At 41.7% G+C, this 115343-nt stretch carries 80 protein-coding genes and 5 pseudogenes (1 of these 85 running past the window's edge); 36 read left to right on the top strand and 49 right to left on the bottom strand.

Annotated elements, in window-relative coordinates; translation table 11 throughout:
* The 6 genes from H6G92_RS17350 to H6G92_RS17325 all read left to right on the top strand — a co-directional run.
* Nucleotides 1-5350, top strand: partial view of a phytase gene (locus tag H6G92_RS17350; protein WP_190894883.1) — the 3' portion only. It extends 74 nt beyond the left edge of the window; the window shows 5350 of its 5424 coding nt (coding positions 75-5424); its start codon lies off the left edge, out of view; the stop codon is at nt 5348-5350.
* A gap of 748 nt (nt 5351-6098) precedes the next feature.
* Nucleotides 6099-9206 carry an esterase-like activity of phytase family protein gene (locus H6G92_RS17345; protein ID WP_199344856.1) on the top strand — a complete coding sequence of 1036 codons (3108 nt, stop codon included), beginning with the start codon at nt 6099-6101 and terminating at the stop codon, nt 9204-9206.
* Between the two features lie 381 nt (nt 9207-9587).
* The gene (locus H6G92_RS17340; protein ID WP_190894882.1) at nt 9588-12320 is read left to right on the top strand and encodes an FG-GAP-like repeat-containing protein; all 2733 of its coding nucleotides are present in this window, start codon (nt 9588-9590) and stop codon (nt 12318-12320) included.
* A gap of 824 nt (nt 12321-13144) precedes the next feature.
* Nucleotides 13145-16147 carry a peptidase domain-containing ABC transporter gene (locus tag H6G92_RS17335; RefSeq protein WP_190894881.1) on the top strand — a complete coding sequence of 1001 codons (3003 nt, stop codon included), beginning with the start codon at nt 13145-13147 and terminating at the stop codon, nt 16145-16147.
* Between the two features lie 73 nt (nt 16148-16220).
* Nucleotides 16221-17804, top strand: a complete 1584-nt coding sequence (locus H6G92_RS17330; protein ID WP_190894880.1) for an HlyD family efflux transporter periplasmic adaptor subunit — start codon at nt 16221-16223, stop codon at nt 17802-17804.
* Between the two features lie 18 nt (nt 17805-17822).
* The gene (locus tag H6G92_RS17325; RefSeq protein ID WP_190971443.1) at nt 17823-17975 is read left to right on the top strand and encodes a hypothetical protein; all 153 of its coding nucleotides are present in this window, start codon (nt 17823-17825) and stop codon (nt 17973-17975) included.
* On the opposite strand, the gene purQ is transcribed toward H6G92_RS17325, so the two are convergent.
* Both purQ and purS read right to left on the bottom strand, forming a co-directional pair.
* Entirely contained in the window at nt 17967-18641 is a 675-nt protein-coding gene (gene purQ / locus H6G92_RS17320) for a phosphoribosylformylglycinamidine synthase subunit PurQ (protein ID WP_190894878.1), read from the bottom strand. The genes H6G92_RS17325 and purQ overlap by 9 nt on opposite strands.
* 110 nt (nt 18642-18751) lie before the next feature.
* Entirely contained in the window at nt 18752-19030 is a 279-nt protein-coding gene (gene purS, locus H6G92_RS17315) for a phosphoribosylformylglycinamidine synthase subunit PurS (protein WP_190894877.1), read from the bottom strand.
* Between the two features lie 144 nt (nt 19031-19174).
* Here purS and H6G92_RS17310 point away from each other — a divergent pair, with 144 nt between their 5' ends.
* The gene (locus H6G92_RS17310) at nt 19175-19579 is read left to right on the top strand and encodes a Fur family transcriptional regulator (protein WP_190894876.1); all 405 of its coding nucleotides are present in this window, start codon (nt 19175-19177) and stop codon (nt 19577-19579) included.
* Nucleotides 19580-19689: 110 nt separating this feature from the next.
* On the opposite strand, the gene H6G92_RS40340 is transcribed toward H6G92_RS17310, so the two are convergent.
* Genes H6G92_RS40340 through H6G92_RS17290 form a run of 4 tightly spaced genes read right to left on the bottom strand, consistent with a single transcriptional unit; the run spans nt 19690 to nt 20976 of the window.
* Nucleotides 19690-19815 carry a hypothetical protein gene (locus tag H6G92_RS40340; protein ID WP_277926753.1) on the bottom strand — a complete coding sequence of 42 codons (126 nt, stop codon included), beginning with the start codon at nt 19813-19815 and terminating at the stop codon, nt 19690-19692.
* A 32-nt stretch (nt 19816-19847) separates the two neighbouring features.
* Complete coding sequence (locus tag H6G92_RS17300; RefSeq protein WP_190894874.1) at nt 19848-20270, bottom strand: hypothetical protein; 423 nt, start codon at nt 20268-20270, stop codon at nt 19848-19850.
* The gene (locus H6G92_RS17295) at nt 20255-20653 is read right to left on the bottom strand and encodes a hypothetical protein (protein WP_190894873.1); all 399 of its coding nucleotides are present in this window, start codon (nt 20651-20653) and stop codon (nt 20255-20257) included. The genes H6G92_RS17300 and H6G92_RS17295 overlap by 16 nt, the downstream gene beginning before the upstream one ends.
* Nucleotides 20654-20697: 44 nt before the next feature.
* Nucleotides 20698-20976, bottom strand: coding sequence for a hypothetical protein (locus tag H6G92_RS17290; RefSeq protein WP_190894872.1), 279 nt, complete (start codon nt 20974-20976; stop codon nt 20698-20700).
* A gap of 169 nt (nt 20977-21145) precedes the next feature.
* Between H6G92_RS17290 and H6G92_RS17285 the strand changes: the two genes are divergently transcribed.
* Nucleotides 21146-21814 (top strand): peptidoglycan-binding protein, encoded by a 669-nt coding sequence (locus H6G92_RS17285; RefSeq protein WP_190894871.1) that lies wholly within the window; start codon nt 21146-21148, stop codon nt 21812-21814.
* 186 nt (nt 21815-22000) lie between these two features.
* Here the strand turns inward: H6G92_RS17285 and wecB are convergent, their stop codons facing one another.
* Nucleotides 22001-23131, bottom strand: a complete 1131-nt coding sequence (gene wecB / locus H6G92_RS17280) for a non-hydrolyzing UDP-N-acetylglucosamine 2-epimerase (RefSeq protein WP_190894870.1) — start codon at nt 23129-23131, stop codon at nt 22001-22003.
* 246 nt (nt 23132-23377) lie between these two features.
* The gene (locus H6G92_RS17275) at nt 23378-23752 is read right to left on the bottom strand and encodes a hypothetical protein (protein WP_190894869.1); all 375 of its coding nucleotides are present in this window, start codon (nt 23750-23752) and stop codon (nt 23378-23380) included.
* Between the two features lie 736 nt (nt 23753-24488).
* Between H6G92_RS17275 and H6G92_RS17270 the strand changes: the two genes are divergently transcribed.
* Nucleotides 24489-25763 (top strand): type IV pilus twitching motility protein PilT, encoded by a 1275-nt coding sequence (locus H6G92_RS17270; RefSeq protein WP_190894868.1) that lies wholly within the window; start codon nt 24489-24491, stop codon nt 25761-25763.
* Between the two features lie 235 nt (nt 25764-25998).
* Nucleotides 25999-26766 carry a circadian clock KaiB family protein gene (locus H6G92_RS17265; protein ID WP_190894867.1) on the top strand — a complete coding sequence of 256 codons (768 nt, stop codon included), beginning with the start codon at nt 25999-26001 and terminating at the stop codon, nt 26764-26766.
* A 374-nt stretch (nt 26767-27140) separates the two neighbouring features.
* On the opposite strand, the pseudogene H6G92_RS17260 reads toward H6G92_RS17265, so the two are convergent.
* Nucleotides 27141-27257 (bottom strand): annotated as a pseudogene (locus tag H6G92_RS17260) (transposase); the annotation flags it as partial.
* Nucleotides 27258-27674: 417 nt separating this feature from the next.
* Between H6G92_RS17260 and H6G92_RS17255 the strand changes: the two are divergent.
* A complete protein-coding gene (locus H6G92_RS17255) occupies nt 27675-28280 on the top strand; it encodes a DUF4360 domain-containing protein (RefSeq protein ID WP_190894866.1) in 606 nt (201 codons plus the stop codon).
* A 430-nt stretch (nt 28281-28710) separates the two neighbouring features.
* On the opposite strand, the gene H6G92_RS17250 is transcribed toward H6G92_RS17255, so the two are convergent.
* On the bottom strand, nt 28711-29337 hold the full coding sequence (locus tag H6G92_RS17250; RefSeq protein ID WP_190894865.1) for a CPP1-like family protein: 627 nt from the start codon (nt 29335-29337) through the stop codon (nt 28711-28713).
* Between the two features lie 576 nt (nt 29338-29913).
* Between H6G92_RS17250 and H6G92_RS17245 the strand changes: the two genes are divergently transcribed.
* A complete protein-coding gene (locus tag H6G92_RS17245) occupies nt 29914-30633 on the top strand; it encodes a response regulator transcription factor (protein ID WP_190894864.1) in 720 nt (239 codons plus the stop codon).
* A gap of 636 nt (nt 30634-31269) precedes the next feature.
* On the opposite strand, the pseudogene H6G92_RS17240 reads toward H6G92_RS17245, so the two are convergent.
* A pseudogene (locus H6G92_RS17240) lies at nt 31270-31461 on the bottom strand (DUF2811 domain-containing protein); the annotation flags it as partial.
* A 487-nt stretch (nt 31462-31948) separates the two neighbouring features.
* Between H6G92_RS17240 and H6G92_RS17235 the strand changes: the two are divergent.
* The gene (locus H6G92_RS17235; RefSeq protein ID WP_242059174.1) at nt 31949-33205 is read left to right on the top strand and encodes an MFS transporter; all 1257 of its coding nucleotides are present in this window, start codon (nt 31949-31951) and stop codon (nt 33203-33205) included.
* 155 nt (nt 33206-33360) lie between these two features.
* Entirely contained in the window at nt 33361-34254 is an 894-nt protein-coding gene (locus H6G92_RS17230) for a phosphotransferase family protein (protein ID WP_190894861.1), read from the top strand.
* Nucleotides 34255-34368: 114 nt separating this feature from the next.
* Here H6G92_RS17230 and hisIE read toward each other — a convergent pair whose 3' ends face one another.
* Nucleotides 34369-35019 carry a bifunctional phosphoribosyl-AMP cyclohydrolase/phosphoribosyl-ATP diphosphatase HisIE gene (gene hisIE / locus H6G92_RS17225; protein ID WP_190894860.1) on the bottom strand — a complete coding sequence of 217 codons (651 nt, stop codon included), beginning with the start codon at nt 35017-35019 and terminating at the stop codon, nt 34369-34371.
* A 94-nt stretch (nt 35020-35113) separates the two neighbouring features.
* Entirely contained in the window at nt 35114-35308 is a 195-nt protein-coding gene (locus H6G92_RS17220) for a ChaB family protein (RefSeq protein WP_190894859.1), read from the bottom strand.
* 105 nt (nt 35309-35413) lie between these two features.
* Between H6G92_RS17220 and hemL the strand changes: the two genes are divergently transcribed.
* Nucleotides 35414-36712: a glutamate-1-semialdehyde 2,1-aminomutase gene (gene hemL / locus H6G92_RS17215; protein WP_190894858.1), complete on the top strand. Its 1299-nt coding sequence runs from the start codon at nt 35414-35416 to the stop codon at nt 36710-36712.
* A gap of 351 nt (nt 36713-37063) precedes the next feature.
* Here hemL and H6G92_RS17210 read toward each other — a convergent pair whose 3' ends face one another.
* Nucleotides 37064-37870, bottom strand: a complete 807-nt coding sequence (locus H6G92_RS17210) for a fasciclin domain-containing protein (RefSeq protein WP_190894857.1) — start codon at nt 37868-37870, stop codon at nt 37064-37066.
* A gap of 727 nt (nt 37871-38597) precedes the next feature.
* Here H6G92_RS17210 and H6G92_RS17205 point away from each other — a divergent pair.
* The 4 genes from H6G92_RS17205 to H6G92_RS17190 all read left to right on the top strand — a co-directional run bounded on the left by H6G92_RS17205 (nt 38598) and on the right by H6G92_RS17190 (nt 43934).
* A complete protein-coding gene (locus tag H6G92_RS17205; protein WP_190894856.1) occupies nt 38598-39392 on the top strand; it encodes a glutathione S-transferase in 795 nt (264 codons plus the stop codon).
* Between the two features lie 67 nt (nt 39393-39459).
* Entirely contained in the window at nt 39460-41187 is a 1728-nt protein-coding gene (locus H6G92_RS17200) for a helicase HerA domain-containing protein (RefSeq protein ID WP_190894912.1), read from the top strand.
* A gap of 605 nt (nt 41188-41792) precedes the next feature.
* The gene (locus tag H6G92_RS17195; RefSeq protein ID WP_190894855.1) at nt 41793-42776 is read left to right on the top strand and encodes an RNA polymerase sigma factor, RpoD/SigA family; all 984 of its coding nucleotides are present in this window, start codon (nt 41793-41795) and stop codon (nt 42774-42776) included.
* A 456-nt stretch (nt 42777-43232) separates the two neighbouring features.
* A complete protein-coding gene (locus H6G92_RS17190) occupies nt 43233-43934 on the top strand; it encodes a hypothetical protein (protein ID WP_190894854.1) in 702 nt (233 codons plus the stop codon).
* A gap of 8 nt (nt 43935-43942) precedes the next feature.
* Here the strand turns inward: H6G92_RS17190 and cobO are convergent, their stop codons facing one another.
* Nucleotides 43943-44620, bottom strand: a complete 678-nt coding sequence (cobO, locus tag H6G92_RS17185; protein WP_190894853.1) for a cob(I)yrinic acid a,c-diamide adenosyltransferase — start codon at nt 44618-44620, stop codon at nt 43943-43945.
* Between the two features lie 383 nt (nt 44621-45003).
* Nucleotides 45004-46275, bottom strand: coding sequence for a plasmid pRiA4b ORF-3 family protein (locus H6G92_RS17180; protein ID WP_190894852.1), 1272 nt, complete (start codon nt 46273-46275; stop codon nt 45004-45006).
* Between the two features lie 194 nt (nt 46276-46469).
* On the opposite strand from H6G92_RS17180, the gene H6G92_RS17175 reads away from it, so the two are divergent.
* The 3 genes from H6G92_RS17175 (at nt 46470) to H6G92_RS17165 (ending at nt 53699) form a co-directional block, all read left to right on the top strand.
* Complete coding sequence (locus H6G92_RS17175; RefSeq protein ID WP_190894851.1) at nt 46470-47006, top strand: nucleotidyltransferase family protein; 537 nt, start codon at nt 46470-46472, stop codon at nt 47004-47006.
* A 173-nt stretch (nt 47007-47179) separates the two neighbouring features.
* On the top strand, nt 47180-52603 hold the full coding sequence (locus H6G92_RS17170; RefSeq protein WP_190894850.1) for a trifunctional serine/threonine-protein kinase/ATP-binding protein/sensor histidine kinase: 5424 nt from the start codon (nt 47180-47182) through the stop codon (nt 52601-52603).
* 436 nt (nt 52604-53039) lie between these two features.
* A complete protein-coding gene (locus H6G92_RS17165) occupies nt 53040-53699 on the top strand; it encodes a nuclear transport factor 2 family protein (protein WP_190894849.1) in 660 nt (219 codons plus the stop codon).
* Between the two features lie 194 nt (nt 53700-53893).
* Here the strand turns inward: H6G92_RS17165 and H6G92_RS17160 are convergent, their stop codons facing one another.
* Entirely contained in the window at nt 53894-54334 is a 441-nt protein-coding gene (locus tag H6G92_RS17160) for a (2Fe-2S) ferredoxin domain-containing protein (protein WP_190894848.1), read from the bottom strand.
* 192 nt (nt 54335-54526) lie between these two features.
* Complete coding sequence (locus H6G92_RS17155) at nt 54527-55207, bottom strand: GntR family transcriptional regulator (protein ID WP_190894847.1); 681 nt, start codon at nt 55205-55207, stop codon at nt 54527-54529.
* An 89-nt stretch (nt 55208-55296) separates the two neighbouring features.
* On the opposite strand from H6G92_RS17155, the gene H6G92_RS17150 reads away from it, so the two are divergent.
* Nucleotides 55297-56925, top strand: a complete 1629-nt coding sequence (locus H6G92_RS17150; protein ID WP_190894846.1) for a 2-isopropylmalate synthase — start codon at nt 55297-55299, stop codon at nt 56923-56925.
* An 18-nt stretch (nt 56926-56943) separates the two neighbouring features.
* Here the strand turns inward: H6G92_RS17150 and H6G92_RS17145 are convergent, their stop codons facing one another.
* On the bottom strand, nt 56944-58083 hold the full coding sequence (locus H6G92_RS17145; RefSeq protein ID WP_190894845.1) for a glycosyltransferase family 4 protein: 1140 nt from the start codon (nt 58081-58083) through the stop codon (nt 56944-56946).
* A gap of 207 nt (nt 58084-58290) precedes the next feature.
* Nucleotides 58291-59460 (bottom strand): glycosyltransferase family 4 protein, encoded by a 1170-nt coding sequence (locus tag H6G92_RS17140; RefSeq protein ID WP_190894844.1) that lies wholly within the window; start codon nt 59458-59460, stop codon nt 58291-58293.
* A gap of 518 nt (nt 59461-59978) precedes the next feature.
* Between H6G92_RS17140 and H6G92_RS17135 the strand changes: the two genes are divergently transcribed.
* Nucleotides 59979-62354 (top strand): hypothetical protein, encoded by a 2376-nt coding sequence (locus H6G92_RS17135; RefSeq protein ID WP_190894843.1) that lies wholly within the window; start codon nt 59979-59981, stop codon nt 62352-62354.
* 266 nt (nt 62355-62620) lie between these two features.
* Here the strand turns inward: H6G92_RS17135 and H6G92_RS17130 are convergent, their stop codons facing one another.
* From H6G92_RS17130 to H6G92_RS17095, 8 genes are all read right to left on the bottom strand, one after another.
* Entirely contained in the window at nt 62621-63586 is a 966-nt protein-coding gene (locus tag H6G92_RS17130) for an iron-siderophore ABC transporter substrate-binding protein (protein ID WP_190894842.1), read from the bottom strand.
* A 76-nt stretch (nt 63587-63662) separates the two neighbouring features.
* Complete coding sequence (locus H6G92_RS17125) at nt 63663-66191, bottom strand: TonB-dependent siderophore receptor (RefSeq protein WP_190894841.1); 2529 nt, start codon at nt 66189-66191, stop codon at nt 63663-63665.
* 106 nt (nt 66192-66297) lie between these two features.
* Nucleotides 66298-67296 (bottom strand): helix-turn-helix domain-containing protein, encoded by a 999-nt coding sequence (locus tag H6G92_RS17120; protein WP_190894840.1) that lies wholly within the window; start codon nt 67294-67296, stop codon nt 66298-66300.
* Nucleotides 67297-67320: 24 nt separating this feature from the next.
* Complete coding sequence (locus H6G92_RS17115; RefSeq protein WP_190971445.1) at nt 67321-67470, bottom strand: hypothetical protein; 150 nt, start codon at nt 67468-67470, stop codon at nt 67321-67323.
* Nucleotides 67471-67687: 217 nt separating this feature from the next.
* Complete coding sequence (locus H6G92_RS17110; protein WP_190894839.1) at nt 67688-68068, bottom strand: DUF1636 family protein; 381 nt, start codon at nt 68066-68068, stop codon at nt 67688-67690.
* A gap of 4 nt (nt 68069-68072) precedes the next feature.
* Entirely contained in the window at nt 68073-69041 is a 969-nt protein-coding gene (locus H6G92_RS17105) for an iron-siderophore ABC transporter substrate-binding protein (protein ID WP_242059172.1), read from the bottom strand.
* A 73-nt stretch (nt 69042-69114) separates the two neighbouring features.
* A complete protein-coding gene (locus tag H6G92_RS17100; RefSeq protein ID WP_190894838.1) occupies nt 69115-71901 on the bottom strand; it encodes a TonB-dependent siderophore receptor in 2787 nt (928 codons plus the stop codon).
* 128 nt (nt 71902-72029) lie between these two features.
* A complete protein-coding gene (locus H6G92_RS17095) occupies nt 72030-73049 on the bottom strand; it encodes a helix-turn-helix transcriptional regulator (protein ID WP_190894837.1) in 1020 nt (339 codons plus the stop codon).
* A gap of 65 nt (nt 73050-73114) precedes the next feature.
* On the opposite strand from H6G92_RS17095, the gene H6G92_RS40335 reads away from it, so the two are divergent.
* Nucleotides 73115-73249: a hypothetical protein gene (locus H6G92_RS40335; protein WP_277926752.1), complete on the top strand. Its 135-nt coding sequence runs from the start codon at nt 73115-73117 to the stop codon at nt 73247-73249.
* Nucleotides 73250-73319: 70 nt separating this feature from the next.
* Here H6G92_RS40335 and H6G92_RS17090 read toward each other — a convergent pair whose 3' ends face one another.
* A complete protein-coding gene (locus H6G92_RS17090; RefSeq protein ID WP_190894836.1) occupies nt 73320-75110 on the bottom strand; it encodes an ABC transporter ATP-binding protein in 1791 nt (596 codons plus the stop codon).
* A gap of 676 nt (nt 75111-75786) precedes the next feature.
* On the opposite strand from H6G92_RS17090, the gene ilvD reads away from it, so the two are divergent.
* Nucleotides 75787-77496 carry a dihydroxy-acid dehydratase gene (ilvD, locus tag H6G92_RS17085; protein WP_190894835.1) on the top strand — a complete coding sequence of 570 codons (1710 nt, stop codon included), beginning with the start codon at nt 75787-75789 and terminating at the stop codon, nt 77494-77496.
* Nucleotides 77497-77560: 64 nt separating this feature from the next.
* Here the strand turns inward: ilvD and H6G92_RS17080 are convergent, their stop codons facing one another.
* Complete coding sequence (locus H6G92_RS17080) at nt 77561-78460, bottom strand: aspartoacylase (protein ID WP_190894910.1); 900 nt, start codon at nt 78458-78460, stop codon at nt 77561-77563.
* A gap of 198 nt (nt 78461-78658) precedes the next feature.
* Between H6G92_RS17080 and H6G92_RS17075 the strand changes: the two genes are divergently transcribed.
* Together H6G92_RS17075 and H6G92_RS17070 are read left to right on the top strand one after the other, a co-directional pair.
* The gene (locus H6G92_RS17075; protein ID WP_190894834.1) at nt 78659-79861 is read left to right on the top strand and encodes an AGE family epimerase/isomerase; all 1203 of its coding nucleotides are present in this window, start codon (nt 78659-78661) and stop codon (nt 79859-79861) included.
* Nucleotides 79862-79917: 56 nt separating this feature from the next.
* Nucleotides 79918-80028 (top strand): annotated as a pseudogene (locus H6G92_RS17070) (Uma2 family endonuclease); the annotation flags it as partial.
* A gap of 298 nt (nt 80029-80326) precedes the next feature.
* Here the strand turns inward: H6G92_RS17070 and H6G92_RS17065 are convergent.
* From H6G92_RS17065 to H6G92_RS17050, 4 genes and pseudogenes are all read right to left on the bottom strand, one after another.
* A pseudogene (locus H6G92_RS17065) lies at nt 80327-83743 on the bottom strand (leucine-rich repeat domain-containing protein).
* A 452-nt stretch (nt 83744-84195) separates the two neighbouring features.
* Complete coding sequence (locus H6G92_RS17060) at nt 84196-85524, bottom strand: ATP-binding protein (protein WP_190894833.1); 1329 nt, start codon at nt 85522-85524, stop codon at nt 84196-84198.
* Nucleotides 85525-85620: 96 nt separating this feature from the next.
* On the bottom strand, nt 85621-86910 hold the full coding sequence (locus tag H6G92_RS17055; protein WP_190894832.1) for a tellurite resistance TerB C-terminal domain-containing protein: 1290 nt from the start codon (nt 86908-86910) through the stop codon (nt 85621-85623).
* 259 nt (nt 86911-87169) lie between these two features.
* Nucleotides 87170-88504, bottom strand: coding sequence for an ATP-binding protein (locus H6G92_RS17050; RefSeq protein ID WP_190894831.1), 1335 nt, complete (start codon nt 88502-88504; stop codon nt 87170-87172).
* A gap of 107 nt (nt 88505-88611) precedes the next feature.
* On the opposite strand from H6G92_RS17050, the gene H6G92_RS17045 reads away from it, so the two are divergent.
* Nucleotides 88612-88932 carry a TMEM14 family protein gene (locus tag H6G92_RS17045; protein ID WP_190894830.1) on the top strand — a complete coding sequence of 107 codons (321 nt, stop codon included), beginning with the start codon at nt 88612-88614 and terminating at the stop codon, nt 88930-88932.
* 210 nt (nt 88933-89142) lie between these two features.
* Nucleotides 89143-89679 (top strand): hypothetical protein, encoded by a 537-nt coding sequence (locus H6G92_RS17040; RefSeq protein WP_190894915.1) that lies wholly within the window; start codon nt 89143-89145, stop codon nt 89677-89679.
* Here the strand turns inward: H6G92_RS17040 and H6G92_RS17035 are convergent.
* The 7 genes from H6G92_RS17035 to H6G92_RS17005 all read right to left on the bottom strand — a co-directional run bounded on the left by H6G92_RS17035 (nt 89620) and on the right by H6G92_RS17005 (nt 97885).
* Complete coding sequence (locus H6G92_RS17035; protein WP_190894829.1) at nt 89620-90483, bottom strand: fructosamine kinase family protein; 864 nt, start codon at nt 90481-90483, stop codon at nt 89620-89622. The genes H6G92_RS17040 and H6G92_RS17035 overlap by 60 nt on opposite strands.
* A 165-nt stretch (nt 90484-90648) precedes the next feature.
* Nucleotides 90649-91929, bottom strand: a complete 1281-nt coding sequence (locus H6G92_RS17030) for a M16 family metallopeptidase (RefSeq protein ID WP_190894828.1) — start codon at nt 91927-91929, stop codon at nt 90649-90651.
* Nucleotides 91930-92090: 161 nt separating this feature from the next.
* A complete protein-coding gene (locus H6G92_RS17025; protein WP_190894827.1) occupies nt 92091-92525 on the bottom strand; it encodes a hypothetical protein in 435 nt (144 codons plus the stop codon).
* Between the two features lie 83 nt (nt 92526-92608).
* Complete coding sequence (locus H6G92_RS17020) at nt 92609-93478, bottom strand: zinc metalloprotease HtpX (RefSeq protein ID WP_190894826.1); 870 nt, start codon at nt 93476-93478, stop codon at nt 92609-92611.
* 436 nt (nt 93479-93914) lie between these two features.
* A complete protein-coding gene (locus tag H6G92_RS17015; RefSeq protein WP_190894825.1) occupies nt 93915-95150 on the bottom strand; it encodes an LL-diaminopimelate aminotransferase in 1236 nt (411 codons plus the stop codon).
* A 203-nt stretch (nt 95151-95353) separates the two neighbouring features.
* Nucleotides 95354-96712 (bottom strand): NAD(P)/FAD-dependent oxidoreductase, encoded by a 1359-nt coding sequence (locus tag H6G92_RS17010; protein ID WP_190894824.1) that lies wholly within the window; start codon nt 96710-96712, stop codon nt 95354-95356.
* A gap of 234 nt (nt 96713-96946) precedes the next feature.
* On the bottom strand, nt 96947-97885 hold the full coding sequence (locus H6G92_RS17005) for a DUF4349 domain-containing protein (protein WP_190894823.1): 939 nt from the start codon (nt 97883-97885) through the stop codon (nt 96947-96949).
* A 442-nt stretch (nt 97886-98327) separates the two neighbouring features.
* Between H6G92_RS17005 and ilvC the strand changes: the two genes are divergently transcribed.
* Complete coding sequence (ilvC, locus tag H6G92_RS17000; RefSeq protein ID WP_190894822.1) at nt 98328-99323, top strand: ketol-acid reductoisomerase; 996 nt, start codon at nt 98328-98330, stop codon at nt 99321-99323.
* 114 nt (nt 99324-99437) lie between these two features.
* On the opposite strand, the gene H6G92_RS16995 is transcribed toward ilvC, so the two are convergent.
* The 4 genes from H6G92_RS16995 to H6G92_RS16980 form a co-directional block, all read right to left on the bottom strand.
* Nucleotides 99438-99932, bottom strand: coding sequence for a DUF427 domain-containing protein (locus H6G92_RS16995; RefSeq protein WP_190894821.1), 495 nt, complete (start codon nt 99930-99932; stop codon nt 99438-99440).
* A 2-nt stretch (nt 99933-99934) separates the two neighbouring features.
* Nucleotides 99935-101296 (bottom strand): 5-histidylcysteine sulfoxide synthase, encoded by a 1362-nt coding sequence (gene ovoA / locus H6G92_RS16990; RefSeq protein WP_190894820.1) that lies wholly within the window; start codon nt 101294-101296, stop codon nt 99935-99937.
* Nucleotides 101297-101641: 345 nt separating this feature from the next.
* Complete coding sequence (locus H6G92_RS16985) at nt 101642-103798, bottom strand: polyribonucleotide nucleotidyltransferase (RefSeq protein WP_190894819.1); 2157 nt, start codon at nt 103796-103798, stop codon at nt 101642-101644.
* 109 nt (nt 103799-103907) lie between these two features.
* Nucleotides 103908-104471 carry a GNAT family N-acetyltransferase gene (locus H6G92_RS16980; protein ID WP_190894818.1) on the bottom strand — a complete coding sequence of 188 codons (564 nt, stop codon included), beginning with the start codon at nt 104469-104471 and terminating at the stop codon, nt 103908-103910.
* Nucleotides 104472-104614: 143 nt separating this feature from the next.
* On the opposite strand from H6G92_RS16980, the gene H6G92_RS16975 reads away from it, so the two are divergent.
* From H6G92_RS16975 to H6G92_RS16955, 5 genes are all read left to right on the top strand, one after another.
* A complete protein-coding gene (locus tag H6G92_RS16975) occupies nt 104615-107875 on the top strand; it encodes a DEAD/DEAH box helicase (protein WP_190894817.1) in 3261 nt (1086 codons plus the stop codon).
* 203 nt (nt 107876-108078) lie between these two features.
* Nucleotides 108079-109101: a caspase family protein gene (locus H6G92_RS16970; RefSeq protein ID WP_190894816.1), complete on the top strand. Its 1023-nt coding sequence runs from the start codon at nt 108079-108081 to the stop codon at nt 109099-109101.
* Nucleotides 109102-109117: 16 nt separating this feature from the next.
* Complete coding sequence (locus H6G92_RS16965) at nt 109118-109438, top strand: hypothetical protein (protein ID WP_190894914.1); 321 nt, start codon at nt 109118-109120, stop codon at nt 109436-109438.
* A gap of 82 nt (nt 109439-109520) precedes the next feature.
* A complete protein-coding gene (locus tag H6G92_RS16960) occupies nt 109521-111734 on the top strand; it encodes a tetratricopeptide repeat protein (protein WP_190894815.1) in 2214 nt (737 codons plus the stop codon).
* Between the two features lie 220 nt (nt 111735-111954).
* Nucleotides 111955-112791, top strand: a complete 837-nt coding sequence (locus tag H6G92_RS16955) for an SWIM zinc finger family protein (RefSeq protein ID WP_190894814.1) — start codon at nt 111955-111957, stop codon at nt 112789-112791.
* 39 nt (nt 112792-112830) lie between these two features.
* Here H6G92_RS16955 and H6G92_RS16950 read toward each other — a convergent pair whose 3' ends face one another.
* The 4 genes and pseudogenes from H6G92_RS16950 to H6G92_RS16935 all read right to left on the bottom strand — a co-directional run.
* Entirely contained in the window at nt 112831-113475 is a 645-nt protein-coding gene (locus tag H6G92_RS16950) for a Uma2 family endonuclease (protein WP_190894813.1), read from the bottom strand.
* A gap of 21 nt (nt 113476-113496) precedes the next feature.
* Nucleotides 113497-113682, bottom strand: a complete 186-nt coding sequence (locus H6G92_RS16945) for a PCP reductase family protein (RefSeq protein WP_190894812.1) — start codon at nt 113680-113682, stop codon at nt 113497-113499.
* Between the two features lie 131 nt (nt 113683-113813).
* A complete protein-coding gene (gene psbC / locus H6G92_RS16940) occupies nt 113814-115205 on the bottom strand; it encodes a photosystem II reaction center protein CP43 (protein WP_190894811.1) in 1392 nt (463 codons plus the stop codon).
* A pseudogene (locus H6G92_RS16935) lies at nt 115189-115343 on the bottom strand (photosystem II D2 protein (photosystem q(a) protein)); the annotation flags it as partial. The gene psbC and the pseudogene H6G92_RS16935, both read right to left, overlap by 17 nt.

The following is a 115343-nucleotide window of genomic DNA, read 5'->3' as shown; positions in this document are numbered from 1 at the left end:
TACCGATTTGTCAACTCCCGATAATGCTCAAGCAAAAGCTATTGCAGAAATAATCCAGCTTAACAACCCCGATGTGCTGCTAATCAATGAGTTTGACTACTCTCAGGAGGCAGTTCAACTATTTCAGCAAAATTATTTAGCCATCAGCCAAAACGGTTCGGCTCCCGTTGACTACCCCTACTTCTACATCGCTCCCTCCAACACGGGTATCGCCTCTGATTTTGACTTGAATAACAACAGTACAGTAGTTACAACCCCAGGTACACCAGGATATGGCGATGATGCCTTTGGATTCGGTGATTTTCCTGGTCAATATGGGATGTTATTGCTGTCCAAATATCCCATCGACACCGCCAACATCCGCACCTTCCAAAACTTCCTCTGGAAGGATATGCCCAATGCTTTGCTTCCCGATGATCCTACAACACCACAGCTAAATGATTGGTATTCTCAGGAGGAACTGGCAGTTTTACGCCTTTCTTCTAAAAGTCATTGGGATGTACCTATCCAGGTGAACGGAGAGACAATTCATGTCCTCGCCAGCCACCCCACACCCCCAACCTTTGATGGGCCGGAAGACCGCAATGGTAAGCGCAACCACGACGAGATCCGCTTTTGGGCAGATTATATTACTCCTGGTAAAAGTAATTACATATATGATGATGAAGGTAAAACAGGCGGGATTGCTGCTGGGTCAAGCTTTGTAATTGCGGGCGATCAAAATGCTGACCCGTTAGATGGTGATAGTTTTGACAATGCTATTCGCCAACTGTTGCAAAATCCCAATATTAATACTAATGTCATCCCTACTAGTCTTGGTGGCTCCCAACAAGCAGATTTGCAGGGTGGTGCAAACGCTAGCCAAAAGGGTAATCCTAGCTTTGACACCGCAGACTTTGCTGATACAGCTCCCGGAAACCTGCGGACTGATTATGTGCTACCGTCCGCTAACCTGACAATTGCCAAATCAGGAGTATTTTGGCCTCTGAATACTGACCCGACATTTCCCTTGGTAGGTACTTTTCCCTTCCCCAGTTCTGACCATCGCTTAGTATTTACAGATGTGCAAACTGGGCCAAATGAACCAGGTAAAACCATTCCTCGTGCAGGATTTCTGGAACAAACTACCTTTGTTACTGGCTTTATTCCTGCTGGCGTTGCGGGAACTGTGAATGGGGTACAGACTCCGGTGGGCGGACTATCTGGTGTCACTTATGATGCTGCGAATAACCGCTACTACGCTATCTCAGACGATCGCTCGCAATTTGGCCCCGCCCGCTTCTATACTTTCACTACTGATACTGGGGTGACTTTTACCAATGTCACACCTCTGAAAGATAGCAATGGCAACTTATTTGCAACATTTAGCATTGACCCAGAAGGCATTGCTTTAACTAACAATGGTACTGTTTTCATCTCTTCAGAGGGTGAAGTTAATCCTGGTGCAGGTAGAGTTAGCGATCCCTTTATTAAGGAATTTTCCCTGACAACGGGTCAAGAAATAGGATCGCTATTTGTCCCCAGCAAATTCCTACCAGTAGTTGAAGATACCAACGGCAACGGTATTGTAGATGCAGGTGACACGCAGACATCAGGTGTTTACAATAATTTGGGATTTGAAAGCCTCACCATCACTCCCGACCAAAAAACCCTATTCACCGCTACCGAAAACGCACTTTCTCAAGATGGATTAAGGGCTTCACTCAGTAGCGGCAGCCGTTCCCGAATTCTGCAATACAATCTGCTTAGTGGACAACCAGAAAAAGAATATCTTTACATTACCGATGCGATCGGGGATGTGCCCAACCCTAGCACAGGCTTTGCTGACAATGGTTTAGTAGATTTACTTGCGATCGATAACCGAGGAACCTTGCTGGCGTTAGAGCGTTCCTTTGCCCAAGGTGTAGGCAACACTATCAAAATCTACGAAGTTTCCCTGCAAGGATCAACAGATATTAGCTTCTACGATTCTCTGAATAATCTGAGTACTGAGCAAATAGCCACTATCCAACCTGCTCAAAAACGTCTGCTATTAAATTTAAATGATCTGGATTTGCCTAACGGTACAGATAACATCGAAGGCATCACCTTTGGCCCCAAATTAGCAGATGGTAGCCAGTCGATTGTGCTGGTAAGTGACAACAACTTCAACCAGAGCCAATTTACCCAAATCCTCACGCTGAATGCAGACTTAGTTCCAACTGCTGCACCCAAAGTAGAAACTCGTCCCGATTTGTTGGATGATGAAACACTCCCAGTCGATCAACGGGCCGATGCTGATGATCCTGCCATCTATATTAATGCTACAAACTCTGCTGATAGCCTAGTATTAACCTCAGTGAAAAATGGCGGACTGCGGATTTATGACTTGTCTGGTAATTTGTTAGAGACAATTAATCCCGGTGGTATTCGCTACAACAACATTGACCTGCAATACGGTTTTAAATTAGGCGATCAATCTATTGATATTGCCGTAGCTAGCGATCGCGGCAATGATAAACTAGCAATCTTCAAAATTAACCCCAATCCTGGCACTGACGGTAACTACCTGGAAGACATTACCGACAGCAGTCTTAGTACTCTCTTCCAAGGACTACCTTTTGCAGAACCTTATTCTTCATCTTCTCGGAGTGCTTACGGGCTGGCATTGTACCGTAGTCCAATCACCAATGATTATTATGTCTTTGCCAGTCGCCGCGAAACCGGAGATGTCGCTCAGTTTAAACTGATTGACAAAGGTAATGGGAAAATTGGTATTGAGCGAGTCCGAGAATTTACCGTACCAACAATTGAAGGACGCGATCCTCAAACAGAGGGTATGGTAGTAGACCAGGAAACTGGTTTCCTCTACATCGGCCAGGAAAATGTCGGTATCTGGAAGTTCCAAGCAGAACCAAACGGTGGCACAACTGGTAAGCTAATTGATCAAGTCAGAGATTTAGGTGGTACTAACCTTACCGATGACGTAGAAGGACTGACCATTTATTACGGCAAAAATGGCACAGGCTACTTATTAGCATCCAGCCAAGGCGACAACACCTTTGTTGCCTACACTCGTGAAGGTAACAACGAATATGTAGGTAACTTTGCTGTTGGAAACAATGGGCCAATTGACAGCGTACAAGAGTCAGACGGCGCAGAAGTAATTAACGTGCCACTGGGGCCTAACTTTCCATTTGGTTTATTTGTGACTCAAGATGGTTCCAATGAACCTGCCACAATAGTCAGCGATGAAGGTGAAGAAGAAAATATCAGTTCTAACTTCAAGCTGGTGCCTTGGGAAAATATTGCCAATGCTTTCCCCAATTCTCTAACTATTGACACCACCAGTTACGATCCACGCAATCCTGTTGCTCAACCCAAACTGACTATCTATGAATTTGACAACTTACCCAAGTTAGGAACAACCTCTGAAAATCAAGATATTTTGTTAGGTGGTTTCTCTGGTTTGTATTTCCAAGGGTTTGCAGCAAATGGGAATCTGAAGTTTGTCACCCACACAGACCGAGGCCCCAATGGAGAACCTGATGGTGTAAACAGACCATTTTTATTACCCGACTTCCAGCCAGAAATAGTCAGCTTTGAACTCAACCGCAGCACAGGTGAAATCAATATTACCAAGAGAACGGGACTATTCCGCCAAGATGGGACAACGCCATTAACTGGATTGCCTAATTTGCAAGCTGTAGGAAACGGTTTAGCCTACACAGATGAAATTGCCGTTGACTTAGACAACAATATCCTAGCTAACGATCCTTTGGGTGCTGACTTAGAAGGGATTGTAATTGCGAAAAATGGAGATTACTGGATGGTAGATGAATACCGCCCGGCAATTTATCACTTTGATGTTAATGGTAAATTAATTGACCGCTTTATTCCTCAAGGAACTGCCACTGCACCCAACCCAGATCAACCCCCTGGAATATTTGGCACTGAGGTATTGCCAAATGTTTACGCTCAACGCCGCAATAACCGAGGATTTGAAGCTGTCGCCCTGGAAGGTAATAAATTATATGCCTTTATCCAGAGTCCAATTGATAATCCAGATGTCGCCAATGATGCGACTTCCAGAAGTTCTCTCAACCTGAGAATTCTAGAGTTTGATATTGTCACCAAGCAGGTGACAGCAGAGTATTTATATCTCCTGGAAGGTCTCCCTGCAACTGATAAAATTGGCGATGCAGTCTCCTTGGGTAACGGCAAATTTGCCGTAATTGAGCGAGATGACAATGCTACATCTGCTGGCAATAAACTAATTTACCAAATTGATTTAGCCGGGGCGACCAACATCAACAACCCTGCTAACTTTACCTTGCCAGCGGATAAAACCATTGAACAACTTACTTCTGCCGAGTTAGCTACTGCCAATATCACCCCTGTCACCAAAAGCCTAATCGCTAATGCTGCTCAGTTGGGTTACACCGGAGTAGAAAAATTAGAAGGTTTGGCGCTGGTAGCACCCAACACTCTAGCTTTGCTTAACGACAACGACTTCAACGTTACGGGTAATACACCTGCTGAAAAACTCGGCATTCTGGAATTACCCAATAACCTAACAGTTGTAGAGCCTCCTTTCCCGAACGGTTTTGGTTCTAGCAACAGTGATACTGTCAATCTTGAGCCAGGACAATTCTTTAGTGCAGGTGACGGCGCAGACTTTGTAGAAGGTATTGAAGGTAACACAATCGACGCTGGAAAAGGTGATGACACTCTACTTGCAGGGAGTAACTCTTCAGTATTCGGGGGAGAGGGTAACGATCAGATATTTATTGGCCAAAATGGCCCCGCTAAAAATACCAATGCTGATGGTGGCAATGGTGATGATTTGATTGTCATGATAGAAGCCAGTGGTAGTAATAATTTGTTTGGTGGGGCTGGTGATGATACTCTCACAGTAATTGAAGGTTCTCGCCAATCATTATTCGGTGGTTCAGGCAATGATACCCTTAGTAGTGGGGGTAGCAATAATCGTCTCTACGGTAGTTCTGGAGATGACAAACTTTTCTCCAATATCAATGATTCGCTATTTGGTGGCGATGGTGATGATGTGATATTTGCTGGTCAAGGAGGTAGTAATCGCCTCAGTGGTGGTGCTGGTGCTGACCAATTCTGGATTGCTAATGGTAGTCTGCCAATTAGTAATAACATCGTGACTGATTTTACAGTCGGGATTGACAAAATTGGGCTTGGCGGTGTTGGCGTAACTCAATTTTGTGGGCTAACGCTGTCGCAACAGGGTAATGACACTTTAGTGAAAACAGGAAATACAGAGTTAGTTTTATTGCTAGGAATTACCTCAACTAGCCTAACTGCAAATGACTTCGTTTTCTCTGCTAGCGTTGTGGCTTAGTTTGTTGCCTAGCGTTATCTCAATCCTAAATCATTCTTGAACAACAAGATTCCCGACTTATTTAAGAAGTCGGGAATCTAAATATTTCACGTTTTGCAAAGATTTTAATGAATTTATAAGCCATTACAAGTAACAGTAAAATTGACGCGATCGCTAGCCAATTCAAGCCAAAAATAATCAAGCTTTACCTATTTAAAAACATCAATAAATAGTTTAATGACCAAAATAGATATTCCGAACTTTAATTATTGGATTTCATTCATCGTCCCAATAGAATAGATTAGCTTTCCGGCATCAATCTATTATATTTCCATAAATATTATTTTTTTGTTGAGTGTATTTTAATCATTTCTTCCAGTTAACTTATTGTTTTCTTAATCTTTTCATGGAACCATCTTTAGTGCGAGCTAAGTTCTCTCATATTACTATCAACAGATTTCAATTCTGTATCTAATCCTTCTACACTCATTACTCACTAACACAGATTAGTAGTTGGCATCAAATTCTCATTTTTTAAGCTTTCGATAACTCTGAGAAAATGCATTTTTTATAAATGTATTCTCGCTGTTAATCACAAAATCGGACTTAACGGACTTTCTGTAACTGTAGTATTGTAATTCTGAAATTTACCCGTAATTCCGGTTTTTAGCGTGAGAACATGATTTGTTTTTTCCACAAGTGATGCAATGAGAGAACTTGATTAGTTTGCGAAGCAGTTAAATCCAAATACCCAACCAACATTCTAATTATGGCAATTGAATTAGTAGGCTTTGCCTCTTTACCTGCTGATACCTATAGTGATGGGCCAGTTTCTGGTGAGGAAATTTCAGGGAATGGCAGAACGGGGCCTTTCCCAGGACAGCCAATACAGGGCTTCAGTGGTGTACAGTTTGCTAATAATGACTCTTTGTACTTTCTGTCAGATAATGGTTATGGCAGCAAAGATAATAGTGAAGACTTTCTGTTACGCATCCATCGTCTAGACCCAAATTTTAAGGGAACAGAAAATGGAGATGGCACTGTTAAAATTTTAGACTACATTCAACTATCTGATCCCAATAACAAGATTCCTTTCCAAATAGTTAATGAAGGAAGTTCTGAAAGATTACTAACTGGTGCAGATTTTGATGTAGAATCATTCGTCTTTGATAAAGACGGGACAATTTGGGTTGGAGAAGAGTTTGGCCCTTACCTACTGCATTTTGATGCCACTGGTAAACTGTTAGAAGCTCCCATTGCTACACCTGACTTCTTCAAAACTCTAGATGGAGGAGCACCTAAAATTCTTGGTCATAGAGGTGCAAGTGGAAAGCTTCCAGAACATACTCTAGAAGCTTACAAACAAGCAATTGCCGATGGCGCTGATTTTATTGAGCCTGATTTAGTAGTTACAAAAGATGGGGTATTAATTGCTCGTCATGAGCCTGCTTTGGCAATTTTGAATGCTGATGGCACTCTTAATTTAAGCAATACAACTACAGACGTTTACGATATTACCAAATATCCACAGTTTGCCGATCGCAAGAAAACAGTCAGTCTAGATGGAACTGAAATCACTGGTTGGTTCGCTGAAGACTTCACTTTAGAAGAAATCAAGACTTTAAAAGCGATACAGCGTGTACCTTTCCGCGACCAATCCTTCAATGGTCAATTTGAAATTCCCACCCTCGCCGAAATCATCGACTTGGTTAAAGAAGTTGAAGCCCAGACGGGTAAAAAGATTGGCATCTATCCTGAAACTAAGCATCCCACCTATTCTGCCGAAGAAGCTACTTACGTAGGCACTACCGAGAAAATTAACAGAAACATCAGTGAAATCCTCATCGATACACTCAAGGCTGAGAATTTCACCGATCCCAGTCGGATCTTCATCCAATCCTTTGAAGTTGGTAATCTCAAGGATCTCCACGATCGCATTATGCCAGAGGCAGGCGTAGATATTCCTCTGATCCAGCTTCTAGATGCAGCAGGCATTGAGCTAAACGGTGAGATCATAGAGACTCAGCCTTATGATTTTGAAGTCAGTGACGACCTTCGGACGTATGGTGATTTACGAACTCCAGAAGGTTTGGCTGAAATCGCTACCTATGCTGATGGCATTGGCCCTTGGAAGCGGTTAATTGTCAGTGTCAAAGGCACTGATGCTAATAACGATGGTTTGGCAGATGATGTCAATGGCGATGGAACAGTAAATGATGCTGACAAGACACTGTTACCTCCCACTACCTTAATTCAAGATGCTCACAATGCAGGTTTACAGGTTCATCCTTACACCTTCCGCGATGAAGACCTGTATTTAGCAGCAGATTACCAAGGGAATCCAGAACTAGAATTTCAGCAGTTCTTTCAATTAGGGGTAGATGCACTCTTCACCGACTTCCCAGATACAGGGGATAAAGTTCGAGATTTCTTGAGTGATCCTCAGAATAACTTAGTGCGATCGCCACAAAACCCCGATGTTCTTTCAGGAGATGCTTTTGCTAACTTGGGTGGCTCTAAAGGTTTTGAGGGTGGAGCAATCAACGCCAGCAAAACCAAGCTCTATATGCTGCTAGAGGGTACGGTTCAAGGTGATGCTTCCGGTGCTTTGCGGATTAACGAATTTGATATTGCCAGCCGCGAGTACACTGGTAATAAACTTTACTACAAGTTGGAAAATCCCGCGTATGCGATCGGTGATCTAGCAGTCATTAATGACAATGAGTATTTAGTCGTTGAGCGGGATGGCGGTCAAGGAACTTCTGCTCAATTCAAGAAAATTTTCAAAATAGACTTGTCTAAAACAGATTCTAATGGCTATGTAGTCAAAGAAGAAGTTGCAGACTTGTTGAATATTCAAGACCCCAACGACCTCAACGGAGATGGTAAAACCACCTTTGACTTCCCATTTGTAACAATTGAAAATGTTTTAGTTGTTGATAAAAACACCATTTTGGTAGCTAATGACAACAACTATCCCTTTTCAACAGGTCGTCCTGGAGATGATCCTCAGAATCCAGTCATAGACAACAATGAAATTATTCTCTTAAAGCTGGAGAATCCCCTCAACCTTGCTCCTGGTTTAGGTCAGCCAAAAGCTGAAGAAATTAAGTTTGGCTCCACAACCAGCGATGATATTACAGCCCAGCCAAATCAAACCTTATTTACAGGTGATGGAGCAGATTTTGTCGAGGCTACTCAAGGTAACACCATCCAAACCGGGAACGGGGATGACACGGTGCTTGTGGGTAATGACTCTTCAGTGTCCACAGGAGACGGTGACGATCAGATATTTATTGGTCAAAATGGCCCGACTCAAAATACCAGTGCCAATGGCGGTAATGGTGATGATCTTGTTGTCGTAATTGAAGCCACTGGTAGTAATAATCTATTTGGGGCAGCCGGTGCTGATACCCTGACAGTAATTGAAGGTTCTCGTCAATTATCCTTCGGTGGCTCAGGTAAAGACACCCTCACCAGTAACGGCAGTAATAACCGTCTTTACGCTGGTTCTGGAGATGACAAACTCTTCTCTAATGTCGATGACTCTCTATCTGGTGGTGATGGTGATGACATTCTGTTTGCTGGCCAACAGGGTAGTAATAGCCTGAGTGGTGGTGCTGGTGCTGATCAGTTTTGGATTGCTAACGCTAGCCTGCCAACTAGCAAGAACATTGTGACTGATTTTGCGATCGGGATTGACGTGATTGGCATTGGTGGTATCAGCGTCACTCAATTTAGTGATCTAACGCTACTGCAACAAGGTAGTGACACTTTGGTGAAAACCGGAAATACAGAGTTGGCTTCATTACTTGGAATTACCTCAACAAGCCTTACAACAAATGATTTCGTTTTTTCTGCTAGTGTCGTGGCTTAGGTTTTAATTTTTCAATTTCATACAGCTAATTTAGTAAAGTTTTGCAACCTCATCTTGCTTACAGGATGGGGTTTTTTAATTTGCGGAAAGAATACAATACGGTTCAGCCACTTTAGTACCTACTACAAACTTAAATTTACATCTTTTTTGTGACACTGACGTAAGCCATGTATATGTAAATGCGATCGCTAATAAAGCCTTTGCATAAGCACTAAATTGGAATTTTGTACGTGTATTCGCTGAGGTTTTCCTAAAAATTAGACAATAAGCTGTATAGTACATTCCTCACCTTGGTAGCAAAGAATATTACCTTTATTAACTATCTTGCTATTTCAATACAAACAGGTGTGAGGCAACCAAATATCATACTTCAAAACAATTATGACCGCATCATTTACAAATGCCATTAACTTCCTAGCTGGAACAAATCCCACTTCCGTTACGGTGGCAGATATTGATGGTGACAGTAAAAAGGACTTGGTGGTAGCTAACTCCGATGACAATAATGTCTCGGTGCTACTGAACGATGGTAATGGCAGCTTTGGCACTGCCACTGACTACACAACTGGTGGAAGTCCTAGCTTGGTTGCTGTAGCCGACTTTGACGGTGACACCAAACTAGACTTTGTAGTAACGAACTTTGCTGACAACAATATCTCGGTGCTGCTGAACAATGGCAGTGGCGGCTTTGGCGCTCCCACCAACTTCACGGTCGGGACAAGTCCTAGTTTCGTTGCTGTGGGAGACTTTGACGGTGACGACAACCTAGACTTGGTAGTAACGAACTTTGCGGACAACAATGTCTCTGTGCTGCTGAACAATGGCAGTGGCAGCTTTAACGCTGCCACCAATTTCACAGTTGGGACAAGTCCCCGTTCCGTTGCTGTGGGAGACCTTGACGGTGACGGCAAGCTAGACTTGGTGGTAACGAACTCTGATGACAACAATGTCTCGGTGTTGCTGAACGATGGCAGTGGTGGCTTTAATGCTCCCACCAATTTCACAGTTGGGACAAGTCCCCGTTCCCTTGCTGTGGAAGACTTTGACGGTGACGGCAACCTAGACTTAGTAGTAGCGAATTATAGTTCCAACAATGTCTCTGTGCTACTGAACAATGGCAGTGGCGGCTTTAACGCTGCCACCACCTTCGCAATCGGGACAAGTCCTCGTTCTGTTGCGGTGGCAGATATTAACGGTGACAGCAAACTGGACTTGGTGGTAGCTAATTCTGGTTCTAACAATGTCTCTGTGCTGCTGAACAATGGCAATGGCAGCTTTGGCACTGCCACCAACTTCACAGTCGGTTCAAATCCTGAGTCCGTTGCTGTGGCAGACATTAACGGTGACAGCAAACTCGATTTGGTGGTAGCTAACTCCAGCTCTAACAATGTCTCTGTGCTTCTAAATAGAGACTTGATGTTGAATGTTACCAGTGTAAATGAGAATGTGGCTGCGGCAACTTCTGTTGCCACTCTCACTACTAGCTTAGACACCAACGAGGTGTACACCTATAGTTTAATAGCGGGTACTGGCGATACTGATAATACTTTCTTCACCATTGTTGATGATAGCCTACAAATAATTAATTCCCCTGATTTTGAAAGCAAATCAACTTACAACATTCGAGTATCTAGCACTGACATTGCTGGATTCATCTTTGAGAAAGAGTTAGTTATCAATGTCAACAACGTTAACGAAATTCCCACGAACTTAATATTTACCGCTATCAGCGATGACGATGACGATGACGACGATGATGATGACGATAATGGTAGTGGTGATGGAGATGACGACGATGATGATGATGATGACGATAATGGTAGTGGTGATGGAGATGATAATGACGATGATGATAAAAAAATCATCGGTAACTTCAACACCATTGATCCAGACCAAGACGATGAACACACTTATAGTTTGGTAGCGGGTACTGGCGATACTGATAATGGTGCATTCATTATCGAGGGAGATAGCTTAAAAATTAAATCTGACGCGACTAAATCTAGTTATAAAATTCGCGTTCGCACTACTGACCTTGGTGGGCTTTATTTGGACAAGGAATTGGATGTTAATATTGATGGCTTTGGGTCTAATACAAATACCCAGATAACAACGATTTTCCAGCTAGTCAATATTACTCAGAATATCTTTATCGTCAACAGTAAAGTTAAGGGTCGTAAAGGAAAGCTCTCAATTAAGATAAAAAACAACAGCGCTAAAGAGGTGAATGAACTGTGTGTATTTGCTGTTGACGATGATGAAGGTAGAATTAACGGCATAGCGCCTGGTGCAGAGGGTTATACGCGAGTGGCTCTGGAGCGTTCCAAGGTGATTTTATCCTCTATTGCTAAACTGCCTAAGGGTTTTAAGAACGATGACTTGAAAAATATCTTAGAATTCGAGTCTGGTACGAAGCTCAGATTCTATATGATATCTAACAGTACTACTCAGGCTGTACTGTCTGGAAAAACTTCTTTCTCAAGTGTCGTTTTTTCCTCAGCTACAAATAGCAACATAGAGGGTGAAGGGTTTTCTCTCAACTTCCAGAATTTGGTTGTGGATATTCAGGCAACAGAGCAAGAGGTATCTTTAGGTACTGGTCTGCAAGGCAAATATCAAGGCGAACTGATTGATTTACGGAGTGTGACACAGTTAGTAACAGCTGAGTTTACAGTCAACAGAGAAGCATCTTACAACAACTTTGTCGGCTTCTATCAGGTGGCTGATGAGAATGGTGGTATTGACACCAACGGTGATGGCAAAGCAGATATTCTCGTTGGGCAGGCTGGTTACGCTCAAGCTGCTATGCGTGGGCGTGTTGGAGGTGTTGACTTGGCGGTGGACAACCAAGGTACGGCAAATTACACTGGCACTTTTGGGCCGAATTCTCTGTTTGCACCATTTATTATTGTGGATGGTAAACCCGATGCAATTCTTAATGGGAATACCAGTAAGAATGTTTACTTCTCATTCTTGGGCGCTAACTCAGATAAGGTAGATCACATTCGACTGTTGGGAAATAACACCTTTGGTTTTGAAGATTTAGCAAATGGTGGTGATAAAGATTACAACGATGTGATTGTGCAGGTAAATTTAAGTGTCAATCTTGCATAATATCCAATACGAGTAATTACTTAGTAAAACATAATAGCCTCATCCCGCAACCGGGATGAGGCTATTTTATGCGGAGCAATTAAATAGACTCGATATTAATTAAACTAGTAAATTTACTGAAGGCAGTTATTATCTTTCCTTCATAAATTTAATAGTTGATTCTTGTAAGGTGACAAAAAATCTTCACCTTCACTTTTCCAGTTAATTTTTCTTAAATTAAGCTAGCAAAAAATTGATGGAGAATTCTTTCATAAATCGAGCATAGCGCTGTTTAGCGAGGAAAGCTCACTGTCTTTCGCCATCAGTGATACTGTCAATCCCTATATTCAAGAATTTGTAAAAAATAATTCAGAAATTTAAAGTTTTTTTTATTACATAATTCTTCATTAGGGTATTTACTTAGGAAAGCATCTGTGATATTTTCATGTTGATTATCACAAATTAAAATATGCAACGCTAAATTTAACAACCGCGTTTCTGTGTCTTGGTTTGATGATGAGTATCAATCTTACATACTTGCAATACTAAATATTACTTTTAAATTTGTATAAATTATGTAACGTTAACTAAGTGATAACTTATCCTCGATCTATTTACATTATCTTTGTTTTGAACAACGTATAACATTTGCAACCCTGTGATCTGAATGCAGGTCTGCAATTTAGACGAACTTCCACTCTGTGTTTTTACATATTTAGCTACACTAAATGCCATAGAAGTCTTGGCACTACTGGCATAAAACCAAACACTACCACTGTTAATAAAAGAGTTATTCCCTAATATTTTCGACTTTATTCCTGACTTTTACCTACGACTTGTTTTATATGACTTATATTAAGAACACTTTTCTCGAATTTCTCACTACCCTAGAAGGGTTTGATCACTTACCAGATGGAGCGATCGCTAATCTATCAGAACAGCTGCAAGCCTGGCGCTATCGCATAGGTCAGAAAATCATCGGTAAAGAAAGTCTCCCGGAACGCATCACGATCATTTATGAGGGACAAGTGCGCCTGTTGGGATATGACCCCCAGACGCAAATGCCAATTACCCTAAAATTACTGCAACCTGGGGAAATTATCGGCGAAATTGGTTTGTTGCGTGAAGTCGCCTGTGAGACAGCGATCGCCTCCACCGAAGTAGTATGTTTAACCTTGAGTGCAACCGCATATTTTAGCTTTCTGGCTTCATACCCAGCTTTTGCCGATGCTCGCAAGAACCGCAGTTATTTGGTGGAAGTTTTCGATATTCTCGGCTCCTATTGGCAAAAGCAAGCGATCGCTACTTTAAATCTCAGAGAACTGACAGAAAAAGCCTTACCACAGGCAAAAGTACAATACTTACCTCCAGGAAAAACTCCATTCAACCAACTCGATAACAAAAGCGTCTGGTTTGTGAGTGGCGGTGGTACAGTCACGAATTTATCACCTGGCGATCGCTTAGAATCAGACGACGATAGAGACAAAATCCAGGTTATAGGTCAAAACCCCGCACGGTTGCTTGGTATACATCCGTCAGATTTGATATTGGAAGATAGTCATCAGATAGAACTTGCAGTAAGTGACACCAAATCAGATAGCGCAGAGGAATTAGATATTCCCTACGCATCAGACGAAATAGTTCCACAGATAGCCCCCCAGACCTCAAAGAGTTCGTCAAAACACAAATACCCATTTTTTAGTGGTAAGGGAGAATTAAATACAGCCTTCGCCTGCTTCCAAATGGTTGCGAAGCACCTAGAAATGCCGTTCCGTCGAGAAGTAGTTCGCCGTATCTTAACTGAGCAAGTCAAACGTCAGGGGGTTATATCGTTTCAAGTTACTGCTTACCTGGCAGAGTTAATCGGACTTAAAGCACAGTTGATAGAACTACCAATCGCCTCAGTGGCGCGCATTCCTACACCGGCATTGATTCGCTATGGTGATAATTTTGCCGTTTTATATGAAGCGGATGCAAATACCGTGATTGTAGGTGTGCCATCCCAAGGAATTGTGCGCTGCAAACCCGCTCAATTAGTTGAACAATTAGATGTTGATCCAACCGACTTTCCGCCCAAAGTTAGGGTATTACTGCTAACTGCTACCAAAGAAACACCCCAAGAACGCTTTAGTTTACGGTGGTTTATACCCTATTTGTCACGCCACCGTCGAGTTCTGATAGAAGTCTTTATCGCTTCCTTTTTCGTGCAGCTGGCAGCGTTGGCAAATCCTCTGGTAGTTCAGTTAATTATTGATAAAGTTATCACTCAAAATAGTATTGGCACACTACATATTTTAGGGATTCTGCTATTAGTCGTTGGGCTATTTGAAGCAGTACTAACTACCTTAAGAACCTACTTATTTGTCGATACCACCAACCGGATCGATATGGGTTTAGGGTCGCAAATTATTGACCATTTACTACGTTTACCACTGCGTTACTTTGAACGCCGACCGGTGGGTGAACTTTCCACTCGCATCAACGAACTAGAAAATATCCGTCAATTCCTCACAGGTACTGCTTTAACAGTGGGGTTGGATGCTCTATTCTCGGTGGTGTATATCGGTGTGATGCTGATTTACAGTTGGCAACTCACCTTAGTAGGCTTAAGCACAATTCCAGTGTTTATCGTGATCACCTTAATTGCTTCTCCCACCATTAGCAGACAGTTACGTGCCAAAGCCGAACGCAACGCCGAAACTCAATCTTATTTAGTGGAGGTGATGTCAGGAATTCAAACAGTAAAAGCGCAAAATATCGAATTGCGATCGCGCTTTTCCTGGCAAGAGCGTTATGCTCGGTTTGTCGCTGCTGGTTTTAAAACAGTTGTGACTTCCACCCTCGCCAATTCTACCAGCAGCTTTCTCAACAAACTCAGCAGCTTATTAGTTTTGTGGGTAGGAGCTTATCTAGTACTCCAAGGAGAATTAACTTTAGGCGAATTAATTGCCTTTAGAATTATATCGGGTTATGTCACCAGCCCAATATTGCGTTTAGCTCAACTTTGGCAAAGCTTCCAAGAAACAGCCTTGTCTCTGGAGCGTTTAAGCGATATTGTCGATACCCCACAAGAAGGAGAAACAGACCGCTACAACATACCCTTACCTGCGATTAAGGGAGCAGTGAAATATGAAAATGTTTCCTTCCGCTTTGGTACAAGTGGCCCTTTACAACTTTCTAATGTCAACCTCGAATTTGCACCAGGGAAATTTATCGGTATTGTCGGACAAAGCGGGTCTGGTAAAAGTACGATGATGAAGTTACTGCTCAGGCTTTACGAAACTGAGTCCGGCAGAATTTTGATTGATGGTTATGATATTGCCAAAGTAGAACTTTATTCTCTACGACGACAAATTGGCGTAGTTCCCCAAGAAACGCTGTTGTTTGACGGCAGCGTTCAGGAAAATATTGCCCTAACGAATCCCGATGCGACAACCGAAGAAATTATCGAAGCGGCTCAAGTTGCGTGCGCCCACGAATTTATTATGAATTTGCCCAACGGTTACAACACGCGTGTGGGAGAACGGGGTTCTGCACTTTCAGGTGGACAACGGCAAAGAATTGCGATCGCTCGCTCTGTTTTACAACGACCAAAATTATTAGTTTTAGATGAAGCAACCAGCGCATTAGACTATCCCACAGAGCGGCAAATATGTCTCAATTTAGCCAAAGCATTCAAGGGTGATACAGTATTTTTTATTACCCATCGGCTGAACACCGTAAGTAATGCAGATATGATCGTTGTCATGGATAATAGCAGGGTTATAGAACAAGGTAGCCATCAAGAATTAATGTCTACTAAAGGTCATTATTATTACCTGTATCAGCAACAAGATGTGAACTTGTAATTAGTCATTGCTGGGAGCAAAAGTTTTTAGCATTGGTAAACATTGCCCACCCTAGAAAAAATCCAAAATCGTTATGACTCAACTTAATGGTAATCACCTCAACGGCAATCAGAAAAACGGTAATCAAAAAAATGGAATCAACCAAGATTCACCGATACTGACAAAACAACAGAAAGCTGCCCAAGAGGCTTTAATTAAATCAAGTACTCAAGAATTTGAGCAATCTGTTGTCTTGCGCCAATCTCCAATTTGGTCGCGTACAATCATGGTGACCCTAATGGGGCTAGCCTGTTTTGGGATTACTTGGGCTTATTTTGCAAAAATTGAGCAAGTAGTTCCAGCCACAGGGCAATTAAAGCCAGAAGGAACAATCAAAGAAGTTCAGGCTCCTGTTAGTGGAGTGGTAAAAACGGTTAATGTTAAAGATGGACAAGAAGTCAAGCCAGGAGATTTACTGCTGACTTTTGATTCCATCGCTTCTGTTGCTGAATTAAATTCTTTGAATAAAATTCGCCTTGCATTAATTAAAGAAAACCAGATTTATCGCCGATTGATGGGTGCAAGTACTGGCACGGGATCTGAATTGTTATATTTGCGCGGTAATTTGCCCCAAGAAACTACTTTTCTGCTGAAAAGCCGGGCAGCGTTAGTAGCAGAAAATGACTTATTGCGGACTCAATTAAAAAATTCTGGTCAGGATTATCGGCTGGGAATTGATGAACAGCAACGTCTACAAATTGCCAAAAGAGAATTAGATTCTCGTTCTGCGGCGGCGGAATTAGAAATAGAAAAAACCAAAAAACAACTTTCTCAAAACCAAGTCAAGCTAGAAGATACTAAAGCAGGTTTAGCAATCCAACAGCAGATTTTAGATAAACTGAAAATATTAGCGGAAGAAGGCGGAATTTCTCAGCTTCAATATCTAAATCAGCAACAACAAGTACAAACCCTCGCTGCGGAAGTAGCACAACTAGGTGAAGAACAGAAACGCCTCCAGTTTGATATTCAAAAAGGACGGCAAGAGCTAAGTAATACGGTAGCTGTTTCTGATAAAAACATTGTGGATAAGATAGCTGATAACAAACAGCGCATTGCTACAATTGATAGTCAGTTCATGAAAGTTATCCTCGATAATGAACAGCGTTTGGCAGATGTTAATAGTAAAATCTCTCAAACCCAGTTAAATGTTAAATATCAAGAACTCCGTGCGCCTGTGGCTGGAACAGTTTTCGATTTGCAAGCGAAAAACCCTGGATTTGTAGCGAATCCGACTACAAAACTGCTGCAAATTGTCCCAAATGAAAACTATATAGCTGAAGTTTTCATCACTAACAAAGATATCGGTTTTGTGCGAAAAGGCATGAAGGTAGATGTTAGGATTGACTCCTTTCCTTACAGCGAGTTCGGCGATATCAAAGGGGTAGTGCTTGGGATAGGATCAGACGCATTACCGCCAGATCAAACACATCAGTTTTATAGATTTCCGGCAAAAGTTTCATTGGATAAACAATCCTTAGTGATTAAGGGTAAAAATGTCTCCTTGCAATCAGGTATGTCTATCAGTGCCAATATAAAAGTACGCGAAGAACGGACTGTGCTTAGTTTATTTACTGAGTTGTTTACCAAGCAAGTTGATACTCTTAAAGAGGTACGTTAATTTATAAAAGTGATATCTATGGTGGGCTGTTTGGTGAAGCAAATTCATCGCTGCTTGCAACTAAAACTTTATGTGATGGAGCGATCGCTGTCTGTAGACAATCTTAATCTCTTTTTCAGACAGCGATCGCAAAACGGCCTAGCGAGTCGTCCGATATTTGCTTTAGGCTAATGCCGCTACCTTCTCTAGCAAGCCCTGAAACAACCTCAAGCCATCGCTATTCCCCAGCATCGCGTCAGACGCTCTTTCTGGGTGCGGCATCATCCCCAACACATTGCCCTGGCGATCGCAAATCCCGGCAATGTTGTTCAGTGAACCGTTGGGATTCTCGCCTTCATAACGAAACACAACTTGCCCGTTACCTTCAATTTCTGCAAGAGTGGCTGCGTCAGCGTAGAATTGCCCCTCTCCGTGGGCAATGGGCAAAGTGATAACTTCACCAGTCGTATAATCTTGTGTCCAAGGGAGATCGCTACGCTCAACTTTCACGAGGGCGCGATCGCAGATAAAATGCAAATCCCGATTTTTAGTTAACACCCCTGGCAAAAGTCCAGCTTCAGTTAATACCTGAAAACCATTGCAAATACCAATTACAAACTTACCTTTTTGGGCGTGTTCCACAACCTGCTGCATCACGGGTGAAAAACGCGCGATCGCACCGCAGCGTAAATAATCCCCGTAACTAAAACCACCAGGAATGATAACAACATCCAAATCAGCAATGTCTGTTTCTTGATGCCAAACCATGCGAGTCGGTTGCCCCAGCAAGTCTCTGGTTACATAAGCAACATCGCGATCGCAATTAGAACCTGGAAAAACAACAACACCGAATTTCATGATTAGTTAGGAGTTAGGAGTTAGGAGGCAGGGGGCAGGGGGCAGGGGGCAGGAGGCAGGAGTTAGGAGTTCTTAATCTTCCCCTGCCTTTTCTGCCCCACGACCAGTCCTTAAAAGACTCCCGTTTGGGTTTCGACCTCAATCAAATCAAAGCGGTAATTTTCAATTACAGGATTTGCTAGCATTTGGTCACAAATGCGATCGAGGTCTTGACGCGCTTTCTTCTCATCAGACGAGGTAATGGTGAGTTCAATGTACTTGCCAATCCGCACCTGGTCAACGTTCTCGTATCCCAGTTGCTTAAGACCGGATTGTACAGCCACACCAGCGGGGTCTAAGACTGAAGGACGAAGGGTCACGAAAATTTTGGCTAGATACTTGGTTTGCACGGGCTTTTTCTAAATGCTGCGATCGCTATACTATAACTTTCTGTTCCAACTGAGTGAAAATAAGATTACGAAGCGGTTAAAGTTAATTAATCAATTAGCCCATCTAACAGCTTCAACTACAGTGGCATATTTAAATAATTGTCTATGAGAGCCATACGCACCCGCAGTCAAGAGCGTATTTTCAACCTACTGAAAACCATTAAAAAAGGCATTTCCGCCCAGGATATTTACGTAGAACTACGTAATACTAATCAGAGCATGGGTTTAGCGACAGTTTACCGCTCCTTAGATGCCTTAAAACTCGAAGGCATAGTACAAGTGCGGAATTTGGCTAACGGTGAAGCCCTCTACAGCCTAGCACAGCAAGACAAACACCACCTTACTTGTTTGCAATGCGGTGTCTCAATTCCAATTAATCAATGCCCCGTTCATGACTTAGAAGACCAGTTAGAATCCAGCCATAAGTTTAAAGTTTTTTACCACACCCTAGAGTTTTTTGGGTTGTGCAGTCAATGCCAAGTAAATCAAGCTAGTGGAATTAGTCAATAGTTATACCAATTTTATGAGAGGAATAAAGCGTATTTTACTTCTGAATTCTGTTAGCGCAGCGGGGCGCAGCCCATTCCGACTCCTGAATTCTGCTGTAATAAATGCTTTATTCAAATAAAACTCAACCACCTAAATACGTCTGCAACTGTTAATTGCCAATTTTCCAAAACACTCAATACGGGTAAAATATCTTGTTTTTCTTTTAATTCTGGTAATTTATTGGGTTCAAAAATCATGATTGACTCATCAGCAGAATCGAGCAACCAACCTAGCTTTGCTCCATTTTGAATAAATCCTGGGTAGCCGCTGCCACCATCTTTAGTGCTAGGGGATTGCCGCCATAGTGGTGGATGAGGTTTTGCCATTCGGTCTCTGACCCCATACATATCCCTCTTTGCCGAAAGATAGCCCGTCTATCATCTGGAGTCAGTCCACTTAAGGGCAATGATCGCACCATGCTCCATTCGCCTTCTAGTATTGCTATTTCCCGTGGCTTCTCACGACTGGTCAGCAAGCAACAGCTTTGATGGGGCGTTTCGCCCATCATTCTGAGCCATTGCCCATAGGCTTCATAGCCCGATCGCCACTGACCGGCTTGCTTACTGTGTAAAATGGTTTCAGCGTTATCTAAAATCAACAAACATCGCTGCGATCGCAAATACTGCATCAATAAGATCAGCTTTTCATCCACCGTGGCAGGAATGACAAGATCAGCTTTTCATCCACCGTGGCAGGAATGACGGGATCTTCTCCCTGAATGGGCATAAGAAATTTCAGCAGGCTCGACAGGAGTTCTTCTAACGGTGGCGCATTGGAGAGACTTCGCCACATGACAATTTCAAATTCTGCCTGCATTCCAAGTGCAGACTTTACAGCGATCGTACTTTTGCCAATCTCCCCGATGCCCAATAACCCGACAATGCGACATCCCTCAGCGATGATCCACTGCCATCGTTGCGCTAGTTCTGTCTCGCGTCCATAGAATACCGATGTATCAACAGCATTATCCCAATCTTGTTTAGGGTTTGCCTGTCGGTTTTGGGACTCCTCAGCTAACGAAATGGGGGATGTCAAGTCTGCATTCGTTAATTCCAGCCCAAACGCCCGAAAGAGATATTCTAACGACAGCGATCAACTCCCTGTTCGCGCTTGAGAATCCGGGCTAGGGTATTGAGGGAAAGTCCAGTGCGATCGCTTAAATCTTCCTGTGTGAACCGTTTATTCCAAGTTTCCTCAGATTCTGCTTGCTGCTTTGCTGTCTGAAACCTCTGCCATCCGTGAGGTGAGAGGACAATTCCTCTAACCCGTCCATGAGTAGAGCGATCACGCTTGGGTTTCGTTGCATTAGAATCCATTGGCCCCTGTTTCGGATTATGTTTAACTACAATGATTTTCATTATTAGTAATTGCGTATTTTATTTTTTGGAAGTCGCTAATTTTTTCTTAATTCCGCTACCAGTAAAAACCTTTTTAAAGCACATTGATATAAAATATACTAAGAATAAATACAGAGAAGATTGAAGTAATTCTCTGTGAGTACCATTTTTTTATATAAAGGGGTGCATTATGGAATATCTTGCTTATTCTCACATGTTTATTGCTCAAGAAGAGGCATCGGGAAACACGAAATATAATTCGTCTAAATCTCAATTAAATGAGAAAAAACATCTGAAAATTTCTGACATAGTTATTACTAAAGAAGACACATCTGGAATAAGCAAACCTAAATTCAATTGGAAAAAACTTCTTAAATCTTCAGCTTGGTTAGCTTTAGCAGGTGTTGGTGTATTACTTATTGCTGCTGCTCAAATTCAAATGAGTTCGGCTGCATTTGTCAGGACTAACGGCAGTTGTTTGCGTATCCGTACAGGCCCAGGCACTAACTATTCGTATGTGGATTGTGTACCAAATGGCGCAACACTTCCAGCGATTGAAAGGTATGAAAACGGTTTTGCTAGGCTTTCTACGGGTAGATACGTTTTTGCCCGATGGGTTGGTGATAGACCTAACTACCCTCCTGTGACTAGACCGGGTGGCGTTGGTGGTTCAGTTATTCTTACCCCTGGTTCTAGAGGTCAGCTTGTAAGAGACGTTCAAACAGCTTTAGGTAATCTTAGAGTTGATGGAATTTATGGTCAAGAAACTGTTAGTCGAGTCCGAAGCTTTCAGGCAAGTAAAGGTCTACTTGTAGATGGTGTGGTAGGGCCCGAAACTAGAGTAGCTCTGGGTATTTAGCCAAAAGCCACCCTTTATAATCTCGTTTCTAAGTTTTAGCTTTTTTCTTGTGGGATAAAGAGAAATCTAGGCAAAATGCCTATCCCACAAGATTATGAGAAAGGCTAAAAAAAGAAAAATCGGCTTTTTTGCCGATCTTATGCACCCTGAAAAAGAGAAATTTTGCATTTTGTTTAATCTAAGTTCCTAAGTTGATGTTTCTGATGAAAGACCCAGGTAATTTTGTACAATCTGCAAAATGCGTTCTGCTGCATGACCATCCCCAAAGGGATTAATTGCATTTGCCATTGCTTCATAAGCATCTGGATCACTTAGTAACTCAGCAGCATTTGCAAAAATGTTCTCACTCCTAGTGCCTACAAGTTTGGCTGTACCGGCTGCAACAGCCTCTGGTCTTTCGGTGGTATCTCTCAAAACCAGTACTGGTTTTCCCAAGCTGGGGGCTTCTTCTTGCAAACCACCAGAGTCAGTAAGCAAAAGATGCGATCGCCCAATTGCTCCCACCAATTCTCCATAATCTAGAGGATCTGTCAAGAAAATTCGGGGGTGATTCCCTAAAAGTTGTTGTAGCGGAACTCGCACTGTTGGATTGCGGTGCAATGGTAGCAGTAAAGCTGTATCAGGAAACTTGTCTAATATCTGTAAAAACCCCTGAGCGATCGCTAAGAGCGGTTCTCCCCAATTCTCCCGACGATGAACTGTTGCTAACAGAACCCGATATGATTCCCAGTCTAAGCCTGGTACATTACAAACGGCTTCGGTTGCAGCTATATTCAACAGCGCATCAATTACGGTGTTACCTGTCATGTGAATTTCACCCAAAACACCAGAACGGTGCAAGTTTTCCACAGCCCAAGGAGTCGGCGCAAAGTGCAACTGAGTAATTTGAGAAATCAACCGCCGATTAGCTTCTTCTGGGTAAGGATTGAAGATATCATCAGTTCTTAACCCTGCTTCTACATGACCAATAGGGATTTTTTGATAAAAAGCTGCCAAAGCTGCGGCAAAAGCTGTGGTAGTGTCTCCCTGCACCACAACTAAATCTGGCTTTTTCTCCTTGAATAATGCTTCTAACCCTTGTAGACTACGACAGGTAATATCATTTAAAGATTGTTGAACCTGCATAATTTCCAAGTCATAATCTGCCTTGATGTTGAACAGGTGCATAACTTGCTCAACCATCTCCCGATGCTGCCCAGTTAGAATTACTTGCAACTCAAAACTTGAAGACTTTTGGAAGACCTGAATCACGGGAGCTAGTTTAATTGCTTCCGGACGAGTACCCAAGATAATGCAAACCCGTTTTTGATTAGTCATTTGTCATTAGTCATCTGTCATTTGCCAATGGTTATAGTCAATGGTCTATGGACAATAGTCAATAGTTGTCGATCAATCATCACACAAATCATAAATATTAAAGGATGAATCATACAAAAAGCATGAAAAAACCCGGCTTAACCGGGCAGACGCACTGTTTGTCGTATTTACCTGCAATGACTAATAGCATGAAAAAACCCGGCTTAACCGGGCAGACGCACTGTTTGTCGTATTTACCTGTAATGACTACATTTTAATCTCACAAGTTAAAGGGCAAGCAGCGTAAACAGTAGACTGCATTTGGTCTGCCTCTCCATGAAGCCAGCTTAACCATTTGATTTCACTGGGATGAACTCCTTTAAGAGTTAGTACACCCGCAGCCAATACAACTGCCATGACATTAAACATTATTAAAGCACCTGCTACTAGCAAAACAGCACTAACAGGCATTACAGATTGCAAAATAATCGACAACAGACATCCGACCGTAGCCATCAAGACAACTAGTGGAAAACCCACAACCAACAAGCATACTGCCAATGTAAAAGTCCATATTAAAAAGCTTTTAATCATCAACAAGGAGTAGGTCTTTCCTAGATTAGAGCTTTGAGCAGAAACCATGACTTTTCCTCCCAAAAATACACAGCAAATTTTAATTTTTCAGTCATATCTCGCTTTTGGCGAGTAAACTGAAATTTGTTTCTCAGTGAAATTCAGTATATAAAAACTAATTGGGAAAATGAGCATTTGTTTACTAAACTTTACAGTTAATTTTTTGTAATTGTGAATGTAAAGTCAAGTTTCTATCTATTAAAAAAACTTGTTTCCTACATCTATCTTCAGGCATATAACCTAAAAGACATGAGCTTTTAACCTTGATCCCCAAGACATTACTCCTATCCTACTTAACATTTCTTATAAAAATTAATAGTGATTCTCATAATTTATAGATGGGCTGAATAAATGCTCTGCTAGCGTTTGTGCTGTTAATTGCTGGCAACTCATGTCTCTGCCTGGGATAAATTTCTCATCTAAGGGTTTAAAATATTATATTTCATACTTTTGTAACATATAACACTAATAAAGCTATGTAGTATTTCTGAGGTGTTCTGAGTCCTTGCGTGTGTTAAACCAGTTTAGATAGGTTAAATAATTTATCTAAATCTTCTAATTAATGGAATCTTAGAGAAAAAAGATACAAACTGATGTGGATGAAATGGATTGACCGTGGTTCTAGAGTTTCAATCGCCTCCCATCACCGCTAGGGCTTGCACGCAAGCATTCTCCAAAAGTCATCGAAGCAAGTGACTTGACTTCTCGTTAATTCAACTTTATTAACTGCCAAATGTGAAGATATATGACAGAATCACAGTCTCCATTAAATTCTAACTCTGCTGCTGGACGTAACCTGCCACCAATGCCGCCACCACCGCCAACCTTTAGTACACAACGGCAGATGACACAAACATTGGATATGTCAATGGATAGGAGCACTAACGCGCCTGTTGCAGGTCATCGTCCGGGTAGTCCACCGCCAATCCCTAGTTCAGTTCGCCCTCAAAACAGCAGTCCAGAACTCACTTTAGCGAAGTTAATCCGAGAAGCTTACGATCAGGGATATTCTGACTTGCACTTGGGTGTGGGTGAAGTACCCCGCTTCCGCAGCCGAGGAGAAATTCAATCAACGGATTATCCAGAAACAGATAAAGAAGCTTTTATGAATTGGTTGCGGGAGGTGATGAGTGAGGGGGAAATTCAGCGCTTTGAAGAACACTTAGAATTTGATGGAGCAACTCAATACGACTTTGCTCGCGTGCGGATTAATGTTTTTGGCTCTCTCAAAGGTGCTGCAATGGTGTTGCGGTTGATTCCGCTGAAAATTTTAACTATGGAACAGTTAAACTTACCTCCAGTTTTTCGGGATATTTGTCATCACCACAAAGGTTTGATTTTGGTGACTGGGCCCACTGGTTCTGGTAAGTCCACCACAATGGCAGCGATGGTTGACTACATCAATAAGGAGATGGCCAAGCATATCATCACCATTGAAGATCCAATAGAATTTGTCCATCAAAGCCGCAAGTCTTTAGTCAAACAGCGGGAAGTGGGAATGCACACCCGGAAATTTGACAATGCTTTGAAAGCAGCTTTGCGGGAAGACCCAGATTTGATTCTGGTGGGGGAAATGCGGGATAAGGAAACAGTCAACACCGCTTTAAAAGCTGCTCAAACTGGTCACTTGGTCATGGGAACCCTGCACACCAATAGTGCTGTCAAAACCATTGAGCGGATTCTCAATCTCTACTCTGGTGACGAACAAGATGCAATGCGGGTAGCAGTTTCTGAGTCTTTAGTGGCAGTAATTGCCCAAGGTTTGTGTCGCACAACTGATGGGAAGCGGGCTGCTTTCCACGATGTGCTGATTAATACTGAGGCAATTAAAGAATGGATCAAAGACGGCAAGTATGATGAAATTGGCGAGTTAATGAAACAAGCTAGCTTTGACGGCATGATTACGATGAATCAGTCGTTGCTCAATCTCTATCAAGACGGTCGCATTACTGAAGAAACTGCTTTAGAAATGTCACCAACTCCTAACGAAATGGCGCAGTTTCTCCGAGGTAGAGTTTAAGATTGGGGATTAAGGATTGTCTCGTTCCCAGTCTTTGACTGGGAATGCGAATTCAGAGGCTCCGGCTCCAATTCTAGCGGCACCAGCCCAATTTAAGATCGTTTCCAGTAGGCGACTAGAAACGAGATTTACATGCTTTTTAATAGGTTCGCAATTTTCTAGCTGATCCTGGTTGCGGTTATAGCTAAGGTAAAAGGTAAAAGAGAGAACTTTTACTTTTAGCTTCCTAGCCTCTGTGAATAACTTGACGACAAATAAACTATCTACACCCCAGTTGTTTAAAGGCATTGCGCTATTTACACCTGGAGGAGATTTAATTTATTGCATCGACCCTAGCAAGCAAGGTCGATGGCACTTGCATTTATGCTCGGCTTTGCAAGAAATCCTAGATTTGCCAGAGCCGCCGCACTTTTTAGTGCCTTGTTATACTGCAACTATTGACAACTGGTTAGATCCACGCACTCAAAAAGTGCGAACTTTTGCTGAAGCTTATCCGGCTGTAATTAGACATCAAGCTTTGCTTAATGCCATTTTTGGCACAGGGGAATTAGTATGGCAAGCAGCTCCCTGGCAAGAGGGGTTGTGCGATCGCATGGTCTTAACAACTTATCGTTCCTCATTTTCGCAGCTTTGGGAGGATCATGACTTAATTGTTCGTCTAGACCTTTCTGATCCTGTGCCAAAATACCACCAGCCAGTAATAGTACAAAAAAAGGAAGTAATCACACAAGGCTATGTTCTGCGCTTGTTTGTTGCCGGACATAGCAGTACCACCGAACGCATTCTGCAAAATTTACACGAATTGTTGGAGCGATCGCTCGGACATCCTTATACTCTGAAAGTGATTGATGTTTTAACTCATCCAGAACAAGCAGAACTCAATCAGGTTTCTGCAACTCCCACCCTTGTCAAAGTTTGGCCGCACCCAATTCGGCGAATCGTTGGAGAGTTGGATCATGTAGAAAAGATTTTACAGATGTTAGCTGCTAAGGAAAAATTTTAAGTTTTATAACGATATCATCATAGAAAGTGCGTAGATGTCGCCCAACCCAGGCATCGCTTTAAGGTCAGCTAGGTACAGTTTGGTGCATCGTGGCAAATTTAGGGTTAAAAGTGAAACGCAGAGGTTTGAGGGGTGGCAATTGTTTTCGCTAGGAATAAAAGAAAGTCTGTACTTGAGCTTAAGGACTTGACGGCTGTATAATCTTTCAAATATCCGCGCAGCTTATGTAGAATGGCTTTCAGCTATTTTCGTCTAGCACAATTGCCACTCTTTATGTTATGGTTTCGCACCCTGCGCTATTAAACCTTGAAAACCAAATAAGGCAGGGTTTTCAGAGAGAAGCGATCGCAATCAACTAAAATCCCTATTAGGGATAAGGATCGCATATCAGTTGTTCGGGGATGTCCACCGCGTTTAGCTGGTGGAATCAAAGGAGCTAAAATTGCTCATTCTGAGTCACTAAGGTCTGTAGAATAAGGCTTTCGCGTTATTGCTTACTATGTATATATACTGCATAAACAGTATTGTATCGTTGCCTTTTTACCTGATGACCCTCCTTTAGATTTACTTTATAAATAGCCTCTTAGCAATACCTGGATTTCTCGCAAGTGGAAAATCCAGGCATAGTAAGTTATGTAAAAAGTTAAAGGTGAATTTCACCTGACGAGGGTAACTTAGTTTACTGGAGTTCGAAAATGATTAATAACCAAGAAATACCAAGTAGAGTTCAAAAATACTGAATGCAAGACATTATTACTCAGTAAATATACTTTGTATTTGAATCTTACAGTTATTCTTCTACAGGATTGTTTCCCCTTTATCTTTTATAAATAGCCTCAGAGATTTCCGAAATTGGTCGCATCTAATTTGGATTTAATACTATTGAAAATACTCAAGACAGGTGAGTGATGAATAATCAAAACTTCAAGAAAACATCTAACAATTTTATAAAAGCTTTTCTGGCTACGGCTACACTGATGACGGCTTCTATCGGCCCTGCTTTTGCTAACGACAAAGTTGAAATTTTAGGTGCAGAATATGGTGGTAACGGTTGCCCTGAAGGATCTGCTAGTGTGGGTGTGAGTCCCGATGGCCAAGAGCTAAGTATTCTATTCGATAAGTTTATAGCTCTGGGGAATAAGACAGCAGAAAGACGCAAAAGCTGTAACTTGAGCATTCCGATTCAAGTACCCCAAGGCTTTCAAATTTCCCTCTACGATGCTGATTATCGGGGCTATGTTGCTCCCGCCACAATTGGCAGACTAAGAGCAGAGTACTTTTTTGCTGGTCAACGTGGCCCTGTTTTTTCTAGGACATTTAACGGCGAAAGAGACTACAACGTTCGAGATCAATTAGTGACTGTGGCTGATGTCTGGTCACGCTGTGGCGACAGTGTAAATATGCGGGTGAATGCTGCGATGACCGCCAATGGTCAAGGGATGGCGACTGTTGACTCCTTTGACCTCGCCCACCGTGGTTTGGTTTATCACATCAAATATCGCAAGTGTACTTAGGTCTTTTTAAAGCAAGGAGCAACCAAACTCTTAGCTTTGGAAGGGTGTACCTGAACCGGGACAACACTAACTATTAAGTCCCGAAATAAACCTCCTCTGTTTAAATTCTGCTCTGGGCGCAGGCCAGAGCAGTTTTACTTTTTAGCTATCTTGGTATAAAAATCTTCATCGGTACTTTTAAAACTAGGTCGCTGTATCAAGCTGTTGATATCTTGTCGAAAATACTATTTTCTTTGTTAACTAACCTGCGGAATGTGGATTTAGGTTTCAACTTTAGGGTTTTCAGACAACATTTTTATAATCTAATCAGCATTCAGGTTGAAAATTAAAATAGGAGTCAGAAAAGGTATTCTGACTCCTGATTTTATTATTTAAGAAGAACACACATAAACCACGTCTTCTTTATAGAAACTTGCTTACCAGTAGTAATTTAGCGTAGAAAGCTACTAACCAACCACAGCAATATAAAAGTCACCACAGTAGAGAACTGATTGGTTCCCAGACTGGCAAATGATATTTGTGGTAATAGCCAGCTAGCAACTAGTCCCCCAGCGATTAAGCCAATTATTAAACTGACCAGGGTGAACAAAACTGCTCTGCCAAATTTGCCTTCCTTACGATTGAGAAAGTAAATACTGGTGCCTACCCCAACTACCAATGCTAACTGCAAAACCTGATCGCCTCCCTCTGGATAAAACAGGCTAATAGAACTCAAACCAAGAAACCAAGCTCCTGGTAAGAGTATATCCGCAGGCGTTGGCTGATCCAGCATGCGTTGCAGCCATGCAGGTGACTGCTCGCGAGGGGTTGGACTTTCTTTTGGAGGCGATTGCACGCGCAATTCGGGAAACCTGATACGCTCAGGGACTTTAATTTTACCTTCCTGGCGCATCCGTAAGCGATCCATTAAAATCGCATCGTAAGCTGCTTCAATTACTTCTAAATGCTTGGCATCGCCACTATGTTGCTCGAATAGGCGATTACGAGCATCCTGAATTTCATCGAAGCTAGCCTCTTCTGATACCCCAAGTTTTTCGTAGGGATTTTGATCGCTCATGGGAGTTTGTTACTTCAGCCTCAGTCAGCGGCAGTCTTTTGTCGAAGAAAAAACAGCTTTAGGTTTTATTTTGATCGAAACTAAAGTCTCGACCTATTTTATGCCCTACCAGGATAGTAGCACGGGTTAGTTTGATCGACTTTGTAATTTCAACTATAGTCACTTTAACATATCACCATAACTCCGTGTATACCCTCATGTCGTTGCCTAATTCTGGCTCTAATCTAGAATTTGAACGGAGAGTACCTAAAACACATAGTTTTTATGAAGAAATCAACTTTTCTGTTTCAAATTTGGCAACTTACTGTGCCCTAATAGAGTTTTTTTTAATTATACTGAATAATCGCTTGTGGTATATAACCGCATATCGATTTAAAATTGAAACGTTTTAAGTTACCACCTAACTGGGATCAAGAACGTGTCTTGGTGTCAAGAACCTGATTAGAGTATTTATTTTTGAATGATCAGGATTCTCATACCGTAGCCATGTAGATTCTTAGTTAGTCCTAAAGTGGCAACTGCGTTTTTACGCAACCCTCTTGTTAATCTTACGAATTTTTGTGCAAAGTAATGGTCATGGCTCCTGCCAAGATTCTTGTAGTAGACGACGACCCTGCGGTTCGGAATTTAATCCAACGCTTTCTGATTAAGCAGAACTATCAGGTAGAGGCTGCCGAAGATGGAAAGACAGCCTTAACTCTATTTGAGCAATTTAACCCCGATTTGGTGATTCTAGATGTGAATTTACCAGATGTCACTGGGTTTAACCTCTGCCAAGAGATGCAAAGTCGTAATGGTGTGTTTGTTCTGATGTTGACTAGCCGTGCTGACGAAGCTGACAAAATTCGCGGCTTTGCTAAAGGTGCTGACGACTATCTCACCAAGCCTTTTGGGCTAGGAGAGTTAGAAGTCAGAGTTGGAGCTATTTTGAGGCGTCAACGAGTGATAACTACTGCCGAGCAGAAACGCTTGGTATTTGAAAAACTTATGATTGATCCAGTGCGACGGGAGGTGGCACTTAATAACCAAGCAGTACCTTTAACTGCTCTGGAATTTGACTTGTTACATTTTTTAGCCAGTCATCCAGGTCGAGTTTGGCGGCGTGCGGAGCTAATCCAAGAGGTATGGGATTATGAATATGTCGGCGATCAACGGGTTGTAGATGTCCATATCGGACAAATTCGCAAGAAGATTGAAATTGATGCTAGTCAGCCAGCATTAATTCAAACTGTACGTGGTGTAGGGTATAAGTTTGAATCTCCTGCTCACCCCCAGCAATTGGAAGCTAAGTCCTGAGTCAACAGTCTAGAGTTTTTTAACTCTTGACTGTTGACTGTTGACTCTTGGCGGAGAGATTAGTGAATTTATTTGGCTTCGGTAAAAGACAAATTTTAGACAATCAAAATAGGTAGATATTACTCAAATACAGACCAGGCAATTATTTGAGATATTTATTTATCTGTTTAAGACAGTGGGCAGGAAGGAGAGTCCACTGGAAAATATTTCTTTGCATATGACTGTTTTGGAAGATATAACGGTGCTGAGGTTGGAGTTAGTAGGGGCGCACAGCTATGCGCCCCTACTAACGTGTTTGTATCCAAAAGAAAACCGCTATACAACAAGTACTAACGGTCAACTAATATATTCAAGTCTTGCCTCAATTTTAAATCTTGCGCTATTACCAACTAGTAGTTTTGGCAACAGGAGAAACTATTGGAACCTCTTTAAGGATCAGAATCTACTGATCTTTTTTGTTGTAATATTGCCCCAACATGGCCGATCGCTTTGGATCAAAATCCCATTTATGGGGCACGGTTTGACGTGCCCCTATTAGGGCATGAGCCAGAATAACGCCGTTCATACCAGTACCTATGGGGTGTCTAGTAGATTAGCTGTTGCGGGTGAATCGATGCTGGGAATTTCTACTGTGGAGTGGTGGAACAAAGTTTCCAGATAGACTCGAGCAGCACGGCGATCGCTATCTCCATTTTGGAGTAAAAACAATGATAGCGCCGCCGTCAATACTCTGTTTTCATCCCAATCGGGATGGGTTTCTAAGTAGTTTTTTAAGGATTCGTGGAGTGTTTCGGGAATTTCAGTAAAGATGCTAACCGTTGCTTTCATGAGATTTTCCTCCTATGAGGATAATCAAGAGGGACAAGTTGCTTGCGGTGAAGCGGCTTAAGGCTACCTCACACGCTCTTTCGCTATCCCGCCAATCTACGCTTACATCTGGTGGTAATATATTTTACACATTTGATGCCAACGGTTGAACGGATTACAAAAGCAAGCCGAATCATTGTGCGCCAAGAGGGGGTGGGTTTGTCAATGCTGCGAAATGTTAAAAACGATTGTATAAAAAATAAACAAGAACGAAGTAATCAGCGTTAGAACCGATTTTTCGTTACTTTACTTTACAAAAACTCAGTCCTTGAAGTTCCTTAGCACTGTTAATTAACAATCCCCAGTAAGACGGCAACAGCCTATTGACTCGTAGAGCACCTGTGGAAAACTGCTAAAATCCCTGTGGAAACCCTGTGGAATGAGTGAGGAAAATAGCAGCCAATGATAAGAATTACAAAAATGTCACTAAACTATGACATTTAAACTCATGAAATTAGCTTCTCAATCTCAGTTATCATCGTGGCTGCCCTCGATACATCCTCAGGTATGGGTTTTTGCAATTGGTAGATTTCTGTCGGAAGTTGGCACCGGCTGTACCCTGTTTTACGCTCCGATCTTTTTTGTAAATCAAGTTGGTTTATCTGCAACCAGTGTTGGGGTAGCCTTGGGTAGCGCTTCGATTTCCGGCATTGTAGGGCGGATTGTAGGTGGTTCTTTGGCTGATTCTGGACACTGGGGACGTCGCCGCACTTTGTTGCTAGCGACGGCGATTTCAGCAATTGCTTCTCTAGTGTTAGCTGCAACCAATAATTTTACGATTTTGGTAATCGGTAGCTTGATTGGTGGTTTAGGGATAGGTTTCTATTGGCCGGCTGCTGAAGCTGTTGTTGCTGACGCTAGCCAAATTGACAATCGCCGCGAAACTTTTGCGATCGCTCGACTAGCTGATAATCTTGGGTTAGCTATAGGAATTGTACTTGCTGGGTTTTTGATCGCGATAATTGGGAGTTATCGATGGCTATTTGTCATTGATGCCATCTCTTTTTTGGTATTTTTTGGGGTTGTCTATGTGGGAATTAGTGAAACCGAACAACAGCAGATAGGGAAATCTGAAAAGATAGAACTTTTTGCTTCTTGGATGGCAGTATTAAGCGATCGCCGTTTCCTGGTCTACATAGCAGTTAATATATTCTTTACAATCTATATTTCTCAAATCCACAGCACCCTGCCGCTTTACTTCAAAAACTTTGTTATAAAAAGTACTACCGAAGGATTTGCTCAAACTACGATTAGTGTTTTATTTGCTTGGCATCTGGTGTTCGCCATTATCTGTCAGTTGCCTGTTACCAGTGTGTTAAAACGCTGCTCACACACACTTGCGCTCACTGTCTCCGCCATTCTTTGGGCAATTGGTTTTGCCCTCATTTGGGTAAGCGGCACTGCCCCATCTCATCATCTAGTTTGGGCAATATTGGCATTAGGAGTATTTGCTGTGGCGATTGTTTCCTACAACCCATCTGCTGCCTCTTTAGTCACTGAGTTAGCCCCGGAAAATCAACGCGGCGTTTATTTTTCCATCAACGCTTTGTGCTGGGCTGTTGGCTCTTTTATTGGTCATCCATTGGGTGGATGGGCATTAGATCAACCACAAATTATTACTAATAGTTTATGGTTAGGCTTCATCTTGAGTGTGGCGATCGCTGTGGCAATTTTACAGTATCTCAATCGAATTTTGGCCGAGTAATCACCAAAATGGTATTATGCTCATGTTTAGCGATTTTATAGGGAGTTAAATCATAGTGGTACGTTGATACAACAAACGGACAAATCATTTAAATCGCTGTGATCGGGCTAAAAGTCCGATAAATTTTGATTTTTTGTTTGTTGTCATAATCTACTATGAATATTCCTGCTTCGTATATCGAAAAAATTGGTGCTATCTATCCCAATATCTCTGTTGAGCATCTTGACTTTAATCAAGATGGAATGGTTAACGATGTGGTGATTGTTAATCATGAGCTTGTATGTCGTTTTGCCAAAGATGACTGGGGAAAACAGGTACTTTCCCATGAAGCTAAGGTATTAGAAGTGGTACAAAAATATGTTGAACTGCGAGTTCCCCACTTTGAATACCTGGAAGAAGGCTTTGCTAGCTATAGATTTATTAAAGGCGAACCGCTATCTCGTAACACCTTGCTGAAGCTGAGTGATGCATCACAAGAGCATATCATCTTCCAACTAGCTAGATTTCATCAACAATTACACAGCATCCCAAATGAAGTTTTAGTTAATGCTGGGGTGTCTTCTTCTGGTGCAGAACGTTCTTGTGAAGATTGGTTGCAGTTGTATGAGCAAGTTCAGGAAACTCTCTTTCCTCACCTGTGGCGTCATCAGCAAACTTGGATACACGAACTTTTTGCACCCGTAATTACAGGTGAACTTGACCTCAGCTACACGCCCGTACTGATAGATGGCGACAAGCCAGTGTATCACATTCTATTTGACCCGATTTCAGAAAGCATCAGCGGTCTGATTGATTTTGGTACGGCTGGTTTGGGAGATGCAGCTTGTGATATTGCAGTGCAACTCTGTAATTACGGAGAAAGTATTGTGCGGCGTATGGAAAGCGACTATCCGATGTTACCAGATGTCATCGACCGGGCGCGTTTCTGGGTGGGGACACTTGAACTTCAGTGGGCTTTAGCTGGAGTAAAGTTTAACAATATCTCATTGTCGTTAGCACATATTGGTTTAGCCAGAGAGGTTCAACCTTTAGGTACACGCTTAAGTTAACCCAGCATAGCCAATAAAAAACGGCACACTTGTTGAATTTTAGAGACTGGCGAAGTTAGGGAAGAAAGTTTTGTATTTACTTCCCCGACTCGCTCATTTATTTGCCTATATTCTTTACTGGCGACGTTCTTGCAACTTGCGATACACCGCTTTCAAATCAACTTGATGGTGAGCTAAGGCAACCAAAGTATGATAAAGCAAATCAGCCACTTCACCTGCGATCGCATCTGCTTCATCATCCTTAAAGGCCATTACCACCTCAGCAGTTTCCTCACCAATCTTTTTCAAAATTTTGTTATCACCACCTGCGAATAGTTTACAGGTATAAGAACTTTCAGTAGGATTATCGCGGCGATCGCATATTATTTGAAATAATTGCGACAATGTATCCCCTGGCGGTGGGGCAATTCTCCCTTCTATTTGGTGAAAGCAGCTGCGTTCTCCAGTATGGCAGGCAACATCTCCTAATTGTTCTACCCCTATGAGCAGCGCATCACTATCACAGTCATAACGGATACTTTGCACTTTTTGAATATGCCCAGAAGTCGCTCCCTTATGCCACAATTCTTGCCGGGAACGGCTCCAAAACCAAGTTTCTTCAGTTTCCAAAGTCTTTTGTAACGACTCTTGATTCATCCACGCCATCATCAGGATAGTACCATCCAAATAATCTTGGACAATTGCAGGCACCAGACCCCGTTCATCGTAGCGAATTTCCTCAACAGGGATGGTGTAATGCAGTGAGCGCGAATCGTTAGAAGACATACCAGCTAGTTTGCTCTAATGAGAATAATTTATGGATTCACGATACCATTCTGAATAGAGCAACTGGCATGTTTTTTTTATTGCACTATCTTATCTAGCTCTCAACAAGAGCATTTCGTTCCATAGCAGACTGCATCTTTACAGCACTCAACGCGACTTTGTGAGCTTTTGAGGCTTCACCATACCAATGAATTGCCGAGTTAAAAGCTGCTCGGTAAAGATCCTGGTATGCTTCAGATAATCGAGTTTGAATATCTAGAGGCAAGTCTTTATTCGACTTGTATAACATATTGTTATTTTTTGGTTCAGCTATTTATATAGGATAGAAATTCTAAGCAGTTTTTGACCCTATCCTAAGATAGAGCTTTTTATTGCCCACTGTTAGGAGAGAACCTTGGTAAATACCACAATTAAAACAACAAAATCACAAGAAGTCTTCGCCGCTGCTCAAAACCTCATGCCAGGAGGAGTCAGTTCTCCTGTTCGTGCCTTTAAATCTGTGGGCGGACAACCCATCGTTTTTGATCGTGTTAAGGGCGCATATATTTGGGATATAGATGGCAACCAATACATAGACTATGTAGGTACTTGGGGCCCAGCTATTTGCGGTCATGCTCATCCAGAAGTAATTGCAGCGTTGCATGAAGCTTTAGAAAAAGGTACCAGTTTCGGTGCTCCCTCAGTCCTAGAAAATGTTTTGGCAGAAATGGTCATTGATGCCGTTCCTAGCATCGAAATGGTCAGATTTGTCAACTCTGGAACTGAAGCCTGTATGGGAGTTTTGCGACTGATGCGGGCTTTTACAAAACGAGACAAAATCATCAAGTTTGAAGGGTGCTACCACGGACACGCCGATACTTTTCTAGTGAAGGCAGGTTCTGGTGTTGCGACACTTGGCTTGCCAGACTCACCAGGAGTTCCGAAAGCGGCAACTAGCACCACTCTAACCGCGCCTTTCAATGACCTAGAATCTGTCAAAGCGTTGTTTGAAGAAAACCGTGACGAGATTGCTGGCGTTATTCTTGAGCCAGTTGTTGGTAATGCTGGATTTATTGCACCTGACGCGGGTTTCCTAGAAGGATTACGCGAACTAACTCACGAGCATGGAGCGTTATTGGTATTTGATGAAGTGATGACAGGCTTCCGTATTGCTTACGGTGGCGCTCAAGAAAAATTTGGCGTTACTCCCGATTTAACAACCTTGGGTAAGGTGATTGGTGGTGGTTTGCCAGTAGGAGCTTATGGCGGTCGTCGAGATATTATGTCAATGGTTGCCCCGGCCGGCCCCGTATATCAAGCTGGGACTCTTTCTGGTAATCCTTTGGCAATGACTGCTGGTATTAAGACTTTAGAATTGCTGCAAAAACCAGGTACTTACGATTATCTTGAGCGGATTACTAAAAAGCTAGCAGATGGTTTGCTGCAAATTGCTAAAGAAACTGGTCATGCAGCTTGTGGCGGTCAAATCAGTGCGATGTTTGGCTTATTCTTTACCTCTGGCCCAGTTCATAACTACGAAGATGCGAAAAAGTCTGATACAGCTAAATTCGGACGCTTCCATCGGGGTATGTTAGAGCGTGGTATTTACTTAGCACCCTCTCAATTTGAAGCTGGGTTTACCTCTTTTGCTCACACTGAAGAAGACATTGAGCAGACTTTAGCGGTTGCACGGGATGTAATGTCTAGTCTGTAATGCAAACCTAGTCAAAGTAGGGGAGCAAATGCATCGCGGTGAGTCCAGCACAGTAGTACTCATACGTGTCAACTTAAGTTAAAACTCCTTTAAAACCTTGTTCCCAGTCGGAAACTGGGAACGAGATAATCTCTAAAAGCTTCTAGACTGGCTTTCACGTTAAGTTGACATCAATGCCTTGAAGACAGATATGGTTTGTCAAACCACTCATATTTGCTCTTGCGTGTCAATGGGTAAGTCATGCAATGTTCTTACAAAAAAACCGTCCAAAACTAGCATCTGAACGGAATTTTTTTGTATTAATATTTAATGCCAACCTAGTCTTCTACAGGTTGCACTGTTACCGAAAAACTACAAGTCAGGAGGTAAAATAACCTGATCAATTGCATGGATTACACCGTTGCTGCCTGTGATATCTGCCTGAGTAACTTTAGCATCATTGACAGTTACACCAGTAGCCGGATCAACTTTAACGTTGATTGCGCCGCCTTCAAGGCTTTTAACTTCACCAGATTTCAAATCAGTGGACAATACCTTACCAGACACTACATGGTAAGTTAAAATCTTGAGCAATACTTCTTTGTTGTCTGGTTTTAACAATTCTTGCAAAGCATCTTGTGGCAACTTAGCAAAAGCTGCATCAGTGGGTGCAAAAATAGTTAAGTTATCTTTGCCTTGCAAAGCCCCAGTCAACCCTGCTGCCTTTAAAGCCTTAGTTAAGGTGGTAAAAGAAGCATTTGACTCTGCCAACGCTAACAAGTTTTTACCTTGATTGTCAGTTGCCCCTGGTCCTGGTGGAGTTGTAGTAGGTGTCTCAGTGGGTTGAGTTTCCGGTGTACTACGTGGGGTGCGGGGTGTTGGTTCACTAGGTGTGGCACTACCGCCCCGGTTATAAGGAGGCTCGTTGAAAATACTTGGTCTGGGATTTGTTTTACCACTTTGCTGCGCTACTTGTTGGCGTTTGGTATTGCCTTTTTCTATTGGGGAAGCGTTTGCTTCAAGCCGTTGACCCTGATTATAAGGGGCTTCGTTGAAAATACTGGGGTTAGGATTTAGTGCGGATTTCGCGTCAGATGGTAAGGTAATGAGAAGGTTGAAACTAGTAAATCCTGCTATGCCTGCCAACGTGGTCAGCAATTTGCTGTAATTTGTCTTCATAAATTTTGTTTGTCTTTTTTGTCCACACATTACATAAAGATTTATAACATTTTGCTATGCACAAAATCTAACCGAAGAGGGAAGTAACATTATTCCTCCGAAGAGTTTGTATTGACGAGGTTAAATATATAACCACGACTCACGCTTAACAGATAAAATATACTTAGCATACATTTCATGTAAATTGAGCAGATTTTCTCCATCACACCAAAAGGAGTTAAAAATCCTGACATGGTATATCGTAAATTCTAAGAAAGTGGAAAAATCTCACATTTACAAGTTATGAATTATGACAAGCTTTGTTACAGAATATAATTAAAGTAAAATTTTATACGAATTTGTATATGATTTAATAGTTGCTAAAAAACCTGAATTATATATGTGACAGGGCTATGATGTCAAAACTCTCATTAATTTACTCAGCAAAAGTACACAAATTAAGTATTTAAATATTTCAAGTAGGCTAACCAGTTACGGAAATTAAAGTAACTGCTGAAGACTAAGACTTAGGGGTTCAATTGTTTGATGTATGCCAATTAAATTATTTAATTATTTGATAACTCAGAAAATAATATTTTTTCAATCGAGAATTTTTCCATAAACTCAGGTATAAGTTCAATCCTAATGTCAATTAGATAGATAATAAGCAACTAATGTTAAGAAAAATTACTTTAACTAAAGATACAATTGTAAAGTTAAGAAGTTGACCAGTTATAAGGTAGACAACATGTTGGAATTATACCAATGGGAACTATCTCAATACTCAGAGAAAGTGCGCCTAATTCTAGATTTTAAAGGACTAGATTACCGCAAAATAGAGGTTACACCTGGTATTGGACAAGTAGAACTGTTCCGGCTGACTGGTCAGAAACAAGTCCCAGTATTAAAGGATCGGAACAAGTATATTGCGGATTCTACGGAAATAGCTAAGTATTTAGACTTAGAATATCCCGATCGCCCGATAATACCGCAAGACCCTAAAAAACGGGGTTTAACTTTATTAATAGAAGAATGGGCTGATGAGTCCATAGGTATCAAAGGTCGCAAAGCACTATTTGCAGCCATAAGTCAAGATCAAAATTTCCGCAAGTCTTTATTACCCACCTCAACACCAGATATATTTAAAAGTCTGGTTGAAGGAGTACCTACTGACTTACTGACAGTGATGGGTTTTGGCGTAGGTTATAGTCCAGATGTGATAAAGTCAGCGATCGCATCCTTAAAACAAGACTTGGAAGCAGTAACGTTATTATTGGCAGATAGTCCTTATTTAACAGGAGATGAGCCAACTTTAGCTGACTTGGCAGTAGCTGGCTTATCGATATTGCTCAAGTTCCCCTCTGGCCCCTATCTGGATTTACCAGCTTCTATTAGAGGTAAAGGATTGCCAATTTTTGCAGAGAATATAGATTATGAACCATTCTTTACCTGGCGCGATCGCCTTTACGCCCAATTCCGTAAACCATTAATCAGTACCACTCCACCAACGGGAAGTGCGCCAACTTCAATTCAGATTGACTAAGTAATGGGGCATTAGGCATTGGGCATGGGGGAAAATAACTAATGACTAATGACTAATGACTAATAAAATGAATTCGGGACAGCCATTAGGTTCGGTTATTCAAGGTTCTCTAACTGAAGGTTTAGAAGTACGATTGCATCCTGACATTTCTGTGGAAGATATGCGGGTAGGTAAGTTCCTCGTTGTGCAAGGGATGCGATCGCGTTTTTTTTGTATGCTGACAGATGTAGCATTGGGGGCTGCTAATGCCCGAATTATTGCCAATCCCCCTAATTGGGAAGACACCTTTTTACGAGATGTTTTAGCCGGAAGTGGTACATACGGTACTATCAACCTCGCGCCGATGTTGATGTTCACTCCCGAATCTGAAGAATCTTTCTCCCCAACAAATGGCACGACAAATCCCTTCCTCCCATCAGTGACGGGTTTGGCTTCATTTGTGCCCCAAACCAGTACTACGATGGAATTGTTGCCTGTTAAAACTATTCCCAGCCACTTTAGCCAAGTTTACGAAGCAAGTGTTGACGATTTTCGCCGGGTATTTGGTTGGGAAGATGACCCCCAAAGGCGCAATTTTTCTATCGGCAAACCTTTAGATATGGATGTGCCAGTTTGCATCGATTTAAATCGCTTTGTGGAACGGAGTAATGGGGTTTTTGGGAAATCTGGTACTGGAAAATCCTTTCTAACACGGCTACTTTTAGCTGGGGTTATCCGTAAAAATGCGGCAGTAAACTTGATTTTTGATATGCACTCTGAGTATGGCTGGGAAGCTGTTGCAGAAGGGAAGAACGTAAATACTGTTAAGGGTTTAAAGCAACTTTTTCCCAGCAAGGTAGAAGTTTACACCCTTGACCCAGAATCGACAAAGCGCCGGGGTGTGCGTGATGCTCAAGAACTCTATCTGAGTTACGAGCAAATAGAGGTTGAAGATATTAAGTTATGTAGCCGAGATTTAGGACTCTCTGACGCAGCCTTAGATAACGCCAATATTTTATATAGCGAATTTGGCAAGTCTTGGATTGTCCAGTTGCTGAATATGACTAACGAAGAAATCGAGATGTTCTGCGACGAGAAGCGGGGACACAAAGGCTCGATTATGGCATTGCAGCGCAAACTATTACGGATGGATAGCTTGAAGTACATGCGAGCGGTTTGCCCCCAGAATTATATTAGTAAAATTGTCCAGTGCCTGGAATCTGGGAAGAATGTTGTGATAGAATTTGGTTCCCAGTCTAATATGCTCTCTTATATGTTGGTGACGAATATGATCACCCGACGTATTCACGAGCATTACGTCAAGAAAGCAGATAAATTCCTGCAAAGCAAAAACCCGAGCGATCGCCCGACACCATTGATGATTACCATTGAAGAGGCGCACCGTTTCCTTGACCCGGCTATCGTCCAAAGTACTATCTTTGGGACTATTGCCCGTGAATTGCGGAAGTATTTTGTCACACTTTTGGTAGTTGATCAACGCCCATCAGGAATAGATAATGAAGTTATGTCCCAGATTGGGACTCGCATTACCGCTTTGCTTAATGACGAAAAAGACATTGACGCGATTTTTACGGGTGTATCTGGTGGTAGCGGACTGCGATCGGTATTGGCAAAGTTAGACTCTAAGCAACAAGCTTTAATTTTGGGTCATGCCGTTCCGATGCCAGTAGTAGTACGTACCCGTCCTTACGACGCAACATTTTACGAACAAATTGGTGAACCAGCCTGGGAAGAAAAACCTGACGCAGAAGTATTTGCCGCTGCTGAACTCGCCAAAGCTGACCTGGGATTCTAAATAGTCATTTGTCATTGGTCATCAGTCATTAGTTATTGGTCAAATAATGAGTCATAACCAATGCCCCATGCCTAATGCCCAATACTTCGACTACGCTCAGTACAAGTGTACAATCCCCAATTCGTAACATCCCTCCATCCTCACAGCAAATTTAGTTCGGTTATCCGGCTAGTTTTTGGCAACAGAAGAGGAGTTTTTAGCGTCACTATAGATATAGTCAGTAATTTCAAGGAAGTTTAATTTTTTTTGCAAACGGGCAACTTTGAATTATAATTAGAAGCTTTATCTTAAGATACTTTACTATCTGCCTGATTTATCGTACTATAAAGCTAAGTGGAACTCATACCGACTTCGGATTTTCAGCCACTGTCAGTAACTGCCTAAAGAAGAATTCTCAAAAACAACCAGCGTGCTTATATAAAGATTGAAAATTTAGGAAAGGTAGGGGAACCTATCATTGGGGGCTTACCGTCTGGACAACGGCTGCATCAATTGATAATTACTTTTGATAGCTTCCGATATTTTGTGATAGATTTACTACCTTTTTCTAACCATTTTAGTAAGAAAATATACTTTGTGTTTACGGAGTAGAGGAAAACGCACCAATGCCTACTGTCAACACCCCAACGGAAAACCTCAATACCAAATTCACGGCTGATATGGTGCGAACCTATCTGCGGGAAATTGGTCGTGTACCACTGTTAACCCGTGAACAAGAGATTGTCTATGGGAAGCAGGTACAACAAATGATGAAGTTCATCGACGCCAAAGAAGCTTTGGCGAAGCAACTGCACCGCGAACCGAATATGTCAGAGTGGGCTGATCATGTTCAACAATCGGAAACCGAGGTGCAACAAACGGTGGCCCAAGGTAAACGGGCAAAGCAAAAAATGATCGAAGCGAATTTGCGCTTGGTTGTTGCTATTGCTAAAAAGTACCAAAAGCGGAATATGGAATTTCTGGATTTAATCCAGGAAGGAACGCTAGGATTAGAGCGGGGTGTGGAGAAATTTGACCCAATGAGGGGTTATAAGTTCTCAACTTACGCTTACTGGTGGATTCGCCAAGCGATTACCCGAGCGATCGCTCAACAAGGTCGCACCATCCGGTTACCGATCCATATCACCGAGAAACTGAATAAAATCAAGAAAGTGCAGCGCGAATTGGCTCAAACCTTGGGGCGATCGCCCACTCCAGCGGAAATTGCCAAAGAACTGGAATTAGAACCTGCTCAGATCCGCGAGTACCTGAACATGGCGCGTCAACCAGTGTCTTTGGATGTTAAGGTTGGCGATAACCAGGATACTGAGTTACAAGAAATGCTCGAAGATAGCGGCCCATCGCCAGAGTATTACACCAACCAGGAATTCTTGCGCCAAGACTTGAACAACCTGCTAGCAGAACTAACTCCACAACAGCGAGAAGTTTTAGCCCTACGCTTTGGTTTAGAAGATGGTAACGAAATGTCATTGGCGAAAGTTGGTGAGAGATTGAATCTCAGCCGTGAACGCGTCCGCCAGTTAGAGCATCAAGCTTTGGCTCATCTGCGTCGCCGTCGTGCCAATGTTAAAGAATACGTTGCTAGCTAAAACGAGAGACGCAAAATGCCGCGTCTCTACACCACCTTGGTGATGCGCCTCCTGAATTCAGGGGGCGATTTTTTTATGCTAATAACCAGGGAAAATATTTGGATTTCACATTTCACACTGTATTTATACGGTGATGCATCTGAGAAAATAGTGTCAGTAATTTTTATTTATTAAAAAGTAAAAAACAAAATGCCAAAAAACGATGTTAATTGAGAACCTTTAATTTCTGATTAACCTCACCCAATGGGATGAATCTATTGGATGAAGAATAAAGACTCTAACTGATGCTAATCTAAGATTGTTGAACTAAATTAAATAAAAACTTTAGTTTTTGACAGTTTTCTTTTTTGGACAATAGTAATATAAGTCGTTAACAAAGTCTTTGACAATTAAGACTTGGTTATGATTTAAGTAAGTTCTAGAGAACTTAGTTAGTTTTTTAACAGGAGAAGTAGGGTGCTTAACAACCTTCATCAGTTCTTATCTCCCCGTCAGTGGGGAATTTCCCTCGCGGGCTTAGGCTTACTTCTCGGTTTGGGCTGTATAGCCAAGCAAACTCAAGTAGTATCAGTTACAGATTCTCCATTATCATCGGCTCAGATTCAGAAAACCTCCGAAAACTCTCTTTTGTCGCAGCTAAGAAGAGTTAGAGAGCAGAGAAGTCAACTGAATGCAGCTTCTGGAGATAGAGGGCTTTTTGTCCATAAGAGCGGAAAAACATTACCTACAACCACAGCGTTGGTTCCAAGTTCTCAGGGAGCTACAAAAGGGGCAGAAGTTTTACCAAAAGCAGTTTTTCCTGTAAAAGATGGGGTTTACCTCTATGGTCAATCCCCAAAATCTAACCAGCTTGGTCAAGGTTACATCATATTTCAAAAGCAGCAGAATAAGGTAACGGGTGCATTGTATATGCCCCAATCAGAGTTTAATTGTTTTCAGGGTACACTCAACCCATCAGGAGAGTTGGCGATGACGGTTAATACTTCGTCAAATGAAGCCAGTTCTGCTCAGTCGAATCAGGTAGCTGCAAGCAATAGATTGCCTCAAGTCGGTGAAGATGAGTTAAACTCTTATGCTTACTCGGTGGCTTTGCAAGACTTTCATCGCTTAAATTCCATCACTGCTAGCGATCGCCGCGCATTGCAAATGTGCAAGTAATCTTCAAGTTAATACTCAATTCCGGGTTGCGCTTTAACGCCTTGATCGCGGAAAGGGTGCTTAACTAGGGTCATTTCCGTTACGAGGTCAGCACGCTCAATTAAAGCAGCTGGTGCGCCTCTACCTGTGAGAATAACATGCTTATTAGCTGGTTTTTGCGCCAAACCTGCTAAAACATCCTCTACTTCTAAGTAAGACATTTTGAGGGCAATATTAATTTCGTCTAACAACACCAGATGAAAGTCTGGGTTGCGGATGTATTCTAATGATTTTTCCCACGCGGCGCTAGCTTTATCAAGATCGCGATCGCGGTCTTGAGTTTCCCAGGTAAAGCCTTCGCCCATTGCATGAAATTCTATCTGGTCTTCCCAATAGCTGAAAACCCTTTTTTCTGAAGGTTCCCAGCTACCTTTGATGAATTGGACGATCGCAACTTTATACCCGTGACCAAGCGATCGTAACACCATCCCCAAAGCCGCAGTAGTTTTACCTTTACCATTACCAGTATTTACAATAATTAATCCTTTTTCTGGTACAGCTTGTGCTATGCGTTGATCCTGTACTTCCTTACGCCGCTGCATCTTTTTGCGATACTGTTCATCAGTCAGAGATGAAGACATTACTTCATCAATCAAGCGCCCAATCTCTTGGTCTTGGTTTAATTCTTGTGGTGTATCGTTTTTCATCAACCTTGTGTGCAAATAACTATTAAAACTTTCGAGAATGAACTGAAATTAAGTGTATTATCCAATTTTACTGAAATTACATAATTGGATATGTCCAGTAAGATTTTATAGGAAAATATTGATACCGTGTTAGTTTTTTTTTACATCATTGGCAGACAACTAAGTAAAACTCTATGATATACAAACTCAGCTTATAATTTGAGTTCAATATTGATATTTTAAATAATTTAATAGGTTTATTAAATCACTTTACTGATAAAATTCTGTCTTTTCCTTCGACAGGTCAGTTGGGTAAAAAAATTATCATTTATCACTTATTTAGAAAGTGACATTAATTTTACTAGGGGTACTTTTATATAAATTGAGTTACTAAAACAATATAATTACTCTCCCTCATCATCATCTGATTCATCATCTTCACTCCAATACTGTTGAGGTGCATTTCCGTGAACTTCTAAAATCTTTGGTTTTTTGATTTTATTATCAGGCGGATTAATTGCTTCTAACTGTACATCAAATTTCCAGTTATCACCAAAATCATAAAGATAGGTCATTTTAGCACCTGGTTCTAGAGATAAATCACCAATCTGCACTTGGTCGGCAAATGGAGGAGTTTCCAGGTACGGATGACCTATTTTGATAGTACGACCAAAACGATCTTTATAACTAAACTCATATAAGTGGTCGTAGTCAAAATCAAAAGCATCGAGAATTATTTCTGCTAGCCAGCCTAATGATTTCTTCGCTGGTATGGCAATGCGTCTCCAAACTTGAGAAATAGATACTTTAAAAATATAAATACCATCAATTAAGCCTTGCTTTGGAACAAATAAATTATGCTCCCATTCTGGAAAAAATGCTTGAAAATGTGACTGCAATTTTCCAAAAGTCACATTGACATCATCCTGCAATTCTCCTCGTATACCCAGTGGAAATAGTAATTGCAACAGAGCATCACCAAAGGGCAAGCGTTGTAAACTAGTAATGCGCCACCCCTTGCCTTCTTGTGGTTTCCCTTGTTTGATAGATAACAATCCAAATAACTCTAATAGAGCAACATTATGCAGACCAGGGTAATAACTAATATTGTGTTGATCATCATATTTAGGAAACTTTAAACCTTTATCTGGGATGCGGGGCCAAAGTTGAATACATCTAAATAAATTCCCGAATGAGTCTTGATGCTCACCCAAAATTTCGTTATTTCCCCAAATTAACCAAGCTTCTAATAAGTTGAAATAGCGTTCTGTTGAGTTGAGATTTGACCATGATTCTAAGGTAGCTGCGTCTAATACTAAAATTTGCTTCTTACCTTGGGATCTAATTTGGCCTATCCCAGAACTGCGTAATAACAAATATAGTCCATTAATGTAGGGGTATGATTTCTGTACAGGGCGTTTGAGTTTAATTTCAATTGGGTGACTTAACCGAGAATTAACTTCCGATAGTACTTTAAGCGGTAAAAGGTTATTAACACTACTAACTTCCACTCCATTTGGTTGCAAGAAATCTATCAAAGTTTGAAAATCATGCAGAATCGTACCGGGTTGATTTTCATCAATGCTGAGTTCTTGTAGAAGTTTTTGTTGTGACTCTGTTAGGGAAGGCAGTTCAGGATTGAGTGTGCGTTCTAGTCGTGCGAATAAATCTTCCATAGATAAAAATTCTAAATTCTAAATTCACCATTTACCCTTCCGTAAAATCCTGTTCTCTTTATACTATGACTTCAGCAGTTACGCTAAAAATATTGACTCGCCAAGTGTCATAGCAGGACTATCAACACCGTAAGCTTAATGTAATGTGAATAATAATATTTTCACCTTTTACTTGACAATTTCAGGAATTTGATATGAATAGTAACACTCGTCTACAGATGATTTTAACTGATACACGTATTAATACAGTATTACCTGCGATCGCTCAACTAAATTTACCTAACTGGTGGTTAGCTGGGGGTGCAGTCAGAAACACAGTTTGGTCTTCAATTTTTGGTAATGAGTGTGGGTTAGGTATTAAAGATTTTGATATTGCATTCTTTGATATGGAGGGGAACCGTTCTCAAGAACTAGCAGCAAAGGCGACTCTCACAGAACAATTTCCTCATGATCAGTTTGATGTTAAAAATCAAGCCAGTTTTGCTCGTTGGCGGCTTGGTAGCAGACCCTACACTAGTACAGAGGATGGCATCACAGATTGGCTGCACACTGCTACTGCTGTGGGAGTTCGGCTAGATACACAAGGCCAATGGCAATTTTTTATTCCCTATGGGTTAGATGACTTATTTGATGGCATTATTCGACCTACGCCAGCACATACTCATAACCTAGATGCCCACAATAAGGCTTCTGGGTTTTTACAGAAGTGTCCTTATCTGCGGTTAGCGTAAAAGTTACAGTCGGGCTGTAGACATTGGTTTTTGTTACAAGGTTAATTTATAACCCTTAGTTACGGGATCTCAATGTTAATAATTTTCTACGTACTGGGAATAATTAAAATAGAACCCCTTTGATGACAAGACCAGGGGTGATGCTAATTTTGTAACTTGATAGTCAAAAATCAATGCCAAATCGTACTGGATACCAAATCAACTCGACTCTCCACGAAGGAATCCAAACAATTATTTATCAAACACAAACCCCAAAGACGCAACAGCGAGTTATCCTCAAGTTGCTTAAAAATGAATACCCTACCCTCGAAGCCTTTACTCGCCTTAAAAATGAGTATCAAATTCAGCAAACTTTAGACCATCCCAATATAGTTAAAGCCATTAGTTTGGAAACCTTTGATAATCGTGTAGGACTGTTGTTAGAAGACTTTGGTGGTCAATCTTTAGATCAACTTCTACAGACAGAAAAACTTGACTTAATTAAGTATTTAAACATTGCTATTCAACTGACCAAAGCTCTAGATTATTTGCATAAACACCAGATTATTCATAAAGATATTAAACCTAGTAACGTCATCATTAACTCCCAGACAGGTATTGTTAAACTCACTGACTTTGGTATAGCCTCCCGCCTCAATAAAGAAAATCCTCAGTTTACTAATCCTAACTGCGTTGAAGGCACACTTGCCTATATGTCTCCTGAACAAACTGGGAGAATGAATCGCATTCTCGATTATCGCACTGACTTTTATTCACTTGGTGTGACTTTGTATGAAATGCTCACTAAGAAAACACCATTTTTTAGCCAAGACACCCTAGAAATAGTTTATAGTCACATTGCTGTTCAACCAATAAAACCGCAGACATTAAATCCAAAAATTCCTGCCGTCGTCTCAGAAATTGTCATGAAGTTGATGGCGAAAAATGCGGAAGACAGATATCAAAGTTCCACAGGATTATTAGCAGACTTAGAACTATGTCTCAACCAGTTAGAAACTAAGGGTACAATTAATGATTTTGTTCCAGGTCGTTTAGATATCTTAAGCCAGTTATTAATCCCACAAAAATTATATGGTCGTGAAGAACAAGTTAATGAACTCTTAGCCGCATTTGAGCGCGTTACATCTGGAACTAGTGAAATGATGCTAGTCTCTGGTTATTCTGGTATTGGCAAATCAGTTCTAGTCAACGAAGTTAATAAACCCATTACTCGCAGACAAGGTTACTTTATTTCTGGTAAATTTGATCAATTAAAGCGAAATATCCCTTATGCTTCTTTAATTCAAGCTTTTGCTTATTTAATGCGGTATTTGCTGACTGAAAATAATGAAAAAATAGAAAAATGGCGGAATAAAATTCTATCAGCTTTAGGAACAAATGGAAAAGTTATTACTGAGGTAATTGCAGAAGTAGAGCTAATCATTGGTACACAGCCTGAAATTGCCCAAATTGGTGCAACGGAATCACAAAATCGCTTCAACCGTGTTTTTAAAGAATTTATCCAAGTTTTTACCCAAAAAGAACATCCTTTAGTCATATTTTTAGATGATTTACAATGGGCAGATTCAGCTACCTTGAATTTAATTCAACTGCTCATAACTGATACAGACAGCAAATATCTGTTATTTATTGGGGCATATAGAGATAATGAAGTTAGTCCGGCACATCCTTTAATCCAAAAAATAGAAGAAATTAAAAATAGTGGCACAGTTGTCAATAATATTGTCTTGCAACCTTTAAATTTAGGGAATGTGACTCAGTTAGTTGCAGAAACTCTACAGGACACAGAAGTTAATTATGATTCCGAAAACAGAGTATTAGACAATCAAATTATCCAACTAGCTGAATTAATTTCTAACAAAACAGGTGGCAACCCATTTTTTGTAACACAACTAATTCAAGCACTTCATCAAGAAAAAGTTTTAACATTTGATTTCATTAATGCTAAATGGCAGTGGAGTCTAGAAGATATCCAATCAATTGGAATTACCGATAAAAATGTAGTTGAATTAGTTGCAAGCCGAGTTCAAAAACTACCAAAGTTTACCCAAGATGTTTTGAAATTAGCAGCTTGTGTGGGTGATAGATTTAGTCTGGATGTTTTATCGATAGTCAATGAAAAATCAGCTTCATTGACCGCAAATGATTTACACTCGGCTTTGCAAGCGGGATTAATCTTGCCTTTAAGTGAAGCTTACCGTATTCCTTTAGTTTTTAATCAAGAAGAAGCGGTTAATTTCAATTTCGATACCTCACGTGTGGGTTACAAGTTCTTACATGACAGAGTACAACAAGCAGCATATTCTTTGATTCCAGAAGAACAAAAGAAGTCGACTCACTTGAAGATTGGGCAATTGCTTCTCCATAATATACCTAAGGAGGAAATAGAATGTAACATTTTTGATATCGTCAATCAGTTGAATGTAGGTATTGTTAACCTGATAGAGCAATCTGAAAAAACTGAATTGGCGCAATTAAATTTAATTGCAGGAAGAAAAGCTAAAGCTTCTACAGCTTACGAAGTGGCTCTTAAATACTTCACAAATGGGATAGAACTTTTAAATATAGACGCTTGGCAAACTGAATATACCCTAACCATAGGTTTATATGAAGGAGCGGCAGAGGCAGCCTATCTGGGAGGTAATTTTGAGCAGATGCAACAATGGTCTGAGGTGGTGCAGCAAGAAGCCAAAATCCTTTTAGATAAAGTGAAAGTCTATGAAGTACAGATTATCGCTTCTATCATTCAAAGCAAACAACTGGAAGCTATCAAAATAGCAGTATCAATTTTGAAATTGTTAGGAATAAGTTTTCCAAGTGAACCAACATCATTTGATATTCAGCAGGGGATGGATGAAATCGCTGCTTCTTTGAAAGGGAAAGCCATTGCAGATTTAATTGACTTACCATTAATGACCGATCCTAACAAGATTGCAGCCATGAGAATCTTAATGGGAGTTCTTCCTGCGGCTTTTCAAACTGCTCCTGCAATGATGCCAATTATTGTCTGTAAAATGGTCAATTTGTCCTCAATGTATGGCAATACGGCTGTATCTGCCTATGGTTATAGCCTTTATGGATTGCTCCTTTGTGGAGTTCAAGGAGAAATTGATTCTGGCTATGAATTTGGTAAATTAGCTTCACGTCTGGTGTCACAATTTAATGCTGAAGAACTCAAGGCTAAGATTTTAACGGTTGTTAGCGCTCATGTTATGCATTGGAAAGAGCATGTTAGGGAAACATTAATAACATCAATAGCAGGATATTCTAGTGGTCTAGAAACTGGAGATTTAGAATATGCTGGTTATTGTGGTTACATTTATCCTTATCATTCATTTTGGCTGGGTAAGGAACTTTGGGTTCTAGAAAAAGAACTGATAGCTTATTGTGAATCGCTGAAAAAAATCAATCAACAAGTAGCTTTAACTTGGAACTTAGTATATTTGCAAACAGTGTTGAATTTGAAAGGAAATTTTGAAAAGGTAGACTGTTTAATTGGAGAAGCCTACGACGAGCAAAGGATGCTACCAATTCATCAGCAAGTAAATGACCTTTACACAATTAACCATCTATTTGTTAATAAACTAATGCTTTCTTACATATTTGGAGAGTATTTTAAGGCTGTAGAAAATGCTGCGATCGCAGAGAAATCTTTAGGTGGTGTTACAGGATTGTTTGTTGTTCCATTGTTCTATTTTTACGATTCTTTAGCCCACCTGGCAATTTATCATACTGCTCAAGAGTCTGAGAAGCAAACTATTCTAGAAAAAATCCAAGCTAATCAGCAAAAGATGGAACTCTGGGCTACTCATGCTCCCACGAATCACTTACACAGATTTTATCTCGTGGAGGCAGAACGGTATCAGGTTTTAGGTCAAAAGCTGGAAGCGATGGACTACTATGAGAACTCTATTACTAAATCTCAAGAAAACGGTTTTCTTCAAGAAGAAGCTTTAGCTTATGAGTTAGCAGGAAAATTTTATCAGTCTCTAGGTAAAGAGTTAATTCATCAAACTTATATAACTAAAGCCTATTATGCCTATATTCGTTGGGGTGCGATCGCTAAAGTTAAATACTTAGAATCAAAGTATGTTTTTCTAGTAGGACAAACTAATACGATAGAAACTACTACTTCAAAAATAGATACAATTCACCTTACCACTACCACGACTACTAATAGCAGTTTGAGTGATTTTTTGGATTTTAATGCATTCATCAAGTTTTCGCAAGCGATTACCAATGAAATTATTTTAGAAAATTTGTTGAGCAAGCTAATCAAAATTTTACTAGAAAATGCTGCTGCACAAAAAGCAGTACTACTTCTACTTAAAGATAATCAACTATATATCGAAGCTTCTGGAAATCTTACTGAAGATGTAGTGACAGTTTTACGCTCTATTCCTGTTGAAACCTATCAGGATTTACCGCTATCTGTAATTAATTACGTTTTTCGAACTCAGCAATATCTTGTATTAAATGATGCAATAGCTACAGAACCTTTTAACCTTGATATTTATATTCAAAAATCTAAAATAAAATCAATCTTTTGCTTGCCCATTATTTACCAATCACAGCTTACAGGTATTATTTATTTAGAAAATCAGATATCATCAGGAGCTTTTGTCCCAGAAAGGGTAGAGGTATTAAAAGTCTTGGTTTCTCAAATGGCTATTGCCATACAAAATGCCCGATTGTACACAAGAGAACAAGACAAATCTAGAGAATTAGAACAGTTAATAAAAGATTTCCAAGAGGCACAACTACAACTTATCCAAAGTGAAAAAATGTCTTCTTTGGGTAATTTAGTTGCAGGTGTAGCACACGAAATAAACAATCCAGTTGGTTTTATTGCAGGTAGTATAGTCCAAGCAAAAGATACTGTTAAAGATTTAATAGGGCATCTGCAACTGTACCGAGAAAAGTTCCCAAATCCTGGTGCTGAAATTGAAGAAAAAGCCGAAGAAATAGATATAGATTTCCTGCTAGAAGATTTACCAAAAATGATTGATGGTATGACAGTAGGGACACAGCGCATTCGTAACATTAGTACTTCCCTTCGTACTTTTTCACGGGCTGATACTACCTCTAAAGTATTAGCTAATATCCATGAAGGTATTGATAGTACTTTATTGATTTTACAGCATCGCCTAAAGGCTGATCATAATCGTCCGGCAATTCAAATCATTAAGCAGTACGGAAATATCCCACTAGTCAAATGTTATTTAGGACAATTGAATCAGGTGTTTATGAATGTTATTGCAAATGCAATTGATGCTTTAGAAGAAGCAAATATTGGTCGTAGTTTTATAGAAATTCAAGACAATCACCCTAATACTATTATTATCTTCACTAAGATAGATGAAGATAATAATCTGATAATTAAGATTCAAGATAATGCTAAGGGGATGTCAGAAGAGGTTAAAGCCTGTATATTTGAAAATTTATTTACTACTAAATGTGTAGGAAAAGGTACAGGATTAGGATTATCTATTAGTCGCCAAATTATAGTAGAAAATCACGGTGGAAGTTTGATTTGTGAATCAGTGTTGGGACAAGGAACAGAATTTATAATTTCTATTCCCGTTTTGGGAGAATAATTTCTCATGCTAGAGACGCATTAGCAAAGCTATATCCGCAGATACGCGACTTTTCAAATAAGTCGTGTATTTTTCATATCACAAATGTTTAAATATTGCTATAGTAATTCTATTTTATTTGTAAGAAAAGGTTATTTACTTTTTCATAAAACTATGCAAATGATAACTTTAATTACTTAATCAAATCAACACAAATACAGTGATAATTAATACTCAGAATTTCATCATTCATCTGTTATAAATAATTACATACATCAAATCTTGTACTATTTTTCTTGTTTACTAGTAAATTAATTTACTAGCTGATATCAAAGTAAGCTCTCGCTAAATTCCCAATAATTTTAGCCAAGTTTTTATGAGCTAACAAGTCCCGCAAAAACTTGAGTTTACAGCAAGTACAAGATACGAAAATTATAAAAATTAAGGTGGTCATCCTGTGGAAAAGAGAAGAGAAAGTGGGCGAATAGTTCCAAAGGCTATCTCGTTTTTGTTAAATCGTATAACTTTGATTGTGCTTGCAGTCACTCTTGTGCTGTTTATTGGAGGTAAGTTTGAACTAGCAAGTGCATCTCAACCTAACGCAGAATTAGAAATTCAAAAATTAACATCTTGTTACGCGTTAGGAACTGATGCTATTGGTAGAGGAAATCTCCTAGAGGGAAAGAATATTTATCGGGATTGTTTTACTCAAGATGCAGTCCTCACTGCCATTTTTCCTGATGGGGCGAGTGAAACACGTTTTGGAACAGATTCTTGGGCAGATTTTGTCTATTCAGTATTCGAAGGAAATGGTTATACAGCTACCCAACACTTGATAGGTACGATAAATATTTCAGTTCAAAATAATCAAGCAACGATGACCTCTTACCTCCATGCAACTCACAAACGTTCGGAAACCAGCATTGATGTTGCTAATGGTACTTATGAAGATGAAGTTATCAATAAAAATGGGCGCTGGAAAATTCGTAAACGTACTCTCAAACTCATCGATTTCTTGAATCTTAGTTCCCCAACTACTGCTTCCTCAAGCACTAATGCCCGAAGCACTAATTCCTCAAGTACTTTGGTAATACCAAATATACCTCGCTTAAAGTAGTAATCGTTTAGAGATGAGATTTGGATAAGTATTCTTCATTTCTCTTATGGGAAAAAGCTAAGGGGTGAATATTTTAATTCATCCCTTTTTGCTTTGCCACTTAACCGAACTATTGTGTAAGAAAAAACACAGTTTTGCATTCAATAATTTCGTGAAATAAATATCCTAATCTCAGCGTTAGTAAAGCTGCAAAATCAATCTTTATTCTGTTTGATGCGTGAGTAAAGAAGTTCGCGTAGGCGTAGCCCGTCGTAGACATCGCTCCGAGGATTTACAATTAAGCATGGACTGTTACCGCCACTTCCATTACTTACAATAACGACAGTAATGCCGGATTTTGGACAAACTCCTAAACAACTGGTGCTAACCACCCGAAATTTACCCCATAATCCCTCAAGTTTCAGACGAGATTTCAACCAATTCTCTAAGTCTTCGGAAGCCGTTGAGCCTGATTGCTCGTTTGCACATTGGGAACATACAAGCACTAAACCAGACTCCCATCGAGGTGAAACACTGGGAATAGAAGTGTCTAACGGGCGAGAATTTATTAAGGGTGATGGTTGCTGAGGAGTGGATGCAAAACTCTTGAAGATACGTTGGAGCAATCTCTTAATACGCTGGATCAGTTTTTTCATGGATGATCCGATTTATTTCTCTGAACAACTTAAAAAGACCTCTCCCTGGTTTTACGATGTAAAACCGTCCCTCTCCGAGTCGGAGAGGGATAGACTTGAACTTTAGTTCAAGGTAGGGAGAGGTTTGTTGAACAGGATAGTGGTAATTTCCGGTTTAATCTGTTCTGCTAGATCATCTCGTTCCAACAAGAATCAGCGTTTTTGAGCAATTTGCTGCAAGTATGCAATTAGCTGTTCTCCTGCGGTGTCAATATGTCGTTTCAGTAACCTGACAGCAGTTTTTGTATCCTGCTTTTGACAAGCATCTAGGAGTTGATAGTGTTCTTTTTGCGATCGCTCTTGATAATCCATCTGTGCTAATTGTACCCGGACATAGCGATCGCAATTAACGTGTAAAGTTTTGATCATCGCCAGCAACCGGGGACGTTCAGCAGTGGCGTACAGTGTCGCATGAAATTCCCAGTTGAGTTTTGCCAACACACCTGCATCAGTTGCTTGATCTGTAGCTTCCAAAATCACAGCAGCTTTTTCTATATCTGTTTCTCTGAACTTAGGTATTGCCAACTGCATCGCTTTCACTTCTAAGGCGCTACGAATCTCACAGATTTCTTGCGCCTCTTGTGCTGTCAACACCGATACGATCGCACCACGATTTAGATGCAGTGTCACCAATCCTTCTGCTTCTAGCTGCTTGAGGGCTTCGCGCACGGGAATGCGGCTAACGCCAAACTGAGTGGCGATTTCATCCTGTCTCAAGGATTGTCCTTCCTGAAAAATGCCGCGCAGAATCGCTTCCCGCAAAGCATCGGCAATTAAATCTGGGGTACTGCGTTGTTGTTGCAGCACATTGGCTGCTAAGTCATTTAAGTTCATATTGAATATTGTATACAAAATCCAAAAAATTGTATACAATATCCAAAGTAAGTTTTTGAAACATCCCTTCAATACCACGGGAGACAGTTATGAGCATCGCATCTCAACCAGACCGAGTTATCATCTTCGACACCACCCTACGGGATGGCGAACAGTCACCGGGCGCAACCCTCAATGTAGAAGAGAAATTAGCGATCGCTCATCAACTAGCTCTCCTTGGTGTCGATGTGATTGAAGCCGGTTTTGCCGTTGCTAGTCCGGGAGATTTTCAAGCTGTTAAAAGCATTGCTGAACAAGTCGGAATACCTGGTGGGCCAATCATTTGCAGTTTAGCTAGAGCCATTCGCCAGGATATTCACGCCGCCGCCGAAGCTTTGAAAGGTGCGGCTCGTCCGAGAATCCACACGATGATTTCTACCTCTGATATTCACCTGCAATATCAGTTGAAAAAGTCTCGTAGCGAAGTATTAGCGATCGCATCAGAAATGGTTGCCTATGCTAAGTCCTTTGTAGACGATGTAGAATTTTCACCAATGGATGCGAGTCGCACTGAACCAGAGTTTCTGTATCAAGTTTTGGAGGCGGCGATCGCAGCAGGTGCGACTACAATCAACATCCCTGATACCGTTGGTTACTGCACACCCAAAGAAATCGGAAATCTGATTCAGGGAATTCGAAAACATGTTTCTAATATCGATGGAGTGATTCTTTCCATTCACACCCAAAATGATTTGGGTTTGGCGACAGCTAACGCTTTGGCAGCAATTGAATATGGTGTGCGTCAGGTGGAGTGTACCATTAATGGCATTGGGGAACGAGCAGGCAATGCAGCCTTAGAAGAGATTGTCATGGCGTTGCAGGTTCGCAAACCCTTTTTCAATCCTTACTTTAATCGTCCGGTTGATGCCGATACACCCCTGACTAATATCAAGACTCAGGAGATTTATAAAACCTCATCCTTGGTTTCTCAATTAACTGGAATGTTGATTCAACCCAATAAAGCGATCGTGGGAGCAAACGCTTTCGCCCATGAGTCTGGTATTCACCAAGATGGGATCATCAAGCACCGCCAGACTTATGAAATTATGGAAGCTGCTGCGATCGGTTTGCCAGAAAATCGCATTGTTTTGGGCAAGCACTCTGGACGAAATGCTTTCCGTACAAGGCTGAAGGAATTGGGGTTTGAACTGAATGAAGCAGACTTGAATAAAGCCTTCAATCGGTTCAAAGAAGTCGCCGATAAGAAAAAAGAAATCTCAGATTGGGATTTAGAAGCGATCGTTCGAGATGAGACGCAGATTCAAATAGAAAGTTGCTTCCAAATCGAACACGTCCAGGTAATCTGCGGTGACTGTACTTGTCCAACTGCAACCATCACAATTGTCACTCCTGAGGGCAAAATTCTCACAGATGCGAGTGTAGGCACAGGCCCAGTGGATGCGGTGTATCAAGCAATCAATCGATTGGTGCAGATTCCCAATCAACTAATTGAATTTTCCGTCCAATCTGTGACTGGAGGAATTGATGCACTGGGAACTGTCACAGTTCGTTTGAAGCATCAAGAGCGGATATTCTCTGGACAAGCATCTGATACTGATATTGTAGTAGCCGCAGCTTATGCTCATGTAAATGCCCTGAATCGTCTCTATCGTTACTTGCAAAACCAAACTGATAAATCCCATTTGCATGAGACAGACTCTGCTGTTGTATCTAGGTAGATTAGATTAATCAGGTAATTATAATCTGTCGGATAGTAGTTGGGCAATTTGTTGATTAATAATTGCAACATCAAAACGCCGACTAGCAGTAGTCCTAGCATTATTGGCTATAGTTGCAGTTATTTCCGTCTCCTGGAGACAGGTGATAATTACTTGTGCAAGTTCTTGGGATTCTCCTGGTGTCACTAAAAAACCATTAAGTCCATGTTCTACTAATTCCATTACACCTCCAGCTTTTGCTGCAACTACAGGTTTTCCACATAGCATCGCCTCTACAATCACTCGACCAAAAGGTTCTGGGGCAGTAGAGGTATGTGCTACCAAGTCACAAGCTGACATTAACTGGGGAATATCAGAACGAAATCCTAAAAATTTAACGCGGTTTTCTAGTCCCAGTTCAGCAACTTGTTGGTGTAACTTTTGGACGTAATCTTGTTCACCAAACAGTGCATCACCCACTAAAATTGCTATCACCTCTGGCGGACATTTGGCTAGGGCATCAATTAAGATATGCTGCCCTTTCCAAGGTGCAAGACGGCTAAAGTGTCCGACTACAAATTTTCCTTCTAACCCTAACTGTTGCTGTAATTTATTAATGTCAGACTCATCAGGTTGATAAATTTTTGGGTCAAAGCCGTTATAGACAACTTCAACTATATTTCGGTCTCCTCCCGCTTGTAAAAAGGCGGTTTTACTAGCTTGTGAATTAGCAATTACTAATGAGGCAAAACGATTAGCTAGGTTAATAGCAACATGAAGATTAGTTTGACTGAAATGTTCTGTGGAAAGAATATCATGTAAATGATAAACCAGAGGGCGACGGCTGAAAAAACTTGCTAATGCTCCTACAACTAATGCTTTTTGGGTATTGGCATAGATTAAATCGTATTCACGGGCTTTTTTAACTATCTTAGTAATCAAAGGTGCAAGTTGTCCTAGACTCTTGAATCCTTGTAGCAAACTGCTTTCTTTGCGAACTTGGATTGCTTGAGTTGCGAGAACTTCCACGGGGATATGATTTTGTTGTAGTAAATCTTTAAATGAACCATCTGCAAATAAACCTACCAAAGCGCGATCGCCATAAGGTTTAGCAATATCTATTAAACATAATTCGGCACCGCCTGGTTTACCACTTTGGTCTAAGAAAAGAATTCTCATAAAACCTCTATTTTAGCTAGTTTTGACGCGCGTAGTGCCCTTAATATCTATTACATGGCATCTGGAAAACCTCTCTCTAAATCTCTCTCCTAAAAGGAGAGAGACTTTGAATTTTCCCACTTCCCGCGACGTGTTGGGGGTTAGGGGGTTAGGTTTTTGGTGAACTTTTCCACATAACTTAAAAAGCCAGCTATTACAATCACTTGTTTAAGCTAATAAAATGTTCCGTACTTGTTGGGCGATTTGATTCCAGTCATAGTGTGTGGTGGCGTACTGGCGACAGGCTTCTCGTGAAGGTATAGAAATATTTCCCAAAAGCACATCTTCTAATTTTTCAGCAATGGCCGAGGCTTCGGTCGAAGTAGTAATTAAATCGGGTGAGAATTCTGATAAAATTTCTGGCATTCCCCCAACTGGAGTACATAAAACAGGAGTACCACAGGCTAGAGACTCGATTATTACTAATCCAAACCCTTCAAAAGATTGACTAGGCATGAGAGTCAATTCAGCAGCTTGATAAGCTATAGGTAATTGCTCATCAGGTAGAAAACCTAAAAATTTAACGTTGTCATCTAGTCCTAATTCTGTAGCCTGTTGTTGTAGTGCAGCTTGGATGTGACCACGACCTGCGATCGCTAACCAAACATCTGGTATTCTGGGCTTAATTATAGCCAGTGCTTGCAATAGTTTATCAACACCGGTTCGATGTACTAAGCGGCGGGATGTAAATATTATCCGCCGATTACTAGGCCAGCCTAGCTTTGCACAAGCCTCTTGGGGTGATAAATTTGGCTGAAACCAGTTTATATCAACTCCACCAGGAATAATATTAATTTTGCTCCACGGTACTTGGTATTTCTCATGTAGAATTTTACCAAATGCTTTGCTCAAAACAATGAAGCGATCGCAGCGATTATAGGTGTTTTGTTCTATTAGCCAGTGCTTGATTAAAAGGCTAAGGTTTTTATTAACCACTTCTTGCTGACTCTCAGAAGCCCAAGGACCATGAAAGTTAAAAGTAACTGGTACTCCCTTTGGTAAAATATCCAAAATAGGAAAGCTATATAGTGCAAAGTGCAAATTAATAGCATCTGGTTTGCTTGTTCTTGTTTTCTTAAAATTATTGCGAATCGACCATAATCTTTGCCAAATGGCACTATCAACAGAAGCCAAATTAGTCAGCTTAATCGGCGAATTTATTTCCGCCTCTGGTAGACCTACTCCGCATAATTCAACCTGGTCTTGATTTGCTGCTAATTTATGAGTTAGTTCATAAATATACCTTTCTAGTCCTCCGGGACTTTTGGGAAACCAGCCCAATCCAAGGGTGAGAATAGATGCAGACGATGAAGCAAAGTTTTCTGATTTATTTCCCATTGATGTATTTCCTATAAATATATTAAAACAGGCGCACAGTCGTGCGCGTCTACATCTGTATCCAAACCGGAATCACTAAAATTTTCAAATATACATTATCAATAAGAGCTTTTGTATAGAACACCAATTTATAAACTATTTATATGTCAACGTCAACAAGGAATTGAAACTGTGTTTTTAGTAACTAAACAACACTTAGCTAGACATATATGATACCTACCAATCAAGAAAGATGAATGCTATATAGGGAGAGAAAAAAGTTGATAAAAACTAATAAATTTAGAAGTATTTTGTATTAATGTTTACCATTTTTATTAAACAATAGGTAAATATTAATACTTAAATATATTAGTTGGAAATTCAAATAATCAGGTGAGTTTTATAAAGATTATGTAAAACTTGCTATTAAATGTGATGTCTATGGATAGCCTGTATCTTAGCCACTTCAAAATAGTTATATTTTTTGCGGATTACCGAAAAAATGATTGTATATAAATAATTAAAAGCTTAAAAAATATATGAAAAATAAATTACTGACGCAGTTAATAAAACTCCGTCACCGACTCAACCAGCACCTCAAAAAAATATTTAAGATTAGATATATACAAAAAAGTAAAACTTTCAACTTTTTACTAAGTCTGACTGTTGGAGTAATTGTTACTACTCTTGGAATTACAACAGACTGGGCGACAAGTGGAACACGCACGCTTATCTACAAAACATCGTCGATAAGTAATACTATTGGCAATGAAAGGTCGATACAAAACAATACTGAAACACCCACAATTACACACAAAGAAATCTCGATAAGTAATACTATTGCCAGTGAAAATCTGCTAGTACAAAACAATACGGGAACATCCACACCTACCTATAAAACATCGTGGATAGGTAACACGATTGGCAGTGGAAATCTGCGGGTACAAAACAATATTGAGGCAATGTATGTTGCCTCTGATGGCACAGTTTATACTAATAGCCATTGGGATGAAGCGGGAATGGAAGCAGCCATATATAAGGATGGTAAGGTTATTGGTGCTATTGGGGATACTCACGGTTGGAGTCGTGGAGGTGGCAAAGCTGTAACAGCAAATAGTAAATATATTTACATTGCCATGACTCAGGGATCGAGGGGCAAAACCAATGAAGATTACCCAGCAGAAGGAACAACTTGGCATTGCGTTAGACGCTATGATTTGTCGGGAAAACCAGCACCTTTTCCTGAAGGGCGTGGCTGGGATAAAAGTATGTTAATTACCAGTACTAAAAGTGAAGTTACTGGATTAGCAACTGTGGGTAACGAGTTGTATGTGAGTGATTTTGCTACCAACCAGATTCGTGTCTATGATACTGATACGATGAAGGAACTACGAACCTTTACCGTTGCTAATCCGGGAGCAATAACTATTGATCTACAAAAAAATCTGTGGATTATTCAAAGCAAAAATGGTAGTAAGCCTGCCAAGATTCTTCATTATTTGCCGAGTGGGAAGCAATTACCCCAACAGATTGCAGATATCGTTGAACCAACTGCGATCGCAATTAATCATCAAGGTAAGCTGTTAGTGGCAGAAAATGGGCCGCGTCAGCAAATGTTGATTTATGACATCAAAGATAAGCCGACGCAGGTGGGTAGTTTCGGCTCTCAAGGCGGTATCTATGCAGGAGTTCCTGGTGAAGTTCGAGATTTAAAACTTTACGGGCTTACCGGAGTTGGTACAGATGCTTCCGGCAATATTTATATAAATAGTAATGGTTTCAACAAATCAGGAACAGATTTGCGGAAATTTTCGCCATCGGGAAAACTAATATGGCGATCGCTAGGATTAATATTCGTCGATAATGCAGATGCCGATCCTAAAACTGATGGTGTAGATTTATTCACCAAACAAGAACACTATCTAATGGATTACAGTAAGCCTGCTGGTAAGCAATGGACTTACAAAGCCTACACCTTAAATGCTTTCAAATATCCTCAAGATCCCCGTCTGCATACATCGCCAGATGGAACCTTTGTTCGCCGCATCCAAGGGAAGCCGTTCTTGTTCCTCACAGATATGTATAACAGCTTTCTGCAAATATATCGTTTTAATCCAGACACAGATGGCAAAGTTGCCATACCAGCCGGAATGTTTGTCGGTAGCAATGGCGCAGATAAACCATTTATCACCGGAAATTGGCCACCGCATCAACCAGAGAAAGGGGAATGGATCTGGCGCGATCGCAACGGTAATGGCAAATTTGAAAAGAACGAATATGATACCAGCAAAGATTATCCCTATATCGGCGGGTGGTGGGTAGACAGCAAAGGAGATGTTTGGAAAGCTTTGCGAACAGAAGATGGCATTCGACATTATCCGTTACAGGGAATAGATGCTAAAGGCAACCCCATATACAGCTATGGTTCGATGGAAAAGCAAACTACTCCCAACATATTTAACGACTTGCGGCGGATCGAATATTTCCCCCAAACAGATACTATGTATTTGTCAGGCTTTACAGTAGATCACCCTGCATTCGGTGACGATGCTGGAGTTGCTGGATCTGAGATTGCCCGTTTTGACAATTGGAGTAAAGGAAATCGTACTCCTCGCTGGCGGATTGTAATTCCTTACGACACCACCGGGAAACGCGAAGTATCTACAGCCGCGATGAGTGTGGCGGGAGATTATGTCTTTGCCGTGACAGTTAAAACCGCAGAAGTATATGTTTACAACGCCAAGACGGGAGCACAAGTACAACAGTTAAAACCAGGCCCAGAAGTTGGCAGCGAAAGTGGCTGGATTGATATACCCTACGGCATCCGCGCTTTTCGGCGTTCAAATGGTGAGTATCTGGTATTTGTAGAAGAAAATTGGAAAGGAAAAGTCATTGTGTATCGGCTAGCGGGGTAATACCGCAAGGCGGAAGTTAAAAGTCAAAAGTCAAATCTTACCAGTTTGGCTAATTAGACATCTCCGAAAATTAATTGCATGACCCCTCTCCAAACCTCTCCCCGAAGCGGAGAGAGGCTTTAATTCCCCCTTCCCTGCAAGGGAAGGGGGGTAGGGGGTTAGGTTAGGTCTGCGCCTGACTTTAAGGTTTCTAAATCTTTTTCGGAGATGTCTATTTACTGTACCTGAAAAATTTGCAGACAAATAAGGTGTGTTTGGGCATAGAGTTAGGGAGTGTTGACGAGGTATTTATAAAGGTCATTAATGACAGCATCAGCCGCAAGCAAATTTCCGCCTCGCCAAGTCATGTAATTTATAGAGTAAACATGATTTTGTTGAACGGCTCGAAGCTTTTTCCAAAGTGGGTTTTGCTTGAGTTTATCAAGAGACTTTTGATCATCATTACTCAAGGTTCCCACGAATAAAATATCACCGTCAGCTTTCTCTAATTCTTCTATAGAAAAGTAAAGCTGTGTATAAGGTACAATAATATCTTGTGCTTTGGAACGTTGCAGCCCCACATCCTTAAGAATAGAATCGGGAAATGAGTTCTTAGCTTCGCTAAATATCGCGCCAGGAGCCAAGAAGACAAGAGAAATTTCCTTGTGCTTGTAGCGATCGCCTAAAGCTGCTTTGAGTTCTTCAACTCGTTGATAATAGCGTTCCCAAGCCTGCTTTGCAGCTTCTTGTCTTCCTAATACCTGAGTAACAAAATCAAATAGCTCTCGCCAAGTTTTATTTTGTCGCCAATCAAATAGTACAGTGGGAGCAATTTTTGAAAGTAAAGGATAAAATTGCTTTTCCGCGTTCCAACCTATAATAATATCGGGCTTAAGCAGTAAAATTTTTTCTAGATTAGGTGAAGAAATTCCTAATGATTGGATAGTATCTACTTTACCTTCTAGATATGTATCTTCACTTAGCATATCAATGAAGGTACTTCCCAGGGGCTTAACTCCAAGGGTAAGCGCATTACCTAAAGTTGGTAAAGAAAAAGTGACAATACGCTGAGGATTAATCGGAACGCAGGTTTTTCCCATTGTGTGTTTAACTATATGGCAATCTTTACTTACCACTTCAGCAGGAGAAACTGTGTTTTGAACTGTATAACTGCTACAAGTCGTAATTAGTCCAAAAACCAAAACTGTTAATAGTAAATAACCTATCCAATGGCGTATTTTCGCTGTCTTCATGACTTCAGTCAGCTTCTTAAGAGTTCCACAAAATTGTACCTATACAAAATCTAAACTGAATCTTCTGCAAATAGAATTAAAACTGTACTGAAACTGACCCGGTGATTGCAAAAGGCGAACCTTGAGTAATATTTGCTCGATTGTTTGAACCGGAAGCATAACGAATATCAAAAAGGTTTTCAATACCTAATCTAAAGGTCAGGTTATTAACTTTGTAAGCAGCACCTAAATCTACTCGCACGTAGCCAGGAAGCTCAAAAGTATTTTCATTATCTCCTTGTCTTTCACCTACATAAACTAAACCTGTACCTAAACTCAAACCCCTTAGCGAACCTTCTGTAAAGTCGTACTTTCCATACAGCCCCACGCTGTGTTCTGGAGTATTAATCGGACGGTTCCCTTCTTGACCAGGGACGACACTTGTGGTAATTTCTGAATCTAGGTAGGTATAAGCTGCAATCAGGCTCAAATTCTCGGTTACTTTTCCTGTGACATCTAATTCAAATCCACGGCTACGAATATCGCCTACAAGGATGCTGAAATCAGGGTTGCTGGGATCGCTTTCTGCAATGTTTGTTTGTTCCAACTGAAACAGTGCAGCCGTGACACTCAATCTATCATCTAACAGATTTACTTTAGCACCAACTTCATATTGAGTAGCTTTTCTGGGTTCGGCAAAACCACCATCTGAAAGTAAACCAAATTGTGGCTCTGTCGATTGACTAAAGCTAGTATAAACTGAAGCTGAATCTGTCAGGCTATAAACTAACCCGATGCTTGGAGAAATGTAATTATCTTCTTGTTGAGTTACGCCACCATTTATATTCTCAAATCCGCCGTAACGCAAACCTGCTAGTAAACGAAATTGTCCAAGTTTGATGAAATCTTGAATGTAAACGCCCCAATTGCTATCACTAAAATCAACTGTCCTATTAGTAAGTCCGGTGGGGATAGGAACATCGAAAGTAGGGTTAGCAACGTCAATACTACCAAAAAAACCAGCATTCACACCATTGAACCTTGAACTGTACTTGTTGTATTCAACCCCTGCTAGTAACTTATGTTCTATGGCTCCAATATTGAATTTTCCTCTGATTTCACCTCGCAGATTGTATTGATTATAGTCATCAAAAATTGTTCGGTAAAAACGTGTTAGAGTATCACCTTCAAAACCAAGTGCAACAAAGATCGGATTAGCTTCTCTTTGTGTATTAAAATACTGACCGCTGAGATTAAGCGACCAATCCTTACTAATTGGCTGATCTAAGTAGGCTGCAATCCGATAGTGATCGTAAATTTGGCTATTGCGGGGGTCTGTGTAACTGCGGTCATAGAAAAACTGACCATTAAAGAATTTAGCTCCAGTATTAAAGTCTTTATCTTGTCGGTAATACTCCCCATCAATTGTTAAAGAACCACCTTCACCCGTTGATAATGTCACAGAAGGAGCAACAAAAATGCGATTATCTTCAACGTTATCTACAAAATAATCCGAATCTTGATAGGCCAGAATCAGGCGATAAAGTACATTTTTGTCGTCAGTTAACGGCCCTGTTAAATCAACCTCACCACGATAAAAATTAAAGCTGCCGATATCGGCTGAAAATTTATAACTGGGAGTAGCTTGGGGCTTCTTGGTAATATAGTTAACGACTCCACCAGGGGAACCTGTTCCATAAAGTAACGAAGAGAAACCTTTCAAAATTTCCAGACGTTCAATATTTGCAAAGTCTCTAATTAAAGAACGGTAATTATCTCGTAACCCATTAATATAAACTTGGCTACCTGTACTAAATCCCCGAATTTGAAAATCAGTGAAGAGTCCACCCTGCCCAACATTTCCTGCTGTAACTCCACTAATGTAAGGGGCTAAGTCTTCTACTCGTCGGGGTGCTTTATCTTCAATAAATTCCTCTGTAATTACGCCAATTGATGCAGGTGTTTCTATTAATGGAATGTCAAGTCTACTTCCAGTGGTAGCATCTGGCACTCGATATCCATTCTGTTCCCCTGTCACCACCAACTCAATCGGCTCATCCTGCTGCGTCGCTGATTCTTCCGGTACTGTCTCACTTGCTGGCTTTTCTTGAGCTTGTGGCGTTTCCAACGGCTGTGGTGGCTGCATCGCCGTTGCAGTAGAAGTTATACCAAAAACCAGCCCTGCATTATCGTCAAATAACTCAACGGTTGGTAAAGTGTTCTCACCTACCACCGTCACCCGCACAGTATTTGCATCAATATTCGTAACCGTTATTTCAGTAATTCCCGCAGTTGGTTTTTCCGAACGAAAGTTGAAAGCATTGCCGTTAGGTAACTGCAACTGAGCATTAGGAATATCTGCAATAAAATTATTCTCGGTGTTGCGATTTGTAATTTGTAGTTGTTCTCCCAGAGGTGTCTCTAAAATTATCTCTACACCTTTTTCAGTGGGATTCGCCTTAACTCCCGTGACTGGGATAATTTCTGATGTAGGTGTTGGTGACTGCACCAAAATTTGAGTATTGCCAGAAGAATTAGTATTTTCTGCCCATGTTGCTTGCACTCCTAGAATCAAAAATACATTTGTCAGCAATAGCAGCCGCCCCAGTTGTAAAAAATTCACCATCACTCCCCCACCTTCAAGCTTAATAGAAACTTTTCCTAAATAGCTTATGAAGAAGTATGAAGGTGAAGATAGAGATAATTCTGCTCAAACGGAATTTTTATTCTGCTCAAACGGAAAATTTCTTAATACAATCCCGTGGACGGATGCCAAACTTTTTCCGAAACGCTCTCCCAAAAGCAGTCAGGTCATTGTAACCTACCAGATGGGCAACTTCTCCGACCTTCCAACTACCTGTCTGAAGCATTTGCCATGCTTGCTCCATGCAATAACCGTGGAGATAACTAAATACCGTCGTGCCAAAAACCTGACGAAAACCCTGTTTGAGAGTGCATTCATTTAAACCTACTAGTCTTGCTAACTCTGCTAAACTGGGTGGGTTATCTAGCTTTTGTTGCAAAATATCCCTAGCATAATAAATTCTATCTACTAAATCGCCTGTCAATGGATGAAGATTGCTTTCACCATCTTGAATTTCTGTTTCCACAGCTAGCAACATTCCCATCAACTCTAAAGCTTTGCCTTCCAGATAAACCCGCTTGGCAATTCCACGATAAGGACACTGGATAATTTGCTTGGCAACAGTTTGCATAGCTGGTGTAGCGATCGCATCACGACAGTAACATTCTTTCCCAGATGATCTGACCAAATGTTGCAATTCCTTTGGTATTTCCCCATCTGGATTACCAGCCAGAGAGGACAATGTCTCAGGCATCATCTCGATAATCACTTCCAAAAAAGGCTGTCTGGCGGAAATATCACCTAGTGATTCTATTTCTATACCTTTTCCGTAGACACCGTATCTTCCACCCTCAAGGGAAGTTTGCCGGCTCTGATTTTCTCCAGAGAGATGAAAGTGATACTCTATACCAGTTGTATCTAGATCGGAGAATTCTACAGTCAAGCGATCGCGCATCTCATAGTCAGCAATAGTTAAATGTAAACCTTCCCTAAGTTGAATTTCTCGCCAGTAGCCTTGTCCTAATGGCTGCGGAAACTTGTGCATCACATCAAACTTGTCCTTGGGGTCAGGATAGTGACTAGTTCCATTAGTCCGCATCTCGTTCCACAATTCATCGTAAGCTTGTTGGGAAATGGTGATAGTCATTTAGGATAAAGTCTTAGCCTCTAATCAAGAAATTATCTCATTAATTTGAGCGATCGCACGGGCATTACTGCGACGATAAGCTTCACTTTCTGAAAACACACGCGATCGCTCGTAGGTTTCAGCAGTAAAGCTTTTAATTGTGGCAAATGATATTGGTGATGCCAAATTGGGCAATAATCGAACTTTCTTGTTCTACTACAACATTTATTAAATAGGATGGTGCGAGGTCAAAGATTTTATTGAGGATAGTAAAAATTGCAGCAGTCCATACTTGAGGGCGATAGTTTTTAGCGTAGTTTAAGCACAGTCTGGTAATACCAATTCTCTAAATTTTGGCAATAGATTCAAATCCTCTAAAGCTAGAATGTATAGGACTTTCGTAATTACGTAATTATGAATCATTTTGTGGTGGTATTTGGGCGAAAATAGCAGACTGTAACAGTTCAGGAAGCTGTTTCCAAACTACATTTCCTTTATCGCTTTTGATATACAGTTGCATAAATTCTAATAACGCTGCTGGGCTTTCTTCTGGAGTTAGATTGACAAAGAGATAAGTGGGTTTATCGGGACTAGAAGCAGCTACAACACAGCCTTGACTGCACGCCCATAAACATCCCACTGGTTGAATTTCCACTTCATCATCTGGGAATTGCTCGGCGCATAAAGTGTTCAATTTATCAAGTAAAATATCGCCATCAAAAGGCGGCTTTGAAGGTCGTTTTTCAGATGAACAGTGGCAGGATTTACAGATAAAAATCGTGTGTTTGGGCATGGGTTTAAGGTGTGTTGACAAGGTATTTGTAGAGGTCATCAATGACTGCATCCGCAGCAATTAAGTTTGATCCGATCCAAGCCTCACGATCCACAAGATATACCTGACCTTTCTCAACGGCTCTAAGTGTTTGCCAAAGAGGCTTCTGTTGCAGCTTTTCAAAAGCTTTTCTGCTTTCTTCTCCCTTTTCTTGGAAAATCATCACAAAGATAATATCACCATCGACTTCTTCTAGTTTTTCTTCAGAAATAGGTAGAGGAGAATTTGAGTTCCTAACACGATGCAATCCAATATCGTTAAGAATGGAACCAGCAAATGAGTCTTGAGTGTCGCTATATATTCTCATGCCGCCATAAACGCCAATTATAGATATTTCTTTATCTTTATATTGATCGCTTACGGCTATTTTCAGCTTTTGAATTCTCTGGTAGTAGCGATTCCAAGCTTGTTGTGCAGCTTCTTGTTTTCCTAATGCTTCAGCTACGAAGTTAAAATGTTCTCGCCATGATCTAGTGCCACCTTCCCACTTACCTAGTGCCGTAGGAATAATTTGAGAAAGAAGAGGATAAATTTTGCGTGCAATTTCCCAACCTAAAATTAAGTCAGGTTTCAGCAGCAATATTTTTTCTAGGTCGGGTTCATACATTTCACCTATTTCGTCTATCCCCTCTATTTTGTTCCTCAAATACGAAGGGTACTCATAGTCTGAGGTACTTGCAATCGGTTTAATACCAAGCACAAGCGCATTAGCCAACGTAAAGCGCGATATGGTGATCAGGTGTTGAGGGTTATTAGGTACACAAGTATCCCCCATTGTGTGCTGTATCATTCGACATGAGGTCTCTAATGAATTAGCGAGTTGAGATTTTGAATGATGTGCGGGATAACTGCTACAAGCAGTAATTGACACAACCATTAAAATCCCAGCTAGAAATAAATAACATGAAGACAGTGGTAGGGGATATAACTTCATTGTAGATACTCCAATTGCGTTGATCCCCCAGGGCAAACTTGCTTTATAGAGGCAGGTGTCACAAGCCGTGAAGTCAAAACTGCCACCCTACCGTTGCCTGCACCGTGAAAGGTTCACCTGAATTAACACTGGTTCTGCTAGCAGCAGAATCATAATAGTTAACATCAAACAAATTTTTGAAATTGAGGGATGCCCGAAATCTATCCTGCTTGTAGAAGATGGCAGCATCAGTGAGGAAGTAACTAGGCAACTCAAAAGTGTTTGCCAAATCTCCTTGTCGATCGCCTACATAGAAAAGTCCTAATCCAATGCCTAAACCTTTCAAAGCCCCTTCTTGAAGTTCATAGCTTGTCCAGAGATTGAAGCTATTTCTGGGGGTGTTTCTCAGCAAGTTACCGACAGGAAGTGTATTGTCTTGAGTGATTTGAGCATCATTGTAGGCATAGCCTGCAATGATATTCCATCCTGACAAAATTTCGCCGCCAATGTTGAATTCAATGCCTCGGCTTTGCTGTTCACCTGTTTGGATAAAAAAGCCGACTCTACCGGGTGTTGGATCAGCGGTTGAGACATTAGAACGGGTCAGATCGTAGAAAGCAAGGGTTGCAGAAAGTCTATCAGTCAAATCTGCCTTAACCCCAACTTCATACTGAGTGCCGCGTTCTGGTTGAAAGGCACTACCTTCAAACGTGACTCCAGTGACTGGGTTAAAGGATCGGCTGTAGCTGGCATAGAGGGAAATTGGCGCAATGGGTTGATAGACAATGCCTACACGGGGACTAAAGGCATCACCAGATAGGTTTTGTTCAGCATTGGTGATGAGATTTTTTGTAATTCCTGTGAATGTATCAAACCGTACACCCAACAGCAGTTTCAGATTATCAGCCAGTGTAATCTGATCTTGAACATAAATACCTAATGTATCGGTCGAACTATCGTTACCTGCTCTTAAAATTTCATCACCAATGGGTTGTCCATAAACAGGATTGAACAGGTCAATTGAAGCACCTTCGCGCTCAATAAAAAGAAAACCGCTCTCTTGCCTAGTGAGATTCACCCCCGCAACAATTTGATGCTGAATGCTACCTGTAATAAACTCACCCACAATATAAGTATCAGAATTGAAGAATTGTGCATAGCTATCAGAGGATGAGGCTGTTCTAAGCAAGGTGCGGTTATCTGTAGCCAAAGCATTGCTGATTAATGCATCTAAATCACGATCGCTTCGCGAAAATCTAAAAGCATTGCGTAGCTCCCAGTTTTCACTAAACCGATGTTCGAGATTGTAGCTCACTGCAAGAGAAGATATATCGTCGTTTGAATCTGGCTCAGTGTAATTACGATTGCGCGGTATTCTGCCATTCGGATTTGGCAACACACTCCCTACAGCAGGGACACCGATATTACCACTTGAACGTGGGCGATTGAGATATTCAGCTTCTAGTGTGAGTTTGGTGCGATCGCTGATTTGCCAAGTGAGGACAGGTGCAACAAAGTATTGCTGTTCCTCATAGAAGTCAACGAAACTTTCTGTAGTGAGAGCTTCCATGTTCAGACGATACAACACTGTTTTGCTGTCATTCAATGGACCAGTCAGGTCAACAGCGCCGCGATAAAAATTGAAACTCCCCACAGAAGCTTCCAACAAGTAATAGGGTTCCGTGAGTGGCTGTTTGGTGACATAGTTAATTAAGCCTCCGAATTCGCCTTGACCAAAGAGAACGGAGGCTGGTCCCTTGAGAACTTCAATCCGTTCGATGTTAGCTAGATTAAAAATATTACTCCCAGGGTCTCTCAAACCATTTCTAAGAATATCTCTAGTAGCAACAAAGCCTCGAATGTTGATTGTCGCAGCTCCACTGCGAGATGCGCTATTTTGTCCCTGGGATACACCAGCTACATTTCTAAGCGCCTCACTTGGGTTTCTCACCTGTTGATCGCGCAGCACTTGCTGAGGCACTACCTGAATTGATTGAGGAATATCGCGCAGAGGTGTGTCGGTTTTGGTGGCAGTTGACGAATCTCTTACACGATAACCATCTTGCTCACCTGTCACGACTAATTCAATCGGCTCATCTTCAATCGGCTCATCACCTGCTGATGGTGTCTCCTGTGGTGTTTCACTTGCTGGCTTTTCTCCAGCTTGTGGTGTTTGGGGCTGTTGCGGTGGAGAAGTCGCAATTGCAGCAGAAGTTATACCAAAAACCAAACCTGCATTATCATCAAATAACTCAACCGTTGGTAAAGTTTTCTCACCCACCACCGTGACTCGCACAGTATTTGCATTAACATTTGTAACCGTTATTTCTGTAACTCCCGCAACTGGTTTTTCCGAACGGAATGTAAAAGCATCGCCACTGGGTAAACGCAGTTGGGCATTAGGAATGTCAGCAATAAAGTTATTCTCAGCACTGCGATTAGTGATTTGCAGTTGTTCGCCTTGAGTTGTTTGTAAAATCACCTCCACACCTTGTTCAGTGGGATTAGCTTGCACTCCTGTCACCTGTATTACCTCTGAGGAAGCTGGCGACTGTACAAGTAATTCTGCACTCTGGGAAATCTGCTCAATCTCACTGGGTTGAAGAATCTTTCTGTTTGATTTCTCTGACTTTGCATTCCCCAAAGAACTTGCAACTTGAGACGGAAAATGTCGGTGCTTCCTGTTACTAGAAGCTAATACTGGAGATTTCCTGTTGACAGACTCCTGAACTCTAACTCCAAGGGTGTCCTTGAATGTAGATTTTCTGAATGCCGCAGTAGAAGATTCACCTTGAGTTTCTTCACTTCTAGCAGGAGTGCTAATAAAAACCACAACTGCACCTGTCAGCAACAGACTTTGAAACAATTTATCTAACTTCATTGATTCACCTACACTCCCTCACACCACTTGACAGTATTAAGAAAATTTCCTAACTAAACTGGCAGTTTATGTATCATAGGGGATTCGGATTTTTTATTTGAACGCTAGACGGATTTTTTTTCTGAACGCTAGACGGATTTCTGGCGATGCTGAAAGTATTGATTGGGATTCAAGCCGAACTTTTTGCGGAAAGCTAAGGCAAAGTAGCTGCGACTATCAAAACCTACTCTAAATGCCACTTCTTCCACCTTCATTTCTCCTGAGACTAAAAGTTGTCTGGCTTTTTCTAGTCGATAGTCGTGCAAATATTTAAACGCAGACGTGCCGAAAACTTGACGAAACCCACGCTTCAACTTGAAGTCATTTAGCCCAACTTGCCGTGCTAACTCCATCAAGCTGGGTGGATTCTCTAGATTACCCAGTAAAATTTCTTTGGCTTGGTAAATTTTATCAATATCACTCAAATTCTTTGCAGTCAAACTACAATCATGAACTTCCTGCTTCTGGAATTGCTGGAAATGAAGCGTAATCAATTCCACCGCCTTACTTTCCAGATACATCCGCTTCATCAAGCCTTGATGGGGACACTGTAAAATCTCACGTAACACTCGCCGCATTTGCCGTGTTATTTTTCCTTGATGGTAATAAGGCTGTACCTTACCCCCAATTAAGGCTTGACGTAGGGAAATTGGTATCTGTTCTAAATCTTCCTCGCCAAAACCTTGAAAAAATTTCTGCGGTTCAATTTCCAGATAAATTCGTGAAAACTTCTCACCGGCTTTCCACCATTCAGTTTCTTTGATATCGTAGTTACATTCTGAATAATATCTGCCTACTGCTTCGTCTGTCTTGTCGGTTAAACCGTGGCGTTCAATTCTCACTTTTCCTGAAAGAAAAAAACTCAAGCCAAATCGAGATTTATCTAAACTATTTCTAATCCATACAAGATCATCAATAAACTCTTCTTCATGTATTGAAATAGACAATCCACTAAGTAATTCTGCCCAGCAATGATATGTATTACAGACATCAAAAATCTTCCCTTGGCGGATAGTTTCAACCCCCTTTGATTGAATAGAAACTGTACCCTTTTGCTCACTTTCTGCCAACAGTTCTTCCCAGTCTGTATCTGTCAGAATTTTTGTCATAGTTTAATGATAATTACTGTTATTATCAAGCTGATATATGATTGAAACTAACGAGCTTTTTCAAGTTGCCCAAAAGGGAACACCTAAATACTGGATGCAATTCTGATTGCGAACTGACAAGTCAGCGCTTGCGTGATGCCTACTGGAGCGATCGCTACGCTCCAGTAGTCAGTACCCCAGCCCGCTATAGCTTTAAATAAGAAGTGTTCTCAATTATTGCACGAAATTGGCTGTTAAAAAAGCGACTTATCGCAGTCGCTAGTGGTGGAGCTAAATCCCAGACTGTACGCGCCACAAACTCGCATAGATACCATCAAGTAGTAGTAAATTCTCGTGCTTACCCTGCTCCACAATTTGACCATGATCCATCACATATATGCAATGACTGTGGCGAATTGTTGAAAGACGATGTGCGATCGCAATTGTTGTCCGATTTTGGGTAATCTTATCTAAAGAACGTTGGATGGCAGCTTCAGTTTCATTATCCACCGCAGATGTCGCCTCATCCAAAATCAAAATCGGCGGATTTTTTAAAACTGCTCTAGCTATAGCTATCCGTTGGCGTTGTCCACCAGATAACTTTTGTCCTCGCTCCCCAACTATTGTTTCATAACCTTGGGTTAGTTGCGCAATAAAATCGTGTGCCTCAGCTATTTTGGCTGCATTGATAATTGCTTCATTTGTAGCTTCAAAAGTACCGTAGGCAATATTTTCTGCTACCGTACCATGAAATAAGAATACATCTTGACTAACTAGACCAATACTGCGACGCAAGTCAGATAAATTTAACTTTTGAATATCAATCCCATCAATGGTAATTGAGCCATTAGAAACATCATAAAATCGCAACAATAGTTTTACTAAGGTGCTTTTACCTGATCCAGTAGAACCAACAACCGCAATAGTTTTTCCAGCAGGAATATATAAAGATAAATCTTTAATTATTGTTCCACTATTTCGATAAGCAAAAGTAATATTCTTAAAATCAACTTCCCCCTGTACTTGTTCAACAGCTAAAGACATATCTCCCGTAGTAATTTCTATGGGAGTATCTAACAAATCCATAACTCGCTTTGTAGAAGCCATCGCCCGTTGATATCGGTCAAAAGTTTCTCCTAAAAATACCAATGGCCACAATAATCTTTGGACTAAAACTAGTAAAACACTGTAATTACCGATAGATATTTTACGAGAATATGCTGCCATACCTCCCAAAAACAATAAAGACGTAAATCCAACTAAAACCAACATTCTAATTACAGGTACAAAAGCAGCAGAAAGTTTAATTGCTTTAGCGTTGCTTTTTTTATAAGCTTCACTTTCGGTTGCTAATCTGGCACTTTCATAATTTTCGGCAGTGAAACTTTTAATTGTGGTGATACCACTAATATTATTAGCTAAACGTGAATTCAAAAAACTCACCTTTTCTCTAACATCTGCATAACGAGGTTCAAGGCGTTTTTGATATATTAAAGAACCCCAGAGAATAAAAGGCATTGGTAGCATTGCTGCTATGGTGATATTGAAAGGTAGAATTAGGAATGCACCGCCAATTAAAATTATAAATGAAGTAGTAACTTGGATAATTTCATTGGCTCCCCCATTTAAAAAGTCTTCGAGTTGGTTGATATCATCACTGAGAATAGACATCAAACCGCCTGTACTACTGTCTTCAAAATAAGCTGATTCTAATTCTTGTAAATGATTGTAGGCATCTAAGCGTAAATTATGTTGAATATTTTGGGCTAAATTTCGCCACAATCTATCATAAGCGTACTGAGAAAGCGATTCAAATATCCAAACAATAACAGTGATTAGTGAAAGTAGTGCAAATTGCCATACTACTTCTTTAATACCAAATTTAGCTATAAAGGAATCTTGCTGTTGGACTAATATATCTACAGCAACACCGATTAACCAAGGTGGTGCTAAATCTAAAATTGTATTGATAATAGAATAGGCTGTGGCTTGATAAATTTGTGGGCGATATTTGTCCCCGTAGTTGAGTAAGCGTTGGAGGGGAGAACGTTTCTTTGCTACTAGGTTAAATTCTGATTTCATTGTAATAATTAAAAGTGGAAAATTTATGTTTTTTACCTAGCAGAGTTTACTACCTTTTCGTGCATGAGTCTATCCAAAAACGGTAATTTTTTAGCCTAAAACGGTAATTTTAAGTTAAATATAGCAATCCGATTTCATTTATGAATCACTCGTAGAGACAGGGAACAGGGAACGGGGAACAGGTAAAAAGGAATAAAAGTGTACTGAGTTTTTTTCAGGCAATCAAATATGAGTTTTATATGCGGTACGATATTATATCGCAAGGTGTAGCTAGTGGCAGCAATAATTCTGTCGCGTAACTTAGGTTTTTGGTAAAAGTTATTCACAGCGGGATTCTGTAAACCCTTATAGAGTAGAATTCTCTAGCAAATTAAGGAGATGAGTAGATTGCAAATCCGCTCAGATGACCTGACAGCATGACCCGAACAGCGTATTCATGACGAAAAAACTGGCTTGATTCGCTTCTGGAAAGTAACTCCCTAGTTAGGGCTGTAACGATTATTCCAATAAGGAAAGAATTATGGTAGTTCCTCAGCTACAGCAATAAAGTAGCGCAGGTGTAGTAGTTCCATATTTTTGATATTTTATAAGTCTCAATTTTAAATAAATATATATTGGACATCTTAAAAAAGTCTACGTATCATACTCTTACAAAGATTTGAGCGAGGCCAGAGCAATGGGTGAAAAAACAATTTCGTCAGAAAATTTTAGAAGTAAAGTTGTCACACAAGGAGTGCAGCGATCGCCAAATCGGGCTATGCTGCGTGCAGTAGGTTTTCAGGATGAAGACTTTAACAAAGCAATTGTGGGTGTGGCTAATGCCTACAGCACCATCACTCCCTGTAACATGGGGATTAATCAACTAGCACTCATAGCTGAAGCTGGAATAAAACTAGCTGGGGCAATGCCGCAAATGTTCGGCACAATTACTATTAGCGATGGGATTTCGATGGGAACTGAAGGGATGAAATATTCCCTAGTGTCACGAGAAGTGATTGCTGACTCTATTGAAACAGCCTGTAATGGTCAGAGTATGGATGGTGTGATTGCCATCGGTGGCTGTGATAAAAATATGCCAGGGGCAATGATTGCAATGGCACGGATGAATATCCCGGCTATCTTTGTTTACGGTGGGACAATTAAAGCCGGACACTACCAGGGCCGCGACTTGACTGTTGTGAGTTCCTTTGAGGCTGTGGGTGAATACAGTGCTGGTAAAATTGACGACACCGAATTGATGGAAGTAGAACGCCGCGCTTGTGCTGGTGCAGGTTCTTGTGGCGGGATGTTCACAGCTAATACTATGTCCTCAGCATTTGAAGCGATGGGCATGAGTTTACCCTATTCTTCCACAATGGCGGCAGAAGATGACGAAAAAGCTGATAGCACCGAAGAATCAGCCAAGGTATTAGTAGAAGCAATTCGCAATCAACTGTTACCCCGGCAAATTATCACCCGTAAATCTATAGAAAATGCTATTTCTGTAATTATGGCTGTGGGTGGTTCAACTAACGCCGTATTACATTTTCTGGCGATCGCTCGTGCGGCTGGTGTAGAACTTAATCTAGATGATTTTGAAACTATCCGCGATCGTGTCCCTGTTTTATGTGATTTAAAACCCAGTGGTAGATATGTCGCCACAGACTTACATCAAGCTGGTGGTATTCCTCAAGTGATGAAAATGCTATTGGTGCATGGATTACTTCACGGTGACTGTATCACTATCACAGGTAAAACCATTGCCGAAATTTTAGCAGATGTCCCCGATGAACCACCCACTAATCAAGATGTGATTCGTCCTTGGAATAACCCAATGTATGCCCAAGGTCACTTAGCCATCCTGAAAGGGAATCTGGCTACAGAGGGAGCAGTCGCAAAAATTACTGGGGTAAAAAATCCCAGCATTACTGGTTCTGCACGGGTATTTGATTCCGAGGAAGAATGCTTAGATGCCATCCTTGCAGGTAAGATTAAAGCCGGTGATGTAATTATCGTCCGCTACGAAGGCCCGATTGGCGGCCCTGGTATGCGGGAAATGTTGGCTCCCACCTCAGCACTTATTGGTGCGGGTTTAGGTGATGCAGTCGGATTAATTACTGATGGACGCTTTTCAGGCGGTACTTACGGGATGGTAGTCGGACACGTTGCTCCCGAAGCTGCCGTTGGTGGTGCGATCGCTCTGGTCGAAGAAGGTGATAGCATCACTATTGATGCTAATTCTCGCTTGTTACAAATAAACATAGACGATGCAGAATTAGCCAGTCGCCGCGCTAAATGGCAACCCCGTCCACCTCGTTATACAAAAGGCATCTTAGCTAAATATGCTAAGTTAGTTTCCTCTAGCAGTGTTGGTGCTGTCACAGACTTAGATTTATTTAATGAGTAGGGAGTAAGGGTAGAGACGCGATATATCGTGTCTCTCTACAAGAGTGGTTAAAAGGGCGAATAAATTAAACTACCTCTTGTTGTTTTTGAGCTAAATACATTGCAATTCCTTTCTCGTAGTAAGCTGCTTCATTAATAAAAACAGGATAAACAGTAGATTCTCCCTCATAGAAAATATCTTTTCCTGCAAAAGTCAGAAACATTGGATCACCTGGATTCAAAGGTTCATAATCTCTAAACTGAAGCTGGGGATGAATCATGGCTTGAATTTCACCGCGTCGGTGCAGCCCGCCGTAGGCATCACTTCTCGGATAATCAATAGTCTTAATATATTGATAGAGTGTAAGCTTGCTGTCTATCTGCGGAAGATTACCTTGGTTATACCCTTCAAAATAATCCAAAATTGCATAAATAAGCTGTTCTGTTTGCTGAAATAATTCGGCGTCTAAAATATTCTGAGCTACAGCACCAACTTCTATAACAAAACCCAATTCACACAAAGAACGGAGAAAACCACCTTCTCTAGATTGTTGATTAACAAAAATCTTTACCATCGGATTAATAGAACTTAAATAAGCGCCTAACCGAAGTAAGAAAGGATGCATATCACAAAAGATCAGACTTAACCCCATGTTTGCAGTTGTGCTGTGCAAATCAACAATTACGTCCACAAAAGGCTGATTTTGCGGTTGTAGTATCTGTTGAATTGCTTTTGCCCGCGTATCTTCATAACTTAAAAGTTGGGGATTTTGTAAGCCTTGATTGGTGAAGCAACGATTTAAATCTTTGTCAATGTATCGTTTGCCTTCTTCAATAGCTTTGAGATTCCCAAGTAATGCCAGAGTTTCAAAACTTACTCTGTTGATTAAATTAGGATACTGCTGAAACTTTTTGACTAAATGTATTCCTGTTAACTCATTACCATGATTTCCTCCAACGATCGCAACTCGTTCAATCTGACTCATAACAACCTCATATCTAAAAAAATACTCTACAGTTATTGAGAATGGTGCAAGATCCAAGATAGAAGTATAACTGCTGCTGACTAAATCTTGTAAAAGATTGACGCGATGTCTACGACGGGCTACGCCTACGCTCGATGTTCGAGCCAAAATGTGATAACTGTTAAGCTGTTAGTTTTAGCGCAAAAGGGGAGGAAATTTATGGAGCAGGATTTTCAAGCGATGCCTCCGGCGGGCTACGCCTACGCTGAACTTTACAAAAACGCTCTCCTCAACGATGTCCTTCCATTTTGGGAAAAATATTCTCTCGATTGGGAGCAAGGCGGTTATTTTACCTGCCTCGATCGCAAAGGCAAAATTTATGATACAGACAAATTCATCTGGTTGCAAAACCGTCAGGTGTGGACTTTTTCCATGCTTTACAACCAGCTAGAAAAGCGCGAGAATTGGCTGAAAATTGCCAGCAATGGCGCGAATTTTCTCGCCCAACATGGCAGAGATAGCGATGGTAACTGGTACTTTGCCCTCACTCGTGAAGGAAAACCACTAGTTCAACCTTACAATATTTTCTCTGATTGCTTTGCAGCGATGGCATTTAGTAAATATGCACTCGCAGGCGGCGAAGAATGGGCCAAAGATGTAGCAATGCAGGCTTATAACAACGTATTACGCCGTAAGGACAACCCCAAGGGCAAATATAATAAAACCTATCCCGGCACACGCCCGATGAAATCGTTGGCTGTACCAATGATTTTAGCCAACCTGACTCTAGAAATGGAATGGTTGCTGCCAAAAGAAACCCTAGAGAATGTCTTAGCTGAGACTGTCCGCGAAGTGATGACCGATTTTCTCGACCAAGAACGGGGACTAATGTACGAAAACGTTGCCCCTGACGGTTCCCACATAGATTCTTTTGAGGGACGCTTAATTAACCCAGGTCACGGTATCGAAGCGATGTGGTTCATCATGGATATCGCCCGTCGCCAAAACGACACCAAAACTATTAATCAAGCCGTTGATGTGGTGCTAAATATCCTAAATTTTGCTTGGGATAGCGAGTACGGTGGATTGTATTACTTTATGGATGCAGATGGTCATCCCCCACAACAATTGGAATGGGATCAAAAGCTGTGGTGGGTTCACCTAGAGTCATTGGTTGCATTAGCAATGGGCTATCGCTTAACGGGGCGTGAGGTATGTTGGGAATGGTATCAAAAGATGCATGATTACGCCTGGTCACACTTTGCTGATGCAGAATACGGTGAATGGTTTGGCTATCTCAATCGGCGTGGAGAAGTATTGTTAAACCTCAAAGGTGGCAAATGGAAAGGATGTTTTCACGTACCGCGTGCATTGTACCTTTGTTGGCAGCAATTTGAGGCATTAGAAAGCCTGCGGCGGTAAATAACGCAGTCAGTTTGATCTTTGCTAGTGTACAAGTACTATTGGAAAGATGTCTCATGAATGTTGTGACACCTAAGCGATTTACGATCGCAGAATACCATCAATTGATTGAACTCGGATTTCTGACAGAGGGCGATCGTATTGAATTAATTCGAGGAGAACTGATTCTTTGGTAATGAACTTGACTGGCTAGCTTATGAACTTAGCGATTGGCTAGGTTTAGCAATTACTAAAGAGTGAATCACAAACCAAATTCTGCTACGCCATTCTCATCCACATCTGCATCCTTACTCGCGATCGCTAGTTCAATTTTCATCAAATAAAAGGCGAGAATCGTTTCAACCTATGCGATCAACTCTGAAGTTAAAAAAGTCTCTTTACCACAGGGAAACTTTAGTTCTATGTCTAATTTGCTCCCTATTTCGATAACATTTAAGTTAAATTTGGTCAATGTTAACATAGGTTCTATTTCATTGCCTTTTCGACTTCTTCGCAAATTTTCACCCAAGCTTGATTACGTTCTGGCTTATTTAGAGTGTCGAGGGGTTTACTTGGAGGGTGAGCAGCTTGGTATTTTTCGATGTCGGTTTTTCTGTATGAGCTTGCACTAATTGGAATCCAGAAAATGGTTAATCCCTCTTGTTCGGCTGCGTTGAGTAAGGGGGGAAGCTCATGTCTGTCGATGAAATCAGAGCCTATAAAGTCAGGACTGACTAGCAGGATAGCAACTTTAGCCGTAGCTAATGCTTTTTCAATCTCGGCTTTCCATTTTGCGCCAGGTTTGATTTTGGTGTCATCCCAAACGATAAAACTTTCTGCACGAATATAGGGTTTTAGTTGTTTTTGTAGTTCTGTTAACCATTCTGCATCTTCATGACTGTAGCTAACAAATATTTGGTTTCTGATGTTTTCTGACATAATTGGTTTTTTAATCGGGAATGATTCAATAATTTCTTTGTCTATTTGTTGTCTTTGTCGAGTTCTTATATCTTCATACCCATCAAGTAGTTGACGGATATTGATGTTTATTTTGAGTTTACCAATTGGATATTCAAGAACGCCCATTGATTCGAGTCCGAGGAGTTCTTGGTAATCGAGGGGTGGATGATTGCGATGGCCGGGAACGGGAACCCATTCGGTGATTTCGAGATTGGGGAGACTTTTGTGGATTTTTTGGAAGACATCGCGGAGGATGCCGAGAAATAAGCGGCGGGTTTCTTTGCGTTCGCTAATGGTGATGAAGATTTTTTTATCTTCGGGATCGGCTTTAATCCGAGCGATGTTGTAGATTTCGTTGTTTTCTTAATATTGCAGCATTACGCCACTGCGCCAATAGATTTGCTTATGGATTTTTTCGTGGGTGTTGACGATGAAGCGGGAAATAATGCTTTCGGGGAGAACTTTGTAATGGTATTGAAATTCGAGGGTTTCGCCTTGGAGTTTTGTTTCGTCTGGTTCGTCTTTAGGCAGAAGTCCCGCAATTAGAAATTGTGGTGGGTGACATTCTAGTGCAAAGCAAAGCTCAAATTCTTTCATCAGCCCGATCAGATAGCCATGACGCTCGGTGGGGTAGCGCTCTGGATTGAGGATGCGGGTGAGATCAGCGGGGGTGAAAATGCCTTTGGTTTTAGTTTTGAGGTCTTCATCGCTCAGGAGCGCGTAAATGCCTTCTGTCACCCAGTTGGGTTTGAGGACGTTGGTATTTTTGAGGATGGGATGATCGCGGAAGTTGAGAACTAAGCCAAGTCGATGGAGGAGATCGATCAGTTGCTCACGGTCTTGTTGTTTGCGAATCTGTTTGTCGTAGCAGATGCACAGATAATCGTCGTAGTCGATGAAGTCTTCAGTCATGGATTCGAGTTGTTGTTTAACCTCAAACCATGAGAGGGGTAAAAGGTCGTAGACTTCTTTGAGGTTGGCGATTTGCTGCAAAATAGCGGTGCGAAGTTCATCAATGCCGATATTGTCTTGGCAGGAGGTTTCGATAATCGCTTGGATGTTAGGATATTTTTCGCGTAATGCCTTGCGATTGATGTCGAGGGGTTGTTCGTCTTTTTTGTTGCCAACGATAATCACGGGGGACAGTCCGCCAAAGCTTTCGATTAGTTTGAGCCAATATTCGATGCGGTTTTCTTCTTCGCTGGTGCGACAATTACAAACTAGGAGATAGAGACTGCGCTTAGTCAGAAAAAACTGATGGGTGGCATGATAAATTTCCTGTCCGCCAAAGTCCCAAACATTGAGGCGGATGCCTTTACTATTGACCTGCACGTTCCAAGTTTCCACATTGAGTCCGTCGGTTTGGGGTTGATTTTTATCATATTTATTGTGGATTAATCGTTCAATGAGGGATGTTTTGCCGACGCTACCTTGTCCGATAAGCAAGAGTTTGGCTTCGTTGAGTGGACGCACTTCACCGCTACGGAGTAATCGCAAGTAATTGAAAATATCTTCAACTGAACCAACATCATTAGAAGATCCTAAAATCTCTGGTGAAATAGGAAGCGGATTTCCCCGTAAATCTAGTTTTTCCAATTTCGACAAACTTTCGATCGCCTCTGGAATCTGGGTTATTTGGTTGCGACTGAGGTCAAGCTGCGTCAGATTGGTTAAATTAGCGATCGCCCCTGGAATCTGGGTTATTTGGTTGCGACTGAGGTCAAGCTGCGTCAGATTCGTTAAATTAGCGATCGCCTCTGGTATCTCGGTAATTTGGTTGCGACTGAGGTCAAGCTTAGTCAGATTGGTTAAATTAGTGATCGCCTCTGGTATCTCGGTAATTTGGTTGGAACCCAGATAAAGCTCCATCAGATTGGTTAATTTAGTGATTGTCTCTGGAATCTGCGTAATTTTGTTGTAATTGAGATAAAGCTTCGTCAGTTTGGTTAATTTAGCGATCGCCTCTGGAATCTGGGTTATTTGGTTGTCACGGAGGTCAAGCCTAGTCAGATTGGTTAAATTAGCTATCGCCTCTGGAATCTCGGTAATTTTGTTGTAACCGAAGTAAAGCTCCGTCAGATTGGTTGAATTAGCGATCGCCTTTGGAATCTGGGTTATTTGGTTGTCACGGAAGTCAAGCCTAGTCAGATTGGTTACATTAGCGATCGCCTCTGGAATCTCGGCAATTTGGTTCAAACTGAGGAGAAGGGTAGTCAAATTAGTTAAATTAGCAATCGCCTCTGGAATCTCGGTAATTTGGTTGTTATAGAGGTAAAGCCCAGTCAGATTGGTTAAATTCGCGATCGCCTCTGGAATCTCGGTAATTTGGTTGCCACTTAGGTCAAGCCCAGTCAGATTGGTTAAATTCGCTATCGTCTCTGGAATCTCGGCAATTTTGTTGTAACCGAAGTAAAGCCTAGTCAGATTGGTTAAATTAGCTATCACCTCTGGAATCTGGGTTATTTGGTTGTCACGGAAGTCAAGCCAAGTCAGATTGGTTAAATTCGCGATCGCCTCTGGAATCTGGGTAATTTTGTTGGAACTGAGGTAAAGGGTGGTCAGATTGGTTAAATTCGCGATCGCATTAGGTATTTCAGTTAGCTCTACTCGAATTAAGATAAGTTCCTCTAAATGTAGTATTTGCGTTACCACATCGGGAATGCTCTCTAAAGGATTGCCACTAATATCCAACTTACGCAAATTAGGCAAACCCAATAGTTCGAGTGGAAGCGTTTTTAAATTGTTGCCTGAAACCTTATGGAGTTCGCGGCCTCCTACTTGTTCATAACCTTCAACCTTCTTTCCCAAAATCAAAGACTCAAGCTGCTTCAACTTACCAATTTCCACTGGTAACTCAGTCAACTCCTGTCCCGACAGGTCTAACTCTTGCCAACCCTCAGCCACCGCGCGATCTATCAGTACCAATAACTCATCCTGCGTCATAATTCCAAGGAGAAGGGTAAAAGGAAAGAAGATTGATGAAGATTATCTTAACTGATTAGAGAAAAATGCCAGATTATCATTTTTTGGCGATCGTGTCTTAAGATGATGGGAAAAAGCGATCGCTGTTTGGGATATTTCGGATTTATACCAATTCACAAAAATCCTGATACATATAGATTTCTCGTAGGGGCATGGCATTGCCATGCCCTTACCAGCGTATTTGTATCATTATTAAAGTGAAATGGTATTAGGCGTAGGCGTAGCCCGTCGTAGACATCGCGTCTTTAGATGTAGCGATCGCATATATCTAAATCTGGATTTTAAATATTTCTATTATCACAATTCATATTAATCTTTTTGAACTTAGCGATTGGCTAGGTTTACCAATTACTAAAGAGTAAACTTCGTAGAGTAATCTGCTTGCTCTTCTAGTTCAGTGTCTTCATCATTCATCACAAACTAAATTCGGCTGCATTATCCTCATCCACATCTGCATCCTTACCCACAGCAGTAGGTTTAAATTTAGAGCCATGAATTAATTCACCAAACGCAATTCCTGAATTTTGGTGAAGAATATTCAACACACTCATAAAATCTCGCACAATTTCTCCTGGTGTAAGTAAAGCTTCTGCACCCAAGCGATTAATAATTTCTTGGACAAACTCCTTCAACTCACGATTTGTCAAAGTCTGTTCATACCCAAAATTGAGTGCATGAATCTCAGCTAAACGTTGCAGAAGCGTCAATATTTCTGCTTCACTCAACGGATTTAGCCGAATCACTGGCCCTAAATGTTCCTGAACATTAGCTTGGGCAACAAAACGGCTTTCTTTTGTGCGTCTTTGCCAAGCTTGGTCTGCAAAAAGTCCGCGTTTGGGGTCTTCTAAAAATTTAGTTGTTCCACCAACAACAATACCAAGATGTTCTGCTTTACATTGCATGGTATCGTTAAACATTGCCAGGAGCCGATTATAGTTCTTTTCCCGTGTGACTGTAGTAGATATTTGATATATGTGTACAGCTTCATCAACTAAAATTAACAGTCCTTTATAGCCAATCTCAGCGACAAATTTCGCAAACAGTTTTATATAGTCATACCAACTATCATCATCAATAATTACCCGCACTCCTAAAGCTGCTTTCGCCTCAACTTTAGTAGTAAATTCTCCCCGCAACCAGCGCATTGCTGCATTTTTTAGATTATCATCATCCATTCGGTAGCCGCGCCAATAAGCAATAATCACGCTACCAAAATCAAAACCGTGAACTAAATCTTCAATATACTGAACTACTTCTCTAATTTTTGATTCAACTTGGTCATCAAAACCATCATCATTCGGACGCATTCCAGTTTCTTTAACCACTTCTTGTTGAATTTTATTAATCCATCCTTCTAATATTGAGACTAAAGCACCACCATCAGGACGAGTTTTTGTAGCTAGATGGCTCATTAATTCTCGATAGGTGGCTACACCTTCATTGTTGCTTCCAGCTAATCGACGTTCAGAGGATAAATCAGCATCAGCTACTACAAAACCTTGCTCCATAGCGCGGTTGCGAATTAGTTGCAGTAAAAAACTTTTACCGGAACCATAGTTACCAATTATGAAGCGAAATGCTGCTACACCTTCTGCAATATCATCAAGATTTTGTAATAGGCTTTTTAGTTCTTTTTCTCGACCTACTGCTATATATTCAACTCCCACTCTTGGTACTACCCCCGCACCAAGAGAATTGATTAAAGCAGTGGAGATTTTTTTCGAGATTTTGAGCTTTGCCATGTATTAAACTTTACTTTATTCTAAACGCAGAAGTACGCAGCAAGTAGGTAAGGTAGATATTCACCTTACTACTAATCTTACGACGGCAATAATAATTTAATTTGATGAAGCATGTCTAGCCATGAGGTCTTCATACACAGAAATCATTTTTTTGACATGCGTCATATACTCATGATAAACTTCTGGGCTTTCAGAATTGGAATCAATTATTAATTCACCAATAGTATCATTTGCTCGTTCATTTATAGAATCGATTAATAAATTCGGCATAGTGATATTTGCTTCGGCAATTTTTTTAATAGCAGCCTTAGGATTATCTTCTTTGACTATAGCTTTTAATACTTCTAGTTCGTATACTGGGAGATTTTCTAAAAAATTAGTCCATTCTTCAGGTAGGTTATCTGATATATCAACTTCCGAAGTGTTTTTGATTTCTGTAGTTTCCATTATTTCAGAAAAAGGAAACAACTCATTATCATTTTCTTGGGAATTATCAGACAAAGGTTCTGGATTGAATGTTTCTATTTGTTGAAGTAATTCCCATACTTGATTTTGCAATAAATCTCGTTCTTCTTGCAACAATGAAATTTGCCCTTGCAACTGCTGTAATTCAGCTTTTTGTTCTGCGAGTTGAGTTTGTGAAGCATTTAGGATAGCTTGGATATTTTCTCTTTCGGTTTTTGTCGCTACTAGTAATTGATTTTTTTGGGTTGTCTCAACTTCTAACTCTTGAATTGCAATTCTCAATTCGTAGAGTTTTTCTTCTAATTGGGGTTTGAGTCTGCCTAAAAGAGTTAAATTGCTTTCAATTTCTTGTTTCTCCTGCTGAAGTTCCGAAATTTGACTTTGCAAATGGGTGATTTCACTGCGAGATACATTACAATTTGACTCTAGACGGCGCTTTTCTGCTGTCAGGACAGAAAAAGCGTTGTTCAATTCTGCTTGATTTTTCTGCAAGTTATTAATTTCAGTTTGCAGGCTACCGATTTCAGTTTCTAACTGTTTTTTTTGTCCGGCAAATGTTCTTAATTCTCGATGTAAACTATCCCTTTGATTACGGCTTTCTGTGACTTGATTTTGCAGTTGTTGTGACTCTGAATATAATAAATTATGATGTTCTTCGATTTGGTTTATTTCTCTGACAACGCGAGCTTTCAATTCCTCCATTTCTTTAATTCGCTTGCGGAGAGAACCTAAAATAAACATTTCATAATTTCTGCGTCGCTTATCTACGAATAATGCTGCTGCATAGATAGTAACGGCAGTGATTAAACCTGTGAGAAAGGCTTTATTAAAATCCCAGTTTGGGACGAGGCTAAGTCCAAAACTCACACTAAAGGCAACTATGCCTAATATAAATCGATTGCTGATCATTACTGATTGCATATTGCTGGTTTTTAGCGGATTTAAATTATCAGAACAAGTAAGTCTCATACTAATTCGCAATGGGCTACGCCCTGCTTCTCTACAAGACGATAGAGAAAGACTTAATAAAAGCGGTTTCCAATCCGTTGCTATGTTTGTTGAAACAAGACATTTTTTCCCAAGTTGGTATCATAGTCGTTCTAAAATCTTTAATTGTGATTATTGGTGCATAACATTGTTCTGTAAGTAACAAAAAAGTGCAATCATTAATGAACTAATTTTAACCTGAACTTTTTGATGTATCCTTATTTACATTAAATAGTTTTAAATCTGCTTTTAAAAAATCAACAAACTGCCGTGCTGTACGTCCAGAACGACCATTATGGCGAGTTGCCCATTGTAATGCTTGAAATTCTAAATCTTCTTGGGTAATATTAATTTCAGCTTGGGCGGCTAGATGTTGTACAATTTTTAAATAAGTTTTCTGATCGGCTGGTTCAAAGGTCAAGGTTAAACCAAAGCGATCGCTAAACGAAAGTTTCTCCTGCATCGTATCCCAGGCATGGATTTCGTCGTTATCCTTGGGGGTAGGTCTATCTACAAAAAACTCCCGAATCAGGTGGCGGCGATTGGAAGTAGCATATACAACTACATTTTGCGGACGCGCGGTTAAATTACCTTCTAAAACTACCTTGAGCGCTTTAAAGGCATCATCATCTTCTTCAAAGGAAAGATCATCGACAAAGATGATAAATTTTTGTGATACTCCCCGTAAATGTTCCACAATTTCTGGTAGGTCTTTTAAATCAGATTTTGCCACTTCCAATAAGCGAAGGCTGCGATTGCTATATTCATTTAACAAAGATTTCACCAAAGAAGATTTGCCAGAACCCCGACTACCGTAAAGTAATACATGTAGTGCCATTTCTCCTGATAATAAAAACTCTGTATTTTTCAGCAAAGCATCTCTTTGAGACTCGTAACCTACAAGCGCACTCAGCTTAATTGGATCAGAATACCGAATACCAATAAACTGGCCAGCTTGCCAGCGTAAAGCGCGATATTCTGCAAATAAACCAGAGCCACATTGCCGATAATAAGCTGCTAACTCTTCTACAGCATCACCCCAATTGTCTAACTGTTGTAGATACGTAGCGAACTTTGTCTCTCCTCCTACGAATTCTTGCTCTTTATACCACACTACTGGTGAAATCGGCATGTGAGCTACACCTTGTATCCATTCACTTAAAGAAGCGCTGCTACATTCATAGAGACTTTGCAATATTTGTAAATCATGGCGAACTGCTGCTATTAAAGCTGGAGGCAAATCATCAAATTCTTGCACTTCAGCCAGCTTTGTAAAAGGATTCTTAGACAAGAGAAGTTGAGTAATTAAATAGTCTTCCCAATTTTCATTTCTAGCAGCCAAAGCGTGGAAGTAACTGCCGTAGGCTTGGAGAGAACCCCGTGCATCGGCATCAGTGTAACGTATAGCTTGCAACAGTTCCAGAAATGCCATCCCTACTTCGCTTTGGAGAACAGACTGGTACAGTAAAAGTGACGCTGCTTGGCGTTGGAGATATTGAACCTTTGTATATGAGGAAGAACTTGCCATTAGTATCGCTTGATTTCCATCAATTAACTGTGTGGTATAGCTAAATAGCTATGGTAAATTGTCTGCTGACCTTGGCAGTAAAGTCAAAATCTACATAGGTTTTAACAATGAATTTAAGTATAATTGCTGCTTTTGCCTACGGCATATTAGCAATTGCTGGTGGCATCATTGGTTACATTCAGGCTAAAAGTAAGGTTTCGCTCCTAAGTGGTAGCATTAGCGGTTTATTATTAATACTTGCCGCTTACTTTCAACTCCAAGGACAAACCTGGGGTTCGATTTTAGCAGTGTTAGTTACTGCCGTTTTAGTAGTCGTCTTTGCATTTAGATTGGCTAAAACACGCAAGTTTATGCCGGCGGGATTAATGACGATTTTGGGTATGCTGGCATTGGCGGTGATGGTGAATCAAATGGTGGCTTTAAGGTAGCATCAGTCTCCAAGAAATAACCACCCTTCTATTTTTTCTCACCTATTAAGTAGGTTGGCGTAAATAATTATCGTTGGAAAAAGGCAGGGGGCAGGGGGCAGGGGGAGAAAGAGTTTGAGCCTTGTTTACTTTTCTTCACACAGTTTGGTTTTATTGTGCCGACTTACTTAAGGCGTTCTTTCAGAGTCAGAGAAGTGGTAATTTGCAGCAGTGATTCGAGCAATCGGGTGTTTCTGCAATCCTATACTCAGTAAAGTTTTGCGTAAAAGCGTAATGTTTTTAATGCAAGCCGATGCATTAATAAGGCAAGCCGATGCATTAATAAGGCAAGCCGATGCATTAACAATGCAAGCCGATGCATTAACAATGCAAGCCGATGCATTAACAATGCAAGCTGATGCATTAACAATGCAAGCCGATGCATTAACAATGCAACCTGATGCATTAACAATGCAAGCCGATGCATTAACAAGGCAAGCCGATGCATATAGCGCTTCTCGTTTGAATGCAATACATTTTGACCTCTCTCCAAACCTCTCTCCTAAAAGGAGAGAGGCTTTGAGGCTTACTCCCCTTACCTTGCAGGGAAGGGGCTGGGGGTTAAGTTTGTATTTCACGCAATTGAGAACCGCTATATTGTCGGGTATTGCCAAATTGAATTCGCTACGAATTAATGAAATGCTTTACTTAGCGCAAAATCTGGTCAATCATCCGGTTTGCCTGGGAAGCATAACCGCCGCCAAATAAATTGAAGTGATTCAAAATGTGATATAGGTTATAGAGCGTTTTTCTTTGCTCATAGCCTGCATCTAAAGGAAAGACTTCGTTATAACCTTTGTAAAACGCTGCGGGGAACCCACCAAACAATTCTGTCATGGCAATATCAACTTCGCGATCGCCAAAATAAGTTGCTGGATCAAAAATCACAGGTTCTCCTGAGTTAGTACACCCAGCATTTCCACCCCATAAATCGCCATGTACTAAAGAAGGTTGCACCTGGTGTGCTGCTAATAGTTCAGGGATGGCAGCTAGTAATTTTTCTGAAGAGGGGAAATTTCCTCCCCGTCGCCTTGCCAACTGAAATTGATAACCCAGGCGATGTTTAATATAAAATTCTGTCCAGTCTGCTGTCCAAGTATTGATTTGGAGCGTGGAACCAATGGTATTGTTAATTTTCCAACCAAAACCTTGGCTACTGCTAGCTTTATGCATCGCCGCCAACTTGCGCCCCATCTCTTCCCACGAATTGCTGTTACCGCTAGCAAGTTCTAACCATTCCAGCACGATGTAGCTAGAATTCTCAGCTACACCCCAGCAAATAGGATTTGGGACGCGAATACTAGCTGTTGCGAGCATTTCCTTTAAACCCATTGCCTCAGCCTCAAACATCGCAGCTTCGGATGCTTGGTTAATCTTAAGGAAGTAGGTTATCTCACCATTGGAAACAGCATAACCTTGGTTGATGCACCCGCCACCAACTGTTCGCCGTTGCTGACTCTTAAATTTTTCGCCAGTCACCTGGCTAATTTGAGCATCGATTTGAGTCCACATTGTTAAATTGGGGAGTGGGGATGAGGGAGCAGGGGGAGCAGAGAGCAAGGGGGACAAGGGGGACAAGGAGGACAAGGAGGAATTATGGAACAAGTCTCTTCCTTGTCTCCCCCCTCTTCCTTGTCTCCCTTGTCTATTCTCTATGCCCCATTCCCCATTTTTCATTTACGGCTTGACGACAACTACACCATAAGCATCTGGAGAAAGATACTCTTTGGCTGCTTGCATCAAGTCAGTTGCATCTTGGCTCTGAATATGATCTGGGTAGTTAAAGGCGGGTTCTAAATCTCCCACCAAGGAATGATAGTAACCATATAACCCAGTGCGATCGCTTGGTGTTTCGTTGCCAAAAATAAATCTGTTCGCTACTCGCCGCCGCACACGGGCAATTTCTAATTCTGTGACTAACTCGGTTTGGACTTTGCGAATGTGTTGAGCGATCGCATCCTCTACTTGTGCTAAATTTTCTACTGCACATTTAGCTGAAATATAAAATATCCCTTGCAGCTGATTGCTCATGTTGCTCACAGAAATTGAAGAAACCAATCCCCGTTCTTCTCTTAAATCCCTCACCAGCCTTGATGTCCGTCCGTGTCCCAAAATTCCGGCTAAAACATCCAGTCCATAGGTGCGATCTAACTGAACCATTCCTGGAACCCGCCAAACCATCACTAGCCTTGCTTGCTGGAGACTTTCATCTACAAATTCTCGACGCACAATCTCTGTAAATGGTGACTCAGGATTTAGGGGTGAGTCGTGAGTAGGGAGTGGTGAGTACTGAGTTTGATGAGCTTTTGTAAATCCTTCAGCAATGATCGCAATTAATTCTTCCACAGGCAAATTGCCCACAGCTACAGCAGTAATTGACTGGGGTTGATACCAACTAGTATGAAAATCACGCATCTGCTGGGGTTTAAGTTCGGCAATCACCGATTCTGGCCCCAATACCGCACGGCGATAAGGTAGTTCATCAAAGGCTGTCTCCATTGCTCGTCGAAATGTACGCCGTTGGGGATTATCCTCTGAACGCCTAATTTCTTCTAAAACTACTAATCGCTCACGTTCAAAAGCATCATCAGGAATACTAGCATTTGATACTACATCTATTTGTAGTGGAGCAAGCTCGGCAAAATCTTTGGGGGCAGTGGTTATATAGTAGTGAGTATAGTCTTGGCTAGTAGCGGCATTGGTAACAGCACCCCGTTCTTCAATTCGACGTTCAAACTCACCGCTAGCCAGTCGTTCTGTTCCCTTAAAAATCATATGCTCTAAAAAGTGAGCCATGCCGTTAATGGCATCAGATTCTACGGCTGAACCAACTTTAATCCATAAGTTTAGGTTTACAGCTTCAACTGGCATCTGCTCCGCTATGATTGTCAAACCATTGGGCAACTGATGCAGGGTTGGGGTATTAAGACGAGGAAGTTTCCGTAGGGTTGAAGTCATTGCTACTTGCGTGAGGAGCTATGTTACTCCTTTATCTTATCCGTGACAGAAAATTATATAAAAAGACCACTAAGAGGTTTTAGTACGCAAAACCTGTCCCTCTCCGACTCGGAGAGGGACAGACTTGAACTTTAATTCAAGACAGAGAGAGGTTCGTCGAACTAACGAGAGTAAGGGTGATTGAAGGTTTCCCAAGCAGCAATAGCCGCCTTTTGCAGGCGAAAGCTGAAGTCTACTAAGTCTTTCATCATTAAGTGCCAGTTTCTCTCAGCTTCATCCTGAATTATCGCCCAAGAGTTTTCTAGGCGAAGGCGATCGCGTTCCATCAGCTTCCTGCCTTCAATCAATTCGCGTGCTTGACGCACAACTTTCAAATAGGTTTCACGGGTGAGAGTACCTGCTGAATCAGCCTCAGCTTGAGCGCGTCTTTTTAACGCTTCAATAAGCGCTTTGGTTTCGCGCTTCACCTCATCAGTTTCACCAACCATTTCGGTTTCCACTAATTCGTCTGTTTCAGAACTGATTTCTACAATTACTATGGATTCTGTAGATTCAATTACTGTGGTTTCAAAGGATTCGATATTGTTAGCAGTCATCGTTCAAACATCCTTAATTGCAAAGCTTACTTTCGGATGAAAACTGCACCCTCTACTAATAATTATTACTCATTCTGATAGGCTTAATAAGCTGTTGTTGGCAGTTGTTGCTCTAGTTTAAGCAATGCTGCAACTCGCGCCTCTGTAGCAGGGTGACTGGAGAACAAGTTACCCATAAACTGTCCAGAGATAGAATTGATAATTAATAACGGCTCATAAGCTGGATTGGCATTTAAAGGCATCTGCCTTGCTGAGGCTTCCAAGCGTTGTAATGCCCTAGCTAAGGCGCGGGGATTACCGGTTAACCTAGCAGAACCTGCATCAGCGGAGAATTCTCGTGTACGCGAAATTGCTAGCTGAATAATCGTCGCAGCCAATGGCGCAAGCATTACTGTTAATAAAACACCCAAAGGATTTGCACCTCTGTTACCATCTCGTGAACCACCGCCAAACCATAAGCTGTAACTCACCATTTGGGCTAGGAATGAGATAGCACCAGCAACAGTAGCAGCAACGGCTTGTGTGAGGGTGTCACGATTAATAATGTGGGTGAGTTCGTGGGCGATAACTCCTTCAAGTTCATCCTCTGGCAATATATTCAAAATGCCTTCGGTAACAGCCACAGCAGCGTGTTCTGGATCGCGCCCTGTAGCAAAGGCGTTAGCACCTTGGCTTGGAACAATGTAAACTTTGGGCATGGGAATGTTCGCGCGATCGCTCAATTTCTGCACCATCCGATAAAGTCCTGGTGCTTCCCTTTCACTCACAGGCTGGGCCCGGTATACTGCCAGCGCAATTTTATCTGATTGATACCACGAAAACAGGTTTGTTACTGCTGCCAAGCCGATTCCAATTATCAAGCCACTACTACCGCCAATTACCCAGTAACTAATAGCTATCAAAAGCCCACTTAATGCAGCTAGCAAAGCAACCGTTTTCACTTGATTTCCCATATTTTCGCTCTCCTGCTAATGCTGTATAAATTTTCTAGAAAACAGCATTAATTAAGCTACATCTTGATTGTATCCAGCTAAACTTAGATATATGGTACAGAAAACCTATCAGATAAGTACGGTTTTCCTACTTAAATTTTATAAATAAAAATTTAGTTGTTTTTGATACGTGCTCTTTTGATAAAATATATATTTATAGATAATAAAAAGACATCTATCTATAGATTCAAATTCTTGGCAGCTAACATCTGGAATTGTCACCGTGCTACCGGGTGCTCAGTGCATCTGGCTAACAGGTTTAAAAACGGGGATGGCAGCAGTCATAACCAAAATATAAGTAAGCTGAATCTCAATAATTATCTATCAGGTTGCGGTGGATAATACAGCCCACCGTAACCTTTAGACTAATAGAATGAGTTTAACAAAAGCGATCGCTTTACACTTTAAACTTCTCGGCAATCTGCTTCATCGCCTCTTCCACATTCTCCCGGCTGTTAAACGCCGAAATGCGGAAGTAACCTTCACCCGCAGCACCAAAGCCAGAACCAGGTGTTCCCACAACGTTGACAGTTTGCAGTAACTTATCAAAGAATTCCCAGCTGGATAAACCATTAGGCGTTTTCACCCAGACGTAAGGTGCATTTACGCCACCATAAACTGATAATCCGGCGGCTGTGAGTTTCTCGCGGATAATTTTGGCGTTTTCTAGATAGAAACTAACTAATCCTTTGATTTGCGCCTGTCCTTCTTCGGAGTAAACCGCTTCGGCTCCCCGTTGGACGATGTAAGAAACGCCATTAAATTTGGTGGACTGACGGCGATTCCATAGTTTCCATAGTTCCACATCGGAACCATCGGCGGCTTTTCCTGTGAGTGTCTTCGGTACCACAGTTAACGCGCAACGAGTTCCTGTAAAACCTGCATTTTTGGAGAAGGAACGAAACTCGATCGCAACTTCTCTTGCACCTTCAATTTCATAAATTGAATGTGGAATCGACGGATCGGTAATATAAGCTTCGTAGGCTGCATCAAAGAAAATAATCGAGTTATTAGCTTTGGCATAGTCTACCCATGCTTTTAAATATTCCTTGGTTGCAGTTGCGCCAGTGGGGTTATTGGGAAAGCAGAGATAGATTAAATCTACTTTTTTTGAGGGAATTTCGGCTGTGAAGTTGTTATCAGCCGTAATTGGTAGATAAACTAAACCCTCAAACTCGCCTTTATCGTTGGCATCTCCCGTATTCCCCACCATCACGTTAGTGTCTACATATACGGGGTAAACGGGGTCAGTAACGGCAATTATATTGTCATGACCAAAGATTTCCAAAATATTGCCGGTGTCGCACTTGGAACCGTCGGAGATAAAGATTTCGGAAGCATCTATATCAGCTCCCCGTGCTTGGAAATCGTGAGTGGCAATTTTCTCTCGCAACCAAGCGTAGCCTTGCTCTGGCCCGTAGCCTTTAAAGGTATTGCGATCGCTCATCTCTTCCACAGCTTTAATCATAGCTGTGCGGCAAGCCTCCGGCAGAGGTTCGGTAACATCGCCAATACCCAGCCGAATGATTTTAGCATCAGGATTGGCTTCTGCAAAGGCATTCACCCGCCGAGCAATTTCTGGAAACAGATAACCCGCTTTCAGTTTCAGGTAGTTGTCGTTAATAGTTGCCATTATATAGATTATGAAAAACGCCCTCAAATAGCTTACTGCTAATTTATGAGGGCGGGGAGTGGGGATGAGGGAGATGGGGGAGATGGGGGAGACAAGGGGACAAGGGGGACAAGGGGGACAAGGGAGAATTATTAAACAAGTTTCTTCCTTGTCTCCCCCCTCTTCCTTGTCTTCCTTGTCTTTTCCCAATGCCCAATGCCTAACTAGACATTTACTGGCTGTTTATTGTCGGCTGATGTGTAAATGTTGCGATCGCTAATTCCAAACTGCGTGATTGATTCTTGTCCTGTAATTAATCTTGCTCCGCGATTACGGGTGAAATAGTTCCAGGCCCACTGAATTATTACTACTAATTTGTTGTCAAATTCAATTAAGAAGTAGATGTGAATCACCAGCCAAAACAGCCATGCAAAGAAACCTTTCAGCTTGATAAAGCCCAAATCTACCACAGCAGAATTGTGTCCAATCATTGCTAAACTACCATGATCGGTATAAGCAAAGGGTGGCAAATTTTTACCTGCAAGCCGCTGTTGAACTAATGTTGCGACATATTCACCTTCTTGCTTGGCTACAGGTGCAACACCAGGTAGGGGTTTACCATTTTGATGAGAAAAATTTGCTAAGTCGCCAACTACAAAAATATTGGGATGTCCCTTAATACTCAAGTCAGGTTCGACAATAATCCGTCCAGCGCGATCGCACTCAGCACCTGTGCGTTCTGCTAGCACTTTTCCCATTGCTGAAGCTTTTACACCTGCTGCCCATAATACCGTTTTTGAGGCAATTTCTTTAACTTCATCGCCTTGTTTGAGAGTAACAATATCATTTTCAATATTCGTTACCAATGTTTTTGTCTGGACAACCACCCCCAAACGCGTCAGGGATGCTTCCGCTTCTTGTGATAACTCTGGTGCAAAGGGTGGCAGAATCCGATCCAGCCCTTCTAATAGTAAAATCTTGGCTTCCGATGTGTCGATGTTGCGGAAATCTTCTTTGAGAGTTTGATTTGCCAATTCTGCGATCGCACCAGCTAACTCTACACCTGTTGGGCCACCACCAACAATTACAAAGGTTAACCAAGCCCGGCGTTTTTCTGGATCGATTTCTTTTTCTGCGGCTTCAAATGCCGTAAAAATCCGGCGACGCATTTCTATGGCATCTTCTACAGTTTTCAAGCCGGGGGCGAATTCTTCCCAGTTGTCTTTGCCAAAGTAGGAATGCTTGGCTCCTGTGGCGACAATTAACGTATCGTAAGCTATTGCTTCGTCGCCTACAGTCACTTGTTGTGCTTCTGGATCAATATTATTTACCTCTCCCAATAGCACTTTCGTATTCTTGCTTTTGCTTAATACAGAACGCAACGGCGAAGAAATATCCGCAGGAGATAGGGCACCTGTCGCAACTTGATATAAAAGGGGTTGAAATAGATGAAAGTTACGTTTATCAATCAGAGTAACGTTTACGGCTGCCTTAGCGAGTGTTTTTGCCGCATAAAGTCCACCAAAACCACCGCCAACAATAACTACTTTATGGGGTGGATTATTGTCAAGTGAATTTACCATAAGAAATATTATCGTGTATGCCGACTATTGTAACTATTCTTAACAAATTTGTATCAAAATTGTCATCACATATTTTGTATTGCTCTTTACATTTGAAAAAGTATTAAAGTAACTAAAACTACAGGATAAAGAGAAATTTTCCAGATGGAGGCGCAAACAATAAGAGTTGGCAATATTTGAATTACTCTTTGCTTATGTAAATTTATCAACGGTAGATGTAGGATTTATGCAAATTTACTCAGAACTAGTTGATTCTGGTGCTTGTGTTAAACGTGGTGAATCAGTTCGCCGAGTTCGCCGCCAACGGTTAAAGCCATAGACAAGGGCAGCAAAAATTAACAAATAGGGACTGTAAACAATTAACCAAATACCCAGTTTGAGTAAGCCAACGGAAAATGAACTAAGGGAGTGAGTCGATTTGTTCCAAGTTTCCTGAACTTGCAAACCAAAGGCAGGTTGTGAACTGGTGCTAGAAACTGCTGCTTTTAAGTTCAGCGTAATAGTGGAATATGCAACTTGATTTTGTAAGCTTTTTAGTTGGGCATTAATTTGTTCTATGGTTTCTCGGACATTACTCAGTTCTTGGGCAACACTAAGCACATCTCTAACAGAACCTGCCCGATCCATAATTTTTTGCAAATTGGCTTCAGTTTTTTGCAAATTGGTCAATCTGGCTTGGAAATCTACGAGGCGATCGCCCACATCTTCGGCAGTGATATTACGACTTTCGACAGTGCCCAATTTAGCTAGCTCTTCTAAGGTAGTTTCCAGTCGGTTCTCTGGTATCCGCAATTGTATTGTTGCTGTGTGACGCGGGTTGTCGTTTTTGGGTTGTTGTTGTTTCAACCCGATCAAATCCCCTTGCTGTTTATTGATAATTTGCGAAACAGCATCAACAGTCTGATCTACAGAGTTGACAGTCAAAGAGATTGCTGCCTTTTTAATGAGTTGCGGACGAGAACGGGCCATTGGTGCAGCTTCCGCCTTTTGGGAAATACTGCCTTCATTAGCAGGTGCCATTGCTTGATTTGCTGCGCCATCGGCTGCCATTGGAGGCAAAGCCGGACGACTTGTTGACTGATCCGAAGAGGCGCAACCGGTGAAAATCAACCCTCCTAATAATGCACTCACAAATAAAGCAGATGTGCACGGTAATTTAGTTGAAGCGGACATAATCTACCCCTAGATAGATGAAGTTAACCCCAGTATTGCTGAAGTAAAACTCAAAGCCTGTATTGTTGCGATTTATGTAACAGGGTCAAACTAATTCGTAATTCGTAATTACTAATGACGCTCTTTACGTTCGTGCAGTATGTTGCAGACAGACGCTGAGACGCTACGCGTAGCTTGCTTCTTTGCGGGAGTACGTGCACTCTTTCTTCGCGCTGCGCTAACGTAATCACGTTACGGATGGGGATTTAGACCACACCCGTAACGGCACGACCCATAGAGTCTGAACCTTGGTTTAATTACGAATTACGTTAGCGTAGCGGGGCGTAGCCCATTACGAATTACGAATTTTTAATGGTTGACAGTTAATCTGTGGTTACTCAATTTGAGGTACAATCGTAAGCCTGCCAATAAATGACGATGCTTGCTGACAGGAGATGCTTCTATGGCCCGGATGTATTATGACGAAGATGCCAATTTAGACCTTTTGGCTGGAAAAACTATTGCTATCATCGGCTATGGTTCTCAAGGTCATGCCCACGCTCTCAATCTCAAAGATAGTGGTTTGAATGTGATTGTGGGACTATATCCGGGTAGTAAGTCAGTAGCAAAAGCTGAAGCTGCTGGGTTAACTGTGAAGAATGTTGCAGATGCTGCCAATGCTGCTGATTTCATCATGATTTTGTTACCTGATGAAGTCCAAAAAACGATTTACAAAAACGAAATTGAACCCAATCTACAAGAAGGGAATGTGTTAGCCTTCGCCCACGGCTTCAATATTCACTTTGGGCAAGTTGTACCACCGACTAACGTAGATGTGGTGATGGTAGCACCAAAAGGGCCAGGGCATTTAGTACGACGGACTTATGAACAGGGTGAAGGCGTACCAGCGTTGTTTGCAGTTTATCAAGATGCCAGTGGTCAGGCACGCGATCGCGCGATGTCTTATGCTAAAGGTGTCGGTGGTACTCGCGCGGGTATTCTCGAAACGACTTTCCGCGAAGAAACCGAAACAGATTTATTTGGCGAACAAGCAGTATTGTGCGGTGGTTTGAGTGCTTTAATCAAAGCCGGATTTGAAACTTTGGTAGAAGCTGGCTATCAACCAGAATTGGCTTATTTTGAATGTCTGCATGAAGTCAAGCTGATTGTTGACTTGGTTGTAGAAGGCGGTTTAGCCAAAATGCGCGACAGCATTTCTAACACAGCTGAATATGGCGATTATACCCGTGGCCCGCGGATTGTGACTGAACAAACCAAAGCTGAAATGCAGAAAATTCTCAGCGAAATTCAATCTGGGCAATTTGCACGGGAATTTGTTCTAGAAAACCAAGCTGGTAAACCAGGATTTACAGCTATGCGTCGCAAAGAAGCTGAACACAAAATTGAGGAAGTCGGCAAAGATTTACGCGCTATGTTTAGCTGGTTGAAAAAAGCTTAAGCAAAACAGAAAGTAGGGGCACAGCATCCCGTGCCCCTACATCTTGCTATCTAACGTTGTTCCCCATCTGAGTGGGAACCGCTATATGATGTCCATGAATTGTTAGCTGATAAATTACCACCCCATTGTTCCAGGGCTACCTTTAAATGGCCCGACAATATCAGCAGTAATCCATCCACCATAAAAATCGCCAGGTTGAGACATAACTAGCTCATCATTTACATAGCAAGCATCCATTAAACTAGGGTAAAAAGCATAGTATTCTTGAATCGTTACAAAATCAGGTGTGGGTTCGATATATCGCCAAGCAGCGTTATTTATATACTTATCACCGATGCTGATATCATAATATTGACACTTGCCTTTCCATTCACACCAAGTTTTTTTAGGTGTTTCAATCAGATATTCTAGTTTAATATCTTCAGAAGGAAGATAATAAACAGGAGGATGGCTAGTTTCTAAAACTCTTTTAGCTTTAGTTGTTTCTGCTAAAACAGTACCATTACAAATTATCCGAATTGATTTGTTGCTATCTTCTAAACGAGCCGGACGAGGATAATCCCAAACTGATTCTTGACCGGGTTCTGGTGGGATTCGATTTGGTCGCATTCTCAACAATCTCCTTTCAAATCTTGAGCAATTCTAAAACCAGCGTGTTGATAAAAGTAGGGACGAAACCAGTTTCGATAAGTTGGTAATGCCATTGAACCATTAGTAGCCCAAGAACCGCCAAGCATCATCTGATGTTTATCATCAAAAAAGGGTGCTGCTTGATCTTCGTAAAGCGGATGAGGTTGAAACCCTGGTAGGGCGTTGAATGTGTCGCCTAACCATTCCCAGACGTTTCCTCTGAGATCGTAAAGTCCAGAAGCGGTATTAGCTGGTTTGAACATTCCCACTGGGCTAGGGGAAATGAATTGTAAGTTGAGATTATAGTTAGTTGAGAACTGGTTATCCTCAGAGGTAAGTAAGGCTTGATTCCATTCAGCTTCAGTTATCAAGCGCATGTCTGAGCCTTGAAAACGACAAAATGCGATCGCTTCGTAGTAATTTACTTCTACAGGCCAGTCTAGGGGTAAGTCTATTTCGTCGAATATGGCTCGATAGCGATAACCATCCTGGAAAGGTATCCAGAATTTGGGATGTTGGACGTTGTAGAGTTGCTTCCAATCCCAAGATTCAGCATTCCAGTAGTCTGGATTATTGTAACCACCAGCTTGAACAAATTTTAGATATTCACCGTTAGTGATGAGATATTGACTAGCTAAAAACGGTTTAACTTCAACAGTGCGATCGCCATATTCGCTATCCCAACCATAAGTAAGATCATCCTTGGGTTTTCCCAATTTCACCACACCACCGCGAACCTGGCGCATTTCATTGTTGGGAATATTACCGTTGCTAGGTGCATAATTCCAGCCTTGGGGACACTTTAAGCGATCGCTAGGCAATTGACGCACCAGCATCGAAGAGGTTTCAAAGTGAATCCGACTATGTTCTATTCCCATCAGCAAAGCCCAGAAGGGATGCTGTTGATGAATCGGCAGATCCAGGGGAGTATTTTGAATAACTTTTGCGATCGCTTCTTTTGCCTTTTCTCGGTATTGCCAAACTTTTTCGACATCAGGCCAGCTAACCCCTTGCATAGCTGCGTCGAGTTCTGTTGGTGTTTGTGGATCAACTCCGATTTCAAATAGGGTTTCGTATTCTGAATTAATTCCAGCTTTGATTAAACCAACGCGAATTAACTTATTGATGAAAAAAACAGCTGAGTGACCAAGATAAAAAATTAGACGGTTTCTTAAAGGATCGGGGTTAAGATAAAAAGTTTCTTCCCCAACCAAACTTTTCATGAGTGTTTCTTCAAGTTCCCAAGAATTCTCAAAGTAGTTGAGCAGGCTTTGTGAATTGCAATCATTGAGTGTGGGGACTTGACTTGATGTCAGTTTATTTATCGTTTGAACTAAAGCCATGATATTTTTGACAGAACATTCATGAAACAAATTACATAAACTACGACTTCTTATTAAAAAAAGTTTTGTTTATGAAATTTTGTCTTGTGTCGTTATGATCAGACAATCTGCTAAATTTGTAAATAGATAAAAGGTATAGTTTAAATTACTTTAATTACGGCTTGCCAAAATAATATAAATAATGTAACAACGTTGCTCAACAGGTATAGGCGAGTTTAAAACATTTATTAACTGTCTTCTTGCTATCAAGTTAAGATTGCAACTAATTAGAGAAGCATACGGCGATGCCTTCACAGTAGGCATCGCGGATTTTAGATTTTATCTAATCTAAAATCCCAAATCGAGTTACCGATTCACCGCCGCAGCTTCCCGTGCTGCTGCTGCTTGATCTGGGTGGATACCCAAGCGAGTGAGATTAATCCGACCTTTGTTATCAATTTCGCGCACTTTGATAATCACTTCATCGCCCACCGCTACTTCATCCTCAACTTTGCCAACACGGTAGTCAGCTAGTTGTGAGATGTGGATCATCCCTTCTTTTCCAGGCAGAAATTCCACAAATGCACCTATCGGTATAATCCGAGTAATGCGTCCTGCGTAGACATCCCCTTCGTGTAACTTGCGGGTCATGCCTTGGATAATGTTTCTGGCTCTCTTCGCCTTGTTCTCATCCACAGCGGAAATTGTCACGGTGCCATCATCTTCGATGTCAATTTTTGCACCAGTTTCCTCCGTGATACCCTTAATAGTCTTGCCTCCAGGCCCGATGACCAGACCAATCATGTCTGAATCAATCTTGATTGTTAACAGACGTGGGGCATAAGCTGAGGTTTCAGTCCGTGGCGTGTCAATGCAGGCGAGCATTTTCTCCAGAATGTGCAACCGGGCTGCTTTAGCTTGGTGAACGGCTTGGGAAATAACCTCCAACGACAAACCGGAGATTTTCATATCCATTTGCAAGGCGGTAATCCCCGTATCCGTCCCGGCAACTTTGAAGTCCATGTCACCCAAAAAGTCTTCAATGCCCTGAATATCGGTGAGGATTCGCACTTCGTCCCCATCCTTAATCAGACCCATTGCTGCGCCACTTACGGGTTTGAGAATTGGTACACCAGCATCCATCAGGGCGAGGGTGGAACCGCACACTGAACCCATTGAAGTGGAACCGTTCGAGGAAAGTACTTCCGATACGATGCGAATCACGTAGGGAAATTGTTCTTTTGACGGTAGCACAGGTAGTAGCGCTCGTTCTGCTAATGCGCCGTGACCAATTTCACGCCTTCCTGGGGCCCGCATTGGCTTGGTTTCTCCGACTGAGAACGGCGGGAAGTTGTAATGATGCAGATAACGCTTGTGCTGATCTAGCTGCATGTCATCGTTAAGATTTTGAGCATCCCCAGGTGTGCCTAGAGTACAAGTGGATAATACCTGAGTGAGTTCCCGGTTAAATAAACCGCTACCGTGGACTCGCTTTGGTAAAACATCAACTAAACAAGAAACACGACGCACTTCATCGAGTTTACGACCATCAACGCGGACGTTATCTTCAATAATTTGTCGCCGCATGAAGTGTTTGGTAATATCTTTAAAAGTGTTACCAAGTGCCTTCTTATTTGCAGTTGCGGCAACTCGAATTGGGTCTTCTTCTGGCAGTTCGGTAATCGTCGCGGCAATTTCATCCTTGACGACATCTAAAGCTGCATCACGTTGGGGTTTTGTGAAACTAAATTGAGAGAGGATTTTCTTAATCTCACCGCTAGCGCGATCGCGGATATAATTTTCCAGAGTCTGGTCTACTTCTGGTGGTGCTTCTTGCACTATTACCAAACCCAGTTCTGCGATTAAATCTTGCTGCGCTTTGATTAAGTCCCGCACTGCTTCATAACCAAAGTCAATCGCCTCGATAATATCTCGCTCTGGCAACTGATTGGCTCCCGCCTCCACCATGATTACGCCATGTGGTGAACCTGCTACTACCAGATCTAAGTCTCCAGCTTCAGTTTCTGCATAGGTGGGGTTAATAATGAAATCATCTCCCACTAAACCAACCCGCACTGCTGCCATTGGCCCATTAAAAGGAATTTGGGCAATCAGGGTAGCGATGGAAGCGCCTGTAACTGCTAACACATCGGGTGGAACTAACTCGTCCATCGATAGCGTTAAGGCAATAATTTGCAGGTCATCCCGTAGCCACGAGGGGAACAGGGGACGCATGGGGCGGTCTATAAGACGGCTGGTGAGAATTGTTTTTTCTGGTGGACGACCTTCTCGGCGCATGATCCCTCCGGGAATCCTACCAGCGGCATATAGCCTTTCTTCATAATCTACTGTGAGCGGAAGAAAATCAATGCCTTCTCTGGCTTGCGATCGCGTAGCCGTAACTAAGACGGATGTATCCCCTGATTCTATCAAAACCGACCCACCAGCCTGGGGAGCTAGTAGGCCTACTTTCAGTCGAATATCCCTTCCATCGAAGGATATTGACTTGTCAACTTCTGCCATTCAGTTTTTTTTCCTTCTCTTTCGCTATTCTCTTTCTGTGGCAATCCTAACATTTATGCACTATGACTGACTTCTAGTACATACAAAGATAACTGATGACTGATGACTGTTAACCGTCAACAGTTAACAAATCCAAAGTGCGATACATTATCAGCGCGTCTACTACTTCTTCATCCTCTAGCTTCGCTGCACGCGGAATTCGCCCAACGATCTCAAATCCTAACGACTGCCAAAGTCTAATTGAAGGTATATTAGTTTCAAAGACCAAATTGAACATTACTGCTTCGTAGCCCAGGTTTGCTGCTATCAAGAGCATCGTCTCTCCCATGAACCGACCGATCCCCTGACCGCGTAACTCAGGTTGTACAATAAAACCAGCGTTGCAAATATGGCAACACCGACCGGGAAAGTTTGGTTTTAAATAAAACGCCCCTAATATTTCTTTTGGCTTGTGTGTAGCATTCTGAACAGATGTCCTGACAACAAAGGCATCCTTACTCAACCAGTAAGCTGAAAATTCTGCCTGAGATAGAGGTTGCTTTTGGGGATAAGTTTTACCTTCAACAATTACAACATTGAGTAATGTTCTTACAACCTCCTGTTCTTGAGGATGTATATAATCTAATTCAACTATTATGCCGCTTTTTAAAACTTGAACAATAGGAAAATTCATTAATTAATAATATTTATGCGAATTGACTGCTGAAATAATTATTATATGCAACGATTGCCGTAAAAATATTTGGAAAGAATCTAAAAAGTAGAATATTGACGATTTAAATCCTTTAATTTTGGGAAAATCTAAGTAGTTATCAAATGGCGATTTTACACTGTAATTGGTTACTAAAAAATCAAACTGGTAGTTTATTTATTTGGGGGGAAACTTGGCGATCGCCGCGAGTGAATTTCGAGTCTAATGGATCTGGAGATATAGCACTACATCCATTGGCAATGACATCGGTTGAGTTGAGCGAGTGGCTGCGTTCCGAGAACATGGCAATTACCAATTTCATCCAGCAACCTCAAGTTGCGATGCCTGCGGCGGGCAAAGCCATCGCAACTACTGGGCGATCGCGCAAAGCGGCCAGCGCCACTGAAATCAGTTTACCAACGCACTCTCAAATCATTGCCTTACCAACTTATATAGAAGGTAGCGATAAAGGAACAACAGCGATTTTCCCTGTACATTCTGCCAGCTTGGGGGAAAATACAGACTCCCCGCAATATTTGCAACCGTGGCGAGTTGAGGGTTTTTGTCTCAACGCCAGCGAAGCAGTAAAATTTCTCGCCGCGATTCCTCTAAATGCTGCTAAAGGGGAAGATGCTTTTTTGGGTGGAGATTTACGCTTTTGGTCGCAGGTTGCCCGATGGAGTTTAGATTTAATCTCACGTTGTAAGTTTTTACCAACAATTGACCGACAATTAGATGGTGCATTTGCTGCTAAGTGGCGAGTACTTCTAGATAGTGCTGTAGATGGAACCCGCCTAGAAAGATTTTCTGGGAATATACCGTTGGTTTGTCGCACTTATCAAGAGGAAGTGGGCATTGGAGAGGATTTTTCCCAATCCCTACTTTATGTAGACTTTCCCACAGAACCTCAAGAATTACTTTTGGGATTTCTCAACAGTACGATAGATGCCCAAGTGCGAGAAATGATGGGTTCTCAACCTCCAATGGAAGCTAAGGCGATTGCATCTTTACCGTCTGGGGTGCGACAGTGGTTGCAAGCCTTAACTAGTGCATCTCATATAGTCAATGCAGATGCAATTGAAGTGGAAAGGCTGGAAGCGGCATTGAAGGCTTGGACTATGCCGCTACAATACCAATTAACTCTTAAAACTCTATTTCGTACCTGTTTTCAACTGCGTTCTCCAGAGTCTGGCGAAACAGAGTGGACATTGGCGTATTATTTGCAAGCGGCTGACGATCCTGAGTTTTTGGTGGATGCGGCAACTATTTGGAACAATCCAGTTGAACAATTGGTTTATGAAAATCGGACAATTGAGCAACCACAGGAAACATTTTTGCGAGGTTTGGGGGTAGCTTCCAGATTATATCCAGCGATCGCACCGAGTTTTGAAACCGAATATCCCCAATTTTCTCGGATCACCCCTATGCAAGCTTATGAGTTTATCAAAGCTGTAGCTTGGAGATTGGAAGACAGTGGTTTAGGAGTAATTTTGCCTCCCAGTTTAGCAAACCGCGAAGGATGGGCGAATCGTTTAGGTTTGAAAATTACTGCCGAAACCCCAAAGAAAAAGCAGGGACGTTTAGGGTTACAAAGTCTGCTAAATTTCCAATGGCAATTGGCAATTGGCGGACAAACTATTTCCAAAGCTGAGTTTGATAAACTTGTGGCTTTAAATAGTCCGCTAGTGGAAATTAACGGTGAGTGGGTAGAATTGCGGCCCCAAGATATCAAAACAGCCCAAACATTTTTTACCACTCGCAAAGATCAAATGGCGCTTTCCCTGGAAGATGCGTTGCGTTTTAGTACAGGGGATACCCAGGTAATTGAAAAATTACCAGTGGTTAGCTTTGAGGCATCTGGGGCGTTACAAGAGTTGATTGGGGCGTTAAGTAATAATCAAGCGATCGCACCTTTACCCACACCAGCAGCCTTTAAAGGACAGTTGCGGCCTTATCAAGAACGTGGTGCTGCTTGGCTGTCCTTCTTAGAACGTTGGGGCTTGGGTGCGTGTCTCGCAGATGACATGGGACTCGGTAAAACTATTCAGTTCATTGCTTTTCTGCTACATCTCAAAGAACAAGATGCACTAGAAAATCCAACACTGCTAGTTTGTCCAACTTCTGTTTTAGGTAACTGGGAAAGGGAAGTCAATAAATTTGCACCAAGTCTGAAAATTTTGCAATATCACGGTGACAAACGCCCAAAAGGAAAAGCGTTTTTAGAAGCCGTAAAAAAACATGATTTAATCGTTACCAGCTACTCACTGCTTCATCGAGATATCAAGTCATTGCAAAGTGTTCCTTGGCAGATAATAGTTTTAGATGAAGCCCAGAATGTGAAAAACCCAGAGGCGAAGCAGTCAAAAGCAGTGCGGGAATTAGAAGCGACATTTCGCATTGCATTAACGGGGACACCAGTAGAAAATAGGCTGCAAGAACTCTGGTCTATTTTGGATTTTCTCAATCCTGGCTATTTAGGTAATAAGCAATTTTTCCAGCGTCGGTTTGCCATGCCAATTGAAAAGTATGGCGATACGGCTTCTTTGACTCAGTTACGCTCATTAGTGCAACCATTTATACTACGACGATTGAAAAGCGATCGCGACATCATTCAAGACTTACCAGATAAGCAAGAAATGACCGTATTTTGCGGTCTGACTGGTGAACAAGCTGCACTTTATCAACAAGTTGTAGAACAATCTTTAGTAGAGATAGAATCTGCTGAAGGATTACAACGTCGGGGGATGATTTTAGCTTTGCTAATAAAACTTAAGCAAATCTGCAATCACCCAGCCCAATATTTAAAACAGGCAACATTAGAGCAACATAATTCAGCTAAACTTCTGCGTCTAGAAGAAATGTTAGAAGAAGTTTTAGCAGAAGGTGACAGAGCTTTAATTTTCACACAATTTGCTGAGTGGGGTAAATTACTTAAACCCTATTTAGAAAAACAGCTTGGGCGAGAAATATTCTTTTTATATGGCAGCACCAGTAAAAAGCAACGTGAGGAAATGATCGATCGTTTCCAACACGATCCTCAAGGGCCACCGATTATGATTCTCTCTTTGAAAGCGGGTGGAGTTGGACTGAATTTAACACGAGCAAATCATGTATTCCACTTTGATAGATGGTGGAATCCAGCCGTGGAAAATCAAGCCACAGATAGAGTATTTCGGATTGGTCAAACCCGGAATGTGCAAGTACATAAATTTGTCTGTACAGGCACTTTAGAAGAAAAAATTCATGACATGATTGAAAGCAAGAAACAACTAGCTGAACAAGTTGTGGGTGCTGGTGAAGAATGGTTGACAGAACTAGATACAGATCAACTTCGCAACTTACTAATACTCGATCGCAGCGCAGTAATTGACGATGATGCAGAATAAGTTCGTAGTAAGGACTTTAGTCCTTGAATTTAGGGTTAGAGCCACCCACTACAAAGTAAACTCATTCTTAACTTTTCTTCCTTTGCGCTCTTTGCGCCCTTTGCGGTTCGTTTCTCACCCCTCCGATAAATAACCAAATAAACCACTAGATTAAATATGCGATATTGAAAAATATCACACCTTCTTTCTTACCCTGTGCCATCATGTCGAATCACTTTACCCACGGTTATGCATTGTTAATTGGGGTTGGCACAACAGCCGAATCTCGATATTCATTGCCTGTCACAGTTAAAGATGTGCAAGCCCTGAAAACAGTGTTAACCGATCCAAACTTGTGTGCCTATCTGGATGATTCCGAACATATTCGCTTATTGCAGAATCAACAGACAACGCGCAGCGCAATTTTGGATGGATTAACGTGGTTAAAGGAAAAGGCTGCTGCCGATAAAGATGCAACAATTGTAGTTTTTTACTCTGGTCATGGGTGCTTTGACTTATCAAGTCAGTGTTATTATTTGCTGCAACATGACTTCAATTCCACAGACATTGCTAACACCGCCCTATCTGCCCAAGAATTTACTCAAGCTTTGCGGCAGATTCAAGCAAAGCGGTTGTGGGTGGTAATTGATAGTTGTCATGCAGAAGGTATGGCTACTTCTAAAGGCGAACTACCTGCTGATTTTATCGCTACGGCATTGCCCAAGGGCATAGTCGATGCCTTGAAGCAGGGCGAAGGAAGGGCGGTGTTTACGTCTTCCAGAGGCAATCAGGTTTCTTGGATACGTCCTGATAAAACCATGAGTGTCTATACTTATCATCTAATTGAGGCATTGCAGGGAGCGGCTAATCAACCAGGCGATTCTAAAGTTATGCTCTCAAATCTGATTAATCATTTGGGTAAAACCGTTCCAGAGAGCGCCAGAACCCAACGTCAGGCAGAACAGACTCCGTTTTTTGATACGGCGATGGAAGATTTTCCTATTGCCATGCTGCGGGGAGGGAAGGGACTACCAAGCTCAACCACAGTCTCAGACTTGCCAATTATGACCGATCAACAAGTGGTAACACCTGCATTAGCAAGAGCAAAACGAGCCTTAGCAATTTTAGAAGAACAAGCTGCTTCTTTTGGCATTCGTATTCCAGTGGATTTGCAGATTGAATTAGAAGAGAAACGTCGCCAGGTAACTGAATTAGAGTCCCGGCATCAAAGAACAGGATTGGATTAAGCAAATATATCCAACGATGATTTTTCTCATTCCGAGTTCTGAACACCAACTTCCGAGTTCCGAACACCAACTGCCGAGTTCTGAACACGAACTGCCAAGTTCCGAACACCAACTGCCGAGTTCCGAACACGAACTTCCGAGTTCTGAACACCAACCGCCAAGTTCTGAACACGAACTTCCGAGTTCCGAACACCAACTGTCGAGTTCCGAACACCAACTGCCGAGTTCCGAACACCAACCGCCGAGTTTTGGGGGATACTGTGAAAGACTAGAGTTCCCCCACAGGCTTTTGATCCCCCCAACCCCCGTTAAAAAGTGGGGCAAGAGAGTTTCTTAAAGTCCCCCTTTTTAAGGGGGATTTAGGGGGATCTCCATAGTGTGCAGCGTATTAATACTACATTTATTTTTTATATAACCTTATGGATAATCAAGAAGCACTAGAGCGAACTCTCAACCGCGCTCGTCGCGCCCTTCAGATAATAGAGGAGGAAAAAGCTAGTTATGGGATTAGAATTCCGCCGGACTTAGTAATAGAACTAGAAGAAAAACAAAAAGAAGTCACTAGCTTAGAGGCGCGATTAAGCCAGTTACAGGGAAAGCGCCCGGAAAGCCTGCCCGATAACCTGCCCCGCTATAACGATGTGTTTGTGGGACGCAAACAAGAAATCGCCCGTTGTTTGGAAGCACTTTCACCAGAAGAACGCGGTTGGGGTGTGACAATCGATGGTATTGGTGGTATGGGCAAAACGGCGTTAGCGCTGGAGGTAGCACACCTAGCCCGTAAACAAGCCTTGTTTGATGCCTACCTGTTTGTTTCTGCCAAGACTACTTGGCTTTCAGCTGAAGGAGTGCGGGAAGAAACCCTCGCCCTGTCTTCTCTCGATAGCTTCTGCCGGGAATTTGCCAAGGGGTTGGGACAGACAGACATTGTGAAAATGACTGATGCCACAGAACGCCGCCGCGCCCTTCTCGATGCTCTGCGGGGACGGCGCACCCTGTTGATTTGGGACAACTTGGAAACGCTGAATGCAGAAGAACGCAATATGATTGCCGAATTTCTGCGGAAACTGCCCACCCCCAACAAAGCCATCATCACCAGCCGCCGCCGCACTGGGGAAAGCGCCGTCACCATCCGCTTAGATCGTCTCTTAGAGGCAGAAGCTTTGGAATTAATGAGAGAGAAGGGAAGATCGCACCCCCGTCTAGCCCAGGAACTAAACGCCACAAAGCCAGAGATATTGACCGCTTTATATGAAGCGTCTGGTGGCAATCCCCTAGCGCTAGATTGGACATTAGGACAGGTGGCACATAAAGGCTACTCTATCAGTGTTGCCCTAGAGCGGTTGCGGAATGCCGCCAAATCTGAGGATCTCTACGGGTTTCTGTTTGCCGATGCAGCCAAAACTCTCTCTGAAAAAGATCGCACAGTGTTGTCTGCCCTAGTTGTATTCTTGACACCAGCAAAAACCGCAGCACTGGCAGATGCTACGGATTTAGCCATCACCGAGATCGAAGTTTCTTTAGAGCGGTTGGTAACTCTATCTTTGGTAAATGACTTGGATGGAGAACGGTTTGGCCTGCACCCCCTAACCCGCACATATATTCGGGCAGCTATGGGCGGAACGGATACCGTTGTAACTGCACCTCTAAGTGGAATTCGGTTTGACTCTGCTGCCCAAGGCAAAGTTCTGCGCTACTGGGTAGACTTTGCCCAGAAGTACGGGGGTGAGGACAAAGATGCCTATCAGACCCATGACAAGCTGGAAGCTGAGTGGCAGAATCTAGAGGGCGTGGCGACAACCTTGTGGGAGATGGCAGGTATCCCCGGTACACAGAAAGACCAACAAGCTGCCCAGATGCTCATCGATTTGGAAAATGCTTTGTTTCACTTCCTCTGGTTTCGCGGCTACTGGGATGAAGTGGTGCGCTTGGGTGAATGGGTATATCAGGCGGGAAAGGCGCTCGGTCAGTGGCGCGATGCTGGTTGGGGTGCTTATAATGCTGCCTTTATTTACTACAATCGCGCGGAGACTGATAAGGCAGCAAGTTGGTCGGCTCTGATGGCGGAGGGGATGGAGCGGGGCGGTAGTCGTCGGGATAAAGCTACTGCAATTCAGTTTCAAGGAATAATTGCAGAGCAACGCCAGAACTGGCCAGAGGCGGAGCGACTGTATCAGGAGGCATTAGCGATTTATCGAGAGTTGAAGAATGAACAATGTGAAGCGATCGCCCTCAACGATCTAGGATCAGTTGCGCGATCGCAGGGACACTACGATCGCGCCGAGTCCTACCACAAGCAAGCATTGGCGATAGAAGAAAAACGGGGAGATAAAGAAGGACAAGCAATTTATTGCGGCAACTTGGGACTTCTAGCCCTTAATCGCGATCGCCCTTCAGAAGCCCGCCCCTGGTACGAGCGTGAGTTAGCTCTGGCCCAAGAAGTGGGACGGCAAGACTTGCTAGCTCAAGCTCAATCGGGTCTGGCACAAGTTCTGGAGGAAGAGGAGCGCTACGCAGAGGCGCTACCGTTAGCACAGTCTGCCCTGGAAATCCGAGAGCGCCAGCGCGATCAAAACTTGGATTTTTCGTGCCAATTAGTTGAGCGGTTGCGGCGCAAGGCGGGGATGGAATAATTCGTAATTCGTAATGACGCTCGCGGACTCGCTACCGCTACGCTAACGTAATTCGTAATTAATTCAAGGTTTTACGTCTATATGTAGTCTCAGGCTTCCAATCTGTAGCCGTATCTTTGCGAAACTGATATGCTCCCAACCATAAATGCTAGAGTCTGAGGTAACTGTCACAAAACTAGATCAACCTATCCATTCCATAATTTTGAATTTTAAATTTATTATGACTAATTACACATTACAAGCAAGTCGAGAATGGTGGTCACAACAATGGCTAGATTTACTAGATTCTTATCGTTTTAAAAAGCGTTTAGAACGTGCCAGAAACTATGCTCGTCAAGGAAATGTTTTGAGCATCGAATTTAAAGGTGCGAAAGTATTGGCTAGAGTGCAAGGTAGTGAAGTAGAACCTTATAAAGTTTCCCTTTCCCTTGAACCTTTTAGCGATGAACAATGGGGTTATGTAATTGAAACCATGTCCCAAAGGGCAATTTTTGCTGCCAAGCTACTAGCAGGAGAAATGCCACAAAATATAGAAGAAGTGTTCACAGCTAATGGTCTTTCGATATTTCCTTTTACCCTTGGTGATGTCCAGAGTAAATGCTCTTGCCCTGATAAAGCAAATCCCTGTAAACACATTGGTGCCTTGTACTATCAGTTAGGCGATCGCTTCAGTGAAGACCCTTTTGTACTATTTCAATTGCGTGGACGCACAAAAGAGCAAATTATCAGCGATTTACGTCAATTACGTAGTGCCAAGATTCAAACCTTTACCATAGAAACGCCCGAAATTCAAGAGTCAATTTCTAATAACAAGTACTCGGTAAAAATTGATTCTTTCTGGCAATACAATGAGCCGCTAGAGTCATCTTTGGTAGTGATTGCGCCATCTACTAACGAAATGGTATTAGATGTATTAGGAGCAATCCCCCTAGCGAAGGAAGAGGAAAATTCAGTAAATTCAACTTCGAGTGATGTGGTAATGAAGTCTTTGAATACAGTTTACAGAGATGTGAGCCAGAAGGCTTTTTTAGCAGCAATGAATGTGGGAGGAAGCTGATCGTAATTCGTAATTCGTAATTCGTAATTCGTAATTAGGTTAACTGGGTAGTTCACCCTTGCCGCCTTTTCTGACCCATTCGCGCACCGCTTGACGAATTGCCCGTCTGCCATTTGCCCGATTTTGCTCAATCAGTTTTGGCAGATATCGAATTGCTAAAGTAGAAAACACTAGACTATTCTCTGACTCGACATATTCCCCATCTTGCAGGTGGTAAATCTTTAGTTCACCGGAGTCATAACACCAGAGTTCTGGTACTCCCAGGCGGGCATAGATGGGAAAACGATTCAGGGACTTACTGGTAACATCAATTTCCAGTGCCAAATCAGGCGGTGGGTCTTGTTTCAAATCCAGATCCAATCTACCCCGAACCGTAGCTTCATTCTGGAAATAGAAGCAATTATCTGATTCTACCCCTGCCATTCGGCTTTCTCGCTTCCAAGTAGTTGAGCCATAACTTTCATAGTCTATAGCCAACTCTTCAGCGATGTCTTGAACTGCAATACTAATTACCTCTTTGTAATGTTCGTGTTCAGGTAAAGGTGTGATAATTTCTAAGGTGGTGCGATCGTAAGCTAACCTTGCTGCCCGATGCTCTCCCAAGTCTTTTAGAAGATTTTCAAACTGTTGCCAGCTAATGTCATAAAGCATTACTCGGTCTGCTCGATTCTTGGCGACTGTCATTGTTACGACCTCCAGAATGTTTTATTGTCCAAACTCAAGCCTAGCCTGTTCTACCAAATTCGCTGTCACAACCTCTTGGCCTGCTTCACGAGCCAGTTGTTCAATTCTGGCTTTAGCTTGAGAGCGGACAAAAAAGGGAATATTTTGTAACTTTTCTTTAGCTTCAGATGTCCATCGCAAAGCATCAATAAAATCGGAATCGCTCATAGTATTAATTACCGTTGGTAAGTCGCTCAGTTTAATCAATAGATTACTAATTTTCTTATAAAAAAAGCCCTTGCTTTTACGCAAGAGCCTCTAAATTATTTAATTGTCAGTGATGAAATAAACTTTACAACCTAATCTAGGTCGTCCATGAACATCACTGGCTCAGTTTCACGGTTAATTCCTTTCTCAAAACCACCAGCCGCAGCCCGTGCGCGACCAGCGTGCCACAAGTGACCAACTAGGAAGAAGAATCCTAGTACGAAGTGAGAAGTCGCCAACCAAGCGCGAGGAGATACGTAGTTGAAGGAGTTAATCTCAGTAGCCACACCACCCACGGAGTTCAAAGAACCCAGGGGAGCGTGGGTCATGTATTCAGCAGCGCGACGAGCTTGCCAAGGCTGAATATCATTCTTGATTTTTTCCAAATCAAGACCATTGGGACCACGTAGAGGCTCCAACCAAGGGCCACGGAAATCCCAGAAGCGCATGGTTTCACCACCGAAGATGATTTCACCAGTTGGAGAGCGCATCAGGTATTTACCTAGACCAGTGGGGCCTTGGGCAGAACCAACGTTAGCACCCAAGCGTTGGTCACGAATCAAGAAGGTCAAAGCCTGAGCTTGAGAAGCTTCTGGACCGGTAGGGCCGTAGAATTCGCTGGGGTAAACGGTGTTGTTAAACCAAACATAGATGGAGGCAATGAAGCCCATCAACGACAGAGCGCCCAAGCTGTAGGAGAGATAAGCCTCACCAGACCAGATGGATGCACGACGTGACCAAGCAAAAGGCTTGGTAAGAATGTGGAAAATACCGCCAGCAATACAGATGAAGGCAATCCAAATGTGACCACCGACTACATCTTCCAAGTTATCGACGCTGACAATCCAGCCTTCCCCACCGAAGGGAGACTTGATTACATAACCGAAGATAACCGCTGGGTTTAATGTCGGATTGGTAATAACACGAACATCACCACCGCCTGGTGCCCAGGTGTCATACAAACCACCAAAGAACATTGCCTTTAGCACCAACAGCAGGGCACCGCATCCCAAAATAATTAGGTGGAACCCGATGATGTTGGTCATCTTGTTCTTGTCTTTCCAGTCGTAACCAAAGAAAGAAGAGTATTCTTCTAAGGTCTCTGGGCCACGAACGGCATGATAGATACCACCAAAGCCAAGGACGGCTGAGGAAATTAGGTGGAGTACACCGACAACAAAGTAAGGGAAGGTGTCGATAACTTCACCACCAGCACCAACGCCCCAACCTTGGGTAGCGAGGTGAGGTAACAGGATCAAGCCCTGCTCGTACATGGGCTTTTCGGGAATGAAGTGAGCGACTTCAAACAAAGTCATCGCTCCAGCCCAGAATACAATCAAGCCAGCGTGGGCAACGTGAGCACCCAGTAGTTTGCCAGATAAATTGATTAAACGCGCGTTACCAGACCACCAGGCAAACCCAGTGGATTCTTGGTCGCGTCCAGTGCCGCCTAAGATACTTGGTCTATTAGAGAGCGTTACCACGTGGTAATACCTCCTCAGGGAATACAAATTGTTCGTGGGGTTGATCTTGAGGAGCCATCCAAGCGCGGATACCCTCATTCAGCAAAATGTTTTTGGTATAGAAGGTTTCAAACTCAGGGTCTTCCGCCGCCCGCAATT

Source organism: Nostoc foliaceum FACHB-393 (assembly GCF_014698505.1).
In the GTDB taxonomy this organism is placed as follows: domain Bacteria; phylum Cyanobacteriota; class Cyanobacteriia; order Cyanobacteriales; family Nostocaceae; genus Nostoc; species Nostoc foliaceum_A.
The sequence above is the reverse complement of the archived record's forward strand: the minus strand, read 5'-3'. Positions and strand labels throughout refer to the sequence as shown.

Excerpts from the sequence above, each read along its gene's own strand:
- H6G92_RS17345 (WP_199344856.1), top strand. The coding sequence starts at position 6,099 with ATGGCAATTGAATTAGTAGGCTTTGCCTCTTTACCTGCTGATACCTAT.
- H6G92_RS17340 (WP_190894882.1), top strand. The coding sequence starts at position 9,588 with ATGACCGCATCATTTACAAATGCCATTAACTTCCTAGCTGGAACAAAT.
- H6G92_RS17335 (WP_190894881.1), top strand. The coding sequence starts at position 13,145 with ATGACTTATATTAAGAACACTTTTCTCGAATTTCTCACTACCCTAGAA.
- H6G92_RS17330 (WP_190894880.1), top strand. The coding sequence starts at position 16,221 with ATGACTCAACTTAATGGTAATCACCTCAACGGCAATCAGAAAAACGGT.
- H6G92_RS17325 (WP_190971443.1), top strand. The coding sequence starts at position 17,823 with ATGGTGGGCTGTTTGGTGAAGCAAATTCATCGCTGCTTGCAACTAAAA.
- purQ (WP_190894878.1), bottom strand. The coding sequence starts at position 18,641 with ATGAAATTCGGTGTTGTTGTTTTTCCAGGTTCTAATTGCGATCGCGAT.
- H6G92_RS17310 (WP_190894876.1), top strand. The coding sequence starts at position 19,175 with ATGAGAGCCATACGCACCCGCAGTCAAGAGCGTATTTTCAACCTACTG.
- H6G92_RS40340 (WP_277926753.1), bottom strand. The coding sequence starts at position 19,815 with ATGATTTTTGAACCCAATAAATTACCAGAATTAAAAGAAAAACAAGAT.
- H6G92_RS17290 (WP_190894872.1), bottom strand. The coding sequence starts at position 20,976 with ATGAAAATCATTGTAGTTAAACATAATCCGAAACAGGGGCCAATGGAT.
- H6G92_RS17285 (WP_190894871.1), top strand. The coding sequence starts at position 21,146 with ATGGAATATCTTGCTTATTCTCACATGTTTATTGCTCAAGAAGAGGCA.
- wecB (WP_190894870.1), bottom strand. The coding sequence starts at position 23,131 with ATGACTAATCAAAAACGGGTTTGCATTATCTTGGGTACTCGTCCGGAA.
- H6G92_RS17275 (WP_190894869.1), bottom strand. The coding sequence starts at position 23,752 with ATGGTTTCTGCTCAAAGCTCTAATCTAGGAAAGACCTACTCCTTGTTG.
- H6G92_RS17270 (WP_190894868.1), top strand. The coding sequence starts at position 24,489 with ATGACAGAATCACAGTCTCCATTAAATTCTAACTCTGCTGCTGGACGT.
- H6G92_RS17255 (WP_190894866.1), top strand. The coding sequence starts at position 27,675 with ATGAATAATCAAAACTTCAAGAAAACATCTAACAATTTTATAAAAGCT.
- H6G92_RS17250 (WP_190894865.1), bottom strand. The coding sequence starts at position 29,337 with ATGAGCGATCAAAATCCCTACGAAAAACTTGGGGTATCAGAAGAGGCT.
- H6G92_RS17245 (WP_190894864.1), top strand. The coding sequence starts at position 29,914 with ATGGCTCCTGCCAAGATTCTTGTAGTAGACGACGACCCTGCGGTTCGG.
- H6G92_RS17235 (WP_242059174.1), top strand. The coding sequence starts at position 31,949 with ATGAAATTAGCTTCTCAATCTCAGTTATCATCGTGGCTGCCCTCGATA.
- H6G92_RS17230 (WP_190894861.1), top strand. The coding sequence starts at position 33,361 with ATGAATATTCCTGCTTCGTATATCGAAAAAATTGGTGCTATCTATCCC.
- hisIE (WP_190894860.1), bottom strand. The coding sequence starts at position 35,019 with ATGTCTTCTAACGATTCGCGCTCACTGCATTACACCATCCCTGTTGAG.
- H6G92_RS17220 (WP_190894859.1), bottom strand. The coding sequence starts at position 35,308 with ATGTTATACAAGTCGAATAAAGACTTGCCTCTAGATATTCAAACTCGA.
- H6G92_RS17210 (WP_190894857.1), bottom strand. The coding sequence starts at position 37,870 with ATGAAGACAAATTACAGCAAATTGCTGACCACGTTGGCAGGCATAGCA.
- H6G92_RS17205 (WP_190894856.1), top strand. The coding sequence starts at position 38,598 with ATGTTGGAATTATACCAATGGGAACTATCTCAATACTCAGAGAAAGTG.
- H6G92_RS17200 (WP_190894912.1), top strand. The coding sequence starts at position 39,460 with ATGAATTCGGGACAGCCATTAGGTTCGGTTATTCAAGGTTCTCTAACT.
- H6G92_RS17195 (WP_190894855.1), top strand. The coding sequence starts at position 41,793 with ATGCCTACTGTCAACACCCCAACGGAAAACCTCAATACCAAATTCACG.
- cobO (WP_190894853.1), bottom strand. The coding sequence starts at position 44,620 with ATGAAAAACGATACACCACAAGAATTAAACCAAGACCAAGAGATTGGG.
- H6G92_RS17180 (WP_190894852.1), bottom strand. The coding sequence starts at position 46,275 with ATGGAAGATTTATTCGCACGACTAGAACGCACACTCAATCCTGAACTG.
- H6G92_RS17175 (WP_190894851.1), top strand. The coding sequence starts at position 46,470 with ATGAATAGTAACACTCGTCTACAGATGATTTTAACTGATACACGTATT.
- H6G92_RS17170 (WP_190894850.1), top strand. The coding sequence starts at position 47,180 with ATGCCAAATCGTACTGGATACCAAATCAACTCGACTCTCCACGAAGGA.
- H6G92_RS17160 (WP_190894848.1), bottom strand. The coding sequence starts at position 54,334 with ATGAAAAAACTGATCCAGCGTATTAAGAGATTGCTCCAACGTATCTTC.
- H6G92_RS17155 (WP_190894847.1), bottom strand. The coding sequence starts at position 55,207 with ATGAACTTAAATGACTTAGCAGCCAATGTGCTGCAACAACAACGCAGT.
- H6G92_RS17150 (WP_190894846.1), top strand. The coding sequence starts at position 55,297 with ATGAGCATCGCATCTCAACCAGACCGAGTTATCATCTTCGACACCACC.
- H6G92_RS17145 (WP_190894845.1), bottom strand. The coding sequence starts at position 58,083 with ATGAGAATTCTTTTCTTAGACCAAAGTGGTAAACCAGGCGGTGCCGAA.
- H6G92_RS17140 (WP_190894844.1), bottom strand. The coding sequence starts at position 59,460 with ATGGGAAATAAATCAGAAAACTTTGCTTCATCGTCTGCATCTATTCTC.
- H6G92_RS17135 (WP_190894843.1), top strand. The coding sequence starts at position 59,979 with ATGAAAAATAAATTACTGACGCAGTTAATAAAACTCCGTCACCGACTC.
- H6G92_RS17130 (WP_190894842.1), bottom strand. The coding sequence starts at position 63,586 with ATGAAGACAGCGAAAATACGCCATTGGATAGGTTATTTACTATTAACA.
- H6G92_RS17125 (WP_190894841.1), bottom strand. The coding sequence starts at position 66,191 with ATGGTGAATTTTTTACAACTGGGGCGGCTGCTATTGCTGACAAATGTA.
- H6G92_RS17120 (WP_190894840.1), bottom strand. The coding sequence starts at position 67,296 with ATGACTATCACCATTTCCCAACAAGCTTACGATGAATTGTGGAACGAG.
- H6G92_RS17110 (WP_190894839.1), bottom strand. The coding sequence starts at position 68,068 with ATGCCCAAACACACGATTTTTATCTGTAAATCCTGCCACTGTTCATCT.
- H6G92_RS17105 (WP_242059172.1), bottom strand. The coding sequence starts at position 69,041 with ATGAAGTTATATCCCCTACCACTGTCTTCATGTTATTTATTTCTAGCT.
- H6G92_RS17100 (WP_190894838.1), bottom strand. The coding sequence starts at position 71,901 with ATGAAGTTAGATAAATTGTTTCAAAGTCTGTTGCTGACAGGTGCAGTT.
- H6G92_RS17095 (WP_190894837.1), bottom strand. The coding sequence starts at position 73,049 with ATGACAAAAATTCTGACAGATACAGACTGGGAAGAACTGTTGGCAGAA.
- H6G92_RS17090 (WP_190894836.1), bottom strand. The coding sequence starts at position 75,110 with ATGAAATCAGAATTTAACCTAGTAGCAAAGAAACGTTCTCCCCTCCAA.
- ilvD (WP_190894835.1), top strand. The coding sequence starts at position 75,787 with ATGGGTGAAAAAACAATTTCGTCAGAAAATTTTAGAAGTAAAGTTGTC.
- H6G92_RS17080 (WP_190894910.1), bottom strand. The coding sequence starts at position 78,460 with ATGAGTCAGATTGAACGAGTTGCGATCGTTGGAGGAAATCATGGTAAT.
- H6G92_RS17075 (WP_190894834.1), top strand. The coding sequence starts at position 78,659 with ATGGAGCAGGATTTTCAAGCGATGCCTCCGGCGGGCTACGCCTACGCT.
- H6G92_RS17060 (WP_190894833.1), bottom strand. The coding sequence starts at position 85,524 with ATGGCAAAGCTCAAAATCTCGAAAAAAATCTCCACTGCTTTAATCAAT.
- H6G92_RS17055 (WP_190894832.1), bottom strand. The coding sequence starts at position 86,910 with ATGCAATCAGTAATGATCAGCAATCGATTTATATTAGGCATAGTTGCC.
- H6G92_RS17050 (WP_190894831.1), bottom strand. The coding sequence starts at position 88,504 with ATGGCAAGTTCTTCCTCATATACAAAGGTTCAATATCTCCAACGCCAA.
- H6G92_RS17045 (WP_190894830.1), top strand. The coding sequence starts at position 88,612 with ATGAATTTAAGTATAATTGCTGCTTTTGCCTACGGCATATTAGCAATT.
- H6G92_RS17035 (WP_190894829.1), bottom strand. The coding sequence starts at position 90,483 with ATGTGGACTCAAATCGATGCTCAAATTAGCCAGGTGACTGGCGAAAAA.
- H6G92_RS17030 (WP_190894828.1), bottom strand. The coding sequence starts at position 91,929 with ATGACTTCAACCCTACGGAAACTTCCTCGTCTTAATACCCCAACCCTG.
- H6G92_RS17025 (WP_190894827.1), bottom strand. The coding sequence starts at position 92,525 with ATGACTGCTAACAATATCGAATCCTTTGAAACCACAGTAATTGAATCT.
- H6G92_RS17020 (WP_190894826.1), bottom strand. The coding sequence starts at position 93,478 with ATGGGAAATCAAGTGAAAACGGTTGCTTTGCTAGCTGCATTAAGTGGG.
- H6G92_RS17015 (WP_190894825.1), bottom strand. The coding sequence starts at position 95,150 with ATGGCAACTATTAACGACAACTACCTGAAACTGAAAGCGGGTTATCTG.
- H6G92_RS17010 (WP_190894824.1), bottom strand. The coding sequence starts at position 96,712 with ATGGTAAATTCACTTGACAATAATCCACCCCATAAAGTAGTTATTGTT.
- H6G92_RS17005 (WP_190894823.1), bottom strand. The coding sequence starts at position 97,885 with ATGTCCGCTTCAACTAAATTACCGTGCACATCTGCTTTATTTGTGAGT.
- ilvC (WP_190894822.1), top strand. The coding sequence starts at position 98,328 with ATGGCCCGGATGTATTATGACGAAGATGCCAATTTAGACCTTTTGGCT.
- H6G92_RS16995 (WP_190894821.1), bottom strand. The coding sequence starts at position 99,932 with ATGCGACCAAATCGAATCCCACCAGAACCCGGTCAAGAATCAGTTTGG.
- ovoA (WP_190894820.1), bottom strand. The coding sequence starts at position 101,296 with ATGGCTTTAGTTCAAACGATAAATAAACTGACATCAAGTCAAGTCCCC.
- H6G92_RS16985 (WP_190894819.1), bottom strand. The coding sequence starts at position 103,798 with ATGGCAGAAGTTGACAAGTCAATATCCTTCGATGGAAGGGATATTCGA.
- H6G92_RS16980 (WP_190894818.1), bottom strand. The coding sequence starts at position 104,471 with ATGAATTTTCCTATTGTTCAAGTTTTAAAAAGCGGCATAATAGTTGAA.
- H6G92_RS16975 (WP_190894817.1), top strand. The coding sequence starts at position 104,615 with ATGGCGATTTTACACTGTAATTGGTTACTAAAAAATCAAACTGGTAGT.
- H6G92_RS16970 (WP_190894816.1), top strand. The coding sequence starts at position 108,079 with ATGTCGAATCACTTTACCCACGGTTATGCATTGTTAATTGGGGTTGGC.
- H6G92_RS16965 (WP_190894914.1), top strand. The coding sequence starts at position 109,118 with ATGATTTTTCTCATTCCGAGTTCTGAACACCAACTTCCGAGTTCCGAA.
- H6G92_RS16960 (WP_190894815.1), top strand. The coding sequence starts at position 109,521 with ATGGATAATCAAGAAGCACTAGAGCGAACTCTCAACCGCGCTCGTCGC.
- H6G92_RS16955 (WP_190894814.1), top strand. The coding sequence starts at position 111,955 with ATGACTAATTACACATTACAAGCAAGTCGAGAATGGTGGTCACAACAA.
- H6G92_RS16950 (WP_190894813.1), bottom strand. The coding sequence starts at position 113,475 with ATGACAGTCGCCAAGAATCGAGCAGACCGAGTAATGCTTTATGACATT.
- H6G92_RS16945 (WP_190894812.1), bottom strand. The coding sequence starts at position 113,682 with ATGAGCGATTCCGATTTTATTGATGCTTTGCGATGGACATCTGAAGCT.